Genomic DNA, 115,343 nt, shown 5'->3' with positions numbered 1-115,343 from the left:
CATCGTGTTCGATGACCGCCATACCCGGGACGCGCCCTACCCACAGCAGCACGATCCGGTTGGTCGCGTGCTTGTTGAGCACCGCCACCAGCCGCATGCGTCGCTCACCCAGCATCGAAGCGATCTGCGACGCCGTCCTCGCGACCGTCGACGACACGGTCATCCGGTCCTACGGTCACTGGCTCGGTTCGACCAGTGTGGCGTGGCGAGGGCGGCGACGGCATCCGGCAAGACCCTGAATCACCCCCAGGGATGGACGGATCCGTCAACCGGTCGTCGCCGGAAAGCGTACGAACCCGAGTTCGGACTCCGACGACAACTGCGGATGGCGGGGTAGGACCCGGACGGTATAGCCGAGATGACCGGAGGTTGACGGCGGCACCAGTGCGGTGAACACCATCCGGCCCGACGCATCGCGGTCGGGACCGGGGGTCATGTCGGTGAACGTCGGTGCCAGGATCTCGCCGTCGTCGCCGACCCGGCCGAGTACCACCTGCACCGCGACCGACTCGGGCGCGAGATCTCCCAATGCCACATGGGCGGCGATCCAGAGTCCGTCCTCGCGACGCTCGTCCTCGACCCCGGCCACCTGCACCGACGACCATCCGGTCTCCAGTGTGCGCCGATAGACCGCGAGGTCGCGTGCACCCGCGTAGGAGTCGGCGCATGCGGACTCGTAGGCGCGGGCGGCCGGGCAGTAGAGGTCGGTCGTGTAGTCGCGGACCATGCGCGAGGCGAGTACCTGCGGGCCGAGCCGAGTGAGGGTGTGGCGCATCATCTCCACCCACCGGCGGGGTACACCGTCGTCCGCCCGGCGATAGAAGAGGGGGATCACCGTCTCCTCGAGGAGCGTGTACAGCGCCTGCGCCTCCAGATCGTCGCGACGATGTTCGTCGGTGATCCCCTCCGCGGACGGGATCGCCCACCCGTTGTCGCCGTCGGCCATCTCGTCCCACCAGCCGTCCAGGATCGACAGATTGAGTCCGCCGTTGAGCGCCGATTTCATCCCCGAGGTCCCGCAGGCCTCCATGGGACGGACCGGATTGTTCAGCCACACATCGCAACCGGCGTAGATGAAACGCGCCATCGAGATGTCGTAGTCGGGGAGGAACACGATGCGATCGCGCAGTTCCGGATCCTCGGTGAACCGGACGACCTGCTGGATCAGGGACTTGCCTCCCTCGTCGGCCGGGTGGGCCTTGCCCGCGATGACCAGCTGCACCGGCCGATCGGGATCGGTGAGGATGGTGCGCATGCGTTGGGGATCGCGGAGCATCAGCGTCAGGCGCTTGTAGGTCGCCGCTCGCCGTGCGAATCCGATGGTCAGCACGTGCGGGTCGAACAGGTCGGCGGTCCATGCCAGCTCGGCGTGGGTGAAGCCGCGGTCGAGGCCGCTGGCTAGTGCTCGCCGCCGCACCTCGTCGACTAGTTCCTCGCGCAGCTTCTCGTGTGTTCGCCAGATCGTCTCGTCGGACAGGTCCGCGTACACCTCGGGCGCGGAGTCCTCGTCCCCGTCGGCGAAGTCGCGCCACGCCGGGGCCACCCAGGTCGGTCCGTGCACGCCGTTCGTGATCGCGCCGATTGGCACATCGGCGGCGTCGAAACCCGGCCACAGGTCGGCGAACATCTCCCGACTCACCGCACCGTGCAGCTGCGACACCCCGTTGCTGCGTTGCCCGAGCCGAAATCCCATGTGCGCCATGTTGAAGACGCCGGGGTCCGCCTCGTCGCCGAGTTCGGCCACCGTCGCCGCGGCCAGCCCGGGCAGCAGGCGGGATTTGCCGTCGGAGTCGGCGTCGAGGTAACGGGCGACGAGGTCGGCGGGGAAACGGTCGATCCCGGCCGGCACCGGGGTGTGGGTGGTGAACACGTTCGAGGCGCGGACCACCGCTTCCGCGGTGTCGAAGTCGAGCCCGCCGGCCACCAACTCGCGGATGCGTTCCACGCCGAGGAAGCCCGCGTGTCCCTCGTTCATGTGGAACACCGTCGGCTCGGGTCGGCCGGTGATCCGGACGTACTCGCGGAGCGCGCGGACACCGCCGATGCCGAGCAGGATCTCCTGTGCGATCCGGTGTTCCTGATCCCCGCCGTAGAGCCGGTCGGTTACCGCGCGCAGGGCGGCGCCTTCGGGCTCGTCATCGTTGCGATCGATGTCGGAGTCGAGGAGCAGCAACGGGATTCGGCCCACCGACGCCACCCACACCTGGGCCGACAGGGTCGCCCCGCCGGGCATCGCGACCTCGACGATCACCGGCTCCGCGCCGTCGCCCGGGGCGAGGAGCGTGAGGGGCAGGTCGGCGGGATCGTTCACGGGATACCGCTCGATCTGCCAGCCGTCGTGATCGAGGCCTTGGCGGAAGTAACCGGAGCGGTACAGCAATCCGACGCCGATCAGCGGCAGCCCGAGGTCGGAGGCCGCCTTGAGGTGGTCACCGGCGAGGATGCCGAGGCCGCCGGAGTAGATCGGCAGGACCTCGGAGACGCCGAACTCCATCGAGAAGTACGCGATTCCCGGGGGCACCACCCGGTCATGCGCCGAACCGTCCTGTCCCGATGACTCGGCCGCATACCTCTGGAACCACTGCGGTGCATCGAGATACTGCTCGAGGTCGGCGTGTGCCTCGGCGACCCGTGCCACGAAACCCTCGTCGTCGGCCAGCTCGACCAGACGGGTGGGGTCGGTGTCGGCGAGAACCCGGACCGGATCGCCGGTCGACGACCACAGGCGCGGGTCGATGGTGGCGAACAGCTCCTGGGTGGGGGTGTGCCAGGCCCAGCGCAGGTTGTGCGACAACGGCGCGAGGTCGGCGATCCGGTCGGGCAGCGGCACTCGAACGGTGAACCGGCGGAATGCTTTCACGGCGTCGACCGTACTCAGCACGTGCGGTGGTTGCGACCGGTGGCAAGTGAACATCTACCCTCGAAGGATGCAGCGAATCATCGGGACCGAGGTCGAGTACGGAATCTCCGCGCCCGGCGACCCGACCGCGAACCCGATCATGACGTCCACCCAGGCGGTTCTCGCCTACGCCGCGGCCGCCGGTGTACCGCGCGCGAAGCGGACACGCTGGGACTACGAGGTGGAGTCACCGCTTCGCGACGCCCGAGGTTTCGACCTCGGCCGCGGGGCCGGACCCGCACCGATCATCGACGCCGACGAGATCGGCGCGGCCAACATGATCCTCACCAACGGGGCGCGGCTGTACGTCGACCACGCCCACCCCGAGTACTCCGCACCCGAGGTCACCGACCCGATGGACGCGGTCATCTGGGACAAGGCCGGGGAGCGCGTGATGGAGGCCGCGGCTCGTCACGTGGCGAGCGTCCCGGGCGCTCCGAAACTGCAGCTGTACAAGAACAACATCGACGGCAAGGGCGCCTCCTACGGCACCCACGAGAACTACCTGATGGCGCGGGAGACCCCGTTCACCGCCGTCATCGCCGGGCTCACGACCTTCTTCGCGTCCCGGCAGGTGATCACCGGTTCGGGACGCGTGGGTATCGGCCAGTCCGGCGACGAGGCGGGTTATCAGCTGTCGCAGCGGTCGGACTACATCGAGGTCGAGGTCGGGCTGGAGACCACGCTCAAGCGGGGCATCATCAACACCCGCGACGAGCCGCACGCCGACCCCGAGCGATACCGGCGACTCCACGTCATCATCGGCGACGCCAACCTCGCCGAGACCTCGACCTACCTGAAGGTCGGGACCACCGCGCTCGTCCTCGACCTCATCGAGGCCGGGGTCGACTTCTCCGACATCGAGCTCGCGCGGCCGGTGCAGGCCGTACACACGATCAGTCACGACCCGTCGCTGACGGCCACGGTCGCACTCACCGACGGTCGCGAGCTCACCGGCCTCGCTCTGCAGCGGGAGTATCTGGAGCGTTGTCAGAAGTTCCACGACCAGGAGCACTCCGACGACCAGCGCGCCGCACACGTCCTGCAGACGTGGGCGGACGTGCTCGACCGCCTCGAGCGCGACCCGATGGAGTGCGCCGACATCCTCGACTGGCCCGCGAAGCTGCGCATCCTGGAGGGCTTCCGCCAGCGTGAGAACCTGTCGTGGTCGGCGCCGCGTCTGCAGCTCATCGACCTGCAGTACTCCGACGTCCGGCTCGACAAGGGGCTGTACAACCGGCTCGTCGCGCGCGGGTCGATGAAGCGGCTGACCGACGAGAACGACGTGCTCGCCGCGATCAGCGAGCCGCCGCGGAACACGCGCGCCTACTTCCGCGGCGAGTGTCTGCGCCGGTTCGGCGCCGACGTCGCGGCGGCGAGCTGGGACTCGGTCATCTTCGATCTGGGCGGGGACTCGCTGGTCCGTATCCCCACCCTCGAACCGCTACGCGGCACCGCGGCGCACGTCGGCAAGCTCCTCGACTCGGTGGACTCGGCCGCCGAACTGGTGGATCAGCTCACCACCTGACCGGCCGCGGCGCCTCGCCGTCTCCGACGGCATGTGCTTCGTTCCGCCACAGTTGTCGTCCCCACAGGTAGTGTGGGAGCACACGATTCCGCAGGGTCGAGACACCGGATCACCGCCGCGACAGCGACACCCGATCCCGACTCCCTCGACCGCGGTAGCCCGCCAAGGGGCGATCGGTTTCAAGGAGGCAGCAGATGGCGCAGGAACAGACCAAGCGTGGTGGCGGCGGCGACGACGAGGGCGTGGGCCCCGATTCCGGCGCCGGACAGGAACGTCGCGAGAAGCTGGCCGAGGACACCGACGACCTGCTCGACGAGATCGACGACGTGCTGGAGGAGAACGCCGAGGACTTCGTGCGCGCCTACGTCCAGAAGGGCGGCCAGTGAGCGACAGGTTCGGTTCACTGCCCCCGCTGTCCCAGTTCCGCCCCGGCTCGTTCGCCGGCGCCGACATCTCGTCGTTCACCGAATTCCTCCGGACGCATGCGCCGGAACAACTCCCGCAGGCCCAGGTCGACCGGGTGGGGTCGTTCGCCGGCGGCGCCGACGGCGCCGGTGACATCCCGCACGGCACGACGATCGTGGCCGTGTCATACCCGGGTGGGGTCGTCCTCGCCGGGGACCGCCGGGCCACCATGGGCAACCTCATCGCCACGCGCGACGTCAAGAAGGTCTACATCACCGACGAGTACTCGGCGGCCGGGATCGCCGGCACCGCCGGGATCGCGATCGAGATGGTCCGGCTGTTCACCGTCGAACTCGAGCACTACGAGAAGATCGAAGGCGTCCCGCTGACCCTCGACGGCAAGGTCAGCCGGCTGGCCTCGATGGTGCGGGGCAATCTCGGCGCGGCCCTGCAGGGTCTGGCGGCCATTCCGCTGCTCGTCGGCTACGACATCGACCACGACGATCCGAACGAACGCGGACGCATCTTCAGCTTCGACGTCGCGGGTGACCGGCACGAGGAGTTCGGTGGCTACACCGCCATCGGCTCGGGGTCGGTGTTCGCCAAGTCCTCGCTCAAGAAGCTCTACCGACCCGATCTGACCGCCGACGAGGCGCTCGCGATCGCCGTCGAATCGTTGTACGACGCCGCCGACGACGACTCGGCGACCGGCGGGCCCGATCTGGTCCGCAAGATCTTCCCGATGGCCGCCATCGTCGGCGCCGACGGGGCCCGGGAGGTGGACGCGACCGACATCGAGGCGGCGGCACGTGCCGTCGTCGAACGCCGCAGCGCCGAGCACGAGGGGGGTGCCCGATGACCTTCCCGTACTACGCCAGTGCCGAGCAGATCATGCGCGATCGCTCGGAGCTCGCTCGCAAGGGCATCGCCCGGGGACGCAGCGTCGTGATCCTCACGTTCGCCGACGGTGTGCTGTTCGTCGCGGAGAACCCGTCCAACACGCTCCGCAAGACCAGCGAGATCTACGACCGGATCGGTTTCGCGGCGGTGGGCAAGTACAACGAGTTCGAGAGCCTGCGCAAGGCCGGCATCCAGATCGCGGACATGCGCGGCTACAGCTACGACCGTGCCGACGTGTCCGGGCTGTCGCTGGCCAACACCTACGCCAACGCACTGGGCAGCGTCTTCACCGAGCAGGCGAAGCCGTTCGAGGTCGAGCTCTGCGTCGCCGAGGTCGCCCGTCCGGGCAAGCCGAAACGGTCGCAGCTGTACCGGATCTCCTACGACGGGTCGATCACCGACGAGACCCGCTTCCTGGTGATGGGCGGGGCGACCGAACCGATCGCGGCGGCCCTCAAGGACAGCTACGAGCCCGACATGGAGCTCGGCCGGGCGATCGGCGTCGCGGTCACCGCCCTGACGGCGCCGGCCGACAACGGTGGCGGGACCCCGACCGAACGCCGGGTGCTCGCCGCGGGCGATCTCGAGGTCGCCGTCCTCGACCACAACCGTCCGCGGCGCGCGTTCCGGCGCCTCACGACGTCCACGGTCGAAGGACTCCTCCCGCAGGCTGCGGCGGCCCAGTCCTCGAATATGCCGTCCGAGGCGGACGAAGCCCCTGGTGAGACGCCATCCTCCGAACAGTGACGAGAACGCCGCGGCGCGCGGCGGCCGGTGCGTGTCGACCGGTCCGCCGCGGCCCGCGCGAGTAGGGTTGGTCAAGTGCAGCGACGAATCATGGGCATCGAGACCGAGTTCGGTGTCACGTGCACCTTCCACGGCCACCGCCGCCTGAGTCCGGACGAGGTCGCGCGGTACCTCTTCCGCCGGGTCGTGTCGTGGGGCCGGTCCTCGAACGTCTTCCTGCAGAACGGCGCTCGCCTCTATCTCGACGTCGGATCGCATCCCGAATACGCCACGGCGGAGTGCGACAGCCTCATCCAGCTGATCAACCACGACCGCGCGGGCGAACTGGTTCTCGAGGACCTGCTCGTCGATGCCGAACAACGCCTGGCCGACGAGGGCATCGGCGGCGACATCTATCTGTTCAAGAACAACACCGACTCGGCCGGCAACTCCTATGGATGCCACGAGAACTATCTCGTCGTGCGGGCGGGGGAGTTCTCCCGCATCTCCGACGTCCTGTTGCCGTTCCTCGTGACGCGCCAGCTGATCTGTGGTGCGGGCAAGGTGCTGCAGACCCCCAAGGCCGCGACCTTCTGCCTGTCCCAGCGCGCCGAGCACATCTGGGAGGGCGTCTCCTCGGCGACCACCCGGTCGCGCCCGATCATCAACACACGCGACGAGCCGCATGCCGACGCCGAGAAGTACCGCAGGCTGCACGTCATCGTGGGCGACTCGAACATGTCGGAGATGACCACCCTCCTCAAGGTCGGTTCGGCGGCTCTCGTCCTGGAGATGATCGAGGCCGGTGTCGCGTTCCGGGACTTCGCGCTCGACAATCCGATCCGCGCCATCCGCGAGGTCAGCCATGACCCGACGGGGCGACGCCCGGTGCGCCTCGCCGGCGGTCGGCAGGCCAGCGCCCTCGACATCCAGCGCGAGTATCACGCACGCGCCGTCGAGCACCTCACCAACCGCCGACCAGACCCCGAGATGGACATGGTCGTGGACCTGTGGGGACGGATGCTCGACGCCGTGGAGAGCGACGACTTCGCCAAGGTCGACACCGAGGTCGACTGGGTCATCAAGCGCAAGCTGTTCCAGCGCTACCAGGACCGGTACTCGATGGAGCTCTCGGATCCGAAGATCGCGCAGCTCGACCTGGCGTTCCACGACATCAAACGCGGCCGCGGCGTGTTCGACGTCCTGATGCGCAAGGGGCTGGTCGCCCGGGCGACCACCGACGAGGCCATCAAGACCGCGGTCAACGAGCCGCCGCAGACCACCCGCGCCAAGCTCCGGGGCGACTTCATCTCGGCCGCGCAGAAAGCCGGGCGTGACTTCACCGTTGACTGGGTTCACCTCAAGCTCAACGACCAGGCCCAGCGGACGGTGCTGTGCAAGGACCCGTTCCGCAGTGTCGACGAGCGCGTCGATCGCCTCATCGCCTCGATGTGAGCGCCGGGTCACCGGCGAACCCAGCGTGCCTCCGCACGCGGTGAACGGCCACGTTCTAACCTGACTCGGTGGCAACCCCCAAAGTCGAGCGTCTGCTCAACCTCGTGATCTGCCTGCTGTGGACGCGGCAGTACGTCACCGCCGACTACATCCGCCGCAACGTCGCGGGCTATCCGGACGACGGGCAGTCCGACGAGGCGTTCAACCGGATGTTCGAGCGGGACAAGAACGAGCTGCGAGATCTCGGGATCCCCCTCGTGACCGGCCGGTCGCCGATGGCGGCCGGCGCCGAGGGATACCGCATCGACCGCGACTCCTACGAGTTGCCGGAGATCTCGCTGGAGTCCGACGAGGCCGCGGCGATCGCCATGGCCGCCGCGCTGTGGGACACCCCCGAGGTCTCGACGCTGTCACAGACGGCGATCCTCAAGCTCCGGGCCGCCGGGCTCGATGTCCGCTCCGAGGACGATCTGGGGATCACCTCGGGCGGGTCATCACGATGGCTCGGCTCCGAAGAGGTCATCGCCGGCCTGCTCGCCGCGGTCCAGGACCGCCGTGCCGTCGAGTTCCAGCATCGATCGTCTGCCGCGGCCGCGCCGACCACCCGACGCGTCGAACCGTGGGGAGTGGTGTCCCACCGCGGCCGCTGGTACGTCGTCGGCCACGATCGCGACCGCGACGCCACCCGGACGTTCCGGCTGTCGCGGATCACGACGGTCGCCGCGGTCGGTGCCGCCGACGCGGTCGTGGTCCCGGCCGGCACCGATCTCCAGCAGATCGTCTCCGCGGCGGTCGATTCCGCTGCAGGTTCGGACGGACGGGTCGCGCGGATCTGGGTCGCGGCCGACCGGGCATTCGGCCTCCGCAGGGCCGCGACGACGACTGAACCCGCCGACTTCGACGGCGAACCCGGCGACATCGTGACCCTCGACATCCACTCGCTGACCGCGGTGGCACGGATGGTGCTGGGTGTGGGCCGTGACGCGGTCGTCCTCGATCCGCCCGAGTTGCGCGAGCTCGTCATCGCGAGCCTCGACCGTCTGATGGGGGTGAGCGTCTGATGGCCGCGGCAGCGCCGTCGAGACTCAACCGACTGCTGGCGATGGTCCCGTATTTCCAGGCCCGCCGGGGCATCTCGGTTGCTCAGGCCGCCGACGAACTCGGGGTCACGCAAGCGCAGCTCACGAAGGACCTCGAGCTGCTCTTCGTCTGCGGGCTACCGGGCTATTACCCCGACGACCTGATCGAGCTCGAGTTCAGCGAGGGTTACGTCACGGTCGGGTTCACCGCGGGCATGGACCGGCCACTGCGGCTGACGACCGTGGAGGCGAGCACGCTCCTCGTCGCACTGCGGGCGCTGGTCGAGACCCCGGGGGTCATCGATGTGGCGGCGGCCAGGCGGGCGATCGCCAAGATCGAGCAGGCGGTGGGTGCGACGGTGCCGGGGGTCGCGGGAGCGTCCGACGCACCCGCCGAGCCGTCGGGGGAGAACCCCACGTACACGACGATCCGCGAGGCCACCAAGAAAGCGCGGGCATTGCGCCTGCGCTACTACTCGGCCGGACGCGACAGCGTCACCGACCGCGTGGTCGACCCCATCCGCCTGCAGGTCATGGACCAGCACACCTATCTCGAGGCCTGGTGCCGGATGGCCGAAGGCGTGCGGTTGTTCCGGTTCGACCGCGTCGACACCGCGACCGCCCTCGACGAGCCGAGCCGTCCGCCGGCCGAGGCGGCGGCGTCGAATCAGTCGGTGCTCGTCGCCGAGGACCCCGACCTTCCGGCCGTCGAGATCGAGATCGATGCCGATCACCTGTGGATTCTCGATTACTACCCGCTCGAACCCCTCGAGACTGTCGAGGACCGGCCCGATCCAGGTCTCCCCGTCCGCGCCCGGTTGGTCTACGGCTCGCCGGAATGGCTCACCCGGTTCCTGCTCGGATTCGCCGGCGCCGTGCGGGTCGTCGATGACCCGGCGATTGCCGCCGCGGTCGCCGACACCGCGGAGGCCGCCCGCGGGCGTTATCGCTGAGACCGGCCACAACTGGGCCCGTCCGGCTCGGCGTGTGTCGGGTAGCATTGGACACTGTCTGCTCCGAACTGAAGGGTGATCTCATGGGCTTCACGTCATGGTGGCACTGGGCGATCGTCGCCATCGTGCTGCTGATCCTGTTCGGCTCGAAGAAGCTGCCGGACGCCGCCCGTGGTCTGGGACAGTCGCTGCGCATCTTCAAGAGCGAGGTCAAGGAGATGCAGAAGGACGACGACAAGGATGCGCAGGCCACCACCGACGCGGCAGCGACCGATCCGGCACGACGCGAGCTGCCCGCTGGTGACTCGACCCAGCCGGCCACGCAGCGCGACGCCGACGCCAAGAAATCGGCTTAGGGGCGCGTCGGAGCATCGCCAGTGCGCACTCTCCCGATTCCCCGACGCCTCGACCCGCGGCAACGCAAGCGAAAACTCAATCCCGACGGCACCATGTCGTTGGTCGAGCACCTGTACGAGTTGCGCACTCGTATGGTCATCTCGCTGCTGGCCATCATCGCCACCACCATCTTCGGGTTCGTCTGGTACAGCCACGGCTTCCTGGGCATCCCGTCGCTCGGCGACGTGCTGCGCGGGCCGTACTGCGATCTGCCTGCGTCGTCACGCGCGACGCTGACACCGGATGATTCGTGTCGCCTTCTGGCGACCGGTCCGTTCGACCAGTTCATGCTTCGGTTGAAGGTCGCGCTGACCGCGGGTGTGGTCCTCGCCTGCCCGGTGTGGATCTACCAGATCTGGCAGTTCATCACGCCGGGTCTGCACGCCCACGAACGTCGCTACGGCATCATGTTCGTCGCTATGGCGACGACCCTGTTCGTCAGCGGCGCGGTGCTTGCCTATCTGGTGGTGGCCAAGGCCTTCGACTTCCTGCTCACGGTCGGCAACGAGGTCCAGGTCACGGCACTCGCCGGTGACCAGTACTTCGGCTTCATGCTCAACGTCCTGGTGATCTTCGGCGTCAGCTTCGAACTCCCGCTCCTGATCATCGCGCTGAACGTCGTCGGCGTGCTGACCTACGCCCGGTTGAAGAGCTGGCGCCGCGGGCTCATCTTCGCGGTCTTCGTCTTCGCCGCCATCGCGACACCGGGCCAGGATCCGTTCACGATGCTCGCACTGGCCCTCGCGCTCACCGTGCTGCTCGAGTTCGCGATCCAGTTCGCGCGGATCTTCGACCGGCGCAAGGCGAAGAAGGCGCCCGCATGGGCGGGCCTCTCCGATGACGAGGCCAGCCCACTGCCGCCGACGAAACCGATCGCCCCGGCATCGCCGATCCCGGCGCCGGCGAACGCGGTCGCCAACGCCACCCGTACGTCGACGCGGGCACGCGAGACCTTCGACGACGTCCTGTGACCCAACTCGACTCGTTCACGTCGAGACTCGCTTTCCGCCTCGACGACTTCCAGCGCCGCGCGTGTGAGGCGCTCGAGGGCGGCCACGGTGTGCTGGTGTGCGCACCGACCGGCGCGGGCAAGACCATCGTCGGCGAGTTCGCCGTCCATCTGGCCCTGGCCGGTGGCTCGAAGTGCTTCTACACCACGCCGATCAAGGCGCTCAGCAACCAGAAGTACAACGATCTCGTTGCCGTCCACGGGCACGAGTCGGTCGGGCTACTCACCGGCGACAGTTCGATCAATCCCGATGCCCCGGTCGTCGTCATGACGACCGAGGTCGTCCGCAACATGATCTACGCCGAATCACGGGCACTGGACGGTCTGTCCCATGTGGTCATGGACGAGGTCCACTTCCTGGCGGACCGGTTCCGCGGGGCGGTGTGGGAAGAGGTGATCCTGCACCTCGAACCGTCGGTGCGGGTCGTCAGTCTGTCGGCGACGGTGAGCAACGCCGAGGAGTTCGGCGACTGGATCCAGACGGTCCGCGGCGACACCTCGGTGATCGTCGACGAACACCGTCCGGTGCCGCTGTCCCAGCACATGCTCGTCGGGCAGCGACTGTTCGACCTGTTCGATCCGGCCGACGCCGGTCCGGCCCGCAAGGCCGGCACGCGTCCGCGCGTCAATCCGGAGCTCAAACGCCAGATCCGGCACCGGATCCTGATGGCCGACGACGAGCGGGAGTCGTCGCGCGGCCGTGGCCGAGGACGTGGCGGCGCGCCCCGTCGGCGCGACGGACGCGGACCCGCGCTCTCCCGGCCGAACCTCGTCACGCGACTCGACCGCGAGGGGTTGCTCCCGGCGATCGGGTTCATCTTCTCCCGTGTCGGGTGCGATGCCGCCCTGGCGCAGTGTCTGCGATCCGGGATCTCGCTTCTGACTCCCGCAGAGATCGGCGAGGTCGACGCGATCGTCGACCGCCATCTCACCGAATTGGCACCGGCCGACCTCGACGTGCTCGGGGTGCACGAATGGCGTGAGGGGCTGCGACGCGGACTCGCCTCGCACCACGCGGGCATGCTCCCGACCTTCCGGCACACGGTCGAGGAACTGTTCGTGCGCGGACTGGTCCGGATGGTGTTCGCCACCGAGACGCTCGCGCTCGGCATCAACATGCCCGCTCGCTCGGTGGTTCTCGAGCGTCTCGTGAAGTACAACGGCGAATCGCACGTCGACCTGACGCCCGGCGAGTTCACGCAGCTGACCGGTCGCGCGGGCCGTCGCGGGATCGACGTCGAGGGTCACGCCGTCGTGGTGTGGACACCCGAGGTGGTTCCGGAGGAGGTCGCCGGCCTCGCCGGCGCGCGGACGTTCCCGCTGCGGAGTTCGTTCTCCCCGGAATACAACATGGCGGTCAACCTGCTCGGCCGATTGGGCCTGGACGGCGCGCGTGAGCTGCTCCATCGGTCGTTCGCCCAGTTCCAGGCCGATCGATCGGTCGTCGGTCAGGCGCGAAAGCTGGACGAGGCGCAACGGGCGTTGCGCAAGCTCGACGGCGAACTGGCCCGCGCAGCGCAGGCGCGGGGACTGGAACCCGTTGGCGCCGAATCGGATTCGGACGACGGTCCGTACGCGGGCTTCCTCGGTTACATCACTTTGCGCGAGGACATCCGCCGCCGTGAACGAGATCTGAAGTACCGCAAGCGGGTCAATACACACGACGCCATCACCGCCGACCTGGCCGCACTCAAACGCGGTCATGTCATCGGCGTACCCGTCGGCCGGCACCGCGGTCTGGCGGTCATCATCGAACCGGCCACGCAAGCACAGGATCCGAAGCCGCTCGTACTGACCGAGGACGCCTGGTGCGGACGCGTCGGTACCCGCGACTTCGTCAACCCGCCCGAGGTGCTGGGCAACATGCGGATGCCGAAGAACGCCGATCGACGCACCGGGCGCGGCCGCCGCGACCTGGCGTCGGCGTTGCGATCGACCGGCATCGAGATGCCGCGCGGACGTCAGAAGAAGCGCGCCGACGCCGCCGACGACACCGAACTCGCGAACCTTCGGCGAACCCTGCGCGCGCACCCGGCACATCAGCTGTCCAACGGTGACGAGCTGTTCCGGCTCGCCGAACGCCGTAACCGGCTGGTGCGCGACATCGTCAACGCCGAGCGCAGCATCGGGGAGCGGACGTCCACCCTCGGGGTCACCTTCGATCACATCGTCGGCGTCCTCAGCGAGCTGGGATATCTCGAGCGCGTCGCCGAGTCGACCGAGTCCACCGGGCACACGATGATGGTGACCGATTCGGGCAAGCTGCTCGGCCGTATCTACAGCGAGAGCGACCTGGTCGTGACCGAGTGCATCCGAGCCGGGGTCTGGGACGAGTTGTCACCCCCCGACCTCGCCGCGGTCGTCGCCGCACTCGTCTACGAGAGCCGGCGCGACAGTTGCAGCGGGGTCGACGCCCTGCCCGGCAGCAGCTCGATGCGTGCGGCGATGGCCGCGACCGTCGAGATCTGGTCGCGGGTCACCGCGGTCGAGCAGCGTCATCGGGTCAGTCCGACACGCGAACCCGACACCGGTTTCTCGGTCGCCGTGGCCACGTGGGCGTCGGGTCGTTCGCTCGGCGAGGCCCTGTTGCTGGCGGGCGAACGCGGACAGCTGCTCTCTCCGGGCGACTTCGTGCGGTGGAACCGGCAGGTCGTGGACCTGCTCGAACAGATCCGACTCGGCGTGGGCTCCGACACGCGCCTCGGTGGGACGGCGCGGGCAGCGGTCAAGGCCATCCGCCGCGGCGTGGTCGCCGCCGAGCTCGGCTGAACCGCGCCGTCGACCTCCGCCGACGAGTGTGGGCCGGTGTCGGTTCACCGGACGACGCGACGCCGGGCCACGCGCGATGTTCGCTGATAGTGCCAGGCCGCTGAGGTAACGTTCATCCCGCATTCGGTGTCGGCGTGTCCTGCCCCGATACTGCCGCGACGTCACAGTTCGCCGGCACCCGTCCGGGTGAACGGCCGAGTGGGAGGGACTCATGACCGACCCGTACAACCCCAACCCGTCCCAGCCGAATCCCTCCGGTGATCAGTCCGGTCCCGACGGCAAGACCGAGATCGTGAACCTCCCCGGCGCAACTCCGACGGGCGCCCCGCAGGCCGACCCGACCACCATGGCCCCCAACCCGGGCTCCGCCAACCCCGGGTCACAGAACCCGGGTTATGGTCAGCCGCAACAGAATCCGTACCAACAGAATCCCTACCAGCAAAACCCGTACCAGCAGCCGGGTGGGCCGACGGGCCAGCCGCCCCAGTCGGCCCCGTCTCAGTCCCAGCCGACTCAGGTCGGTCATCCCGGCGGACAACCGGGGCAGTACGGACAACCGGCCGGTCAGCCCTACGGGCAGCCCGGCGGTCAGTATGGCGCCGAGCAATACGGAGCCGGTCAGTACGGGGGACCGGGTCAGTACGGGGCGGGTCAGTACGGGGCACCCGGACAGTACGGCCAGCAGCCCGCCGGCCAGGACCCGTACGCCCAGAACCAATACGGGCAGAACCAATACGGGCAGAACCAATACGGGGGCGGCGACCAGTTCAGCGGAATGGCGACCGGGAAGTCGAACAGGACCGCCCGGACGCTGATGTTCGTCGGCGGCGGCGCGCTGCTCCTCATCGCCGCGATCGTGCTGATCACCGCATTCCTCTTCCCCGGATGGGCACCGAAGAACCTCGATCAGCAGGCGGCGCAGGACGGCGTGCAGAAGATCCTCACCGAGGACTACCAGGCCAGCGACGTCTCCGACGTCCAGTGCCCGTCGGGGCAGCGGGTGGAGACCGGAGCATCGTTCACGTGCTCGGTCACCGTCGGCGGGCAGCAGCAGCAGGTCACCGTCACATTCATCGACGACGACGGCCGCTACGAGGTCTCGCGCCCCAGCTGACTCGACCGGCTGTGACGTCCGGCCTCAGCAGGCTGTCACGTCCGGCCTCAGCCGGCTGCTACATGCGGCCTCAGCCGGCCTGGGGCCAGCCGAGAGCCTTGGCCAGCCTCCCCACCGACGCTCCGATACCCAGCTCCTCGACGAGCTCCGCGAGGGCCGCGGGGTCGGCGGGCTCGGCCGGGAGGATGTCCGAACCGCTGTCGATCGTCTCGGCGTCGGTGCGCACGGAGACGACGGTCCGCGCCGCCTGCAGGTACTCGACCGAGGCGAGCAGTGCCTTGCGGCTCCGCGTCGGAACCGATGACGACGGGTCGGCGGCAGCCGCCTCCAGGGCGTCGAGGCTCCCGTACTCGGTGATCAGTTTCGCCGCGGTCTTCTCGCCGATACCGGCCACGCCCGGCAGACCGTCCGAGGGATCTCCGCGCAACATCGACATCTCCGCGTAGCCGATACCCGCGCGCTCGACCGGCACGCCGTATTTCTCGGCGACCTCCACCGGGCCCATCATCTCGGCCTTCGCCAGACCGCGGCCGACGTACAGGACGCGCACCGGCACGGGATCGTCGGCGACCACCTGCAGTAGGTCCCGGTCACCGCTGACCACGATCACCGGATCGTTCGCCTCGTCGTAGGCGAGCGTGCCGATCACGTCGTCGGCCTCACAACCGACGGCGCCCGAGGTGGCGATGCCCGCCGCCGACAGAACAGCCATGATCATGTCGACCTGCGGGGTGAGCGTGTCGGGTACCTCTTCGACGTCGATGTCCCGGCCCTCGACGTCGGTCCCGCCGTCGGGGACCGCGACGCGATGGGCCTTGTAGGTGGGGATCAGGTCGGTGCGGAACTCGGGGCGCCAGTCGAGATCGAGGCACACCACCAAGCGTGTGGGGCGTTCGCGAACCACGAGATTGGCGATCGTGTCGACGAAACCGCGTACCGCGTTGACCGGGCGCCCATCCGGGCTGGTCATCTTCTCCGGCAGCGCGAAGAACGATCGGAACCACAGGCTGGCGCCGTCGAGCAGCATCAACGAATCCGTCACCCCCACACTCTGTCATGAGTCGGCGGTAGTGTTCGTCGCATGGCATCTGGGAGCGGGGCAACACGGGTCGCGACGGCGGGCGAGGGGATCGGAGCCGGGCCGCTCTTCGAGGCGCAGGTGTATCGCGACCGGGTCCGCCGCGCCGCCGAACTCACCCGCGCCGCGGAGTTGGACGCGCTGGTCGTCGCCCCCGGGCCGGACCTGCGTTACCTGATCGGTTCCCGGGCGGAGACCTTCGAACGGCTCACGGCGCTGGTGATCCCCGCTACCGGTGATCCCCGACTGGTGATCGCGCGGCTCGAGGTCCCGTCGCTGTCGTCCTCCGCGGTCGGCGATCTCGACATCGAGGTGGCCGACTGGGTCGACGGCGACGACGCCCACGCTCTCGCATTGGCCGGATTGCCGTCGCAGCCGCGGATCGCGGTGTCCGACTCCATGCCCGCCCTCCACGCCATCCCGCTGGCCCGACACACCGGCGCCACACCGCAATTGGCGACCGAGGTGCTCCGCGAACTACGAATGATCAAAGACGCCGCGGAGGTCGACGCGCTCCGCCGCGCGGGTGCCGCGATCGACCGGGTGCACGCGCGGATGGGGGACTGGCTGATCCCCGGCCGCACCGAACGCGAGGTGGCCGCCGACATCGCCGCCGCGATCCTCGAGGAGGGACACACCGAGGCGGCTTTCATCATCGTCGGGTCGGGACCGAATGGAGCCGATCCCCATCACGAGTTCTCCGACCGGGTCATCGAGCGGTCCGACATCGTCGTGATCGACATCGGCGGCCCGGTCGAGCCGGGCTACAACTCCGATTCCACGCGCACCTACTGCTTCGACGATCCGCCCGCCGAGATCGCCGACGCCTACGCCGCTCTGCTCGAGGCCCAACGCGCGGCGGTGGCCGCCGTCCGGCCGGGGGTGAGCGCGTCCTCGATCGACGCGGCGGCGCGTGATCTCCTCGCGGAGCGCGGCCTGGCCGATCGGTTCATCCACCGGACCGGTCACGGGATCGGGCTGTCGGTACACGAGGAGCCGTACATCGTCGGCGGCAACGACATTCCGTTGCGCCCGGGCATGGCGTTCAGCGTCGAGCCGGGGGTCTACGTGTCCGGACACTGGGGTGCCCGCATCGAGGACATCGTCGTCGTGACCGATGACGGCTGCGAGTCGCTGAACAACCGCCCGCACGACCTCGTCCGGCTGTAGGACTCACACTGCTGCCGCGCGTCGTCGGTTCATCTCGTACGACAACGACATCGCTCTGACGCCGGGAGGCGGGCACGCCTGTCCGACCGTTGAACGTCATTTCGGCTGCTGGACTTCGATCGAGGTCCATCGGGCGAGTCGAAGTTCGCTGATCGCGAGTTTGATCTATGGACGCGAACTAGCGGGTGGCGAGAAGCTCGGCGAGGAACGCTTCGACGACGGAGGGCTTGGGTCGGGGTGGTCGGACATCGATGACGTGGCTGATTGTCGCCCATGAGCGGCGTGCGTCGATGTGGGTGTGGCCGTCTGGGCGTGGGTGATCGCCGGGCCGGGGTGGTGGTCCGTGGATCTGCTCGCGCACGGTGTTCAGGTGGTGTGCGAACCGTCGGGGTATGTCGGGTCGACGGTTGAGGCGGTCGGGGTTGGGTGGCGCGCCGGGTTCGGCGTTCAACCGCCACACGCAGCGACCTTCGTCGGGTCCGGACCGAGCGATGCGGGTGGTGTATTGACCGGGCTTGTCGCCGACCATGCGGTTGTGGCGTGGGCAGGCGGGGGCGAGGTCGTCAATGTTAGTGAGACCACCCTTCGCCCAGTCCCTTTGGGCGTGGTGGAGTTCGACGTGGGTGGCGGGCTGGTCACACCCGGGTGCCGAGCACACTTCACCGTCAGGGCGGGCGAAGGAGACGAGGCGTTGTTCGCGCGTGGCGAGACGTTTCCCCCTGCCGAAGTGCAGCGGCACGGTGGTGTGGTCTTTGAAGATCGCCAACCACGGCTGGATGTCGGCGGCCATCGCGATCAGGTCCGGGATGGGCAGCAGGGTGCCGGTGGCAGTGGTCGCGAGGCCGGCTTCACGAATCAGATCACCGAGGTCGGCCTTGATGATCAGCTGCACCGGCAGCCCACGATGCGAGGTGCCGAGAGTCCCGTCGGCGAAACCGGCGGCCAGCGCGGCATCGAGGGCGTCGTGATTGGTCTGGGCGGGGGTGCGTCCGTCGCGGTCGGCGGCGGCGGTCAGGGCGTCGGGGTCGGCGGTGCCGGCGGGCCCGGACGGAGACTGCGGGTCGTCGGGGTTGTTAAGTCCGGGTTTGCCCCAGACCGCGAACATCATCGACAGTCGGGCGTGGAGTTCGGGTGTGACGGTGCCGGAGATGGTGGCGGTGCCATCGGCTCGTTGCCGACCGATCCACAGGCCGCGGCGCCTCTTGCGTTCCGAATCGTCGGCGAGGGTGCCGTCGGGGTCGAGATGGGCCAGTAGCCGGGCACCGAGTTGGGTGATGTCGGCAGGTGTGTGGTCGGCGGCGATCTCGGCCATCTGCCGTTCGGCGGCGACCTTGATGTCGTGGTTGATGGCGACTGGGATGCGGTCGAGGACGTCCAAGGCGGCCTGCACGTGCGCGGAGCCGACCGCACCCGCGGCGAACGCTTCAGCGAGGCACGGATGTTCAGGTGGTAGGACCTCGCCGCCGAGGCTGGTGCGGGTGGCGGTGGCATCCATCTGCTTACGACGCCGCATCGGGTTGGAGACCCGCAGCCGGTGGGTCATGTACTGCATGAGTGTCCGACAGCCTGCTTTGCGGGGCAGGTCGCGGGCCTCGACCTGATCGATCTGCCGGTCACCGGCCACGGTCAACCGTGCGATCGCTTTCTCGGTGTCGGCCGCCACATCCGCCAACTCGGTATCGGTACACGGCGCCAGGTCCACGGTCTGCAGTTCGTCGAGGATGCGGTGGAGGTCGGCCACCAGTTCGACGGCACGCGGTTGCGGCGTCGCGGATTCATCAGACATGGTCACCTCCCCTGAGAACCGTTGCCGTTGCTGCGAATGTACGTTCGAGTGTACATCAAAATGGACGCGCGTCAATCTCAAAAGCTATGTCATTCAACGCTATTCGGCGAGAGCAAGTTGTCGGTGCCTCGTGATATAGGGAGAAACCCCGATGCCGAGCGTTGACCCGACTAGGTCGATGCGCATGTGATCGACCACCGCCCACCCGGACGGCGGTCGGGAGTAGCAGTCGGTCATCGTGGCTCATACAGGGTGGTGCCGTCAGCGATCGGCAGATACGCGATGTCTCCGACACACGCCCGATTCGGGGCGCAAGCGGCGAAGTCGCGGCTCAGCAAGTCCGACCACGCATAGCATGATCAGCTTCCGTCCGCGCTGCCCGCGCGGGGGCTGCCTTCCGCCACCCGTGAACGACGAGCACGCGATCGTGAGGAGTTGGCATTGCCACCTCACCGGGTAGGTGTCGAGCCGGTTCGGCGACAAACGCCGAAGCGGCTCACCAGTTCGTCTCCCCGACGAAATACTCGACCGCCAACGGTCTTGCGGGTCAGTGCCGTAGCGGTCGAGCCAGTGACGCAGCGTGCCGCGCTCCACCGAGATCGGCGGCGATACCACGCACCGTGGCCTCGGGGGTCGACTCGTACAAGTCCACCCGCGTCCTGACGAAACCGCTCTCACTCGTGTCGTCGAGCCGTACCTCGATCGACTCGCTTCCTCCAGCTCGTTGCCGGATTCAACGTGTCCGAGATCTGGGGTCAGGTCCCCGTCGGTCCCCGAGCCGGTTGTCCTCGATGTCGCAGATCGCCGGTCACACCAGCGTGGGGAGCGCGTCACCGTTCGGGAAGTTCCGGCCGGCCTTGATGACTATGCGATGAACCGGACCGAACCTGCTGACGACGCCAGCGCCCACGTCAAGCAGCGTCCGACTTCACACGTGGGCACTAGCTGAACAGCGACGCCGAGCCGAGCACCCGACTCACGCTGATCTCGATCACGACGCGGCGTGGGTTCGGCCTGGGCTCCCGGTATCGCTGCGCGTAGCGCTGCTCAGCCTCGCGCACGCGCTCGGGCTCACGACTCACCGTCGCGGGTCCCTCCAGGGTCAGCCACCGCGGGCCGTCGACGTTGGTGACGGCCGCGTAGCCACCCCGCTCGGTATTGCGAACCTTCTGATTGCCGTCCGAGGTGATGACCCTCGCCAGGCCGGCGTCGGGATCCCAGGTGAAGCCGACGGCCACGGCGTGGGGGGTGCCGTCGGCACGCAGCGTGGTGAGGGTCCCGAGGTGGCGTTCGACGAGGAAGGCGAGCGCATCGGGCCCGAGATCGGCGGCGGTACGAGGCATGACACCAAACTAGCCGCGACGCCGCACACGGTCGGTCGCGGGGCCGATGCGATACTGGCAGCCATGGCGTCACGCAGCAGAGGGGCATCAGCGCGTCCGGACACCGACCCGTCCGGTGCCCTCGTGCTGTTCGGCGGCCGCAGCGAGATCGGCGTCGCCACCGCGGCGCGCCTCGCATCCGGGCGGACCGTCGTCCTGGCGGCCCGCCGTCCCGACGACCTCGCGGCCGAGTCCGCACGACTGCTCGACGCCGGTGCAACCGAGGTACACACCGTCGCCTTCGACGCGAACGACACCGACAGCCACCCAACGCTCGTCGAGTCGTTGGCGCAGCGACACGGTCCGATCGGGATCGCGATCATCGCGTTCGGCATCCTCGGCGACCAGGCCCGCGCCGAAACCGATGTGGCGCATGCACTTCAGATCGCCCACACCGACTACTACGCCCACATCAGCGTGCTCACCCCGCTCGCGTCGGTGTTGCGCGCGCAGGGCTCCGGGACCATCATCGTCTTCTCCTCGGTCGCCGGTGTCCGGGTGCGCCGCGCCAACTACGTCTACGGATCGACCAAGGCGGGCCTCGACGGATTCGCGAGCGGACTCGCGGATGCGCTGCACGGCACCGGCGCTCGTCTGCTGCTGGCCCGCCCGGGCTTCGTGATCGGCGCGATGACCCGCGACCTGATGGCGTCGGGGGTGAAGCCGGCCCCGCTGTCGCGGGATGCCGAGCAGGTCGCCGCCGCGGTGGCCCACGCCTATCGCAAGGGCCGCGGTGAGGTCTGGATTCCGGGGACGTTGCGTCCGTTGTTCTTCGGGATGCGACTGCTGCCGCGTGCCGTGTGGCGGAGACTTCCCCGATGACGTCTCCGGACACCGAAGTCACGTCGTCTGTCCCGTCCGAGCTCGTCCCATCGGAGTTCGTGGTGGTCGGGATCGGCGCCGACGGTTGGTCCGGTCTGGGCGAGACCGTCCGCGACGAACTTCGCCGCGCCCGCGTGATCTACGGCGCTGCGCGGCAGTTGGCGCTGCTCGACGGCGCGGTGCCCGAACTGGACGCCGAACTGCGACCGTGGCGGTCGCCGATGTCGGAACACCTCGCAGAAGTGGTCGAGAGCGAGGACACGGACGCCGTTCACCCGGGCACGATTCACATCCTGGCCAGCGGCGACCCGATGTTCCACGGCGTCGGTGCGAGCATCATCGCGCGTGTCGGTGTCGACCGGGTACGGGTGTATCCGGCCGTGTCGAGCGCGAGCCTCGCCTGTGCGCGTCTGGGCTGGGACCTCGCCACGACCCGGATCGTCAGTGCGGTGCGCGCCGAGCCGGGCGTGGTGATCGGCGAGGTCACCGATGGGGCTCGCGTACTGGTCTTGAGCCGCGACGAGACCACACCCGCCGCACTCGCCGGCATCCTGGTCGACGCCGGTTTCGGCGCGTCGACGATGACCGTCCTCGAGCAACTCGGTGGGCCGGCCGAACAGATCGCCACCGGTACGGCCGAGACCTGGCGCCGCCGGGCCGGGGACCCGCTCAACATCGTCGCCCTCGACTGCGTCGGACCGCGCCGGTCCCGGCTCCCGGGGCGGCCGGACGACACCTACGAACACGACGGCCAGATCACCAAGTCGACGATCCGCGCCCTCTCCGTGTGCGCGTTGGAACCGGCCGGCGCGCAGGTCCTCTGGGACATCGGGGCCGGGTCGGGCAGTGTGACGATCGAGTGGTTGCGCGCGGACGACCGGGGAGTGGCCGTCGCCTTCGAACGCGATCCCGATCGTGCTGATCGTTTGCGGCGCAACGCCGCCCGACACGGGGTGGCGCATCGGCTGTCGGTGCGGGGCCCGGCTCCCGACGACCTGTCCGACGCGCCGCAGCCGGATGTCGTCTTCATCGGTGGCGGACTGGACGAGGAGATCCTCTCGCTCGTCTGGGCGACTCTGCCGGACTCGGGGCGGCTCGTCGCGAACGCGGTGACCGTGGAGAACCAGACGCTCGTCACGCACTGGCACGCCCGACACGGCGGTGCGCTACGACGCCTGTCGGTCGAAACCGTGGCACCGCTCGGCACGATGCACACCTGGCGCCCTGCGCTGCCGATCGTGCAGTGGGCCGTCGCGAAGACGGCACCCCACGCTGCCGCCGCGGATTCGACGGAGGCGCTCCGTTGACCGTCTACTTCATCGGGGCCGGCCCGGGTTCGCCCGATCTCATCACGGTGCGCGGAGCGCGGCTGCTGGGGGAGTGCCAGACCTGCGTCTACGCCGGGTCTCTGGTGCCCCCGGAACTGCTCGACCTGTGTCCCGACGGTGCCGAACTGATCGACACCGCCCAGATGCCGCTGTCGGACATCATCGATGTCATCGCGGCGGCCGTCGGCAAGGGGCACGACGTGGCGCGCCTCCACTCCGGTGACCTCTCCGTGTACTCAGCGATGTCCGAGCAGCAGCGTGAGCTGACCGCGCGCGGAATCGATCACGAGATCGTGCCCGGTGTCCCGGCGTTCGCGGCTGCCGCGGCGGCACTCGACACCGAACTCACCATCCCCGGTGTCGGCCAGAGCCTGCTGATCACGAGGGTCTCCACCCTGTCGACGGACATGCCGCCGGGGGAGGACCTCGCGACCCTGGCCCGGACGGGGGTGACACTTGCGCTGCATCTCGCAGCCCATCGGGCCGAGGAGATCGTGGCGGCGCTCAGCCCGCACTACGGCGATGACTGCCCCACCGCCACAGTCGCTTTCGCCAGTCGGGAGAACGAGCAGATCGTGCGGTGTCCGCTCAACCGGTTGCCCGAGGCCCTCGACGCCGCCGACATCCGGAGGACCGCGGTCATCTTCGTCGGCCACGTGCTCGGCCCGCGCCGGTCGGACGTCACCGACAGCTATCTGTACTCGCATGCGCGGATGACCAAACTCCGCGCTGATCGCCACCCGCCGCCGTGACCGAACAGATCCCGCCGGATCCTGTCCCGCACGTCCTGATCCTCGGCGGGACCGGGGAGGCGCGAGCGCTCGCCTCGACCCTCGCCGACACCGACATCGCGTTCATCAGTTCCCTCGCCGGCCGGGTGAAACACCCCCGTCTACCGGTCGGGCCGGTGCGCATCGGCGGGTTCGGCGGATCCGATGGACTCCGGGAGTGGTTGCAGAGCAACCGTATTCAGGCAGTGGTCGACGCGACCCATCCGTTTGCCGCGACCATCACCCGCAATGCGGCGCGAGCCACCGCCGACGCGGGTCTGCCGCTGCTGCGCCTGCGTCGCGATCCGTGGGTGCCCGGCGATACCGACACGTGGACACGCGTGCCCGACCTCCCCGCCGCCGCGCGGGAGGTGGCCGCCCGCGGCGGACGCGTCTTCCTGACCACCGGGCGCCAGGACGTCGGTGTCTTCGCGGGGATTGATTCGGCGTGGTTCCTGATCCGGGTCGTCGACGCCCCGACCGGAGCGCTTCCGCCGCATCACGAGGTGCTGCGCTCGCGGGGTCCCTATGACCACCGGTCGGAGCGAGACCTGCTGCGGAACAACGACATCGATCTGCTGGTCACGAAGAACAGCGGCGGAACGCTGACCTCGGCCAAGCTGGCGGCCGCGGCCGAACTCGGGATCGCGGTCATCATGGTCGACCGGCCCGCCGAACCCGACACGCCGGTCGTCTCAGATGTCGGTGCCGCCCGGAACTGGCTCGAGGAGCTGTTCGGCTGACTGATCGGCGGTGTGATCGTCGCTGTCGACCGGGTGGTGACTGCGCGGTGTGAACACCAACGTTCCGGCCGCGCGCGGCGCGACCCTTGTGGCCGACGACCCGATGATGATCATCGTGCGCATGTCGACGACCGCGGGATCGAAGTCCGCGACCGTGGTCGTGGTGAGTTGCTGCTCCGGACCACCGACGTCCCGTCCGAGGATGACGACGCGATCGGGCGACACCGTCTGCGAGAGAGTGTGTTTGAGGGCCCCGACCTGCCAGGTGCGGCTCGCCGAGCCCGGGTTGTAGATGGCGATCACCAGGTCGGCGCCGAGTGCGGCTCGGATGCGCCGTTCGATGACCGACCACGGCTTCAACCGGTCGGAGAGCGAGATGATCGCGAAGTCATGCCCGAGGGGCGCTCCCACGGCAGCGGCGACCGCGGTCGCCGCCGTGACGCCGGGCACCACACGGACGGGCACCTCGTGCCACCGGGGCTGTGCGGCGACCTCGGCGACCGCGGCGGCCATCGCGAAGACGCCGGGATCACCGGACGAGACGACGACGACGCGAGCGCCGCGTCGAGCGAGGTCGAGCGCGAACTCGGCCCGCTCGGCCTCGACCCGGTTGTCGCTGGCGTGTACTCGCTGCCCCGGCCGCGGGGTGACGCGCTTGAGATAGGTGGTGTAACCGACGAGGTCGGTGGCCGTGGCCAGCTCCGCGCGGACCTCCGGGGTGGTCCAGCTGTCGTGACCCGGTCCGAGCCCCACGACGACGAGCTCACCCGGGACGGGCTCCGGTTCGAACATCGGGTTGTTGCGGCGTCCCGGGACGACGAGGATCGAGAAGTACGGCACCTCTGCGGGATTCACGTCGGCGGCCGGCAACACCCGCTCGACGGTCGTCGACGCGCGTTCGACGTAGAAGGCCTCGTCGAGACGCCCGGCCTCGCGGAGGGCGTCGCGCACCCGCTCGAAGGTCCGACCGAGTTTCATGACCACGATCGCGTCCGCGGACCGGAAACGGAAGAGCAGCTCCGAGGTCGACGCGGTGCCGGGCACGACGGTCAGCGTCTCCTCGCCCTCGACGAGCGGGACCCCGGTCGCCGCGGACGCCGCGCTGACCGAGGTGACGCCGGGCACGATCTCGGCGTCGAAGTGCGAAGCCAGGCGTTTGTGCATGTGCATATAAGAGCTGTAGAAAAGTGGATCGCCCTCGGCGAGCAGGACGACATCGCGACCCGCGCGCAGGTGCACCGCGAGACGTTCGGCACTCTCGGCGTAGAAGTCGTCGAGCGCGCCCTGATACCCGCCGGGGTGGTCGGTCGTCTCGGTGGTGACCGGGTACATGAGACGTTCCTCGGTCTGGCCGTCACGCAGGTAGGGTGCGGCCACCGATCGCGCGATGCTGTTGCCGTGTCGCGCAGAGTGATACGCGATCACGTCCGCGGTGCTGATCAGGCGGGCGGCCTTGACGGTCATCAGCTCGCTGTCACCCGGGCCGAGTCCGATGCCGTAGAGCGTGCCCGGCCCTGACTTCTGTCCGGCCGCGGTGCTGTCAGAGTTCATGTGATCCACCATCATTCCTGCGGGGTCGCGAGCGCGTTGACCGCGGCCGCGGTGATCGCCGACCCGCCGCGCCGGCCCGTGACCGTGATGAATTCGAGGTCGTCGCGTTCGGCCAGTGCCGCGCAGGATTCGACCGCGCCGACGAAACCGACGGGTGCCCCGACGACGGCGGCGGGACGCGGTGCGCCGTCGTCGATCATGTCCAGGAGCGCGAACAGTGCGGTCGGCGCGTTGCCGATCGCGACCACGGCACCTTCCAGGCGCGGCCGCCAGAACTCCAGTGCCGCAGCGGTCCTCGTGGTTCCCATCTTCTCGGCGAGGGCCGGGAGGGTGGGTTCGGACAGGTGGCAGAGCACCTCGTTGTCCGCGGGGAGACGCTTGCGCGTGATGCCGGACGCCACCATGTTGGCGTCGCAGAGGATCGGGGCGCCGGCCTCGAGTGCACTGCGTGCGGCGGCCACGACGCCGGGCGTCGCGACCACGTCGTGCGTCAGGTCGGTCTGGCCGCACGCGTGGATCATGCGGACGACAACGGTCGCGACGTCGGGCGCGAACGCGGAGAGGTCGGACTCGGCGCGGATCGTGGCGAAGGACTGGCGGTAGATCGCGGCGCCGTCACGCAGGTACTCGGTCATGGTGGGAACGAGCCTAACGGCGCCGCCGTTCGTATCCGCCGTCGGGCGTGGCCTGCACCGACAGGTGCGATTCGGCCGGCGACCCGCAGCCACGGGCGCAGCCCACCCAGTGTTCACGCTCCTCGACGGGGTCGCCGTCCTGCACCCGGGTCACCAGGTCGTCCCGGACCGGCGCATGCGCGGACGAGCAACCCGGGGCTCCGACGCAGCAGCTGACCTGGGCCCATGGCGAAGCGGCGTCGAAGATCAGACCCATCGGTGCGAGCACGCGGACGACGGTCTCGGCCACGCCTTCGCCGAGGTCGCACAGGAGGATCTCGCGGTCGGGGGTGAACACGACCGGCGCCTGCACGGCCGCGATGAATTCCGCCAGCCGGGCCGGCAAGCGTCCGAGTTCGACGACCGCGCCGAGCAGCACCGCGCCGTCGTCCTGGTCGAACCAGCCGACGATCGGTTCCTCCGAGGCGACCGGTGCCGCGTCCGGGTCGGCCCCGATGACGGGATCCAGCGTCGGGGCGATGAGTTCCGCGAGCCGGAGCCGGGAGTCGTCGTCGAGGTCGCGGACCCGCCAGGCGCCGGGCGAGACCTCGCCCAGACCCGCGGCCACCGCGATGAGCGCGCGCACGATCGCCTCCGTACCGGTGGCCGATCCGACGGCCGTCCCGCCGGTGAGCACATCCGCGGCCAGGGGAGTGCCGCCCCGGATCACCGCGCACGCGTCGGGTCGTCGTCCGGCGATGTCACCGCGCCCGTCGTCGATGCCGAACAGGAACCGGCCGGATAGGGTGGCCGCGGCCGGGTCGGCCCGCAGGGCGTCGTCGAGGGCCGCGGCGAGCGGACGCGCATCGGCGACGCCGCCGATGCGGCCGGTCAGGGGGCTGAGCTCGATGTTGCGCACCTTGTCGTGGCTGCTGCTCGGCGCGAGCCCGGCGGCGACGACGGCCTGCGCGACGGCTTCGACGTCGGTGATCCCGCGCAGCTGGAGGTTGCCGCGCACCGTCAGCTCCAGGTGCCCGTCGGCGTGGTCGGCGGCGGCCCGGGCGAGCATCTCCAGCTGGTCCGGACGGATCCGTCCGCCCGGCAGCCGGACACGGGCCAACGCGCCGTCGGCCGCCGGGTGCGTGTCGAAGACGCCTGGGCAACGGTCGGTGGCGGCCCGGGCTCGCTGATTCATCCCACCAGCCTACGACCGGCGGGCGCGGTGGCCGTAGGCTGAACGCACCGCGAGCGGGCTGAAGCCGGTGCGATTCCGGCGCGGTCGCGCCACTGTGACCGGGGGTCGGCATCGGCCGGACATCCGGAAGTCAGACCAGACCCTCGCACTGCACCCGCCACCCACGGCACCGACACGCACCGGGCGCGACAACCCGGCGAGGAGACACGATGATCCTGCTGCTCTCGACCTCGGACACCGACCTGCTCACGGCCTCGGCGGCCGACGAGGGCAACGCGTCGCCCGACGCGTCGGTGTCCTACCGCGGCGCGAATCCCTCTCGCATCCTGATCGAGGACATCCCGCGTCTCGCCGCCGACGCCGACCTCATCGTCGTGCGCATCCTGGGCGGCGTACGCGCCTGGGAGGACGGGCTGGCTGCGGTCGAGGCGACCGGCAAGCCGCTCGTCGTCTGTTCCGGTGAGCAGCAGCCCGACCCCGATCTGATGGCGCACTCCACGGTGCCCTCCGGCGTCGCCGCCCAGGCCCACGACTATCTCGCCGCGGGCAGCGTCGCCAACCTCGTGAATCTGCACCACTTCCTGTCCGACACCGTCCTGCTGACCGGCAACGGGTTCGAACTCCCGCAGCAGACGCCCGCGTGGGGCGTCCTGGAACGGACGCCTTCTCTGCTCCCTGAGGTGCGAGGAGCGGAAGCCGAACCTTCTCTGCTCCCTGAGGTGCGAGGAGCGCTAGCGACGAGCCACGAAGGGCCCGCCGACGCCCCAACCATCGCGGTTCTCTACTACCGCGCCCAGCACCTGGCGGGCAACACGCGGTACATCGCCGCGCTGTGCGATGCGATCGAGGACTGCGGGGCCCGTGCGCTGCCGATCTTCTGCGCCTCGCTGCGGACTGCGCCCGACGACCTCCTCGAACTGCTCGGTACCGCCGACGCCCTCGTGGTCACGGTGCTGGCCGCCGGCGGCGCCACCCCGGCCACCGCATCGGCCGGCGGCGACGACGAGGCGTGGAACATCGAACGTCTCGCCGCCATCGACATCCCGATCCTGCAGGGTCTCTGCCTCACCGGGTCCCGCGCGGACTGGGAGGACAGTGATGACGGCCTGTCGCCACTCGACGTCGCCACCCAGGTGGCGGTGCCCGAGTTCGACGGCCGCATCATCACCGTGCCGTTCTCCTTCAAGGAGTTCGACGACGACGGATTGCCCTGGTACCAGCCGGATCTCGAGCGCTGCGCACGGGTGGCGGGGATCGCCACCGCGCACGCCCGGTTGCGTCGGACCCCGGCCGCCGACAAGCGGATCGCGGTCATGCTGTCGGCCTACCCGACCAAGCACGCGCGGATCGGCAACGCCGTCGGTCTCGACACCCCGCGCAGCCTGCTGCGCCTTCTCGCCGCGATGCGCGATGCCGGCTACGACATCGGCCCGGAGGCCGGCCCGGACGCGATCCCCGGTCTCGCCGACGATGATTCAGATGCGCTGATCCACCAGATCATCGCCACCGGTGGTCAGGATGCCGACTGGCTGACCGAGGAGACCCTCGCCGCCAACCCGATCCGCCTGTCCGCGCGCGACTACCGGTCGTGGTTCGACACCCTGCCCGAAGGACTGCGCGCGGCGGTCACCGAGCACTGGGGACCCGCTCCGGGCGACCTGTTCGTCGACCGCACGCACAATCCCGACGGCGACATCGTCATCGCGGCATTGACCTTCGGCAACATCGCGATCATGGTGCAGCCGCCGCGCGGGTTCGGCGAGAACCCGGTCGCGATCTACCACGATCCGGATCTGCCGCCGTCGCACCACTATCTGGCCTCGTACCGGTGGATCGCGGCGCACGACAACGGCTTCGGCGCCGACGCCATCGTGCATGTCGGCAAACACGGCAACCTGGAGTGGCTGCCCGGTAAGAACCTCGGCATGTCGGCGGACTGCGGGACCGACGCCGCCCTCGGCGACCTCCCGCTCGTCTACCCGTTCCTGGTGAACGACCCGGGCGAGGGGACGCAGGCCAAGCGCCGCGCTCATGCGGTTCTCGTCGACCATCTGATCCCGCCGATGGCACGCGCCGAGTCCTACGGCGACATCGCCCGGCTGGAACAGCTTCTCGACGAGCACGCCAACATCTCCGCCCTCGACCCGGCGAAGCTGCCCGCGATCCGCCAGCAGATCTGGACACTGCTGACCGCGGCGAAGATGGACTCCGATCTCGGGCTCACCGAACGGCCCGACGAAGAGGTCTTCGACGACATGCTGCTGCACGTCGACGGGTGGCTGTGCGAGATCAAGGACGTGCAGATCCGTGACGGGCTGCACGTGCTCGGCGAGCCCCCGCGCGACGACGCCGAGGTCGACCTGGTCCTCGCCATGCTGCGTGCGCGCCAGCTCTGGGGCGGCACGTCGGCCCTGCCCGGCCTGCGCGAGGCCCTCGGACTCGTCGAAGACGGCTCGGCCGAGCGCGGTTCCGTCGACGCCGTCGAGGCGCAGGCCCGCGAACTCGTCGCCGCCTGCGCGAAGGACGACTGGTCGACCGAAGCGGTTGCCGCGGCCACCGCGGGACTGCCCAGCGCGGTCGGGGATGTGCTCACCTTCGCGGCGACCGAGGTCGTCCCGCGCCTGCGTCAGACGACCGGCGAGGTCCCGCGGGTGCTGCACGCCTTGGACGGCGGGTTCATCCCGGCCGGACCGAGCGGGTCACCGCTGCGCGGGCTGATCAACGTGCTGCCGACCGGACGCAACTTCTACTCGGTCGACCCGAAGGCCGTGCCCTCGCGGCTGGCGTGGGAGACCGGCCGCGCGATGGCCGACTCTCTGCTCGAGCGCTACCTGACCGACCACGGCGAATACCCGGCGTCGGTGGGGCTGTCGGTGTGGGGGACCAGCGCCATGCGCACCTCGGGTGACGACGTCGCCGAGGTGCTCGCGCTGCTCGGGGTCATGCCGGTGTGGGACGAGATGTCGCGGCGGGTCTCCTCGCTCGAGCTCATCGGCCTCGAGGAACTCGGACGTCCCCGCATCGATGTCACCGTCCGCATCTCCGGCTTCTTCCGGGATGCCTTCCCGCACGTCGTCACGATGCTCGACGACGCGGTCGCGCTCGCCGCGGCCGCTGACGACGAGTCCGACGAGCAGAACTTCGTTGCGGCACACGTGCGCGCCGCGATGTCCGAGCACGGCGACCGGCGTCGGGCCGTGACACGTGTCTTCGGTTCCAAGCCCGGCACCTACGGCGCCGGCATCCTGCAACTCATCGACTCACGGGACTGGCGCAGCGACGAGGACCTGGCGCGTGTCTACACCGAGTGGGGGGGTTACGCCTACGGACGCGACCTCGACGGTGTACCCGCGGTCGACGACATGCGCGCCGCGTACAAGCGGATCGCCGTGGCGGCCAAGAACACCGACACCCGCGAACACGACATCGCCGACTCCGACGACTACTTCCAGTACCACGGCGGCATGGTCGCGACCGTTCGCGCACTGACCGGTTCCTCGCCCGAGGCCTACATCGGCGACAGCACCCGCCCCGACTCCGTCCGCACCCGCACGCTGTCGGAGGAGACCAGCCGGGTGTTCCGCGCCCGCGTCGTCAACCCACGCTGGATCTCGGCGATGCAGCGCCACGGATACAAGGGTGCGTTCGAGATGGCCGCCACGGTCGATTACCTCTTCGGGTACGACGCGACCACCGACGTCGTCGCCGACTGGATGTACGAGAAACTCACCGAGTCCTACGTCCTCGACGAGACGAACCAGCAGTTCATGCAGCAGTCCAACCCCTGGGCACTGCACGGCATCGCCGAACGTCTCCTCGAGGCCGTCGAGCGCGACATGTGGCGCGAACCGCCGGCCGAGCTCCTCGACGCCCTGCGCACCGTCTACCTCCAGACCGAGGGCGACATCGAGGGCCGCGGCGAGGACGCCTCTGCCGGCTGAGCCGCCCACCGCCGGCTGAGCCGCCCACCGCCGGCTGAGCCGCCCACCGCCGGCTGAGCCGCCCACCGCCGGCTCAGCCGCCCAGCGCTGGTTGAGCTTGTCGAAACCACCCCCCGGGACAAAACCGCGTCGTCGTTCGTTGTCCACGCAGACCCTGACGTCAACGGGTGCCGAAGGGCACCGAAGGACAGGTGAAGCATGATGGCTCTCCGCTGGTTCGCGGCCTATGCCGTGCTGGAGATCGCCGCATTCGTCGCGATGGTCATGACCCTCGGATTCGGCTGGGCGGTGTTGATCAGCCTCGCCGCCGTGGTCCTCGGATTCGTCGTCCTGCGCTGGCAGGGCGGCAAGGTCTTCGACGAGCTGCGCCGCGCGTCGAGAAACGAGGTCGACGCCCGCGCCCCGCTGGCCGACACCGCGCTCGTCGCCGTGTCGACCATCCTTTTGGTCGTTCCGGGCGTCGTGTCGACCGTGGCCGGGACCCTACTGCTGTTCCCGCCCACCCGTCGGGTGATGCGTCCGGCCGTCGCCGCGGTGGGTGCCCGCCGTGTGGCGACCGCGATGGACCGGGCCGGGATGTACGCCACCGGTGTCTACGGCGCAGGACGTGGCGGAACCGTCGTCGAGGGCACGGTCGTGGAGTCCGACACGCCCGAGCCGGGATCTTCGTCGTCCCCGTACGGGACCCGAGGTCTGCCGCAGGGCCACTGAACAGGTCCTGATCTGCGCCCGAGCGCAGCACAACCCACCGCGGTCCCGGAACACACGCACCCGGACCCCTCGCCACCCTCCTCCGACGGCAAGGCACACTGAACGATCGTGGCAACCCAACTGCTTCTCGGCGGCGCCGTGTACTCGCCGGCGGCCCCCGACGCGACCGCGATGGCCGTGACCGACGGAATCGTCGTCTGGGTCGGGACCGACGACGTCGGCCGCGCACTCCATCCCGACGCCGAGGTCATCGACCTCGCCGGACACTTCGTCAGTCCCGGGTTCGTCGACTCCCACGTCCACCTGACGTCCACCGGGCTCGGACTCGACGGCCTCACCCTGAACGAGGCGTCGAGCCGCACGCACTGCCTGCGGCTGGTGGAGAAGGCCGTGGCCGCCGAATCCGCCCATGACGGAGGCGACCTCATCTGGGGTCTCGGCTGGGACGACTCGACCTGGGCGGGCGCCGAACCCGACGACGGTCGCTTCCCGACGACCACCGAGCTCGACGCCGTCGTCGGGACCAGGCCGGTCTACCTCGCCCGGATCGACGAGCACTCCGCGGTGGCATCCACCGCGCTACGACGCCTGATCCCGGACCTGGCCGACGCCGTCGGGTATCACCCGGAGGAGCCGCTGGTCGCCGAGGCCCACCATCTCGTCCGGGGCGCGGCCCGTCTTCTGGTCACCGCGGCGCATCGTGAGCGTGCACAACGCCGCGCGCTCGACGGGGCCGCCGCCCACGGGGTGGTGGCCGTGCACGAGAACGGCGGACCGGACATCAGCGGCATGGACGACTTCCTCGCGCTCGCCGAACTCGACCATCCCGTCGAGATCCGGCGCTACTGGGGCCAGGCCGTCACCGACGCCGACCACGCCCGCGAACTGATGTCGATCACCCGGGCCGATGCCCTGGGCGGTGACCTGTTCATCGACGGTGCCATCGGCTCCCACACCGCGTGGCTCTCGGAGCCCTACACCGACGATCCGCACACCAGCGGTATCAGCTACCTCGACGCCGAGGCGATCCGCGATCACCTGCGCGCCTGCACGATCGCAGGCATCCAGGCGGGCTTCCACGTCATCGGCGACGCCGCGACCGGTGTGGTCGTCGGCGCACTCGCCGAACTCGCCGACGAACTCGGCACGCCCGCGCTCGCCCGCTGTGCGCACCGGCTCGAACACGCCGAGATGGTCACCGCCGCCGACGCCGAGGTCCTCGCCCGCTGCGGCGTCATCGCCAGCATGCAACCGTTGTTCGACGCCGAATGGGGCGGTCCCGGCGACCTGTACGACGCCCGTCTCGGGGCGAGCCGCGCGGCCACCCTCAACGACTTCGCGATGCTGGCCAAAACCGGTGTCGCCCTGGCGTTCTCGTCAGACGCGCCGGTGACGGCCATCGACCCGTGGTCGACCATCCGGGCCGCTGTGCACCATCATCAGCCGACCAACGCGATCTCGGCGCGCGGCGCGTTCGCCGCGACGACCCGCGGCGGCTGGCGGGCCGGGGGAGTCAACGACGGTGTCACCGGGACCCTGACGCCCGGCGCCCCGGCGAGTTACGCGGTGTGGGAGGTCGACGAGCTCGTCGTCGCCGGATCCCACGAGAAGGTCCAGCGCTGGTCGACCGATCCGCGGTCGCGGGTGCCCGCGCTGCCGGACGTCTCACCGGGGGCCGCGCTGCCGCGCTGCGTACGCACCGTGCACCGGGGCCGGACCCTGTACGACCGGGACGCCGGGTGAGTCCCCCGCGGGTCTCCCGATCCCGGATCTCACGGTCCTGGCTCGCACGTACCGGGACCGCCGCCGCCGCGGGTGTCGCGATGTGGGCCGCGTTCCCACCCCGCAACTGGTGGTTCCTCGCGGTCCTCGCCCTCGGCCTGTTGTTCGCCGCACTCTTCGTCGGGTCGCCCCGGGTGCGCACCGGCGCGTGGATCGGCTTCGTCTTCGGGCTGGCGTTTTTCGTGCCGCTGTTGCCGTGGATCGGCGTGTACGTCGGTCCACTCCCGTGGCTCGCCCTGGCCGCGGTGCTCGCCGTCTATCTCGCGCTGTTCGGCGCGATCGCCACCCTGACGATGCGGCTTCCGGTGCCTCCGGTGTGGTTCACGCTGTCGTGGGTGCTCGTCGAAGCGCTCCGTTCCGCCTTTCCGTTCGGCGGGTTTCCTTGGGGGAGAACCGCATTCAGTCAGGTCGACGGACCGCTGCTGCCGCTGGCCTCGGTGCTCGGCGCGCCGGGGTTGTCAGCAGGTGTCGCGCTGTTCGGCTCCGCGGTCGCCTGGCTGCTCGTGATCCTCACCCGGGCGTACCGGCGCACGACGACCGTCTCCGACCCCGAGCACGCCGACGGCCCGGGGCCGTCCACCGAACGTTCCTCGGGCGTGGTGCGCATCGCGACCGCCGCGGTGGCCATCGCGCTGCTCGCACCGATCGCGGCCATCGCGGCGACCCCCGCCAGCCTCGACCGCAACATCGCGACGTCCTCGGCCCGGATCGGTGCCATCCAGGGCAATGTCCCGCGACTGGGTCTGGATTTCAACGCCCAGCGGCGCGCTGTCCTCGACAATCATGTCCGCACCACGATGTCCTACGGCCGGGCGATCGACACCGGGCAGACAGAGCAGCCCGACTTCGTCCTGTGGCCGGAGAACGCCTCGGACATCTCGCCGCTGGACAACGCAGACGCGGCCGCCGGGATCACCGCGGCCTCCGCGGCCGTCGACGCGCCGATCCTGGTCGGCACGCTCATCCGCAACCCCGATGGCCGACCCACCAATTCGGTCCTGGTCTGGGACGGCGCGCAGGGCCCGGTCGACCGCTACGACAAGCACATCGTCCAGCCGTTCGGCGAGTACCTCCCGTGGCGGCCGTTCTTCCGCCTCTTCTCGTCGTATGCAGACATGGCCGGAGACTTCCGCCCCGGCACCGGACCCACGGTGGTCGACGTGCCCGGTCGCTCGGGGACGGTGACCGTCGGTGTCGCGACCTGCTGGGAGGTCGCCTTCGACCGGGCCGCTCGGCAATCCGTCCGGGACGGCGCGCAGATGCTGTTCGTGCCCACCAACAACGCGACCTTCGGCCGGACCGAGATGACCTACCAGCAGTTGGCCATGTCACAGGTCCGGGCCGTCGAACACGGGCGGTCCGTGGTCGTCGCGGCCACCAGTGGGGTGAGCGCCGTCATCGAGCCGGACGGATCCATCAGCCAGCAGTCCGGCATATTCACCGCGGACGTGCTGACCGGGCGTCTGCCACTCCATGAGGACATGACTCTCGCGACCCGCCTGGGCCCCTGGCCGGAGGTGGTCGCGATCATCGCCGCGGTGGCCGGGCTTTTGTTTGCGCTGCGCTCGCGTACTAGGTTCTCACTCAGGCCACGCAGGGTCGCCGCACGGGCGACCGGTGACACGAAGGAGCTCGATGGCATCGGGGATTGACGCCACGGCAGGGCAGCGGCGGCCCGACGACGCGCCGCAACGCGTGGTCGGCGCCGACGGCACGGGCGCACTCGTCGTCGTGCCGACGTTCAACGAGCGCGACAACCTGCCGCTCATCATCGGACGTCTACAGGACGTGCTGCCAGGGGCGCATGTCCTCGTGGTCGACGACTCGAGCCCGGACGGCACGGGCGATGTCGCCGACGACCTTGCTCGCGCCGACGCGGCGACCCGGGTCCATGTCATGCACCGCGTCGACAAGGACGGCCTGGGCAAGGCGTACCTCGCCGGCTTCGCGTGGGGACTCGACCGCGACTACGCCGTCATCGTCGAGATGGACGCGGACGGTAGCCACGCGCCTGAGCAGCTGCACCGCCTGTTCGACGCCGTCAACGACGGCGCGGATCTCGTGATCGGGTCCCGCTATGTCCCGGGCGGCAAGCTGGTGAACTGGCCGAAGCGCCGGGAGTTCCTCTCCCGCGGTGCCAACACCTATGCCCGTCTGGCTCTCGGTGCGGGCGTCCACGACATCACCGCCGGGTTCCGCGCCTATCGCCGCATCGTGCTGGAGAAGATCCAGCTCGACACCGTCGAGTCCGCGGGTTACTGCTTCCAGATCGACCTGGCGTGGCGCACGGTGCGTGCCGGCTTCGACGTCCGCGAGGTTCCGATCACCTTCACCGAACGTGAGATCGGGGTGTCCAAGATGAGCGGCGGCGTGATGTCCGAGGCGTTCACGATGGTCGCCCGCTGGGGAGTCCAGAGCCGCCTCGAGCGCTGGGGACTCGTCCGGACGCGATGATCCGCTGAGCAGACGGACAGACCCGGCAGGATGTCCTGCCGGGTCTGTTCGGTTCCGGGCGTCGGGCGCCCGCGGGTGTCAGTTGGTGATGCCCTTGCGCCGCTGCTTGAGCAGGTCGAGGCGCTCGTTGAGCAGCACTTCGAGCTCTTCCTCGCTGCGACGCTCGAGCAGCATGTCCCAGTGCGTACGCGGCGGCTTGGTCTTCTTCTCCTCGGGCTCGGCGCCCTCGAGGATGGTGCCTTCCATGCCGTTCTTGCACGGCCACTTCGACGGGACCTCCGCGTCGTCGGCGAACGGCACGTCGAAGATCTCGCCGTTGTCGGTGCGGTACTGGACGATGCGTCGTGGCGCGAGGTCGTGGTCACGATCGGTCTCGTAGCTCACCGCGCCGAGGCGGCTACCCCGAAGTACTCGATCTGCCATGAAGGGTTCCTCTCAACTTCGTCGGATCTCCCGGTCTGCCGGGAGATCTCTGTTGCATTCCAGGTTCGCGCGCAACGCTGCGCGCGACTTTCGGGTCGTCAACAGGAACATTCTACGCGCATTCCTGCGTGGGTTCGCCACCGGCGACGACCCGTGTTGTCCACCGCGGTCCGCGGGGCCGCCGCCGGGAGCGCAGCGAGCGGGGCGAGTGTGTGCCGCCGCCGGGAGCGCAGCGAGCGGGGCGAGTGTGTGCCGCCGCCGGGAGCGCAGCGAGCGGGGCCGGTCGTGACAGCGGTACGGTCTCGGTGTGGAACCAGGCACTACGCACGGCGTACAAACGGGCGCATCGCGTCGGCGTCGGCCGTACGCCTGCGCCTGGTGCGGCCGCACGATGGTGGACTCCGAGATGGGGCGTCGGCGGAAGTACTGCAAGCGATCGTGCAGGCAGCGTGCTTACGAGCAGAGAACGCTGCTGGAGGGCACGTCCATTCCCGACGACGCGGTGATCCTCTCCTCGGCCGAGGCCGCCGACTTCGGCGACCGGATGTTCGCGCTGCGGTGCGCCGCGGAGGACCTCGGCACCGCGGTGGCCGAAGGTGCCGGACACGACGTGCTGGCCGACCTCACCGACACGCTGCTCGAACTCGCGCGGGAAGCCGAGAAGCTGCGGTGACCGCGCGCATCTTCGCGCCCTCGCTCGTCGTCACGCTCGTGGCGCTGGTCGTCGCCTACCTCTACCTCGGCTGGACCGGCCTCGCCCTGTGCGCCATCCTCGGCGTGCTCGAGGTGTCCCTGTCGTTCGACAACGCGGTCATCAACGCGACGATCCTCGAACGGATGAGCGCGTTCTGGCAGAAGATGTTCCTCACCGTCGGCGTGCTCATCGCCGTGTTCGGCATGCGTCTCCTGTTCCCGCTGGTCATCGTGTGGATCACCGGAGGTCTCAACCCCGTCGAGGCGCTCGACCTGGCGATGAACCCGCCGCCCGAGGGGCAGACGCATTTCGCCGACGGCCAGCCCAGCTACGAGACGATCCTCACCGAGGCCCACCCGCAGATCGCGGCGTTCGGCGGGATGTTCCTCCTGCTCCTGTTCCTCAACTTCGTGCTGGCCGAGCGCCCGCAGACCTGGCTCACGTGGCTCGAGAAGCCGCTCGCCACGCTCGGCAAGCTCGACCAGCTCGCGGTCGTACTGGCCGCCCTCGCGCTGGTTCTCACCGCCGAGTTCCTGGCGCCGGACGAGAGCCGCGCGACCGTCCTGATCGCCGGGATCCTGGGCATGGTCACCTACATCACCGTCGACGGGCTCAGCTCGCTGTTCATGGCCGAGCCGGGATCGGACGGGCCGGAATCAGACGGGCCCGACTCACACAGGTCCGGATCGGACGGCTCCGGTCCGCACCCGGTCACCGTCGCCACCGGCAAGGCCGGGTTCTTCCTGTTCCTCTATCTCGAGCTCCTGGACGCGTCGTTCTCCTTCGACGGGGTGATCGGCGCCTTCGCCATCACCTCCGACCCGATCATCATCGCGTTGGGGCTCGGATTCATCGGCGCGATGTTCGTGCGGTCCATCACGATCTACCTTGTCCGCAAGGGCACGCTGGGGGAGTACCGCTACCTCGAATACGGTGCGCACTGGGCCATCGGCGCGCTGGCCGCAATCCTGTTGATCAGCGTCGAGATCGAGATCAACGAGGTGATCACGGGGCTCGTCGGCGTGGCGTTCATCGGCGCGTCGCTCGCCAGCAGCATCCGCGCGAACCGGCGCGAAGCGCGTGCCGGGACCGGCGATCGACTGGCGGTCTGAGCTTCTCCGCGGCCGTCTTCGAACGTGCGATGAACATCTGCGGGACCTTTGGAATCAGCATGGGCCGCCTGCTGTCTTCTGTCGGTCGACAGGTGTAGAAATGACGACGTCGGTGACGTGTGTCACGCAGGAGCCGAAGCCGAGTGGCTCCGCGGCACAAGTCCGGGTTTCAGGTCGAAAACGCAGATTCGGTGGTCTTCATGGACAGCAAACAGCAGCAGATGATCCAGTTCGAGACGGACTGGTACTCCCTGGGCGGGGGCTCCTCCCGGCAGATCGTCGAGGAGTTCGGCCTCACCGATCGGGACTTCTTCTCCCAGGTCGACCGCCTCGTCGACTCCGACCCGCCGTCGGGATTGACCGCTGCGGAGCTGCGCCGCATGCGCCAGGTCATCCGCCGTCGGCTGTGGATGGCCCGCTGATCCCAGCCCGCACGCGGCTCGGGGGATAATCGACGGGTGCCCTTCTCCGATGACGATCTCGAAGCGTTCTATCGCGATGTCGAGGCACGCACGGCGTTCCGCGAGCAACCTCGACGCCGGCGCCGCGCCGGCATCGACTATCCGGCCTGCCCGACGCCTGACAAACTGCCGTTCGCCTCACCGGCCGACGCTCGTGAGGGCATCGATCGACTCCGTCGCCACCTCGTTGGTACCGCCCCGGAGCTGCGCTACTACGAGTGCTCCTGTCGCGCTTGGCATATCACCAGCTCGGCGCAACTGATCCATCGACGGGTGCCGCCGGCGCCGGCTCGTCGTCGGAAGGGTAAGAAGAAGCGGTGACGATTCCGCCCGCCGGCCCGCACGCACTCGTCGATCTCGCGAGCGACGACCCGTCGACGACCGCCGAGACCTACCAGCGGTTGCTCGGACACGAGGTCGGTACGGGCGCCGACGGCCGGCGAGTGGTGAACCTCGGCAACGTCGCCCTCTCGATGCGGCTGTCGGCCGGCGAGCCCGACACCCACGACGTGTACTTCACGGTCGACGACATCACGGCGTCCCGGCGTCTACTCGGCCGGCGCGGGTATCCGCTCGCGGACACCGTCCTCGGAGCGCTGGGTGAGACCAGTCCGGTCGGGATCGCCGAACGACCCGAATCCGGGGCGGCCGTTGACGGCGATCTGACCGGCCTCGACCATCTGGTCTTCACCTGCGACAACCGCGATGTCGCCGTCGCGCTGTTCGCCGGCACCTTCGGCCTCGATTTCCGTCTCGACCAGCCGATCGGGCAGGACGCCCGTCAGCTGTTCTTCCGGCGCGACGACCTGATCGTCGAGGTCGTCGCCGCGCCCCGCCCGCCGGCCGACCCGGTGCCGTCGTCGCCGGTCTTGCTCTGGGGTGTGGCATGGCGGTCGACCGATGTGGACACGACCCACGCGCGTCTGACGGCCGACGGACTCGATCTCAGCGAGGTCCGCAGCGGACGCAAGAAGGGCACGCGGATCTTCACGGTTCGCCACCGCGAACTCGCCACGCGGACCGTGGTCATCGGCCCCGACGCCGGAGCCGACTCGCTTCAGTAGCCGAAATCCGACAAAAGGTGGGTTTTCGGGAACGCCTGCGCTAATCTGACTACGAATGTTGTCGAATTAGTAGTATCCGAGACCGATGTTGGGGGCACCATGACCGCGGTACACGAAGAACGGACAGCGTCCGAACCCGCAGCGAGTGACTTCGTGGCGGGCGAGCCGCTGCTCAACCACCGCGACGACGAGATCGAACTGATCCCGCCGGACTCGCTGACCGCCAAGCTCACCGGCATGTACACGTTCCTCCCGATCAACGGGGCGGCGTTCGTGATGCAGGTGATGCACCCCGTCATCGGCGATGTCGTCGACAAGTATTCAGTCTTCCGCACCGATCCCGTGGGACGTGCGATCCGCTCCGCCGACTCGGTGCTGCGCTGGACCTACGGCGGTCAGGAGGCTCTCGAGGAGGGCAAGCGTCTCCGCAAGCTGCACCAGCCGCTGCAGATGCGCAACTCGGAGGGCAAGCACATCAGTGCACTCAACCCGGAGGCGTACGCCTGGGTGATCGCCACCGCGCTACCCACGATCGAGACCGCCGCGCCGCTGGTGCTGGGCCGGCACTTCACCCTCGAGGAGCGCAAAGAACTCCTGCGGGACAACCGCCGCATCGCCAAGATCGTCCAGGTACCGATGAAGAACTACCCCGAGACCCTCGAGGAGTTCGACGAGTACTTCGACGATTTCATCGAGAACAAGCTCGTCCGGCACCCGGTCGCGCTGGAACTGATCGGTCAGATGCGCGCCGCGCCCGTCGTCCCGAAGTCGGTGCCCAAGGCGTTGCGCCCCGCCGTGAAGAAGGCCGCTGCCACCGCGTCGGTGCCGTTCCAGAACTTCAACTACCTGACCACCGTCGGCGTCATGGATCCGCGCGTGCGGGAGATCCTGGGCCTGAGCTGGTCCGACGCCGAGCAGCGTCACCTCGAGCGGATTCATCGCAATCTACGATTCGCCTACCGCACCCTGCCGGAGCGGCTGACGTACTTCCCGCTGGCCTATCACGCCCGGCGTCATCACGACGCGATCCAGGCCATGAAGGTTCGCGAGAAGGCAAGCGCTGCCTACCAGTACCACCCCAAAGAGGGTGCGGCGCACCAGGGCTGAGCGCTCCCGGTCGGTCTGGTCACGTCGTCGGGGGCGTGACCAGACCGACGACATGGTCGGCAATCGCCAACGATGACGTGATGCCCGGCGACTCGATACCGAAGAGGTTGACCAGGCCCGCGATGCCGTGTGACCGCGGCCCCTGGATCACGAAGTCACCGGCACCGGCACCCGGCCCGGCGACCTTGGGCCGGATCCCGGCGTAGGCGGGCACCAGGGCGTTGGCCGGCAAGTGCGGCCAGTACGTGCGGATGGCTCGTTCGAATGCGTCGGCGCGCGCCTCGTCGACGGCGTAGTCGAGTACCTCTCCGGCAATCGTCTCGTCGGGGGACGAGTTCAGCCATTCGACGTCGGGGCCGAATCGGGCCTCGCCGGCGAGATCCATCGTGAAGTGCACGCCCAATCCGCCGTCGGCGGGGATCGGGTAGACGAGGTGACGGAACGGCGCCCGGACGCCGGACAACCCGAAGTAATTCCCCTTGGCGAGGAAGCGCGGCGGGATCCGGCCGCCGAAGCCGGCCAGCGCCCGGGCCACCTCCCACGCGCCGATCCCGGCACAGTTGACGAGCGTCCGGGCGGAGGCCGATTCACCGTCCGATGTCTGCACGGTGACGCCGTGTGCGTCGATCTGTCCGCCGATCACTCTGCTGCGCAACGCGATCGCGCCACCGTGTGCCTCCAGGTCACGCACCAGCGCACGCACCACACCGTCGACGTCGACGATCCCGGTCGACGGTGAGAACAGTGCCGCGACCCCTTCGACTGCCGGTTCCCGGTCGCGCAGTTCGTCCACTCCGATCCGCCGGAGGTCGGAAACGCCGTTGGCCAGACCGTGTCGGAGCAAGACGTCGAGGCGTTCGCTCTGGGTGCCGTCGGTGGCGACGATGAGTTTGCCCGGCCGCGCCCACGAGACGCCGTGCTCGTCGCAGAATCGGGTCAACTGCTCGCGACCGCGGACGCACAGTTCCGCCTTCAGGCTGCCCTCGGGGTAGTAGATGCCGGCGTGGATCACCTCCGAGCTCCGCGAGGTCGTCTGCGCGCCAACCGAATCCGCGGCCTCGAGGACGATGACGTCGCGTCCTCGCCGGGCGAATGCCCGCGCCACCGCCAGCCCGACGATGCCGCCGCCGATCACGAGGCAGTCGACCTCCACACGCTCCGTCGTCGCGTGCTCGGCCCGGTGGATGCGCGTCACTGCTCGTACCTCCTCGTCGCTTGTCGTCGAGTTCCGTCGGCCACGGTATCCGGGCAAACCCGGCGGCGTGGGGCAGACTGGGGTGATGCGGTATTCGGAGGTTCTCGCGATCGTGCAGGCCGGTGGACGTGGTTCGCGGATGGAGGTGCTGACCGATCGGCGGGCGAAACCCGCGTTGCCGTTCGCGGGCAACTATCAGCTCATCGACTTTCCGCTGTCCAACCTGCACCACAGTCACATCGACGACGTGTGGTTGTGCGTGCAGTACGAGGCCGAGACCATCACCCAGATCGTGGCGGGTGGCCGTCCCTGGGATCTGGACCGCACCAACGGCGGGTTGCGCGTGGTGATGCCGGAACAGACCGACGCCCCGGAAACCGAAGACGGCTTCGCGACCGGCAACGCCGACCTGCTGTACCGCATCCGCGGCCGCATCGCCGAACACGCGCCGGCCGAGGTCATCGTCATGAGCGCCGACCACGTCTACGACTTCGACTTCCGCGACGCCATCGAGACCCACCGCCGCCACGGCGCCGAATGCACTGTGGTCACCACGACGTGTCCGCTCGACGAGGCCGCGCAGCACGCCACCGTGAAAGCCCGCCGCGACGGGACCGTCCGCGAGTTCCGCTACAAACCCGAACGCGCCACCACGCGCACGATCGCCACCGAGATCTTCGTCTACGACCCGGCCGTGCTCATCGAGGGTCTCGAGTACCTGGAGAGCCGGACGACCGAGGGGTCCCCGAAGGACGACACCGGCCTGGGCGACTTCGGCGAACACCTGGTGCCCTGGTTCGTCGACCGCGGCAAGACGGTGGCCCACGCGATGCCGGGGTACTGGATCGACGCCGGCCGTCCCGAGACCTACCTGCAGGCCCACCGCGACCTCATCGACGGGTCCCTCGACGTCTTCCGCGCCGACCGGCCGATCCTCACCAACCAGCCGCAGCGCCCGGCCGCGCGTATCGAGACCGGGGCGGTCGTCGAGGACAGTCTCGTCAGCAGCGGCGCCCACGTGCACGGAACGGTCCGACGCAGTGTTCTCGGACCGGGGGTGGTCGTCGAAAAGGGTGCGGTCGTGGCCGATTCGGTGATCTTCGGCGACGTTGTCATCGGCGCGGGCGCGTCGGTCGCATGGTCTGTCCTCGACGAACGGGTGCGCGTCGGCCCGAACGCGGTGATCGGCGGGCACCCGCGGACACGCCCGGTCCCGACCGAGAAGATCACGTTGGTCGGGATGGACACGCAGATCCTGCGTGGTGCCCGGGTGGCACTGGGTGACCGCGTCGAGCCGGGTCGCCGCATCCGGTGACCCGGGCCGACCTGTTCGCGACCGTGCGACACTGGCGGGACCACGATCCGGATCCGTCGACCCGAGCCGTGCTGACCGAACTGATCGACGCGGCCGTGACCGGTGACGTCGCCGCTGCCGACGATCTCGCCTCCCGCTTCCGCGGACCGCTGACCTTCGGCACCGCCGGCCTGCGCGGGGAGGTCGGTGCGGGCGAGTCGCGGATGAACGTCGCCGTGGTCACCCGAGCCACGGCCGGTGTCGCGCGGTATCTGCTCGACACGGTCGGTCCCGACGCGCGTGTCGTGGTCGGGTGCGACGCCCGGCACGGATCCGCCGAGTTCTTCGACGCGGCGACCGAAGTGCTTGCGGCGCAGGGGCTCACGGTGTTCGCGCTGCCACCCCGGTTGCCGACGCCGGTCACCGCTCATGCGACGCGTGCGCTCGACTGCGACGCCGGTGTGATGATCACGGCCTCGCACAACCCACCGGCCGACAACGGTTACAAGGTGTATCTCGGCGGGCGTGTCACCGACGATGCGGGCAGGGGAGTGCAGATCATCGCTCCTGCCGACGCCGACATCGCGGACCGGATCGCGCAGTCACCGCCCGCCGACGAAGTGTCCCGCGACCCCGCGGCGGTCATCCACCTCGATGACGAGACGGTCCGTACCTATGTCGAGCGCACCGCGCGGCTACGACCCGTCGGCGGTCCGTCGCCGGTGCGCGTCGTACTGACGCCGATGCACGGGGTCGGGGGTGCGGTCGCCCGAGACGTGTTGCGGGCCGCGGGAATCGGCGACGTCCACGTGGTGGCGGCGCAGTCCGCTCCCGATCCGGACTTCCCGACGGTGCCGTTCCCGAACCCGGAGGAGCCCGGTGCCCTCGACCTCGCACTCGATCTCGCACGCGACGTCGACGCGGACGTCGTGATCGCCCTCGACCCCGACGCCGACCGCTGCTCGGTGGCGACGGTCGGTCCCGATGGGCAGTGGCGACAGCTGACCGGCGACGAGATCGGCGCGCTGCTGGGGGAGCAGGCGGCACGGGACGCGACGCGCCACGGCGACACCCTGGCGTGTTCGATCGTGTCGAGCCGGCTGCTCGGCCGGATCGCCGCGGACCACGGGCTGCGGTTCGCCGCGACGCTCACCGGCTTCAAGTGGATTGCCCGAACTCCCGGCCTGCGTTTCGGTTACGAGGAGGCGATCGGCTATTGCACCGACCCCGACACCGTCCGCGACAAGGACGGCATCGGTGCGATGGTCCGGGTCATCTCCCTCGTCGAGGAACTCGGGAGGGATGGCCGCACGCTGACCGACGAGCTCGACCGGCTCGCCCGTCGCCACGGCCTGCATGCCACCGCACCGTTGACGATCCGCGTCGAGGGCACCGCGCTGATCGGCGAGATGATGCAGCGCCTGCGTTCCTCACCGATCGAACGACTGGCCGGCTCGCCGGTGGTGGAGAACCGCGACCTGGCACATGGATCCGCTGACCTGCCGCCGACCGACGGCGTCCTGGTGCGGACGGCCGCCGACGACCGCGTCATCGTGCGTCCCTCCGGTACCGAGCCGAAACTGAAGTGCTATCTCGAAGTCGTCCTCGACTGCCCGGATGGCGCCGTACCGCGGGACGAGGCCGCACGCCGTCTCGACGCCCTTTGCGCGGACATCTCGGCGGTGCTCGAGGTCTGAGCGCACTACGATCAATCCGTGCCGCGAACCGACTCCGATCAGCGCCTGCGCGACCTGACCCTGCTGCGTCAGGTACGCGATCGCATCGACCGCGAGTACGCGCAGCCGCTCGACGTCGAGGCGCTCGCGCGCGGGGTGAACATGTCGGCCGGTCACCTGAGCCGGAAGTTCCGCCAGACCTACGGCGAATCGCCTTACTCGTACTTGATGACTCGCCGCATAGAACGGGCGATGACGCTGCTGCGGCGCGGCGACCTGACCGTCACCGAGGTCTGCTTCGAGGTGGGCTGCTCGTCGTTGGGCACCTTCAGCACCCGGTTCACCGAACTCGTCGGGGTACCGCCGACGGTCTATCGCGAACAGTCGGCCGACGCGACGGACGGCATACCGGCGTGCCTGGCGAAGAACATCACGAGACCGATCAGGAATCGAGAAGCACAGCGCGGGTGAGACTGCCTAGCCTGATCCCATGAACATCACGATCCAGTACACCTTCCTCCCACACACCGATGGCGACGCCGCCTTGGGCTTCTACCGTGACCTCCTCGGTTTCGAACTCCGCAAGGATGTCGGCTACGAGGGCATGCGGTGGCTGACCGTCGGCCCGCCCGGACAGCCGGGCACGTCGATCGTCCTGCATCCGCCGGCTGCCGATCCCGGTATCTCCGAGGAGGAACGCCAGACGATCCTCGAGTTGATCGCCAAGGGGAGTTACGGCGCGCTGACGCTGGCGACCGACGACCTCGACGGGCTGTTCGACAAGTTGCAGTCAAGCGGCGTCGACATCGTGCAGGAGCCGATGGATCAGCCGTATGGCGTGCGCGACGCCGCCGTTCGTGACCCGGCGGGCAACCTCATCCGTATCGACCAGGCCGGCTGAGAGATGTGCGGACGCGGTCGATACCCGCCCCCGGAAGCACTCGGCGCGGTCGTCGACCGACAATGCCCCGCGCCGGCGCCCGCCACCCTGGTTAGATCGACCGGGAGTCCGCGCACCGACCTCGTGCCAACGGACCTCCGGAATGACACGAGCACCCCGAACGTCGACGACCGCCCGCCCGCGGTCGCCACATTGATGGAGAGACGATGAGCCGAACCGCCACCCGTCCCGCACGGAAGGTCGACGCCGTGCGGGCCGACGGCATCCACCCCGCCGACACGCACGACATCATCCGCGTCCACGGCGCCCGGGAGAACAACCTCAAGGACGTCAGCGTCGATCTGCCGAAGCGTCGGCTGACGGTCTTCACCGGGGTGTCGGGTTCCGGGAAGAGTTCACTGGTCTTCAGCACCATCGCGGCGGAATCCCAGCGCCTCATCAACGAGACGTACAGTGCGTTCGTCCAGGGATTCATGCCGTCGATGGCTCGTCCGGACGTCGACATCCTGGAGGGTCTGACGACGGCGATCATCGTCGACCAGGAGCGGATGGGTGCCAACGTCCGGTCGACCGTCGGCACGGCCACCGACGCGAACGCGATGCTGCGTATCCTGTTCAGTCGCTTGGGAACTCCGCATATCGGTTCGCCTCAGGCCTTCTCGTTCAACGTCGCCTCGATCAGCGGGGCGGGTGCGGTGACCATCGAGAAGGGCGGGCAGAAGGTCAAGGAGCGTCGGAGCTTCTCCATCACCGGCGGGATGTGCCCACGATGCGAGGGCCGCGGCGAGGTCTCCGACTTCGACCTCACCGCGCTGTACGACTCGTCGAAGTCGCTCAACGAGGGCGCGCTGACGATCCCCGGCTACTCCATGGACGGCTGGTACGGCCGGATCTACCGCGGCTGCGGCTTCTTCGACCCCGACAAGCCAATTGCCAAGTACACCAAGAAGCAACTCAACGACCTGCTCTACAAAGAGCCCACCACGATCAAGGTCGAGGGCATCAACATCACCTACGAGGGTCTGATCCCGAAGATCCAGAAGTCGATGTTGAGCAAGGACCGTGAGGCGATGCAGCCGCACATCCGCGCCTTCGTCGATCGCGCGATCACCTTCGCGAAGTGCCCGGACTGTGAGGGCACCCGCCTCACCGCCGAGACCCGTTCGTCGAAGATCAAGGGCATCAGCATCGCCGACGCATGCGCGATGCAGATCAGCGATCTCGCCCAGTGGGTCGCCGAACTCGACGATCCGTCCGCGGCCCCGCTGATCACCGCGCTGCGAGACCACCTCAACGCGTTCGTCGACATCGGACTCGGCTACCTGTCCCTGGAACGCCCGGCCGGCACCCTGTCCGGCGGAGAGGCGCAGCGCACCAAGCTGATCCGTCACCTGGGTTCGTCGCTGACCGACGTGACCTATGTGTTCGACGAGCCGTCGATCGGTCTGCACCCGCACGACATCACCCGGATGAACGATCTGCTGCGCGCATTGCGGGACAAGGGCAACACGGTGCTGGTGGTCGAGCACAAGCCGGAGGTGATCGCGATCGCCGACCGCGTTGTCGACATCGGCCCGGGAGCGGGCACCGACGGCGGCACGATCGTGTTCGAAGGCACCGTCGACGAACTGCGGGCCGCGGACACGCTCACCGGGCGCCATCTGGAGGACCGCGCCGCCGTCAAGGACGAGGTCCGCACGCCCAGTGGTCATCTCGAGGTCCGCGGGGCCGACGCCAACAATCTGCGCGATGTCGACGTCGACATCCCGCTCGGTGTGCTGGTCGTGCTCACCGGCGTTGCGGGCTCGGGCAAGAGTTCGTTGATCAACTCGACGGTCGCCAAGGAGGATGGGGTCGTCTCCATCGACCAGAGCGCCATCAAGGGGTCGCGGCGTTCCAATCCGGCGACCTACACCGGTCTGCTCGAGCCGATCCGCAAGGCGTTCGCGAAGGCCAACGGCGTGAAACCCGCCTTGTTCAGCGCGAACTCGGAGGGTGCCTGCCCCAACTGCAACGGTGCAGGCGTCGTCTACTCCGACCTCGCGATGATGGCCGGCGTCGCCGCGCCCTGCGAGGTGTGCGAGGGCAAGCGATTCCAGGCCGAGGTGCTCGACTACACCTTCGGCGACCGCAACATCAGCGAAGTGCTCGAGATGTCGGTCGCCCAGGCGGAGGCCTTCTTCGCCGACGGCGACGCCAAACTCCCGTCAGCACACAAGATCCTGCACCGGATGGTCGACGTCGGGCTCGGCTACATCAAGGTCGGTCAACCGCTGACCACCCTGTCCGGCGGCGAACGCCAGCGCCTGAAGTTGGCCAGTCACATGGGGGAGAAGGGCGACGTCTACATCCTCGACGAGCCCACCACGGGCCTCCACCTCGCCGATGTGGAACAGCTCCTCGGGCTGCTCGACCGTCTCGTCGACTCCGGGAAGTCGGTGATCGTCATCGAACACCATCAGGCCGTGATGGCCCACGCCGACTGGATCATCGACCTCGGCCCGGGCGCCGGCCACGACGGCGGCCGGATCGTCTTCGAGGGCACGCCCGCCGACATCGTCGCCGACCGGTCCACGCTCACCGGCGAGCACCTCGCCGAGTACGTCGGCCTCCCAACGCTCCCTGAGGTGCGAGGAGCGATAGCGACGAGCCACGAAGGGTCCGGCGACCGAGGCTCCCAAACCCTAAGTGACGAGCCTTCTTCCGCTCCCTGAAGTGCGAGGAGCGCAAGCCGCCGGGCCGAGCAAGCGACGAAGGAGCGCGTCGAGGTCGACGAGCCTCGAAGGGTCCAGCAACCAGCCCCCGCGACCGACAGACTTCAACTCGACCTATGGACTTCGATCGATGTCTACCGGTCGAGTTGCAGTCTGTCGGTCAACAAGCGAGCAGGATCGCGCGAGCAGTACCGGGGTTCAGGTGCGCCAGTGGGTGCTGTTGGTCGGGCGGTCATCACTGTGCGTTGTTCATGCGTACTTCGTGACAATCCCAGCCGGAGTCGTGACGTGTGGCCCCGTCGAGTTCGAATCCGTGTTTGCGATAGAAGGCCACTGCCCGCGCGTTGTCGCGTGCAACCCAGAGGTAGGCCGGGATATCCGTTCCGCCGAGCACTGAGGTCATCAAGTCCATCGCCACACCGGTGCCGTGCTGGCGGGGAACGACATTCAGAGACCACAATTCGGTCGGTGCGGGAACGTCGTGGTCGCGAGCCGGGCCGCTTGCTGCAAAACCGACCATCTCCTGCGTGTCGAGTGAGGTCGCGCACCGGATGCGGATGCCGCGCCCAGCATGGCCTGCGAGGTCTCCGACAGTCTGTCGCCAGCGTGAGGCCGACTCCGCAGGAGTGAGCGCATCGAGCCGGTCCTGAGCCACCATTCCCGCATACGTGGCCTTCCAGATGGCGGTGTGCAGGCTCGAGATCTGATCGATGTCGCCTGCAACCACCGGCCGAATCTCATAGCTACCCACAGACACCGGGTCTACCAGACCTCGACCTCAGTGCGAGCGACGTCGGTGAACCCGCGCAGATCTGCGTCCTCGCCTCGGCTGTCTCACCGCCGTGGCACCATGTCGGTTGATGAACGACGGGCAAGGTGAGAGTGGATCGTCGCGATCCGTCTCAGGGGTAACCCCTGGGTGCACTTCACAGCTGGTCCCCGCGTCCGACGCCGGCGCGCACGCTGCACGTGCCACACGGCGCCGCTGCACAGTTCTGGTCACCCCATCCGTCGTTCATCACCACGACAGCCCACGACGCGACACGGCGCCGTGACCGAACCGTTCCTGCAACCGCATGAGGCAGCGGAAGTCGCTGCGGCCTTCTCGCGCACTTATACCGCCTGGACGTGGCCGGAGATCCTGGCGGCAGTGAGAGCGGTCCTGCCCGCTGAGGTCACCTCCGAAGTCGCCGCCCGCATCATCGAACTCTCGCCTCACGAACCGCGACATCCCGCGACCGGGATGATCCAGGCCCTCGCGCCGTGGACCCACCCGGCACACGTCGCCGCTCAACCCGTCATCGTGCACGAACCACGTTCTGCGGGAACGGTGTCCGACGCTCTGCCCGATCTCTACGATGTCGAGCAGTTCGCGCACTGGCTCGACTTCACCGTGCCCGAGCTCGAATGGTTCGCCGACCGCGGCCAATGGCTACGAACGGCGCGCCCGCCGTTGCGTCACTACCGAATCTGGCGGCGTGAGAAGCGGGACGGTGTCCGGGTCATCGAAGCTCCGAAACCCCGTATGCGCGAGACGCAACGGCGCCTGCTCAGACGGTTGGTCGAGCGCATTCCGGCACATCCCGCGGCGCGCGGTTTCGTACCCGGGTCGTCACCGGCTGCTTTCGCCTGGCCGCACACGGACCGTCCCGTGCTGCTGCGCGTCGACCTCCGGCATTGCTTCGAGACGATCACCGTATCGCGCGTCCGAGCAGTGTTCCGGCAGGCCGGCTACCCGCCGCATATCGCGCGCCTGCTCGCCGAATTGTGTACCACGGCAACGCCTGTGGACGAACTCCGCGGTATCGATCACACGCACGCAGCCCTTCTCCGGGAACGGCATCTGCCGCAAGGTGCGCCGACCTCGCCGCATCTGGCGAACCTCGTGATGCGGCGGCTCGATCGGCGGCTCGACGGGTACGCCCGCCGTCACGGCCTCCGCTACACCCGTTACGGCGACGACCTCGCGATCTCGGGCGACGCGATGAACGCCGACCGCGCGCTGTGGACCGTGCTCCGCATCGTCGAAGACGAGCGGTTCACCGTCCACCCGGAGAAGGTCCGGATCATGCACAGCCATCAGCGCCAACAGCTCGCCGGTCTCGTCGTCAACGACCGTCCGCAGGTCGCCAGATCCGACTACGACAATCTGCGGGCCCTGCTCCACAACGCCCGCCGACACGGGGCGTCGTCGCAGAATCACGACGAGCACCCGGACTTCCGCGCACACGTCTACGGCCTCATCGCGTGGGTGGGTGCGACGGGGGAGACACGTCGACGCCGTCTGCTGAACATGGCCCGCACGGTCGACTGGGACAGCTGAGAACCTCTGAAGACGGACCAATCGCCCGAACAATCCCGAACCTCACACCGGCTGCGGTTCGCTGTGAGACCACTGTTACCTCGGCCTTCCCCGCAGCGTGCCCAGTCGCAATGCCGGTGCACCAAGGTCCGTGCATGGACAAACAACTGCTCGAACGCAGCCTGGCACTCGTCGATCTTCCCGACGCGGGCCTCACCGTTCGCTTCTACGAGATCCTGTTCGACCGCTATCCCACCGTTCGCGCCATGTTCGGTCGCGACACCCGGGCCCAGGCCGAGATGTTGCGCAGCGCCGTCGTCTCGGTCGTGGAGCATCTCGACGACGCCGAGTGGCTGACGACGACTCTGCACGCGTTGGGGCGGCGACACGCCGGTCTCGGTGTCACCAGACCGATGTACACGGCGGTCGCGGAATGCATGATCGCCGCGATGAGCGAAATCGGTGGCGAGTCCTGGACCCCGGCCATGACGCTGGCCTGGGACCGCGCGCTCGGCGCGGTCGCGACGATCATGCTCGACGGCTATCCGGACGACGGCATGGTCGACATCATGCCGGCCGATCGACGCAAACCCGGAGCCGCCTGACCCGCCCTTCGCCCGATCCGGGCGACGCTCGACCACTGACTCGCCACGGTCCCATCGACCGACCCCCACCGCAGAACGCGCGACCACCCTTCGACTGTCCGACGACCGACAAGTCCCCGTGAGATCCGCACCGCCCGACTACACGGCCACGGCCCGGCCACCCTGAATCGCACGCCCTCCGCGATACGATCCCGCTCGGAAGTGAGGGCTCGTGACTGCTGCTGTAAACCCGCGACGTGCGCTGGATCGATACCTGGGATCAGCCCGGGCCCGGTGGGCGACACTCGCCGTCTTCCTCATCAGTTCGGCGGTCGCCATCGTCGTGCTGCCGAACCAACCGCCGGCCCCGTATCGCATCGATTTCGACGTCTACCGCATGGGCGGACAGGTCCTGCTCGACGGCGGCGACCTGTACGGCATCCTGCCCCGACTCGCGGAAGGCTCGTACCTCCCGTTCACGTATCCACCGCTTGCCGCAGCGCTGTTCTCGATCTTCACGGTCGTCCCACTCGGCCTCGGTCAGGCCCTGTTCACCGCGATCTCCATCGGCTGCCTGCTGGTGGTGTGCCGCATCGTCCTGTCCTGCCTCGTCGAGCGGCCTGCTCACCAGTTGTGGTGGCTCGCAACGGCCGCCGCGACGGTCGGCCTCTGGCTCGAACCCGTCCGCGACACCCTCAACTTCGGACAGATCAACATCGTGCTGATGACGCTCGTCGTCGTCGACGTACTGCTGGGCCGCGGCAAGTGGTGGAACGGGCTGCTCGTCGGACTCGCCATCTCGATCAAGCTCACCCCCGCGGTCTTCCTGTTGTTCTTCCTCGTCCGCCGGGACTGGCGCGCACTCGGCGTGGCCGCGGCGTCGGCGGTCGCCTACGCCGGTCTCGGCCATCTCCTGACACCGAACGACTCGCGCACCTACTGGACATCGACCCTCTTCGACACCGACCGCATCGGGAGCCCGCACTTCGCGAACAACCAGTCGATCAAGGGTGAGCTCGGCAGGCTCGGCATCGAGTCCGACGTTGCGTGGTTCCTCGTTTCGCTGATCGTCGGCCTGTTCATCGCCTGGGTCGCGTGGCGTCTGCTGTCGGTTGCACCGGCAGGTCCACAGCTGTCCGGGCCGCGCGACGTCGCGGCACTGATGGCAGTCGCGTTCGCCGCGCTGTACTGCTCGCCGGTCGCGTGGGACCACAGCTGGGTCTGGGTGGTCCCGCTGCTGATCTTGTTGTCCCACCTCGCGACCAGGCCCGCGGCGTCGGCGATGTGGTGGTGGCTCGTCGGTTCCGGACTCGTCATCTTCGCCGTCGCGCCGCATCAGCGCATCCCGCAGCGGTACGACGCCGAGCTGTCCTGGGTCTGGTGGCAGCACGTCGTCGGGTCGTCGTACCTGCTCTGGGGTCTCGTTGTGCTGGTCGCGCTGGGGGTCTCGGCACCCCGCGTGCTCGCGTCCAGACGACCGGCCGACACGCTCGCACAACCTGCGTGAACACCCCGTCTGTCGAACCCCCTTGAAACAGACGCTAAAATCCGTTCCAATGGTGCATAGTGATGTAACGCACATCGGAACAACGGGGAGTGGCAGGTACATGACGAGTCGGAAGAAGCAGATCCAGAGCGTGCTGGCGAAGGCGAGCAGCATGTACCCGAGCTCGGAGCGTCCGCTGGCCGAGCCGCCCGCAGGATCCGATCTCAAGCCGGTGATGGGTGACCCAGGGGTTCCGTGGCTCGGCAACACCCTCGAAGCGCTCGTCGACCCGCTCAAGTCGGCGATGGAACGTTTCGAGCGGTACGGACAGGTCTCCTGGTCGGGTGCGCTGGGGATGAACATGGTCACCCTCGTCGGTCCGGACGCGATCGAAGCGGTGTGGATGAACCGCAAGAAGGCGTTCTCGAGCGAACTCGGCTGGGAACCGATGATCGGCCCGTTCTTCCGCCGGGGCGTGATGCTGATGGACTTCGACGAGCACATGCAGCACCGCCGCATCATGCAGCAGGCGTTCAGCCGCCCCCGCCTCACCGGCTACCTCGACATCATGACCCCGCACATCGAGAAGACCCTCGCCAACTGGGAGGTGGGCAACGGCTTCAAGATGTACTCCCGGACCAAGGACCTCACCCTGTCGCTGGCGACCGAAGTCTTCATGGGTGCTCACGTCAGCGAGTCCGAGGCCCACCGACTGGAGCACGCCTTCGAGGCGGCGGTTCGCGGCGGTCAGGCGATCGTGCGGAAGGACGTCGGCAACTGGACCTGGGCCAAGGGGCTCCGGGGCCGCGAGGTGCTGCAGGAGTACTTCCGCTCCGAGATCCCGCTGCGTCGCGGCAACGACGCCGACGACCTGTTCAGCGTGCTCTGCAACGCCGAGAGCGACGAGGGCGAGACGTTCTCCGACGAGGACATCGTCAACCACATGATCTTCGTGATGATGGCTGCACACGACACCAGCACCATCGCGCTGTCGATGATGACCTACTTCCTCGGCAAGCACCCCGAGTGGCAGCAGCGCCTGCGCGAGGAGTCCCTGGCCCTCGACAAGCCGACGATCGACTACGACGACGTCGACAAGCTGCCCAGCATGGAGCTGGCCTTCAAGGAGACGCTGCGCCTCAACGCCCCGGTCGGCATGCTCTTCCGGATGGCGATCGAGGACACCGAGATCTGCGGTCACTACATCCCGAAGGGCACGCTGCTCGCCATCCATCCGTGGGCGACGATGCTCCGCAAGGAATGGTGGCCCAACCCGACCCACTTCGATCCCGAGCGCTTCTCCGCCGAACGCCGCGAGGACAAGGTCCACCGCTTCGCGTGGGCACCCTTCGGCGGCGGCGCACACAAGTGCATCGGCCTGTATTTCGGTGGCATGGAAGTGAAGTCGATCCTGCACCAGATGCTGCTGCGTTTCGAGTGGGACGTCCCGGCCGGTTACCGCCCGGAACTCACCTACGGCACCGGTCCGACCCCCGCCGACGGCCTGCCGATCAACCTGCGGCACCGCAAGATCTGACGGTTCCTCACACCCGAGGAGCGAGCCGCTCCACCGCTCCCCGGGGTGCGAGTAGCGCAGGCACCAACCCACCGCTCCCTGACGTGCGAGGAGCGATAGCCGCCGGGCCGAGCAAGCGACGAAGGAGCGCGTCGAGGTCGACGAGCCACGAAGGGTCCCAGTCGATCTCACGACTGGGGCCTTCGTGGTTCGCTGCTCGTGCAACTCAAGGTCAGGGGAGACAGGGGAAAGATTCTCGTCCCCCTGAGCACGATCGAAGGGAAATATGCCCTTCGATCACGCTGAGAGGGACGCGTTTTGGCACGCCAGAGGTCCAACTGTGCGCAACCTCAGACCCCAACGGGTGAAGAGCGACGGCGACGACCTCAGCAGAGCCCCTCCCCGCTGATTGAGCCGGCACCGAGCGAAGCCGCCGGGCCGAGCAAGCGACGAAGGAGCGCGTCGAGGTCGAGAAGTCCACCCCCGCTGGTTGAGCCGGCACCGAGCGAAGCGAGGCGCCCACCCCCGCTGGTTGAGCCGGCACCGAGCGAAGCGAGGCGCCGTGTCGAAGCCACCTGGTGACCCGAAATCGCCAGAGTGATTAGCGCGCTACAACCCTCTACGACGCCCCGAGGATGCTGATCTCGAAGACGAGCGTGTCGCCGACCTCGATACCGGCCTGTGGGTTGCCGGAGGCGTAACCGTCGGCCGACGTCATGGCGACGCCCACCTTCGACCCGACCTTCTGTCCCGCGATGGCCTTGCTGAACCCGGGGATCACGCCGTCGAGCGGGAAGGTCACGGGGGAGCCGTTTGCGTAGGCGCTGTCGAAGGTCTCGCCGGTGCGGCCGTTCACGCCGACATAGCAGACCGACACCGACGCGGTGTCCGGCACGACGGCGCCGTCACCCTCGACGAGCGTCTTGACCTGGGTCTCGTCGACGCTGAACGGATTTTCGACAGTGATGTTGGGGGCTTCGGTCGCGGTGGACGCGACCATCTGCAATCCACCGGTGGTGCCCTGCTCGGTCCACTGCGGCGTGGCATCGGCGTTCGCGGGTGCGGTCGGGCAGCTCTCGGCCCCCGCTGCCGGGGTCTCGGCGCCGCCGGTCGCCGCGGTCGCGGTGGGTTCGGTTGTGCCCGAGCCGGAGTCGGAGTCGGAGCTGCAACCGGCGACGGCCAGGACGAGTGCGGTGCCGAGGGCGAGGGTCACGTTCTTGATGTTCACCCTCGGAACGCTACCCGAGGCGCGGCCCCTCACCGAGAGCCTCGACCGGCCAACAGTCGAGCAGCGCGCTCGAGATCGGCCCGCACGGCTTGCGCGGCCGGCCACCGCGTCGCGGTCAGCACCAGCCCACCGATCGCGGGCACCGTCAGCACCGCCTCGGCGTGCACGTCGGTGCGGGCCTCGCGTTCAGCGAACGTCAACGTGAGGACCGCATCAACGGACCGCCACCGTCCGATCTCCTGCCACCGTCGACGAGACTCACAGGCGGTCACCTCCATCCGCGGCGACACCCCGGGTACGACGGTGACGTCGGTCCAGCTGGTGCCGACGTCACCCGCCCGGTCACCGATCGGCCGCAGGTCGTCGATGCGGCGCAGGCTCGACTGCCATTCCGGTCGATTCGCCGGGTCGGCGAGGTAGTCGAAGGTGACCTCGATCGGGGCGTCGAACGAGACCACCGTGTCGATGACGGTGATGCGGGCGGGGGAGAGCATCAGCGGATGAGCTCCGCGAGTTGTTCGACCTCGGCGACGCTGCCCGGCGACACGAGCATCATCGTCACCCCGCACGACTCCCAGACCTTGATCTGTTCACGCACGTGGTCCAGGTCGCCGACGATCGCCGAGTCGTCCACCACGGCGTCGGGGATGATCTGCGCAGCTTCGTCTTTGCGGTTGCTGCGGAAGAGTGCGGTCACCTCGTCGACGACGTCGGCGTACCCCATCCGGCGGTACACCTCGGCATGGAAGTTGGTGTCCTCACTGCCCATCCCGCCCATGTACAGCGCCAGGAACGGTTTGATCGCGGCGTAGGTGCCCTCGCGGTCATCGGTGACGACGATCTGGGCGGTTGCGCACACCTCGAAGTCTTCGCGACTGCGTCGTGCACCCGGGCGGGCGAATCCCTCGTCGAGCCACTCGTTGTACGTGTCGGCCATACGCGGCGTGTAGAACAGTGGCAGCCAGCCATCGGCGATCTCCGCGGCGAGCGCGACGTTCTTCGGCCCCTCGGCACCGAGCATGACGGGGATGTCGCTGCGCAGCGGGTGTGTGATCGGCTTGAGCGTCTTGCCCAGTCCCGATGCGCCCTCCCCGTCGAACGGCAGGGGATAGTGCGGTCCGGCGCTGCTGACCGGCGCCTCGCGTGCCCACACCTGGCGCATGATGTCGATGTACTCGCGCGTCCGGGCCAGCGGCTTGGCGAACTTCTGCCCGTACCAGCCTTCGACGACCTGCGGTCCCGACACACCCAGCCCGACGATGTGCCGACCACCGGACAGGTGGTCGAGGGTCAGCGCGGCCATCGCGCACGCGGTCGGTGTGCGGGCCGAGAGTTGCAGCACCGACGTCCCGAGCCGGACGCGTTCCGTCGACGACCCGAGCCAGGCCAGTGGGGTGTAGGCGTCGGATCCCCAGGCCTCGGCGGTGAAGATGCTGTCGAAGCCGGAGGCCTCGGCCGCGGCGACGATCTCGGCGTGGTGGGTCGGCGGTTGCGCGCCCCAGTAGCCCAGTTGCAGACCGAGTTTCACTGGCTGACCCCCTCGGACTCCGCTGTGTTCTCTGACTCCGCGGCGGCCTCGGCGGCGATCTGATCGAACTGCGCCCCCATGGCCGCGGCGACGGCCTGCGCACCCGACAGCGGGCGGACCATGACCATGAGGTCGTCGATCTTGCCGTCGTCGTTGACGTGGATGAAGTCGCAGCCGGTGATCTTCTTGCCGCCGACCACGGCCTCGAAGACGAGCGCCGAGTCGTGTCCGCCGGCGTCGTTGATCTCGCGGATGTAGCGGAAGTCCTCGAAGACCCGCAGCACGCCCCGAAGGATGGCCGACGTGATGGCCTTGCCCGGATACGGCTTGAATGCGACCGGACTGGTGAAGACCACATCGTCGGCGAGCAGCGCCCTCATCGCCTGCTCGTCACGCGCCTCGACGGCCTCTCGGAACTGCTTCATGCGTCGACCTCCCTGTCGATGATCCTGCGTCGACGCTAGTGGATGCCGGGCCGGTTGCGGACGGAAGGCGAGGAGCCAGCAGGACGACCAGCGCCGTCGCCAGCATCGCGATACCCACCCACCCGATCGCGGTGATGGATTCGGAGAGCACTCCGACGGCCAGTGCGGTCGCGACAGCAGGCTCGATCAGGGTGATGGTGGTGGCGGTCGAACTGTCGATCCGACCGAGTCCACGACTGAACAGCACGTACCCGAGGAACTGCGGAACCAGGACGAGGTAGGCGAGAACGCCGAGGGTTTCGGGGTGTGCGACCACGGCCGGTACCCCGACCGCGACGACCGGCAGCAGGAACACCCCGCCCAAGCCCATGACCGTCCCGGCCGCGGCGCCGCGCGGCACCGACCTGTTCATGAGCCGACGCATCGCCCACGACAACCCGGCGTAGGTGATGCCCGCGAGCAGGCCGAGGCCGACGCCGAGCGCCGACGACGAGCTCCCGCTGAGTCCGTCCGCATGCGACGACTCGCTCCGCGACACGGCCAACGCCGCACTGCCGACGATGCCGAGCGCGCATGCGATGGTCCACCGCAGGGTCAGCCTCCGCCCGTCGGCCACGCGCTCGATGACCGCCGACACCAGCGGAGCCGACGCCAACGACACGACGGTTCCGAGCGCGACGCCGCCGACCCGCATGGACCCGAAGAAGCAGAGGGGGTAGATCAGCACGCAGATCCCACCGAGAAGAGCGACCCGCCACTGTGCCGTCACCGACGACCACGCGGCCTGAATCCCGCGGGCGTTGACCGCCGCCTGCAACAAGCCGCCGCCACACATGGCCACGGCGCCGACAGTCACGGCACTGAGTTCGGGCGCCATCGCGGCGGCGGTACCCGACGTGCCCCACAGGATGGCGGTCAGGGCGACCGCCAGCATCCCGATGCGTTCGGTCCGACGGGCCTGGCTCATCCGTGGGTGCCGACCGGCGACGCCGGATGGGGGTGCCGCGCATAGAACTCGAGGTGCCGACGTGCCGCGTCGTCCCACGTGAGAGATGCGGCCAGGCTTCGGCCCGACACGATGCGGTCGTGGTCCGGGACGAGGGAGGCGTCGAGGGCGTCGGCCAGTTCGGCGACGGTCGAGGCGTAGGCGACGGTCTCGCCGAACACCTCCCGCAGGATGGGGAGGTCTCGCGCGACGACCGGACGCCCCGCCGCGAGGGCTTCCATCGCGGCGAGACCGAAGCCCTCTTTCACCGATGGGAACGTGAACACGCGGCAGGCGGCGACCAGCGCCGGCAGGTCGTCGTCGGGCACATTCCCGAGCACGATCGGTTCGACGTCGAGTTCAGCTCGCCGACGGTCGAAGTCGGCACGGTAGTCGCGGTAGTCGAACAGGGTCTCGCCGCCCGCGAAGACGAGCTTCAGGCCCGGGTGACGTTCGCGCAGTACGGCATACGCCTCCAGAAGGTCGATGCTGCCCTTGCGGGGTTCGATTCCGCCAACGGCGAGCACATAGTCGCCCAGCTGATCCGACCAGTGTCGTCGTGCCTCGAGAGACTCCGGGGAGTCCGACGCCGCGCTCGCGAAGCGTTCGTAGGCAACGCCATTCGGGATCACCGTCGGATGCAAGTCCCAGCCCTGTTCGACTTCGTCGGCCACCGCACGCGACACACAGATGCGGGCGTAGGGGTTGACGACGGCCTTCTCGTGGCAGTCGACGAGGATCGGTGTCGTGAACTGGTCGAGATGGTGGATCGTGCGGATGCACGTCCCGACGGCGTTGGCGCTGATGCAGTCCTGGGCGTGCACGATGTCGAAGTCGGCCGGCTCGAAGGCGGCCCGCAGGGTGTCGATGGACCGCACGATGCGTTCGGTGATCGTCTCGTTCTCCCGGTCGGGGAACGGGACGAGCCGCACCCGCACAGCCGGATCCACCGCGCGGAAGAAGCCCTCGTCGCCACCGCGGGCGAGCGACCACACCGTCACCTCGGCGCCGAGACGAGCCATCGCCTCGGCCAGGTTCAACGTATGGACGACGCCGCCACGGGGTTTCGTCGAATAGGTCAGGAGAGCGATGCGTAGACTCGGCGTGCCGCTCATCGCTGGTCCGCCGACATCGTCGACCGGTAGGTGTCCGGCCGGAGTTCCGCGAGATGACTCAGGACACGCCGCGCCCGGTTGACTTCGGCGTCGACATCGACTGTCACCGTCGCCATTCCGCCTTTCGATCGCGTGGTCGCCAGAATGTCACCGCCGGGTCCGACGACCTTCGCCTGTCCGAGGAAGCGTAGTGATCCCATGACCCCGGTCTGGTTCGACGACACGACGAACACCTGATTCTCCGCGGCGCGGGCACAGTCGTAGAGGTCGAACAGCCGGGACTGGCGGTCGGCGGGCAGGCGCGCGGCGCGATCGGTGACGCTGGCGGGCCACGCCGACAGCGCCGCGATGATCCGCGCGCCGTCCAGCGCGAGCGTGCGCGCCGACTCCGGGAACGTCTTGTCGTAGTCGATCAGCATGCCCAGACGGCCGACCGGGGTGTCGAAGGAGCCGAACTGATCGCCCGCCGCGTAGGCGAGCGCCTCGCCGGCGGGTTGATGGACCTTGCGGTGCGTGCCCAGGACACCGTCTCCCGTGACACAGACGGCCGTGTTGAACCGCTGGTCGTCGACCGCTTCGGTGTACCCGATGCACACGGTCATGTCACCGGCGGCGGCTGCGATCGCCGCGAGTTCCGGACCGTCCGGGTACAGCGCCGGGGGCAGTTCGGCCGGGTCGGGTCGTCGAAGATCGCCGAGGTATCCGCCCAGTGAGGCGTCGGGGAAGACGAGAAGGTCGACGCCGTCGCGCGCCGCGGATTCGACGATGCCGACCGCTTTGGCGACACCGCGTTCCACGTCGCGTCCGAAGTGCGCGGCGAGGGCGCCGAGGGTGACCGTCCTCATGGGCGAAGGGTACCGGTCGGATCCGTCGGCGGGCCGGGTCGCCGGGGAATCATGCGACGCCCAGCCCGGTGACGGTCGACGCGACGGCGACAGTCGTCTCGCCGTCGGGCCACCGCAGTCGCACGCCCGGTTGGGCGGTCAGCCGGCCGCAGTCGGCGGTTGTCACCGGCTCGGGTGCAGGGACGTCGCGTCGAGCACCGGCACGGTCGGTGCTGAGCATCGCGTATCCCGGGAAGCAGGTGAGCCAGGCACCCATCGACGCGTCGCCGGGGCGCGGCACCGCGGTCACGTCCACTTCTGCACCGGTTCCCGATGCTTCGGCGAGCATGCCGAGCGTGCCGGCGATCCCGGCCATGCTGACGTCCTTGGCCGACGCGGGACGCACCGTTGCGAGATGGGATGTCATGGCGCACAGTTCGTCGCTGCTGCGCGAACTCGTCGAGTCCCACTGCCGGTCGTGATATCCGGGTCGCCAGGAGCCGCCGAGATCCGCGTGCAGGGTGACGGTGTCGCCGACCCGGCCACCGCCCGCGGGCAGGGGACTGGGCGTCGTGCCCAGCGCGGTCACCGACAGCGCAGACGGGACCCCGACCTGCGTGTGACCGCCGAGCACGGGTGTGCGCCATGCCGCTGCGGCCGAGCTTATCCCGCGGATGATTCGGGTCAGATGCGATGTCGTGGGCGCGCCGACGGCGTCGAGGAGACCGAGCGGCCGAGCCCCCATCGCGCTGAGGTCGTTGAGGTTGACGAGCACCGAACACCAACCGGCCCACTCCGGATCGCGTTCGATCATCGACGGGACGATGGCGTCGCAGGCGGCGATGACGTCGGTGCCCGGCAGCGGAACGCCGTCGTCGCCACGGAATCCGGCAGCACCGAGACCGCCCGGTTGGTCTGCGAACGGCGCGAGTGCCTCGGCGAGAACTGCTTTCGTCCCGTCGACTGTGCGTTGAATTCGGTTGAGTGGGTAGCCCATCTCCCGATGCGACCGCTCATTGATCACCGGGCCTGGCCCGCGGTCCTGCCAGCCGAGCCTCGAGAACATCGGTACGTACCGATCCTGGACGGTGGCGTCGAACCGCAGGGCGCCCAGTTGTTCGACGTGCGCGCACGCCGCCCGCACAAGTGCCGGGCCGATCCCGGCTGCCAGGCCAGGGTCGGCGACGACGAGTCGGGAGCCGAACCACCATCCGATGTCGGTGCGCTCGGACCCCGCCCACGGCGTGGCGGCGATCCGCACGCCACCCGCGATCGTCCCGTCGGGCAGTGTCGCGATCAGGACGGTGGTGCGCGGGTCGTCGTCGATGTCATCGACGTCGGTGCGGTCGAAAAGCGCCTGCCGATCGACGAATTCGCGGTGCCGCAGCACGCGATACGCCGCATGTTCCCGCGGGCTGTCCGCGACGGTGATCAGAAACTCCGACCGCGGCGTCGTGCGCGGCAGCCCCGACAGGATCGACAGCTCGCCCCGTGACAGCACGTCAGCCTCCGACCGTCGGCAGGACACTACAGGCACCGCAGGCCGCGCATCCCGCACGCTGCTCCGATCCGGACATCCCGATGAAGCTCAGATGACCGGCCACCTCGCGGGTGATCTTTTCGACGATCGTGGGGTCGGGTGCCGGAGCGTTGTCGACGTCGACGGCGAGGGTTCCCGCGTGACGCCGGAACGGCACGATGAAGGGATACACGCCCATATCGGCGAGTTCTTTGGCGCCGGCGATCATCTCGTCGGTGTCCTCGCCGAGTCCGACCAGCAGGTAGGTCGACACCTGGTTGCGCCCGAACACCCGGACCGCCTCGGCCCACGCCGCCCGGTACTCCGACATCGGTACCGTCGACTTGCCGGGCATCCAGCGACGCCGCACGTCGTCGTCGAGGGATTCGACGTGGATGCCGATGGCGTCCGCACCGGCCTCGCGGAGTTCGGTCAGGACGGCCAGATCTGCGGGCGGTTCGCACTGGACCTGAATCGGCAGTTCCGGCACGGCCGCTTTGATCGCCCGGACGCACCGGGCGAGATGACGGGCCCCGCGGTCGCGTCCACCACTGGTGCCGGTGGTCATGACCATGTTGGTGACGCCGTCGAGATCGACGGCCGCACGGGCGACTTCGGCGAGTTGCTCGGGCTTCTTCACCGCGATCGTCGAGCCGGACTTCAGCGACTCCTCGATCGAACAGAACCGGCACCGCTGGTCCTCGGCGTAGCGGATACAGGTCTGCAGAACTGTTGTCGCCAGAACATTCCGACCGTGCAGGCGAGCGATCTTCTCGTAGCTCACCCCGTCCGTGGTCTGCAGATCGTAGAACCGGGGACGTCCGATCGCGCTGACCTCGACACCGATGTCGACGCCGTCGTACAGCACGCGATCACCGTCGAAGACAAACGGGCTCTGCGGGTTCCGCGGGATTGCGGCATGCAACCCGTCGACCATGAGGTGGCCGTCGTCGCTGGGTCCCGCCCCGCCGGTGCGCTGCACCGGCGGCTCCCCGCGAATGCCGAGCAACGCCAAATCAACTCGCGTGGATACCGTCATGGGTACTCCTTATCCTTTGCTCCCTGAGGTGCGAGGAGCGATAGCGACGAGCCTCGAAGGGCTCGTATGTTCCACTGCTGGTTGAGCCGACTCCGAGCGAAGCGAGGCGTCGAGTCGAAGCCACCCGGTGACCCGCCTCCACCGGTTGACCCGAAACCCGACCCCCCGGGTTGAGCCGACACTCGACCCCCGCTGCGTGAGCTGACACCCGACCCCCGCTGGTTGAGCCGACTCCGAGCGGAGCGAGGCGTCGTGTCGAAGCCACCTGGTGACCCGCCCCGCTGGTTGACCCGACACCCGACCCCCGCTGCGTGAGCTGACACCCGCCCCGCCGGTTGACCCGACACCCGACCCCCGCTGGTTGAGCCGACCCCGAGCGGAGCGAGGCGTCGTGTCGAAGCCACTAGGTGACCCGACCCCGCTGACCCGACACCCGACCCCCCGCTGGTTGAGCCGACCCCGAGCGAAGCGAGGCGTCGTGTCGAAGCCACCTGGTGACCCGACCTCGAAAGCCCAACCCTCGAAGCCCACAGAACCCCAAACCTACTGCGCAACAACCAACTGCGCGCGTCCACCACAAACCGATCCAACAACATGCTCAGCCACATACCTCGCATCGCGGTCGATACCAAGGAACCGCCCCGACCCCCAGGTGTGCATCCACGGCAACCCGACGAAGCTGAGCCCGGGGACTTCGGTGATCCCGCGGGTCTGCATCGGCCGGCCACCGCCGTCGAAGGCGCTGGCCTCGATCCACCGGTAGTCGGGTCGGTAGCCGATGGCCCAGATGATCGAGGTGACGCCTTCGGCCGCGAGATCGAGTTCGGTCGGATCGACCTCGGGCGCCCACACCGGCTCGTACCGCGATGCCTCTGGCGCGTCGATGCCCAGTTTCTCGATGTGTCGGTCGATGTCACCGCAGATCGAGTTGTACACAGCGTCGGCCCGGTCGAGCGCGGCCGTGAGCGTCGGCGCGAACCGCAGCGTCGAGTCCTTACCGTCACTGAGCACGCCGTACAGCTTCATTCCCTCGGTCGCGAATCGTCGGAGGTCGATGTCGCGACCGCCGTCGCGGCCGGTGACGTAGTGATTCGTCTTCTCCTGCGCGGCACGGCCACCGGGGTACTCCTGGGTCGGTGTGTCGTAGAGACCCATGTCCGACAGCCACGTCATGCAGTCGCGGCCGCGATAAAACCGAGCGACTCTCGGCGCGTTGCCGATCGCGAGATGCACCTGCCGGCCGGCGAGGTGCAAGTCCTCGGCAATCTGCGTGCCCGACTGTCCCGACCCGACGACCAGAACCGCACCATCCGGTAGTTGCTCGGGGTTGAAGTACTCCTCGGAGTGCACCTGGTGCACGGCCGGATCCAACGACGATGCGAACGGTGGCACCACCGGCAGGGGATACCCGCCGGTCGCGATGACGGCCTGGTCGCAGGTGAGCGACCGCATTCCGTCGGGGCCGTCGAGGGTCAGCTCGAACCGATCACCGGACAGACGTTGCAGACGAGTGACTTTCGTGTGCTCGACCAACGGTGGCTCAAAGGTCTTGAGCCACCCGTGCAGCCACTCCACGACCTCGTCGCGCGTCATGAATCCGTCCGGATCCGGACCGTCGTAGGAGTACCCGGGGAGCTTGCAATGCCAGTTGGGCGTCACCAGCGTGAAGTTGTCCCACCGCTTGTCGGCCCACGCATGGACCGCGGTGTCGGCTTCGACGACGAGATGTTCGACGCCCGCCTGCCCGAGGTACCAGCTGACCGAGAGGCCGGCTTGTCCGCCGCCGATGACGACGACAGGCACGTGTGTGTTCATGACAGCTCCTCGCTGCTGGTTGAAGCGCCCCCACTGCTGGTTGAGCCGGGCCGGAGCGAAGCGACGCCCCGAGTCGAAGCCACCTCCGCACCCGCGACGCCGGCGCCCCCACTGCTGGTTGAGCCGGGCCGGAGCGAAGCGACGCCCCGAGTCGAAGCCACTTCCGCACCCGGCAACGGCGGGTACATCGACACCACCTCGACCTCAGCCGAATCCGAATGCCGCGCAGCGTCGATGGCGATCTCCTCCGCCGACGCCGCGGCCGAGGTACAGGCGAACCCGAACTTCGCGCGAACCCGCGCACTGGCCTCGTCGAGCGCGGTGGTGGCCCGCGATCGGAAGTCGTCGACGCGGTACGTACCCGGCGCGAGGTGGTCGTGCAGTACGAGGCTGGGGGAGTAGTACTGGCGAAGCCGGCCGTCGGGCCAGCGCACCTGGACGGTCATCTCAGGCATGGGCGAGGTCCCGCCATGCGAAGGCCGCCGAGGCATCGGGATCGGTATCGGCCTCGACGAGCATCCCGTATACCTCAGGCCGACGGTCCCGCAGGTGGAACATGCCGGCCCGCATCGCGGTGAAGCTCTCCGCGATGTCCACCTCGGCGACGGCCAGGCCGCTTCCGAGAAGCGTGGTGTCGAGGATGTTCCCACCGGGGTCGACGATCTTGGCGTTGCCGACGTAGCGCAGCGACCCGAAGGTGCCGCTCTGGTTGGCCGCTACCCAGAACACCTGGTTCTCCAGAGCACGCGCGGTGTCGAAGAGATTGAACCGGTAGGTCCAGCGGTCTTCTTGCAGGTTCTCCGCGGTCGCGGTGCGGGCCGCCGGCCAGGCGGAGAGGCTGGCGATGATCTCGGCGCCCTTGAGCGCCATGATCCGGGCGGCCTCGGGAAACGCTTTGTCGTAACAGATCTGGAGGCCGATCCGGCCGACGGGCGTGTCGAACACGTCGTACCCGGTGCCCGACGAGTACGACATGTTCTCGCCGAGCGGTTGATGGACCTTGCGGTAGCTGCCGTAGATGGTGTCGCCGTCGAGGACGGCGGCCGCGTTGTAGCGGGTCTCGCCGTCCTCGCCGAGTTCACAGAACCCGATCGCCACCACGAGATCTCCGACGATGGACTGCACCCGGGCGATCTCGGGCCCGTCGAGGGAGATCGCCGGCGGCAACGACCGGGCGCTGTTCTTCTGGGTGTCGCCGTGATTACCCAGGGACGACAGGTATCCGCCGATCGCCGCCTCCGGGAACACCAGGAAGTCGACGCCCCGCGTCCGTGCTTCGGCGACGTACTGTTCGATCGTGGCGTAGTTCTGCTCGAGATCGCGGGTGAAGTTCGCCGCGACGGTTCCGATGGTGGTCATGTGATTCCCAAGGTCGGTGATGGTTCTGCGGGTGAGTCGTCTCTGCAGGATGAGCAGGCCAGGCGCATGAGCGGCGCCTGGCCCCTCCGCTGGTTGAGCAGGCGAGGAGCGTAGCGACGAGCCGTGTCGAAACCACTCCCGCCCAACATTTCTGGACCGAGCTCAGACCATGTAGGTCGAGTTGATGATGGCGCCCTTGCGCGCGTAGTGGATGAGCGCGTCCTGGACGTCGAGCGGGTGTGCCGGGATGACGCCTTCGATCAGGTCCTCTTCGCGTCCGCCGTGCAGCGCGAGGCCGAAGCGGCAGCAGAACACGGTGCCGCCTTCGGAGATGAAAGTCTCGAGCGAGTTGTTGATGTTCTGCTCGCCCGGGAATCCGGAGTCGCCAGTCGTCGGGAAGCCTCGTGTGGCAAGGCAATTGATGGCACCGGGTCCGTAGAAGTACATGGCCGATTCGAAGCCCTTGCGGAGTGCGCGGGTGGCCTGCAGTACGGCGACGAACGACACCGACGACTCGTGGGCGATGCCGTGCACGAGCGTGAAGTAGGACTCACCGTTCTCGGCCTGGTAGTCCGGGAAGATCTTGGTGCCGCCATAGATGTTGGAGCCCTTGGGAAGTGAGGGGTGCGGGATCTCCGCCAGCGACGCGGCGATGTTCTCGGTGATGGTTTCGTCGAAAGAAGGCACAGGAACTCCTGGGATGGCGAGACGAGACAGTGTCTGTGAGTGATCGGCCGCATGGCGGCTCGACGTGCGGGGGGTGGATCGGGCATCATTGCCCTCAGTGGTTCGACCGGAGATCCGGTCTCATCGAGTAGCTATTGCTTGCTACGACACACAGTTCACTCGCCATCGATTACCGAATGGTTTCCGGCGGAATAAAGAAAACTCGGATTCGCGTAACACGACCCTGGTCGGTCGACCGACTCGACCAGACATGCCCGCGACATGAAAAATCCGACGAACCGGTCGGGTCGGGGGTCTGACCGGTTCGTCGGACAAGAGCCAGTGTATCCCTCGCCCCTGACGACGGTCCATCGAGGTATCCGCAATTCTGTGACCTGTCGGATTGCAGATACTTCAGCGGTCTCGCTCCCTGACGCGCGAGGAGCGAAGGCGATCCCTATGGGCTCCCTGAGGCGAGACGCGGGGAGCGAAGGCGACCCCCCGGCTCCCTGAGGAGGCCCGGAGCTTGCGGAGGGCGTCACGAAGGGTCCCCGCAACCAGGCCACCACACCTCCGCGCGCCGCACTCGCCATCGCCCGCGACACGTAGCAACCTTGTTCACATGCTCACCGCGGTTCTGTACGGCCTCGCAACTGCCATTCCCATCGCGGTCGGCGCGGCGATCGGTCTGCGCTGGAACCTGCCGAATCCGATCCTGGCGACGCTGATGGCGTTCGGTGCGGGCACGATGATCGCGGCCGTCTCGACCGAACTGTTCGAACCCGCCTTCACCCAGGCCGGCGCGGGGGTGGCGGCGCTCGCGTTGTTCTCCGGGACCGCGGTCTACGTCGTGGCCGACCGGCTCGTCGAGACCAAGCTCGGGTCGTCGGCAATTGGTCCGGCGCTCATGATCGGCGTCTTCCTCGACGGCGTGCCGGAGAACACCGCCCTCGGTGTATCACTCACCGCAGGCGGTTCACTCGTGCTGGTGGTGGCGATCGCCGTCGGCAACGTCCCGGAAGCGGTGAGTGGTGCGTCGCTGATGCGTCGCGAGCACGACGCCTCGATGCGCTCGGCGCTGACGATGTGGATCTTCACCGCTGTCGTCCTGGTGGCGGTAACCGTCGGCGGTTATGCCGTCGCCGACACCATCTCACCGACCGCGATCAGCGTCGTCCAGGCCTTTGCCGGTGGAGCCACGCTTGGTGTACTCGCCAACTCACTGATGCCCGAGGCCTACCGTGAGGGTGGTTGGTGGGTTGGCCTCGCGACCGCTGGCGGATTCCTGCTCGCATTTGTCCTCGGGTGATCACTCCAACTGCCTTACCGCGCCCTTGAGAAGGGCGGATCCCCTGAGGAGGCCCGGAGCTTGCGGAGGGCCGTCACGAAGGGTCCCGCCCAACACACAGCCCACCCACTCAGTGCGTCTGCGCAGCCCCAGGGTCTCCCTCGACATGTCCATCAGCCAACTCCGACAACGCCCGGAACACGCGTTTCGACGCTTCGGCCCACGGCATGAGGATGGGGAAGACGTGGAACATGCCGGGTTCTTCGATGGCGTGGGTGGTCACGTCCGACGCCTCGAGCCGTGCCGCGAAGTCGCGTATGCCGTCGCGGAACATCTCACTGCCGCCCCAGCACACGAACGTCGGCGGGAACCACGACGGATCAGGCTCGCCGTTGATCGGCGACACCCGCGCGTCGTTCGGTTGGACGCCATGCAGGTACGGGGTGACCGGGATGCTCCAGGGGAGGATGTCGTAGGGCGCGTTGTCGGTGATCGACGGGTGGTCGAGGTCGAGATCGATCTCGGGGGAGAACAACGCCAAAGCGCCCGGACGCGGCAAGTCGTGGTCCCGAAGGTAGGCCACCAACGACGCCGCGAGGCCTCCACCGCCGGAGTCGCCGGCGACGATGATGTGGTCGGGGTCGACGCCGCGTCCCAGCAGCCCGCGGTAAACATCTGCGGCGTCGTGAACGCCTGCGGGGAAGGGAAATTCGGGTGCCATCCGGTAGTCGGCGATGAACACCTCGTGCCCGGAGATCCGCACGAGCGACGACGCGAACGCCGAGTACATCATCGGCGAGGTTCCGATGTATCCACCGCCGTGCAGGTAGAGGATCGTCGCGCCGATCTCTTCCTTGTCCTCGCCGTCGTCGACGTAGGCGTCGGAGCTGGCCTTCGCGCGACACCACAGCCCGGGTACGCCGCCGACGATGTCGTCGGTGAGTTCGACGCCGTCGGTCAGCTCGACGAAGGGCGGCATCACGACGCGGCACACGTCGTCGAGGATCTTCTCCATCGACCGGAACTCCTCGATCGGCAGTCCCATCGAGTAGCCCATGAACGCGCGGATGGTCTGGCGGGTGACTGACTGGCCGAGGTTGTCGAGCAGCCCGGACGGGCCCGACCACGGCTTGCGGAACGGCACCCGCGCGAGGCCGTTGATCATGCTCTGCGCGAGTCCGACGACGGTCAGCGCGGTCACCGGCGCCGACGCGGTCTGGACCTCCGGACGATCAGCCATCACCATGCCGCTCAGGGTAACGACAGTGTCGATGCCCGGCTGGACACGCGACCCACCGGGTGGGGCGGCAGCCGCCAGGCGTGGCAGACTACCCGGGTCCTCTAGTCCCCGAGATCCCCGTGAGGCGGCGATGGAGTTCTCAGCCTTCCCGGCTCCGGTCGAGGCCCCCGGCACGTCGAGCGGCGCCGAGTCTGTGCAGCTCACGCTGGCCGACGCGTGGGAATCGAACCGCTCGATCCAGAAGTCGGCGGTGGGACGACTCTTCGCGGCCACCAACTCGGCTCTCTACGTCACCTTGATGGAACGGCACCTCGACTACGGCGCCAAACTGTCCGAGACCGAGCTGACGGTGCGCCTCGACCGCGACCTCGCCGACCTCGACCTCACCGATCAGGCCACTGGCCTCGAACTGGTCAAACTCTGGGCTCGGCAGGGCTGGCTGCACCGCGTCACCGACACGACCGACCCGCACGCCCCCAACCTGTGCCATCTGACCAGCGAGGCGCGGTCGGTCCTGGACTTCATGCGGCGTCAGCGTCGTGAGGATTCGATCGCCACCGGCGGCTCCATCACCGGTATCGCCGCCGAGCTCCGACGCGTCGCGGGTCAGGTCAGCAATGATCCCGATCAGATCCGCTCGGAGATCGAGGCGCAGATGTCCGACCTCGACGCCGAGCTCGCCGACCTCGACGCCGGCCGCCGCCCCCCGGTCGACCTGCGCGTCGCCGAGGACGCCGCCCGCACCATCGGCTATCAGATGGAGCAGATCATCTCCGACATCGGCCAGTACGGCACGATGCTCGACCGCATCACCACCGCGCTGCTCGACGACCCCGGCGACTCCGACCTCGCCTACCGCGACCGCCAGCGACAGCTCTTCGACGACTACGAGGCGCTCCTCGACTCGCCGCAGTCCGCGTCGTACCAGGCGTTCTCGCACCTGATCCAGGATCCGGAGCGGCGCGCGCGCCTGAAGACCGATATCGAGACCATCATCGCCAGCTTCCCGGGTATGGACGCGGGCCTACGGTCGGTGATGGACAACTTCTTCGGCCTCGTGACCCAGCAGATGGCCGAGGTCGGCCGCACCCGGCAGCGGTGTGCACGCCGTATCCGACGCTTCGTCGCGTCCGGGACGCTCGAGCAGAGCCGCGGCCTCGCGCGGCAGCTCAACGACGCCCTGGCCACCGCCAACGAGCTACTCAAGACGTCGCTCGCGGACCGTCGCATCGGCTACGAGCTACCCCTCGCCGCGCCGACGGTGAACTCGATCGGCCGACTCGCCTTCGAGATCCGCGAACACGTCCCGCCCGCACCCGCACTTCCGGCCGCCGTCGACGCCGACCTCACCTCGTTCGCGTCGCTTTCCGGCCAGGTCGACACCACCGAACTCACCGACACGGTCAACGCGGCGGTCGCGACCGGACCCGTCGCCCTGGCCGACGTCATCGGCGGCCTCGAGGAGCCGTATCTCGCGCACGTCATCGTCCTGTGGTCGTGGGCCTCGAAACAGCAAGCGGCAGGGGAGAAGGTGCCGATGACCACCGTCCGCTTCCGGTCCCTCATCGGCGACGACCACGCCATCGAAGTCCCCGACCTGACCTTCACCGAACCGATTCCGACTGCGGAGGTCGACGCCGAATGACATCTTTGCCCCCTGAGGCTGACCAACTGCTCCCTGAGGTGCGAGCGCAGCGAGCCACGAAGGGCGACCCAGCCCCCGACGAATTCGCCGGCTTCGACGACCTGCCCACCGTCGCGAACCGCGCGGCGACCCACACGCCGAACGCACCCCGCTTCGACGGCGACGTCAGTGAGCTGCCCGACCGCGCGTGCTGGGCGCTGCAGAACCTGTTGACCCGCCGCTACATCAGCGGCGACCGACAGCCGCAGCTGTGGTCGTGGGTGGCCGAGTATCAGGACGTGCTGCGCGGTCGCCTCTCCGAACTCGACCTCCGGCTGCGCATCGTCGACGAACTGCAGGTCGCCTTCGTCGAGCAGGCCGGTTACGACTCCCGGTGGGGCCGAAAGATCCTCAAGCGCGAGACAATTCACACCTACGACGCCATCTTGGCGTTGCACCTGGCCAAGTACGTGCGCGCCGCTCGCGACGAGCCCGTGCTGATCACCCGCGAAGAGATCCACGAGCTCTTCGCCGGCGTCACCAACACCATCGACCGCGACCTCGCACTCTTCGACAAGCGCATCGAACGCGCCCTCGACAAGATGGAGGAGCTCGAGTTCCTGCGCAAGCAGCGTGACGACACCGACACCTTCATCGTCAGCCCGGTGATCTCCGCGGTGATGACGGCATCGGTGATCACCGACTTACAGCGCCAATTCGAGCAGTTCATCGGCTCCGGTGACACCGGCGAGGTTCCGCCGGAGGACCTCGCCGACGAGCCTGCCGAGAGGGACGACGACGCGGCCGACCTCGACGGAGCGTACGGCGAGAACGACGAAGGAGACGACTGGTGAGCGGGCAGGTCGACCAGTACCACCTGTCCCGGTTGCAGCTGATCAACTGGGGCGTGTTCGACGGGTATCACTCGATCCCCTTCAGTCCCAACGGTTCTCTGATCACCGGGTCGTCGGGTAGCGGTAAGTCGTCGTTGCTCGACGCCATCTCGCTGGCGTTCCTGCCGGATCATCGACGCAACTTCAACGCCTCGGGCGATGCGACGGCGGCCGGATCCTCCAGCGGCAAGCGCACGGTCGGCAAGTACGTGCGCGGCGCGTGGGGTGAGCGACGCGACGGCACCAACGCCCACCGCGAGATCATGTACCTGCGCGGCACCGGCCCGGCGTGGGCGGCCATCGCGGTCACCTACACCTCCAGCTCCGGCGAGGCCATCACCGGCCTCGTACTGAAATGGCTCGCCGCGGGCAAGATGACCGACGCGCACAGCTCGTACTTCATCTACGACGGCGACGCCGACATCGTCGAGGCCTGCAACGAGTGGGCCGCCAACAACTACAACTCGGCCAAATTCCGCGACCGCGGTTGGCGCGGCGGCCCCGGCGAGGGCAAGTACCTTTCGACGCTGTACTCGCTCATCGGGATCCGCGGCTCCGACGCCGCGCAGCAGCTCCTCGGAAAGGCCAAGTCGCTCAAAAGCGTCGGCGGGCTCGCGCAGTTCGTGCGGGAGTTCATGCTCGACGCCCCGACCAGCATCGTCGGCATCGCCGACGCCCTCGATCAGATCGACCCGCTCGTCGAAGCCCGCGAACTGCTCGACGTCGCGCGCCGCAAGCGCACCATCCTCGGCAACATCGAAGAAGTGCACGAGCGGTACGCGGGGGAGGCGGCCACCTTCTCCGTCCTCGACACCATCGACAACACCACCATCCGCAGCTACGTCAACAACCTGCGGATCCACAACGCGCAGCCAGAGGTCGCCGACCTCGACGACCAGATCACCCGCCTCGACGGCGATCTCGCCGCGCTGACCACCCAGCACGACCAGCTCCGCCAGGACCACAGCCTGCTGCTGTCCCGGATCGCCACCTCCACCGGCGACCTCGCCCCGCTGCGCGAACAACTCGGCGGGGCACAGAAACTCAGCACCGAGGTCACCGCCCGACGCAACGCGTACGAGGACAAGGTCTCCGCGCTCGGCTTCACCCCGCCGACCCGGGCCGAGGGATTCTGGCTGCTCCGCGAGGAACTCACCGAGGAGGCCGCCAAGATCGACGGTCAGCTCGACGCCGGTCGCGCCCACTACGCCGAGGCGCTGGCCAGCGAGGTCGCCGCGCGTACCCGCCGCGACGCCGCGATGGAGGAACTCGGCCGCGTCGAGAACGCCGGCTCCGCACTGCCGCGTACCGAGCACGAGATGCGCCGCGCCATCGCCCACGGCCTGCAGATCAATGAGTCCGAGCTGAAGTACGTCGCCGAACTCGTTGAACTAGACCCCGACGAAGAGCGGTGGCGTCTGGCCGTCGAGAAGGTATTGCGGAATGTCGGTCTACGCCTACTTGTACCGGACAATCACTTCCGCGCCGCCCTGCGGTTCGTGAACTCACACGACATGCGCGGCCGGATCCAGCTGCACCAGGCCGACTCTCGCCCGATGCCAGTTCTGGAGCCGGGCACTCTGGCGTCGAAGCTGCGTCCCGTCGACGCCTCGCACCCGTGTGCCGCCGAGGCCATGACGGTCCTGTCGAAGCTGGGCAACCACATGTGCGTGGACAGTCCCGGTGAGTTCTCCCAGCACGCCAAGGCCGTCACCGACCAGGGCCTGCGCAAAGATTCGGCGAAGCTCGCGGTGAAGGACGACCGTCAGCAACTGCGTCGTTCGCAGTACATCTTCGTCGGGGACGTCGCGTCCAAGATCGCCGCACTCCGTGACGAACTCGAGTACGAGGAGCGGGCGTTCGAGGATGCCCGCCAGGACTGCGCCGAGCTCGATCGGGAGCGGAGCGCCAAGGAACGACGCCGCGATGCGTATCGCCGTGTGTGCGAGCAATTCACGCAGTGGAACGAGATCGACGTCGACTCGGTCGACGACCGGGTCGACCAGCTCACCGACCAGTACGACCTGCTGATCGAGGAGAACCCCGACGTCGAAGCCCTGCAGCGCAAGGCCGAAGACCTGTGGGAGCAGGTGCGCAACGCGATTTCGCAGGCTGCGCTGGTGAAAGACAAGATCGCCCGACAGGACTCCCGGCGCACCCAGCTCCTCGACCTCATCGACCGGCTCAAACCCGAAGACGTTCCCGCGCAGGCGGAGAAGACCCTCGACGGTTTCCGCGAAGACCTCTCGGCAACTCTCGACGTGTTGAACCCAGAACCGTACCGCCAGGAGATCGTTAAGGCCGCGAGCCGAGAGCGCGACCGGATGCGGTCGGATGCTCGTCGTTCCCGCGACGAGTTGGCCCGCATCCTCGACACTTACGACGAGGAGTTCCCGGACGCCATCCCAAACGACAGCGACGACTTCGACGAACGTCTCCACGACTACGTCGCCGTCTGCCGCCGTATCGACGAACGTGAGCTGCCCGCCGCCTACGAGCGGATGCGCCGTCTGATCACCGAACAGGCTCCGGGCGCGATCCTCGGCCTCCACATGGCCGCCGACGCCGAGGAACGACGCATCGTGGAGCAAATCGAGCGCGTCAACACCGGCCTGGGCGCTGTTGCCTTTAACCGCGGTACACGCCTGCGGCTGCGCCCGGGTCGCAAGAAGCTCGCCGCGGTCGAAGAGCTGACCGAGAAGGCGCGCCAGATCTCTAACCGCGCGACGGCCGTCAGCTTCGGCGACGAGCAGGCCATCCTCGAGCAGTACTCCGACATCCTGCTGCTGCGCGAACGCCTCGCCGGCAACACCCCGGAGGACCGCCAGTGGACGCGCGACGCCCTCGACGTGCGGAACCGCTTCGACTTCTACTGCGAGGAGCACGACGCCGAGTCGGGGGAGACCATCCGAACCTACTCCAACGCCGGTGACAACTCCGGTGGCGAGCAGGAGAAGCTGATGGCGTTCTGCCTCGCGGGTGCCCTGAGCTTCAACCTGGCCAGCCCGCACGGCAACGACAACCGGCCCATCTTCGCCCAGCTGATGCTCGACGAGGCGTTCTCAAAGTCCGACCCGCAGTTCGCCCAGCAGGCGTTGAGTGCGTTCCGCAAGTTCGGGTTCCAGCTGATCATCGTCGCTACGGTCCAGAACACCAGCACGATCCAGCCGTACGTGGACAACGTCGTGATGGTGTCGAAGACCGAGGCCGGGCCGGAGTTGCGGCCGGTTGCTACCGCTACCTCGACGGGGATCAAGGCGTTCTCGGAATTGCGGCGGTCGGGGAGTCAGTTGGTGGTGTAGCGGCACCGCCGAGCGGGCACCTTCTGTTGATTGGCTGGCGTTTCACGGTTATGTGCCTCGCCTGATGCACTGTCTAGTGATCACGCGAACACTGCGATAGGGGTCCTACCTTAATGGGATGATGGATCATGCGAATCGCTAGGCTCTGCATTGCGCTCATCGCAGCGTTGTCGGTTGCTTCGTGTGCGTCCGGCGACGAGGGGGTGTCTAGTTCGTCGACACTGCGTTCGCCCACTACAACGGTCGACGGGCGCGGCGCGACTGCCGCCCGCATTGGGGAGCCCGTTGAACGCGCAGACGGCGCTTACAAAATAACCCTCGAAGGCGTCGTAGATCCCGGCGATTGCGCATCATCTAGCACAGCTAGGTCGTCCAGGGACACGAACGACCGCCTTCTGGTTGCGAGGTTCGTGTTCGAGACGGCGGGTATTCCGCTTGATGGTGAGTTCTTAGCGACCACGGACTTCTATACTGTTACCGAACAAACCGTCCGTACGACGCCGAATATTGAGGGAAAGTTCCAGTGCGAGAACGGTACCGAAGGGCGAGCAGCGACGAACGACCCTCTACCGAACGCCCGTATTCTTCGAACCGAAACTCTTCTGGTCCCCAGCGAAGCACAGCTCCTCGGCTACCGAGATCCCAACACACGAGAGGCGTTCGAGTGGAACATAGCTGGGGTTCCCACGGCCCCGTCCCAGGAGACGCCTACGGTCCTGCCGCCGCCTACGACAGTGCCGCCGACCACCGCTCCGCAACCTCCGGCAGACGCGACCCCAACTCCCGGACCGGTAGTGACTCCTCCGACCACGCCTGTTGCGCCGACTTCGGAGAGCTGCGTCGAGGGATCTACCCGCTACAGCCCTAACAGCGGAATTACCTACACCTGCAGGAACGGATCCTGGCGCGAAGGGCCTTATAACTAGTGCGCCACTTGGTAGACGACCGAGATCACCGGGCCTCGCCAGGGTTCCACTCCTTCGTGGTCGAGGAGACGGCTTTTCAGGGTCGCCGCAAGACGGGCGGACCGTGGACGCGTCCCGATCTGGGTCGCTATCGAGACAAAGACCTTCCAGCACGTCCCGCATCAATAGTTCGAGGTGGTGACCTTCGAAGTGAAACCAATGGCCCAGCTCAACGCCGTCGCGGTATTCGAAGCGCTGGCGCATCGTCGCGCTCTTACACATGCGTACGTCCTCGTCGAGCACCGGGACGTACTCGCTACCGCCTACGAGAAGCGCCTCACTGCGTTGAAGCAAGCCGCGAGTGACCACGGAGTTGACGTGATCGTGTTCGACGATCCTGCCGACTACGAGACCTGGGACGAGGTCGTCGTTGCGCACCGAAGCGACACGGCACCAGAGCTACCTAACGACTTCATCGAGACCCAGGTGTCCCCAGCCCGGGCAACAAGTGATCGAGCACGCTATCGAGAGGGGTCGAGCGTGGCTGGTCGAATCGTGTTTCAGGGGCAGGCCCTGTCAACGGCCAGTTTGATGTCCCCGCTGGTGGCCAGGTGAAAGTCCCCACCCTGTGCGGGATGTTCTTAGGTTGGCGGTACCTCCGTTCGGTGTGTCATGCGGTAGGAGTCGCCGTCGGTGATGACGATGGTGGCGTGGTGCAGGAGCCGGTCGAGGATGCTGGCGGCGGTGGTGTGTTCGGGGAGGAATCGTCCCCATTGTTCGAAGGGCCAGTGGCTGGCGATCGCGAGTGATCGGCGTTCGTAGGCGCCGGCGACGAGTCGGAACAGCAGTTGGGTGCCGGTGTCGTCGAGTGGGGCGAATCCGATCTCGTCGAGGATGATCAGGTCTTGGCGCAGTAGGGTGTCGATGGTTTTACCGACGGTGTTGTCGGCCAGCCCGCGATACAGGGTTTCCACGAGGTCGGCGGCGGTGAAGTACCGCACTTTGTGCCCGGCGTGCACTGCGGCGATCCCCAGCCCGATCAGGGTGTGGCTCTTACCGGTCCCGGCCGGGCCAATCAAGGCCAGGTTATGTTGAGCCCGAACCCATTCCAGTGACGACAGGTAGTCGAAAGTGTTGGCCGGGATAGAGGATGCGGCCACGTCGAACGATTCCAAGGTTTTGGTGACTGGGAACCCGGCAGTTTTGAGTCGGTTGCGGATGTTGGAGGCATCACGGGCGGCGATCTCGGCCTCGACCAGTGTTCGCAGCACTTCTTCGGGTGTCCATCGCTGAGTTTTCGCGGTGAGTAGGACCTCGGGTGCGCTACGGCGGATCGAGGCCAGTTTCAATCGGCGTAGCGCCAGATCCAGATCGGTTGGTAGCGGTGGCACTGTCTGGGGTGCAACGGGTTTCGATGTTGTGGTGGTCATGACACCTCCTTGTCGCCGGCGCCGAGTTTGTAGGCATCCAGCGAGCGGGTGGGGGCGGTAGGCAGGTGGCCCAGCAGTGCTGTGCCGGCCGGTCGCGGGTTGGGGATGCCGGCTCCGGCATCGAGGATCGAGCGCACATCGGCGGCCTTGAACCGTCGGAACGCCACCGCCCTGGTCAGGGCGGTGAGCACCTGTTCGTGGCCGTGGGAGGTGATGAGTCCGAGGATGTCATCGAGTTCACCGGCCAGGCGGGTATTACCGATCGCCGCGGCACCGACTAGGAACTGCTCGGCTGGTTCTCCGAGATCGCAGAACTGTTTTTCGGCAGCAGTTTTCGGTCGTGGTGCACGACTAAGGGGTGTGCGTGGCCCGCCGTAATGATCGTCGTTGAGGACCACCTCTCCTGGGGCAGCCAACGCATGCTCGGCGACCACCTCGCCCGAGGCGGGCTCGGCGATCAGGAGCGTTCCACCGTCCTGGAGGAGGGTCACGGTGGCGCCGATGAGCCGGTTAGGAACCGAGTAGCGGGCCGAGGCATACCGGATACAGGAAAGACGGTCGACTTTACGGGTGACAGGCGGCGGGCCGACCTGAGCACGCAGAGACGGTAACGCCGCCAACACTTTCCGTTCACTCACCAGCTGGTCAGTGGGCACCGTCAGCGTATCGCTGTGGCGTCGAGTGTTGACCTCGGCACACCAGTCCCACGCAGCCCGGTTCGCCAGATGCACATCCAGCTGCACGTCGTCGCGACCCGCGGCGATCTTGGCTTCGGTCCACAACGGCTGCGCCAGATCCGACTGCGCGTACCCGCACAGGTTCTCCACGATCCCCTTCGACTCCGGATCGGCGCCGTGACAGAAGTCCGGGGCGAACCCGTAGTGGGTGGCAAACCGCACATACGTGGGGGTGGGTACGACAACGTTGGCGACGACTCCACCTTTGAGGCAGCCCATCCGATCAGCAAGTACCTTGTGGGGCACTCCACCGATCTCCTCGAAGGCTTCAGCAATGAATCCGAGTGTGGTGGTGGCTGTTTCGTTGGTGGCGAACCGAACGAACCGCCAGCGTGAGAACGCCAGCACCGCGCAGAACATGTGTAACCCGCCGATCACCGCCCAATCGATGACCAGGTAGTCACCCGGAGCCCACACTGCCGGGCGACGGCCGCGGTGATGCTCACGGCGCCACTGCGTTTTCTCCTGGGCGACCAGACGACGGAAATTCCGCGCCGACCCCTCATATCCTGCCGCTCGCGCTACCGGTAGCAGCCGTTTGGCAGTGATCCGGCCGTGTGACCGCGCGACTCGCTGCGCGACGAGCTGGGCCACCGCATCGTAGTTGCGGGCCCGTTCCTTGCGATCGGGTGGTTGATCGTCGGCTTCGAACCGATCGACCACGCGCTTGACGGTCTTGTGGGTAGTGCCGCACACCTCGGCTGCGGCGCGATAGCTTCCGAGTTCTCGGTAAGCAGAAATGATGTCCATACGGTCCTTCGCAGACTTCAATGGAACTCCCGGGCGGTGATGGTGATCGGTTGGCACCTTCACCGTCATCGCCTGGGCCTTCAGTTCCGGGTCGACACGACGAACACAGGGTGGGGACTTTTATCTGGCCACCAGCGGGGACCTCGACCTGGCCACCAATGGGGACTTTCTCACGGCCATGGACAGGCCCAATCGATCTTCACAAAAGACAGCGGGTCGCCCGGAACTATTTCTCGGGGCCGTGTGAGCGCAAATGGCAAGGTAGTCGCTAAACGACTACTCGTCGTCAGTACTCGCCGTAGAAGCCGACGCGCGCGCAGATTAGGTGCGTGCGGAGGACAAATAGTTCCTGCGATCAAAACTATCGCCGACTTCCGGGTCCACCGCCGAACCCAAGCGAACCTAGCCCGGGACGCCATACTGGCGATAAGCGGTAGCCGACTATACTACGCAATCGAACTGGAGCTCAGGAAGTGACAGATGAAAGCGAAGCCCAATACATCGCGTTCGTCGACGGCACCCAAGTAGTGCGTGGTCTAATGCTGGTTACTGACTACGGCTGCTTTCAGCGAGACGAATCCGACTGGATTCCAATGGATCCAGACGACGAGTTTTCGCGCGAGATCGAGGATTGGGAGGCGATCGATACTGGTAAGTTCTTCGTCGAGCTCTTCGACTTCGCCCAGAACTCAGACGGTCGGCTTACTCGCTCGGATTTGTGAGGGGCGGGCTTACACGCAAAGTAGCTCGGTAAGACAACTCCGAACCTTTTTCTCATTCCTGGCCGGGAGTCGAGCCGAGCGCTTCGACAAGCCTGTCTCGAATTCTACTACGTCGTTCTTCGAAAAATTCTAGATAGCTTTCGAGATGCAATGGCAGGTCATAGAGATCATTCTCCTGCAAGTAGTGGATCCGCTTTACCTCATTCGGGAATGCATGCCGGGTCCAGGCGTTCGGCATGGCATCCTGCTTCTCAATATTTGCGGTGCCCGCTAGTAACTGTAGATTTGGCAGAAGATTTACCGTCGATAAGTAGTCGTCGATCTTGTCCTGCGGTACGCCCGCGTCAGTCAACTTTCTCCGCGTGAATTGAGACTTGGGGAAGATATGGTCTTCATGGAATTTTTTCCCCAGGTCGAGGCCGGGGTAGAGCACCGAGAGCACCGAGAAGGTTCGCTGGCCTGCGTACTTGAGGTTCAGCAGCTCGTCAATTTCAGCAATGTCGAACGTCAGACTCTTGCCTGAAGCTGCCATCGCACCCTCGATCTCCGTCGCCGGAAAGCCGCTCTGTGCTTCATTATTCAGAACGTCCCGTATCCGGGTTAGTAAGGTATCGAGCCCCGATCCCCAGATACCACGCTTGATTAGAGAACGAGTCACCCATCTCTGGACGGCGAGTCGATCAGCTGCGTCCGCACTTGAGTCGAGGTACGAGTCACTGGCCTTCCTTAAATGAAGGTAGTGCGCCAGTGGAATGACAACACTGTTGGCCGTGAGGTTGCGTTCGTGGTAACCAAACTGCTGTAAAAGCGTCGCCGCACGAAGGAGTGCCCCCTTTATGTCAGGCCAGATTTTCTCGACTTTCGTCATATTTGTTTGCGTAAAATTGGAAACTTTGAACCGAACATCTACTTCCGAAATTGTAAGTGCTGTTTTAAGCACAACATCTTTGGTGAACGAGAACTGGCGTCCGGCATTGCTGTTCAGCTCACTTACGAGGGAACGCACTTCTTCCCGTGCATCCAGATCTTGCCATTGATTTGTCGCCATCGACAGCAGGAGGTCGGAGTACGAGAGCGTCGTCCCGCCGCTATTTACGCGCACAAAGATCTCGAGGACCTTATCTGGATCTTGGTCAGTGACCAGGAAGTAGTTCATGGGCTTGAGCACGCGAACTGCTTCGTAAAGGTCGTAGAGTCGTTGGTGTGCATCCGGTATATTAGCGATCCGACGGTCACCGACTGCCTTCGTCATGGCCGGTCCCGAGTTGCTGAGGGAGAGTATGTCCCCCACACGGAACCACTTATCCTCAGCATCAGTTTCAGCTGCGGATTCCTTGTCAGTGAGAAATCGGAGATCGTATCGAAGGCCGAGTTCCTCGCCTTTCGGATCATCAACCAGGTTCAAGTAGAGACGTTTGGTCGGGAACGCGTCGGGACTATTCCACCAAGCGTATTTTTTCTTTTCCGACAGACTGCCATACAGCGCAATGTTAAGTGATGTCAGTCGTTGCTGGCCATCAAGAACGGCAGTCGTACCGGCCCCGGCTGGTACTGTAGCCTTCCCGGCGTAAGGGTAGTCGCGCTCGTGGTAGTGCGTCAGAAACTCGTAGAACGTGTAGGACTTGGCGGTCTCCGACTTGACGTCCCATAGGAGGAACGAGCCGACGGGGTATCCGCGCATCAAGCTGTCTACCAGGCGGATGATCTGGTCGGCGTCCCATACAAACTCGCGCTGAATAGCGGGCATCAAATATTCGTGCGTGTGAATCGCAGAAAGCATCTCTTCGATGGTTTTGGGCGTCTGAAAGGACATGAACTCTCACTCGCTCGCCTGTGCGGGGACATGAGTATCCCGGCTAAATATGTTTAGTTCACGCTGTAGTACATTGATTAGCTTTCGCGCCATTTCCTCATCTAGTTCGATGACCTGGCTCGGCTTGGGCCCCGACTTCCGCATGTCAGACCCGTACGTTGTGATCTTGAGAATCTTCCCTCGATCGGGGTCGTCCACGACGACGTACGTCCCGTCGACTTCCGACTGTGGCGGCCGGGCACCGCCCTTCCCGGGCTCCAGCGATCTGATGAGTGCCATTTGTATCCCTCGTTGTTGTCGTAGCTCTTCGATGGTCTCTAGACCGCGTTCGCAGCCAACAACTCCGACCGCTTCCCGCTCCAGGTCACCACAAGCTCATCCCTCGCCCTCGACGCCGCGACATACAGAAGCGACCGCTCGCGCAACAGTGCCTCGGCCTTCTCCTCCTCAGGAACCGAACGGAGCGTCGCCGCTGACGGCACGTGCCCGGCGTCGACGCCAGCGAGGACCACCCGCGAGAACTCCATGCCTTTGGATCGGTGCATCGTCAGTACCTGCACATGCCCGGAAGCCGCGGGGTTGTTGTCGAGCGCCCGTGCTTCGACGTTGCGCTCCCCAAGGGCTCGCACGAATTGGCTTCTGTCGTTCTGGCCCCTTGTCAACACCGCAATCGTGGACTTGTCGACACCCTCATCAATCCAAGACTGGACCAGCTCCGCAACCCTGTCGAGTTCGTCCGCGGCAGAGGTACATTCGACGAGCCGAGGATTCGGGCCCAGGCGCGCAGATCGATATTCTTCCGTCGTCTCTTCGCCTTGTTCAAGGTCTTTGTACTCAGCGCCCGACAGGATGCTCACCGCGAAGTGAAGGTTCTGGGCGGTGGTTCGATAGTTCAGCGTCAGGCGTCGCGCCCGCCCGACAATCTTGATTCCGAACCTCGACAACACAACTGGCTGCCCGTAGATTCGCTGATGCGAATCCTCGGCAATGAACAGATCGTTAGGCCCCTCCGCTACCAAAGCTCGGAGCAATGCCCAATGCGCAGCGTGAAGGTCCTGGGCCTCGTCGACAAGCACATGGTCGGCGACGTAGTCGCCTCCCGCTTCGACCTGCAGTCGCAAGTGTTCTGCAGCGAGCGCGAGCACCTCCGGAAAGCTCAGGCTGCCATCGACTCTCTCCTGTCGACGGAACGCTTCGATCAACTTCCACACTGCGATCCGCTGAGGCCTGCTCAGTCTCACGCCGCGGCCCGGCCGCGCGACCTTCGCGTACTGCTCCAAGTTTGTGATGCGGTTCGCCAAAACAACAGCCACATACTCGTTCTCAAGAAACCCCGGCGTCGCTAGCTTGGCATCGAGTCCGCTGCTGACAGACTGCACGACGTCGCGCCACACCTTGTCAGAGCTGGTTCGGTTGTGGGTCAGCTCTGCGCCCTGGTACCCAAAGACGTTCTCTGCTGCGGCTGAGATATCGCCTGCGTGGTTCACTACAGCATTTCCGAGGGCATCGATACCGGTCACGTAGACACCTGGCTCACCAAGGCGCTCGGCCACAACGACATTCGGATCGAGCGTCTTCAAAGCCGACTTGAGGTCTGCTGCGAGCGTCTTGTTGTAGGTCGTAAGCACTATGCGCGCGTTGGGATTCGAATTCGCGAGGTGGCGTGCTCGATGAATCGCGACCACAGTCTTCCCCGTACCGGCGCCACCGGACAGTCGGAATGGCCCGCTGAAGTCCTTCTCCACATACTTTCGCTGTTCTGGATGCAGGAAGGTGCGCCAGGCCGCGAAGTCGCCACCTTCGATGATCCGGCGGAGCTCTTCATCGTCTTCAACAAAGGTGAATTGCATCTTCGATGCCGGTTGCTCGAGTGCCTTAAGGATCTTCTCGTCCTCATCGAGGTCCTCGTCGACCGGAGCGTCCGTGAAGCCGTGCTTCTCTCGGATCGTATCGATGTGCAACCCAGTAGCCAGGTCGAGGAGCGCGCTGCCCTGCCATCCGACCGCATTAGCGGCAATGTCGACAAGGACGTCCTCAGTCGACGCAGCGAGCGCCCGTTCCGCGAGATCGGAATCAAGACCGAGTCGGTCAGTGAGGTCGGCGAGACTGAACCGTTCGGCGAGGTAGGGCTTCGACTCTGCTCGCACCACGCGATCGAGCTCGCCTTTCCGGTCCGGTACGACTGTGCGCTTCTTGCGATCATCGTCTCCGTCGAGTTCCCCGATGATTCCTTCGAGGACACCGTTGATGGGGTTGACTCGAAGCTGGGATCGCTCTGCAAGTTTGTTGGCCTCGTCGTGCGGCCAGGTGCCCATGTAAATGAATGTGGGCTCGTCGCCGAGCTTGTCGTCGACCTTGAACAGGATCGCCCGAAAGTTGAGGTCGACTCTTCCGGTGCGTACTCGAGGATCGATTGCTCCGTTGAGGGGTTCGATGTGAAGGCCGGGGGCGGTGTGATCCGCTGAGAGCTTCTCGATGAAGGCCCAGACCTTGTCCTTGATGGTCTTGTCGAGCTTCTTCATCGCCTTCGTGTTCGACGCGATGACCAAGTTGGCCATTTACGACACCCCATTCCTTATCGCGGTTGCGATCGCCTCAGCATCCGGCGGGCACATTGTCCAACCCGCATCCGACATCGTATGGGCGGTCGTCTCGTCGGGATCGAGCAAAACGCCGATCCCGTGGTCAACCCACACAAAGTCAACTACGTTGCCGTCGTCTGTCTCGTAGCCAAGCTCCGGCACTGGAACGTTCGCCGCGGCGAGGGCTAGTACCAGCTGCTTCTCCGCATCGGACACTGTGGCGTCGAAGGCGACCCGCCAGTGATGGCTTAGATCAGCAGAAGTGGGCGCCGAGGCTGGCGCCGCATCGTTCTGGTCGAGCAGGCTTCGTGTGGTGATCCGATGGTTACGGCTCAGGCCCAGCCAGTTGGACAGGCGCAGCCATTCTTTCCAGGCATGCCCGTCGAGGACTTCTAACCGGTCGTCTCGGTCGTCGAGCGCAAGGACAGCGTTAGTAGTCCGAGTGCTGGGCCGCATGGTGGCGGCGGCAACCAACGGCCCATCGATGTACGACCAGCACATGTCGACACCGTCGCCAAAGTGCGGAGTCTTGCCGTCCAGCAGGTCGAGAGCTCGGGCACCGACGGAGTCACCGTCTCCTTTTGCCCGTGTGCCGCCGCCGACGAACATCATCGGTACCCACCGGCCCACCTGCTCCCAGGTGTCGAGATCGGGGTCCGTGAGGAACGACAGGAGGGTTGTGATGGGGTCAGCGGACAGCAGTTTGACGACGGTGGGCCGGAGGTTGCCGGCGGCCATGATCTTCGACGCGGCCTGCTCGGTGAACCACGGCGGTGCCGGTGCTGCCTTGTCTTTGAAGCGCTGAAGGTCTTCATGTCCAAACGACCAGACGATATGTCCGCTGTCGCGTAGGACGGCTCGCTTGGCGGCGTCGTCGGCGACGCGGTTGCAGTCTGGCACGGCGTGAAACCTACGGCCGTCGGCGAAGATTGCGATTCGTGGAATCTCGGGATCGGTAGTCGCAAGTTCGAAGTCGGGTTTGGCATTGACCATATGAACCTGCGGGGTGAGCTTCCACGTGCGGATCTTCTTGCCGGGTAGCACGATTGTCGCAGAAGGTCCGTAGGTACCTGGAGTTTCATTGACCGTCGCACCCATTGCGCGGAGACGTTCGATGAACGCGACGTAGAACTCCTTCTCGAGTGGCGACTCTTCGCTGCCGATTGGCCTGGACGGTGCCGACTCGGTCACGTCCGCGAACCACGTCTCTCGATTGGGTTCCGCGTCGCCGTCCACAGCAAGGAGATCATCCAGTACGCGCGCCGCGGTCTTCCGAGACACCTTGTCGAGGTCGTGCGGCGGAGCGAACGGCAAAAGGCACTTGTGGCAGGCCAATCGATCGTGCTCCGCGCAGTCACAGTTGCGGACCACTGTTCGCGCAGCGTCGAGCACGGACCAGACTTTCGTGGGGTCTGCGAACTCGGCCAGATAGCCGGTGCCGCCCGGGACCGTGTCGTGAATCAGTAGCGCTCGTTGGCTTGGGGCGTGAAGGGCATCGGGAATCGTGGCTACGTCGAGGTGCTCGGGGGATCCTCCGATGACCTGGCGTAGTCCCAGAAGAATCGCCGCGCTGAGGCTCGGGTGTGCGAACGGGTCGTACTCCAGCGCTCGTGGCAGATGAAGTAGAACGCCCTGGGTGCGCAGCGTGCGGGCCAGAGCGATTTCTCGGACATGTTCGGTCGCCGCATTGCGATGACGACACCAGCTGCGGTGCTCGTAACGGCTATTGCGGCCGGCGGCACGGTCAAGTTGGCCACAAGCTGAGCACACGCGAAAAAGCCCTGTTGTGGTTTCTTGTCCGGCGATCGTGCGGGTACCGCCCTGAGAGGTGCGGCGGCCCATATTCAACCATCGAACATCCAAGCGGCGTAGATACTCGGCGCCGAACTCGAGTCCGCCGACGAACCATGCGCGATCGACGTTCACCGGATCGATGTCCGCAGCGGTGACGACGGTGAACGACTCCTTGTGCCGCTCGTCGCGCGAGTCGTTGATCGACGCTTCGTCTCGGCGCACCTCGGCGGAGACACGAGCCATCTCAACCACCTGTAGCTGCTGGCTCACATCTGCAATGGATGTGGTTCCGCAACGAGGACACGCGGTGACGGTTGGTGGTTCCTCGCCGGCGAGTGTAATTCCTGCCCAGCCACATTGCGGACAGAGTCGCCAAGTGTGGATGTTGGACTCGCCGGCACCAAGATCGACGGCATCGATCCGGGCCGCCAGGCCCTGCGCGTAGAAGGTGGCGCCAGGAGCTAGTTCCGTCAGCGCTACGCGGGAGCCGCGCTGGTAGCTGGTGGCCTCGCCCATGTACTGATTGGTGTCGGGGTCAATCCAGGTGACTCCCACATCCAGGGTGACGGAGTCGTCGAGCAAGGTGTAGTTGGGGAGAACCCCGTAGCGTTCGAGGACGCTGATCCAGTAATCGTCGGTGAGGTCGTGAATTTGGCCGCCGAGCAGTCGCAGTGACCCCTTCGCGGTTCGCAGATCTCGTAAGTCGTCGTCCGTGGCGGCAGGCGATGATGCCCGTCGCTCGAACTCTGGCATCTCAGCTTCGACGGCGGCGCGGCGTGCGGTGAGCTCGGTGAGGTCCCGGTTCCAGCGATGTACAGCCTCTCGGAGGTCCGCGACGAGTTCGCTAGGCGAGCCATCGGGTCCGGGTGTGGCCCAGGTACGCAGCGAGCCTCGTGACTCGTCGTCGAGCACCTCGTTGAACTGAGCCAAAAAACCGTCGAGGAGCGCGTCGGCATCGGTGCTAACGGCAGTAAGCAGGTCGGCCATCCAGCTACCGGGATCGAAGCTGCCAAGCACGGCGCGGGCGCCTCGGGGAGTGACGGTGTTGGGGTCGCGGGCGAGCCGGTCGATCACGTGCGCGATGTACTGGCGTTGCAGGATCTCTTCGGCGGTGAGGAACGTAGCGGGCGGCCGGACGTCCCCCTGGATGACCGAGGTTGGATCGTACAGCTTGGGCAGGTGTTCACCACGCCCGCGTACAAAAGCAAGAACTAGCGAATTCCCGGTGAGACGTCCCGCGCGGCCGACGCGCTGCAGATACGACGACACGGTCCGGGGTAGTGACCCAAGCATCACCGTCGACAGATCACCGATGTCGATGCCCATCTCAAGAGAGGGGGTGGCGACGAGGACATTGGGTGCCTGTGGATCGGCACCGCCGCGCTTGAAAGCTGTCTCATAGCTGAGTCGAGTTGCAGTGGGTAACAACGACGTGTGTTCGCGCGCCACGACACGTTTCATTTCAGCGCTGTCATACAGCCGGCGGTAGAAGTTTTGCGTTTTCGGCGCGCGTGCGAGAAACCCCGGGCAGCGAACGAGAAGGCAGGGGGCGCCGTCGAGTTCGTCGACAACGGTGGCCGAGCCGGGCGTCGGTGTCTGGCAGACGCTGCACACCAACAGGTGCCGGCCGGCGGCGAGGTCGTCGTCGTTCGGGGCGGAGATCACGATCGCGGCAGCAGGCAGCCCGTACGCGGTGAGGCCGCTCTCGGTCAGGACCGCGGTGAGGACGCGCTGCTCGGCGAGTACCGAGAACAGGGAACGGGCGAGGAAACTTCCGTCGAGTGGGGACACGCCCAGACATTGCGAGGCCCACCGGGCGTACCAAGATGAGGCCGCGGTGATGGCGTCGAATCCTTCGGGGACCGAGCGTGATCCGACGGCAGGGAACGCAGCTGCGGGTCGGCCCGTCGGGAAGGCGGGCATGCCTTCGCCTTTGGGGCGAGCTCCCCAAATCCAGCGGCGATTAGCATCCTTCTCGACGTACTTGCGGAGCCATGGGTGATGGATGGCTCCCCGGGTGCGGACGCGTTCGACGGTGCCGCGAACCCAGCGGGTGATCGCCGCCGGGGCGGGTGCCTCGAGCGCCAGTTGGTGTTCGGTGGCGTTGAGGGCGGCGCGGCCGAGCCGAACGGGCCGTTCCGTGCCGCCGAGGTCCACTTCGGCGACGGCGCTGCCGGTGAGTTCGAGAGTGCGTCCGAGACGGGACTGCAGACCGAACTCCATGTCGATGTCGAATGCAATGCGACGCAGCACCTTGGTGGTGGCCTTCTTCCGGGCCGCGGTAGACGCGTCTGATTTCCAGAAGGGGACGAACTCGTCGTGGTCGACGATCTCGGGGCCGAGTAGGTGGTAGCGGCGGATTGGGTCGTCGCCGGCGCGGGCGATGACGGCCTCGCACAGTTCTGACAGGGTGAGCGTGGTATTGCCGATGGCGCTGCGCAGGGTGGAGCGCAGGCTGAGAGTGTGGGAACGGGCCTGCACGAAGCCGGCACGATGTGCGGCGTCCTGCACGCTGTCGGTGAACATCAACGCCTTCTTTTCGTCGGCGTCTAGGCGGGCATCGCCGAAGAGGTTCGACAGGGTCACCGAGAGTTGGGTGGCGACGGCGCTGCCGAGGAAGCGGATGCCGTCGGCGGCACCGCAGGCCGGGCACATGTCGTTCTTGGAGTTCTCCTCCTCGTTCTCGCCGACGAGGACGAGCACCGGCAGGACCTTGCCTTCGAGCTGTTCGGTGCTCTCGGGATCGGGTGCGGTGCCGGTGATTTCGCGGTCATCGATGCGGAACCAGCGCAGGCCCTCGATGTGCTCGTCGGGGTAAGTTGCGGTAAGCAGGGCCTCGGCTGGCGCGGAGATGAGGGCGCGGAAGCGGGAGGCGCCGGCGGCGTGGTCGGCGCGGATGGATTCGTCGGTGACGTCGAGGGTGTGGCCTGTGGGGGCGAGGCGGGCACCCCATCCGGAGCGTCCGCAGTGCCGGCAGTACAGCGCCGGGAGGTGCATAACGTTGCCGTCTTCGTGGACACCGTCATCGGACCAGCGATACGAGGTGCTGTTGGCGACGGCCCTGTCGATACGGGATAGTTCCCGAATCCACAGGTGCACTTCGACATTCAGCGCGTCGCGGCCGATCTCGGCGCGGAGATGGGAGAGCGCGGCGAACAGGTAATCGAGGAACCGTTGCTGCGCGGCGTGGATGCGGCGGGCGTCGTGGTCCGTCGCGGGGGTGTCGAACACTGCGGGCGCGAGGTCGGCGAGGGAGGTTGCATCGACAGCGTGGTCGAGGAGTTGGGTCAGCAAGGGGTGGCTCTTGAACAGATGCAGCTGCTCGACGTATTCGAGGTGGCGCAGATCGGTGGGGGTGAGCCGACGTTCGGTGTCGAGGTCGTCGGCGGCCGCGAACAGTTCGGTGCGCTCGAAGACCTCCGCCCGCTCGAACAGTTCGGCGAGCACAGCGGTCGTGAGGGCGGCATTGCCGGGGGAGCCAGCGGCGAAACCGTCGAGGCGCTCTACTGCGTCGGTGACCGAGGGCGTCTGGATGGGCTGATACAGCCGTTCGAGTGCGGTGTCGCGATCGACGAGCCACGCGGCGGCGGTGAGTCGGGTTTCGCCGATGACGGCGTCGGTGTCGAACCGTTCGCCGAACACGGTTTGCGCGAAGCCGAGCATGGCGGTGGGTTCGGCCTTAGAGCCGAGGGTGGCGGAGGTGGCGACGGGGGTGATGCGCCCGAGCGGGCGGCCGCGGTCGTCGTCGGTGACGGGGGAGGTGTCGGTCCAGTGCGCTTTGACGGTGAGCCCGAGGCGGCGGAGGAGCATGGCGACGTCGGTGCCCTGGGCGCCGTCGTAGGTGTGGAACTCGTCGAGCACGACGTACTGCAGCGAGTCCGCAGAGAGGCGCCAGATGTCGGCCCGGTCGGGATGCAGCAGCAGGTGGTCGAGCATCTTGTAGTTAGTGAGCAAGATGTCCGGAGGAGAGGCGTGCATCAGCGAGCGGTCGGTGATGAGGCCCTCGTCGGTCACCTTGGTGCGACCGCCGGTGGACTGCTCACCGGTGTAGAGGCCGGCGGAGACACCCGATAGTTCGGGGTGTTCGGTGATGAGACGGGCAAGGCGTTCGGCTTGGTCGTTGGCGAGCGCGTTCATCGGGTAAAGGATGAGCGCCTTCATCCCGGTGACGCCAGCGGCTTTGGCGCGCAGGACGTGGTCGAGGATCGGGTAGAGGAAAGCCTCGGTCTTGCCGGAGCCGGTGCCGGTCGTGACGAGGGTCGGCTGCGGACGCTTCTGGAACTTGGTTGACAGCCGCTCGAAGGCGGCAGCCTGGTGGCCATAGGGGGTGAATCCCTTTGGCCACCAGTCCATGTGCATGCCCAAGTTGCCGCCGGCTGGCGCGAACGGTAGCCGCAGACGGGCGTAGGGGCCCTTGAACATGCCGGTTTCGGGGTGGCCGACGAAGTCCGATAGCGCGCCCTGGGCATCGGGGTCGGTGAGGGCAAACGTGGTCGCGAGGTAGTCGGTGAGACCTGCGCGGAGCTCCCTCGTTTGCAAGGTCGGCAGCAAGGCGGCCATGAAACATCTCCTAAACTAACTCGATTTGGCCTGATCTGTCTCAGCAACTATCGACATAGCTGGGTCGTCAACCTAGCGTTCAGGCGATCGCTACCATTCTGGTATGCACAACAACCTAAACCGTTGTCGAAATCTCCGCGTCAGGAATCCTCCCTTGAACGGCGACGTCCTAGAAAGGAGCGACTTTCTCGGCGAACTCTGAAAACACCATCGAGTTAGCACGTTTCGTAGACGCCACAATGCTTCGGAAGGTTGCCACATGAGATCTCACAGTCTCTCTGCGGCGGACACCACCATCATCAAAAGCCGGACCGAGCTGCGAAGACGCGAAGGGAAGCAATGCGTCTACAAGGGGCATCCAATAGTCGGTCGCCGTCGCCGGGCTCACTTTACGACCGAATGACAGTGCAAATGCATTCGGTATCGCGCGGCCAATATACGTCTCCGCCGAATTAGCTATAGCCGCAACCAGGAGGTAGAGAGAACCGCGCCGTCGGAGATAGTCAAGCGCATCACGATCATCTGATGTTTGCTCCTCGGTGTCGAGTGCACTCAACTCTGCCTTGCGGGCAGCGACTGCACGCCAAAGCGAGTAGCAAAAGACTATATGCTCAGCACTGGTGTGATCTGAAAAGAATTTGGCATACACATGGTCTCTATTCCAGATACTGGCGAGGTCATGGTACGCGGTCGTAGGGTCTTGGTGGAACGCTGCAATAGCTTGAGCAGCAGTGTCTGACGGAACGAGATTGGACGGCTTTCGTGCCCGGTCGTCACTTCCACCGCGTCGAGCACCTAGATAGAGAGAGTCGGGAATCGATTTAAACTCTTCTCGGAGTCTTGTCTGAATTCGGTCGCCACTCCGAAAATCGGATGGCTTAATCTGGTTCTGACTATTGTTGTACCGAATTATGTCCTCAACTAACCTCTGGTTCGAGGATTGGACGAAACGAATCATCACCTTCGCATCTCCAAGTCTTTCCTTATCGACTCGACCCAACGACCCGGTTGTTTGAGCGCCATTCACAACCGCAATGCCATAGAGCTTGAGCTTACCCGTTCTTTTATCAGAATCGAAACTGTTGACAAGCGCCGTAACGCCGTTATTAAAGGCCCAAAAGCGCCCAGGCTCATCTCGAGCGGTTTGCTCTATCCCGAAATTGATGTTCTGAGCAGAGCGCCGTCTTGGCATGTATCCCCGCACATTGGCCGAGAAGAGTCGGTCCAGGTGCTCCTCATATAGACCGTGAAGCCAGGTTGCAGGTACCGAGGTACATACCGCGCTCCACTCGTCACCCTCCTCGGTGAACCAGTCCCTCGTGGGAACATTGATTTCATCCGACACTAGAATCGGATTCTTCTTACTAGCGTACCAATCGTTCAGTGTATCTTTACCAACCTGAAGATATCGAACGTCAACAGTTCGGTCAGGATACTGCTGAGCGAGAATGGCGTTAGCAGTCCGAGCTGCACGTTCTAGTTCGTCGTCCACATTCCTTGATTCACTCAGATTGTGGGAATACCACAACTCTATCGAATCGACCTCGCCTCGTTCAATCGCCTCATGCAACTCTGTCGCCGCCGTGCGCAGACCTGAACTGAGGTCGGCGGGCCGCTCGTTCCCTAATACCCAGCTTGCCGCAATACCGAGATCGGCCGCCTTATTCGACGGGGCTTCTGGTTTCGACGCATCAGCGGCGAGGTAGCCTTGGCCGAGAACCGCTACACTGGTTTCTGCATCAATGTAGACTAAATCGCACTTGCGGTCGCCTTTGCCGTCTGTGATAGATGTTGCAGCTATAGCTGCAACATCTTCCAAATCGAACCGCAACTCGAGGGCGTAGAGCAGCAGGCCGTTTGGATGGAACTGCGCGAGGTCGTCCCTGCTCGCGAACGCTCTGAGTGCCTCGATACTCATGCATCTCCTTTGAAATCAATTGTCAGACTTGAGGTTTGTGAAGTAGTTATGGGCGTCTTCCATATCGCGTTCGCGGTCGACGCCGGTGAATGGTTCCCGATACGTGATGCCGTCGACGGTGAGGTTAGCCGGCCTGAGCGAGCCCTTCTTGCGGTACTCGGAGGCAAGCTTGGCTGGGAGCTGACGGCCGGTTGCGTCGTACAGGGCATCGCGCTCGTACTTCTGCAGGACCGGGAACTGGGTGCGGTAGATAGTCAACAACTCCTCCGCCGTGATCCCGAGCATGACCGCGACGAGTGCGTCGATCTCGACTAGGGCCTGGCGACGGTCGGCGGCGCGGCGCAGCGGCGTTGCCCACTCCCAGTGCCTGCCGGCCTTACCGAGCGGGGTGCGGCTGACGTAGTCGACACCAACTCCCGGAACCCACGAATCCTGCTGCCACACATCGTCATACAGCTCCTCCCATAGTGGCGCGTACGGCTCAACGATGCAGTTGAGACGAAGGCTTCTAAGAAGGAGTTGTGAACTAAGAGGGTGGTCTTGTACGTGCGGAAAGCGGCGAATGACATTCTGCGTGAGATCCGAGACGCCTGCAACCTTGACGAAGAAGTCCACCGCGAGTGATGACCAAAACCCTGCTGCTAAAGCTGTGTCCCGGGTGTTGCTGATTCTTGCGGATAATACAAGGTGCATATGGCACGGCCCAGGGGGAATTATCGCTGGGTGGACTGTCCGAACATTTCCTGAGTTGCACATTCTTCGCCAGGCGAGCCGAAAGAATTCTGAGCTTGGGCGATTGTCCCATTTGGGATAGGCTGAAATGTACTCATCATAGGGTTTGGCGATTTGATAGCTGGTTCTGGGGATGTAGTTGGTTTCGATCAGGTCGAGAGCAGTTTCCGAGTAATCTTTGTTGCTCCGCATAGTCTCATTTGGGGTCTGGTACAGCGGATTTGATACTGTCAGATGTGGTCCTTGAAGGATGACGTCTCTCCAATCGCTTGCGATTGCAGACTTTGATATAAATAGGTCGCGTTGGCGATCTGTGGTCTCGTTCCAGCCGAAGGTCCAGTCAAAATCGACCTCACCCAGCCTTGGCACGGCCGCCATCTTGCCCAGAACTCGTGCGCTTGCGGCGTTGATTGGGTAGAGAATGCGAGCGTCGAGGGCGTTCGTCCCCGGTTCGTCAACCAGATTAGCCCACGTGGACAGCACTGATTTGTCTACTTCGATTATTCTCTGCGCGTGGGGACGCAGGTCCCAGTCCCCAACATCGTCCTTAATGCCAGGTGCTGCGCCAGACCCATCGTGGTTGAGCGACCTAGAGACGGTGTCGGGATGGTATAGCGAGGATGCTTGCATGAAGCGTGGTTCTAGCTCCCTGCCGTAAATGTGTACTGCGTACTCGATCGCATTGTGTATCTCGAAGAGCCGTTGTTCGTTCCTGAACTGCCAGTGTCGCCGTAGTCGTCGGTATGCTGCTTGCCGGAGACTCTTTGCGCGCAGCTCTGTGAAATGACTATCTTGGTGAATCAGGCCAACAATGCCGTTCGGGGCCGCGGAACGCCATGTCTGATCCATGAAGCACCGATACAGATCAGTTCGAAGTCCCGCCAGCACTGGTCGGTCGACACCTGATCCCAGCTGTTCTGTGACGGCAGACTGTTCGGCGCGTTCGTCGAGAAAGGCTCTCAGTAATTCTGATCGATCGAGGGCGTCTCTTCGTTTGCGTCGTTTGATCGTTTCGGCAGGTTTGTCCGCGAGTTGCCACCATGGGTCGAACTCTGCCAGTACCCCGGCTTCGTCCCAGTCGGGCCGTACCCACGGCGGATTTCCAACCTGCAGGTCGAAGCCGCCGCGCGCAAAGACCGGCGCGAAGTCCAGTTCCCAGTGAAAGTAGCCCTGCGTGTCAGCGATGCTGGCGGCAAGACTTAGCCACTGGAAGCTGTCGAGCGCTTTCTCAATCGGCAGCGCCTGCGCGAAAGTACGATCAGCGTCCTCAGCGACATCGAGTTCCCGCCAGCTCATGTCTCCGGCGAGGCTGGTCTGGCCGTACTTCTCGAACTTCCCGGCTTTCGGCGGCACACCCAGGATTGCCTCCAGGCCACCGACCCACTGATCCCAGTCTGGCGGCTCGATGTCCGTGGTCAGCGGCCACGACCAGATTGCGCACCATGCATCCATCGCCCGACGCACTCGGCGGTACGCGCCGTCCTCGTCGTGCAGCACTCGCTCGATCTGCTCGCGCGTTACCACGGACGAGTGGTCGACGGGGTCCGAACCCCACAGGTGAATGTCGCGACGGATCTCCGACTCCGCAATCGTCAACCTGCGAATTGTGAACTCCCACAGCGTCTCTACCCGCTGCGCGAGCGCGGCGAGGCGCTTGTTGATGTCCTTGCTCGGGTACTTGCGGATCTTGTTACGCCACAGCCGCAGTTCCTCGCGCTTCTCCGGTGCATATGTCTTGGCTTCGGCGGTGTCGATTACCGCGCCCCAGCCCTCGGACGGAAGAAGGAAGTGGTGGATGCCGGCGCCAATGGGGTTTCGACCAGGCTCAACCGGCGAGGGGGACGGTTCAACGGGGGACGAGAGCGGTACGTCTTTGGCCGGTGTCTTGAGCCACTGCTTCTTCGTCAGCAGGCTCGGCGCATACACCGATCGCCGCGCACCGATCAGCGAGTTGCCGCGACGAAGATGCAGACCGAACCAGGGCGCCTGCAGACCGGCAACCATCGTGTCCAACCACAGGGAGATCTCCGCCAACTCCACGGCGGTGGCATTGAGGTCCACGCCGTACACCTGGTGGAGCGCGATGTGTGCCTTCACCTTCTGCAACTCCAGCGGGTACTGGTCGGCGTCGATCAGCTCGCCCAGATCCTCTTGCTTGCGCTTCAGGTACTCGGCCGCCAACTGCCTGACGGCCTCGATCGCGAACGCACCCGACCCAAGGGCGGGCTCGCAGATGGTCAGGTCGAGGATCTGCTCAGGTGTTGTGCGTTCGTCGTTCTGGTCGAGCAGCTCTTCGAGTGCTTGGGAGACAACGAACTTCGTCAACACTTCGGGGGTGTAATACGACGCCGACTGCTGGCGCTCGCGGCCGGCGAGCCGGAACACGAACGTACCCTTGCGGTGCAGCACCGGCTTTTCCTCGCCGGTCGCCTCGTCGACCGCGCGGACGAAGTCCTTCTCGTCGAGATGGTCAGAGCGGCCTACCGGGACCACCCACGAACCCTTCTCCGGGTCACCGTTCTTTGCGACCTCGTACAAATCCTCCTCTGCGAAGAACCCGGTATAGCTCATCAGTCCCTCGTAGACTGCGCCAAGCTGGTTAATGCCCAGCTCCGCGTACGAGATGAAGCCGCGTTCGGCGCCCTTACGTCCCTTCGATTCTTTCGACAGCAGTAGGTGCTCAAGCACTCGCTGGGTCGCTTCGTTGCCTAGGCCCACCTCGTCGATCAACGCCGTCGCCTCGGGTTTGAACAAGTCGGCGCGCAGCGGCTGAAATTGCAGGCCCGGTGCTGGATCGTCCGCGACGTTCTCCCGCACTGCCGGCGAGTGCCCCCGGTCGACCAGTCGGAACAGCGTCGCCAGCGACTCGTACAGATGAGTACCGGTGCGGGCCTGCTCTGATACCAGCTCGGTGAGGGTCAGCTCCCGCAACCGGTCGAGGCCGTAGCCCTCCTCGTATTCCGCGGCGCCGGTCGGCAGCACCCGCATCTCCGGCGATGCCTCCGCGTACAGCAGGAACAGGATTCGGTAGAGGAACCGCAGCGAATGCTTCGCGAGGTCTTGCCCGTCGATCCCGTCGAGTGTCAGGCTTTTCGCAGCGCGGCGACGAACCACTTCGTTGGCGATGATCTCGATGGATAGCCGGATGCCCTCGCGCAGATCCTTCGACACCCCGACGGTGTGCTTGACCGAATCCTCCAGCACCCCCGCCCACCAGATGTTGCCGTCCGCATCCGGCAGCAGCGCCTGCCGTCCGAACACTGCGGCGACGCGGTCGATCTCGCCACCCTTCGCTTCGTGCCGACGCTCCGCAACGACGAGTAGGTCCACGGCAAGGTAGCGGCCCTCCGCCCAGCGCTCGGCCTCGGCGAGTAGCAGCCACTGCCCGGCCTGCACAACCACGAACGCCGGCGGTGCATCCGAGCGGAACGCCGCTGACACCGCCTTCGACGCCGAATCGATCGGCTTGCCGTCCTCGACGGCCGGCGCTATCAGGAGCCCCGTCTCCGGATCGAGCACATCCTCGATCGACGCCACCGGAACCGCCTGCAGGAACAGCACGCTCGAAGTGCCGTCGAGTTTCGCGTCCGGGATCTCCAGTTCGGAGCCGGCACGATCGGCGGTGAACGTCGCCAGCACGGCCGGGTACCCGAACGTGGTCCGGGCGAGGGCGTGCGCCTCCGGTGCGGCGTCCGGGCTCTCCGCCAGCCCGGCGAGCGCGGTCTGCAGGGCGCCAGCGGCAGCGAGCAGATCGTCGCGGACCGTCGTCCGACCCTCTTTCTTCTCCGCATCCCACAACTTGCGCAGCTCCAACACCTTGCCCTGGAACGACTCCTTCGCCGAGTCCGTGGTGAAGTAGTGCTCGCTGATCCAGTCTTCGCCGATGACGATGGAATCGAAAGACGCCACGACCTACTGGTCCTTTCCGGAGGCGTTGGGAACGATGAGTAACAGCGGCCGCACCAATTGCTGAGTGGGGGCGAGGGATTCGGCGAGGCGCTGCTCCTCCGCGATCCGGCGAGACAAGGTGTCCACTTTCTTTCGCTGACCACCGAAGAGTTCGAGATGTTCGGCGCCCGTGCGCCACCGATCAGCACGCCGCCGCCACCGTGCCAGCCGCTCGGTAGCAGCGGACTCCTGTGCAGCAAGCACCATCTGCATCGCTGTCGATGCTTCGTCCACTGCGATCGGAACCAGCGCCCGATACCGTTCCGCGTCGACGACCGCGCCGGGGTTAGCCGACCCCGGCCGCAGTCCGGTATCGGAGGTGAGAAAGTCCAGGTTCGGCAGCGTCTCGACCGCGCAGAACGAAGGGTTGTTCGGATTAGGGAACTCGGCCGTCGAGAACACCCGAGAGATGAGCTGGCCGCGCCGGTTCATCAATGTCCCCATCAACAACACCGTAGGGGAGTCGACGTCGCCGCGTATCACGAAGATCTGGTTGCGGCCCAACGCACTCAACGCGCGGTCACTGGCCCAGTCCAGCACTGGATGCAGCGGTCCCAGGTAGTGCGCCTCCGGCCACGTCGTGTTTGCGACGCCCTTGCCCTCGCGGGCCGCGGCGAGCTGCGCGTTGCCGACCTCCGGGGAGGTAGCGAGGGTGAGACGTTCGAGGACCTTGCCGTGCTGCAGGTAGTTCTGTGGCAGCTGCCCGAGACGCTGCCGCAGATCCCGCGGCGGAGTCAGCTCCGCGACCGCGTGGTTAGCATGCACCCTCCATCCGACGCCACCTGCCTCCAGCGTGGCGTGCGGGACGTCGTGGAACGCGGCCTTGAGAGCCTCGTCGAGGAATGTGAGGTCATCGGGGTACAGACTTTGCCGTGGGGCCTGCGGCAGCGCGGCCGTCGGGTCGTCGTCTGGGGTTTCCTCGAGGTCGAACTGCGCGAAGAACGCGTCCAGATCGTCGCCGGCGGCCACGTCCTCGACGTCGCGGATCTGTTCGTCGAGGGTGGACTTGCCGATCAGGACGTCGCGGATCGCGTTTTCTTCGTCGGTCACGGAGTGCTTGCCCATGAGGGACGCTACGTCGCCAAGGGTCCCGTGCGCCTGGTTCTCCCGCTGAAGGAGGCGAGACAGCACGCGCAGGTCACCGGAGAAGTCGGGGTCCGACGGTTGAAGGATGAGTGACGAGATCACCGGCGGATGCTTTTGCCCGTAGCGGTCGACGCGGCCGTTGCGCTGTTCGATGCGGATCAGCGACCACGGGATGTCGAAGTGAATCAGGTGGTGACACTGCGAGTGCAGGTTCACGCCTTCGGAGGCGACATCGCCAGTAACCAGCAACCGGATGGGCGAGGTTTCGAGTTTGAAGCTGTCGACAATCTCCTGCTGTTCGACGTCGGACAGACCGCCGTGCAGCATCGCGACGTTCTCGGGCTTGAGCCCGAGTTGCTTGGGCAGGTGATCGGCTAGCCACCGAAGGGTGGCCACTCGCTCGGCAAAGACCACAGCTCGCATCGGCGACTTGGCGCCGACGCCGATCTCCTTGAGCCGCCGAACGAGGGCCGCCTGCTTGCCGGTTGAGTCGTTAAGCGCCTTTGCGTTCAGCTCGTCGAGAGTGGTGAGGGCGGCGAGCTCAACGGCTTGTTCCGGGACAGACGTGTCGAGCTTGGTTCGACGCTGTCTGATCGACTCTGCGAGTGCAGCAGGGGAGGAGAGGAACGCTTTGGCCAGGGTCCACGGGAAGAGAGCCTTCGTCTGGCCTGAGTATGGAGAACGGCCACTCTCTGGGTGCAACCACGTCTGGGCGAGTTCACTGGCGACGGCGTCTTCGGCGGGCGACGGATCCACTAGCTTGTGTACCGGTTCGGCTCGTTCAGCCCAGTCACTGCCCACCTCGGCCGCAACCTCCGGATGGTGCCGGTGTCGTCGAATGAGCAGTGAGGCGACGTCGTCCTTGGTGAACGAGCCGTCCGCCGCGACAGCGGTGGGGTCCAGGAGACGCAACAACTCGGCGAAAGACTCCTCGCGACCGTTGTGGGGGGTTGCTGAGGCCAGGATGAGCGCTTCAGTGTTCGGTGCCAGCACACGTGCCAGCTCGTTGTTCAGAGTCCCGACGTTTGTCAGGTTGTGCGACTCGTCGATCACCACCGCGTCCCAGTGCTGTCGCTGCAGGTGCGCCTTGTAGCGAGGGCTTTTGAGGGTGTCGATCGAGATGATCGCCCGTTTGAAGTAGGTGAACGGGTTGCGGGTGGCCGGTAGCTTCTGCCGCACCTTCTGAATGCCAGCCGAGTCGAGCCGCACGAACGGCAGCGCGAAGCGGCACCACAGCTCGTGCTGCATCTGCTCCAGTACGTGCTTCGGGGTGACGATGAGAATGCGTTCGCCACGGCCGCGTCGAACCAGCTCCGACAGGATCATGCCGATCTCGAGCGTCTTGCCCAGACCTACAGCGTCGGCGATCAGGATGCGCGGGCGGATGTGCTGCGGGTCCAGAGCCTTCGCGACCGCGGCGCGCTGGTAGCCGAGCGAGTCCGCGAGCATCTGCGTGGACACGGTGAGGGTCTGGTCGCCGTAGGGGAACGGAGTCTTACGAAGAAGAGCCTCAAGCCACAGACGTGAGTCGCGATATCCCGACGAGCCATCAGCGACGACCTGCGCGTCGCGCGGGTCCTGCACCTCGATCGTGTCCAGGCTGGAGTAGAACGTTGCTGTTGTGTCCTTGACCAACTCGGTCAGTCCACGGCCCTTGATCAGCCAGCCGTCGGAGCCCTGCTCGGCGGACGTGACCAGCCACTCCTCGTCACGCACCACGACGATCGAGCCAGGTGCCACATTCAGTTCTGTAGTCGGTGCAGAAATCTTGCAGCCCTCCGGATCGCGACGTCTGCTCAAGACGCTATCGCGTAGTTCGACCGATTCGTCACACCGGAGGGTGGGAGCGTCGTGGAGGTGTAGCTCGTCCAGACGACAGTGGGGGAACTCGCCTTAAATGTCGGATATCAGTGGCACAGTGAATCGCGCTGACGAGCAGGAGGTAACAGATGGGCTCCTACCTGGCAGACCAGGCGAGCGACGAAGAGAATCGAATTCGCGAGGCACTCAAGGGCGTTGGGCTGTTCTTTGAGCTGAACTTCGACGAGGACGAGCTCCGCCGTGCTCAAGAGCTCTTTGGTCGGCTCGTCGTGCAGGCTTCCGGATCCGGCACCGAGACGACTCTGATCAGCCGATATCCTGCGCTGACTTTGACAACAATGGTTGGCCACGCCGGTCTCTCGTACGAACAGGGACGTTATTGGGACAGCTTTTGGGACGAACTAGGGCTCGACCGCAACCAGGAGTTCGAGGCCGAGCTGCGGCATGCGCTGTTCAAGCTGTTGCGGAAGTTCAAGCTTCGCGAGTTCCCGGACTTCCCCGGTCGGACGTACGTCATGGCAATGGCACTGCATGCCGGGATCCCCGTGCACTGCCTCAGCGATCTTGTCGACGTGATCGAAGAACATGTGCAGCACGGACGCGACGCCACTGGGGCGGCCCTACTCGAGTGGCTGACCGAACCTGGTATGGACTACCGCTTAGGGCGGCTCGACGTGCCGGTGCGCAACTTCCTCGCGCTAGGTGGAGAGACCGCGGTCAACGTCCTTGATCGCATCATCGAGTTCCTCGTGTTCACCCTCGAACACCCTGAGGTCTGGAATGACCTCGAGCTCGAGACTGCAACGACAGGACTCCCGACGCTGGTTCTCAACGGGTTGATTGAGCGGCTCCGGGATCGGCCATTCCTAGCGGACGCCGACGAGAGCGCTACGAGACGCGCGCTTCGAACGAAGAGTGGGCCGTCAATTGCGTACTCTCTTGATGCCGACGAAGTCTGCGTGGGTGTTCCATACCCCGAATCGGGTGGGGACTCTCCATGGAAGGTGACAACTGGCGGCACGACCCGCGAAATCTTCGCGGAGCGTGGCTGGGGCGTCGACGATGGCGAACACCCATTGACGCCCGTTTCGATTACCGAACCGGCTCGCGAAGTTACGATGCGCCACGAGGCGTCGGACGCTACGTACCGTGTGTCTGTCTTCGACTCCGCCGATCCGCTACTGCTCTTCAGCCCTGACGGTCGGCTCATTCCAAGTCAGAGTGCACTGCCGCGTGGGATGGTATTTGCACTGCATCCCAAGGATGCGACTGTCTTCAATGCTGTGACGCGGGAGGAAATAAGCGCAGCAGGCGATGCAGCGGTTCCGTCCGGGTGGAGTGGGTGGCGGTTTTATCCCCTAGACCTCGCCGGCCACGCTTCGATCGTGCTGCAGCGTGCGGGCAAAGACGGGGTCATACGTGGCGTGCGCTCGCTGGGTTCGCCGTCCTTCGACCTCGGAGCTCCCATTCCGGGTGTACATACCCCGAGCGGGCTGAGCGTGTATGCACATCGACCCGCCGTAGACCTGCCGCCATACGTCGGAGACGAGCCAGTCGTGTGGCGGGTCAGAACCCGGCGAGTGGGTGACCGTCAGTGGCTGACCGACTGCGAGTGGGACTCTGACACCGAAGTGACAAGCCTCGATCCGTTCGATGGTGTGGAGGATGCTCTCCTAGGTCATTACGAGGTAGTGGTCAGAGGGGAGCTCGGCGCTGATCAGCGGCTCGCACTCGTACTGGCTGAAGGCCTTAAGGTCGACTACGAGACGCCGTTTCGAAGGCCCGTCATCGGTGGACTGACCCCCAGTATCTGTGTGATCGCTTCTGATTTTGGCGTTCCGATCGATGCTGAGGTGCTTGAGTTCGGGGCGAGTGACCGAGAGAAAGACATCAGGGTTGGTAGCGCAGGCCATGCCTATAAGCTCGTCGTTCGACCGCCACACTTCGAGTTCCGCATCGACGAGTCTGGTACGCCGGCGCAGTGGCGGTCGTCATCACTCGTTTCGTCGCCTGCCGACTTCGAACGGCACGGCGTCATCGCGGTGAGAGTGCCGAATGTCAGGTCAGTGACGTTTGCACTGCTAGACCACCTGGGTGAGGTACTTCAGTCTGAGTTTCAGGAACGTCGCTCTAACAACGTATTTCAGGTCGCGTCGCGTCGGTTTGTGGACACAGTCCGCCGTGCGAGCATCTCGCGCCTCATCGCTAGCGTCGAGTCGCAGGACGGCAGCCGTGACGAGATTACCCTCGCCGACATTCGACCCGCGCGTCTTTGTAGCGCGACCACTCTAGACGGTCACGACCTGGTCTTTGAGGGTCTTGCGGACACCGAGGATCTCGGCGTGTGGGTGTGGTCGGCCACCGCTCCGTGGACGCCAGTCAAGCGGCTCGCGATCGACAACAATCGCGCGACGCTACCTGACGATCTGCACGACGCGGGCGACCTTATCTCCGAGGTCTTCGCTGATGACCCCTTTGCAGTGATCTCGCGGCCGCTGGGACCCAGTGGTGACGCCATTCGCGTACACCAGAGCGGGTGGAAGCGGCACGCGGACCCTGTACTCGACGGGCTCGCCCAATTCCTTGCTGGCGTCGGCAAGCCGCCACTCGTGGCCGCAGCAGCAGACGGCGCTTGGGCGGCGCTCGCATTGCTGCCCTGGGACAAAACCGATTCGACGTCGGAGCGGCTACGCGGCGGACTCGTTCAGATCGTCCTCAAGCATCCGCGGTCTGCGCTGGAAGCCCTCGGAAATAGCGTCGTCCCCCAAAACGACATGATGGCACTACTAATCCGGACGCACCTTGTCGATCGTCCCTACTCAGCAAGCTTCACACTGAACGACTTGCACCAGAACCCCTTCGTCGGTTGCATGGTCGAAATCGCCGACCTCCCGGCTCTACGAGCACAGGGCGCCAACGCCGCAACGGAGCGTGCGGAGACGTTGGCATATCTCAAGACACAGGGTGGGGAAGACCTCATCGCGCTATTGCGCTCAGGGAAGATGGTGAATCCCCAAGAGGGAGTCTTCAGCCGAAGTGACCTCGCCTACGACGCTCTGAGTGACGAACAGGTAGCAGAGATCTTCGAGTACGCCCGATTAGTACCCGGACCCCTCCTCAATCCCGATACACGAACGAACGCAGCGATCGAGGTATTTAATCGCCGACGGGAGTGGACTGCTGATCCTATTGCCAGAGAACTGGCGAGCCATGTTAGTCGCGCGCTTGCCGCCGTGAAAAAGGCGTCACCGGCTCTGTATGACGCGATTAGGGCGCGAGACGAGCGCCTTGACGGTGTCGATACCGCTGAGCATCCGTGGATGCTGCTGTCAGTCCAGTCCCTGACTCTTGCTGCAATTGCGCGCCTCGACTCACGGGGAGAGTTTGAGTACCCGCCAATGACCTCAGACATGAGACATGCCTGGTCTGTACTCGCCAGCAACTTTCCGACCATGGTCGCTGGTGACCTCCTGGTAGCTGAGGCACTCGCTGCACACGCCACGCACGGAGATCTGATTGGAGATGGCGCATGACCGCCCGCCTTGACCCCCTCGCAGCCAGTGCTTCTATCGAAGCGACCTATCGGCGGTACTTGAAGACGTTGCTGGCGCCGCGAGACCCAGACTTGGCGAAGGCCTTCGACGATGCGATAGATGGATCTGACCTTCTCACCAAGGGACCTCTCCTCGAGGTGACGCCACCCTACTCTCCTGGGGCGTCGCTGTCCGACTTGATCGACGACGGCACACTGCATCGCGACTTCTCTCTGCTGGACAGCGACGCACTGCCGATGACGAGACCGCTTTACCAACATCAGGAGACTGCGATCCGCAAGGTCGCTCGCGGACGCAATCTCGTTGTCAGCACGGGCACAGGTTCGGGTAAGACGGAGAGCTTCCTGGTCCCAATTCTCAACTCGCTCGTCGCGGAACGCGCTACTGGGACGCTAGGCCCCGGTGTCCGAGCTTTGCTCCTGTACCCCATGAACGCGTTGGCCAACGACCAGCTGAAACGACTGCGGGCCCTGCTCAAGGGGATGCCTGACCTCACGTTCGGCCGTTACACCGGCGAGACCGAGCAGTCTCGTCGCGACGCGGAGTCGACCTTCCGGGCGGCGAACCCCGGACAAGAACGATTGCCGAACGAACTACTCAGTCGCGAGGAGATGCGGGCCAATCCACCACATCTGCTTCTCACCAACTACGCCATGCTCGAGTATCTGCTGCTCCGTCCAGCTGATCTCGACCTCTTCGACGGCGACCACGCCGGAACATGGCGGTATATTGCTCTCGACGAAGCGCACGTCTACGACGGTGCACAGGGAGCTGAAGTCGCTCTGCTGCTGCGACGTCTGCGCCAACGAGTAGGACGCGACCGTCCCCTGCAATGCATCGCCACCTCGGCCTCCCTGACAGGGAAAACGCCTGACACACAGGGACATGAAGCAACTACTTTCGCACGCAACCTCTTCGACGTACCTTTCGAGTTCGATGCGCATGATACTGAACGCCAGGACCTCGTCATCCCCACGCGCCTTCGGCGAAGCGATACACCGACGTGGAGCTTCGACGACGATGAGTTACTTCATCTCGCACGACCTGACGCGGATCTGAACGTCCTCGTCGACCGCGCGAGCGGCGACCCGGCCGACGCCCTGCATACCGAGAAGCATGTCAGTGACCTGCAAGCGATCCTCGCTCGCGGTCCAGTAAGTGCTCGCGAACTCGGAGCGCAGCTATGGCCGGATGCTCCGAGTAGCGGAAAGAATCTGGAGGCGCTTGTCGCTCTCGGCTCCAAGGTGCGAGATGCGAGTGGAAACCCGGTTCTGTCCGCGCGCTACCACCTCTTTGTAAGGGCCACTGAGGGCGCATACGTGTCGTTCGGCGACGAAGGGCCACGGGTCTTGCTTGGCCGCCACGAGGTTGATCCACACACCGGGCGTGCGGTCTTCGAGTTCGGAACCTGCCAGAGGTGCGGTGCAGTCCACCTCGCGGGCGATCGTGAGGTAGTGCAGGGGAGGGAGTTCTTCCGCCCGGCGACCAAGGACGGCCAGGTGAGATGGCTCGTTCTAAATAGTACGCCGGGTGAGTCGATGGTCGATGAGGACGAAGCAACGCTCGCTCAAGACGGTGAGTCTTCAGCCGACACACACGTAAGGCACCTCTGCGCAGGCTGTGGCGCCCTCGGGTCAGACCTCTGCACCAACTCTGCGTGCCCTGGGGGACCCGTGCTCCAGGTTCGTGAGCATGCGCGAACGGCAGCGGTAATGAGTAAATGCACTGAGTGCGGCGCGCGGGCCCGCCAAGTTATCCGCCGGCTGCGTACAGACACCAACGCCGCACCCGCAGTCATTACCACCGCGCTGTATCAACACTTACCGCCAGCCTCGGACGAAACCGTCGAGGAAGTCGGTGAAGGTCGCAAACTGTTGATGTTCTCGGACTCCCGCCAAGCCGCCGCTTTCGCCGCACCGTACATTGATAAGACGTACGGTCGAATGATCGAACGTCGTTATCTAACAGCGGTTCTGACTGATCCGAAGTATCGAGGTGAGCAGCTCGCTGCAGAAGACTTGGCCGACTACGCCGCCAAGGAGGCTATCGCCGCCTACCACTTCGAAGAAACTGCGACCCGGGCAACGATCAAGCGCACCGTCAACCCTTGGGTTATGGCCGAGCTGATGGCGCTGGATCAGCGTCAGTCGTTGGAGGGTCTCGGCCTCATGGCTGTGCGGATGTTCCGCTCCCGTCGAGCGCAGCTGCCACCTGCGTTCGCGGCTCTCGGACTTACCGACGACGAAGCCTGGGGTCTTCTCGACGAATTACTCAAGGTTGTGAGACTCCAGGGCGCAATCACATTACTCGACGACGTCGACATCAAAGCGGAGATATTCGAGCCCCGCAATACTCAGATCCGGATTCGTTCGATGAACTCCGATCCTAAGAAGCGAATCATCAGCTGGCTACCCGCCGGGCGGCCAGGAACGACGAACAATCGAATCCTGTTCGTTCGTAAAGTACTTGCCGCACTAGATGCGGACATGTCCGCGGAGAAACTCTTAGAAGGCTGCTGGCGGTTCCTTCTCGATCAGCAGGCGTTCCGACTGGTAGCCGATCGGTCGGCCGGCGACGTATACCAGGTCGACCACACCAGGTTGAGAGTTCTCCCCGGCGACGACTGCGACTGGTTCCAGTGCTCATCCTGCCGACGACTCACCAGCAATAACGTGAGAAGTGTGTGCCCTCACGGAACATGCGACGGAAAACTGCATCCTTCTCGAGTGCCGGCGGTGGAGGACGACACCCACCACTACCGCACCCTCTACCGGACCATGTTGCCGGCGCCACTCTCGGCGAAAGAACATACAGCACAATGGGAGTCCAAGGCGGCCGCCGCGATCCAGCGTGAATTCATAGACGGCAAGGTGAACGTCCTCTCGTGCTCGACAACGTTCGAGCTCGGCGTCGACGTCGGCGATCTTCAGTCAGTTGTGCTACGAAATGTGCCTCCAAAGACGTCAAACTATGTGCAACGTGCTGGGCGCGCTGGTCGACGTGCTGCGTCGGCCGCTCTAGTACTCACCTACGCGAAGCGAAGCTCGCACGATCTCTCCAAATATCAGAATCCGGAGTCGATGATCGCTGGGGAGATGCGGATCCCCTGGGTGCCCATCGAGAATGAGCGAATCGCGCGCCGACACGCGCACTCAGTGGCGTTGTCTGCATACTTCCGTCACCGATTCGAGTACGACGGGCTTACGTGGAAGCACGCTGGTGAGTTCTTCTCTCCTGATGAATCCGGCCAAGATTCGCCTGCTTCGCAGGTCCAGCTGTACCTAACTCCCGTTCCGGAAGCAGTTGACGCAGCCGTGCGCCGAGTCCTTCCAACTGCCCTCGCCTCCGCGATTGGCATCGACGACGGCAGTTGGGTCGATAAGCTGTGTGATCTGCTCTCGGTGGCGGAGCAGGATATGCGCAACGACCTCGACACGTACAGGGCGCTGATCGAGGAAGCGAAGGCAGCAAACAACCTCGCATTCGGTGGTCGCCTGCAAAAGACTCTGAAGACGATCGAGAGTCGCCAGCTCCTTGGTTACCTGGCCAACAAGAATATCCTCCCGAAGTACGGCTTCCCCGTGGACACCGTCGAACTGCGGACGTTGCACTGCGAGAGTGAGGTTGGGGCTTCGCTCGAGCTGTCGCGCGATCTTAGTCAGGCGATCTACGACTACGCACCAGGTAACCAGGTCGTCGCTGGTGGCAAGTTGTGGACCTCCCGGGGCCTGCACAAGCTACCGAAGCGTGAGCTCGTCGAGATGAAGTACCGCACGTGTAAGACGTGCGGCCAGTTTCAGTGCGGCACTGCGCTCGACCTGGATGAGGCATGCCCCAGCTGTCAGCAAGACTTCTCGAAAGTCCGTACGTTTATTGTGCCTGAGTTCGGATTCGTCGCCGACCGCAAAGTCGACGACGTGAAGCCGGAGCCTCCGCAAAGACGTTGGGGAGGTGACAGCTATGTCGAGGACCTGGGCGAGGTGAGTGACCCGTTCCCTTGGGAGTCAACCGGCGGGGTCAGCGTTGAAGCTCGAGCAGGGACCCGCGCGCGCATGATCGTGATTTCCGATGGCGGTGCGGCGGGCTTTCAGCTGTGCGGCCGGTGCGGCTGGGCCGCGCCGGCCACCATGAAGCCCACCCGGGGTGGCCACCAGAGGCCGGCGACAGGTGCGCCATGCGACGGCTCTGTACGCATCGTGTCATTAGCCCATCGGTATGAGACGGATATCGCAGAGTTCTCGTTCAGTTCGGTGTCGTACGACAAGACATCCGAATCACGCTGGCTATCTGTTCTGTACGCGCTGTTGGAGGGTGCCTCAGAAGCGCTTGAAATAAGTCGCGATGACATCGATGGCACACTCTCGTGGACCGCGGATGGACGCCGGAGCATCGTGCTCTTCGATACCGTTCCGGCCGGCGCCGGAGCGTCAAAGAACATTGCCGAGAACCTGGACCGGGTCATCCAGTTCGCCGTCGATCGGGTCGCCCGATGTGATTGCGGAGCGGAGACATCCTGCTACGGGTGCCTGCGATCATTCAAGAATGAGAAGTTCCATGACCAGCTATCACGGGCGGGAGCGCTGGAGATCTTCGCGGCGCTCAAAGTCGAGGCGTCGAAGAATCTAGTAGACGGTCCCTGGGGTGAAACGCTTGCGTACACGTCGCAGGCTGTCGTCGAACTACTGACGGCACTCGCCGAGCGCGGCGTGGCGAAGCCTGAAATCGGCGTCGAACTCGGTCAGCATCTTTGGCCTGTCGAGGCCGTGTGGGAGAGCGTCAGGGTCGTACTGGTCGAGGGCGACGACTCCGATCGCGATACGGATCTCGCGAATATCGGATACACGATCGTGCCTGTCGCGGACGCCAATCCAGACCGCCTCGTCGGCATGCTCCCGAAGTTGTCCTAGCGCAGCAACACCGCTCACTGCAAGCGGACTACGACACCCCGCATTCCTCGAATCAGTTAGGAGACAGCATGAAGCTCGTATTCCTCCATGGAGTTGGCGATGGCAACCCGGACCTCGAATGGTTAGCCGGACTCAATCGAGGACTGTCGCGCATCGACGCGCCAGAAATCAGTTCGGATGATGTCATCGCGCCCCGATACGCATCGTTATTGAACACCGACGGTATCAAGTCCAAGCATCCTGGAATCACCTACAAGGTCAAGAACGACCACGATGCACGAAGAAAGTTCGAGCGCCGTCAAGCGCGAGTGCAACGGATGCTCCGTCGGACCGGCGACGTTCGAGCGTTTGGCCTGAACGGCGTACCGGACGTCATGGTCCAAGCACTACAGGCCGCCGGCATTAACTTCGCGCCCGCCGCCGTTCTGAAACAGGTCAGACGCTATCTGACGGATGAAGACCTTCGCGGTGCGGTTCTAGGCAATATCCTCGACGATCTGCCGACGTCCGGCGAGATCGTACTAATAGGACACAGTCTCGGAAGCGTCATCGCCATCGATCTGCTTGACCACCTTCCCGAGAAGCTCCATGTCACGCGGTTCATCACCGTCGGCAGTCCCGCAGGGTCAGAAGCGTTGCACCGGGGCAGCGACCGCATTCTCAAGCGGTTCCCGTATGCGCGGGTCGATGACTGGTCAAACTTCATCGATTCACGAGACCCCGTGACCGCCGGCCGTGGCCTCGCTCGCATCTTCGCCGGAGCGCAAGATTTTCAGATCAGCGGAGCTGCCAAGCACTCAGCCCACCTGTATTTGGGACACCCGGCGGTCGCTCGTCTGGTGACGGACGTCGTGCACGGCGACACTGTTAAGGGTCCGGAAACCTCGGCCGAGAACGCAGTAGTGCTCCGTCTCGGAGACCAGGAGGCCGGCTCGCTGCTCGCGCTTGCGTACGCGAACAACGTTGCGAGCTACATCGGCGATCGCGACACCAAAGTTCGGTACGAACACGCACTCAACGTTCTGCAGGACAACTTCGTACAGGAATTGTTGGCGCTAAGCGGTGAGGGACGGCAGCTGCCGCCCGAACTAGCGGCGTTGAGCGAGGATCGCGTACCTCCACTTCCGCGTCGCTGGGACCTCACCGAGGCCGTCACACAAGCGGTTGTTCTCGCATTCACCAACGTCCTAGACCCGTATGAGATCGAAGTAGGGGATGCACGGGTCCGGGCCCTGCCGAATCTCTTCGTTGAGCTGGGCTTCCGTAGCAGTGTGGGGGACACGGTGAGGGAGGCGGTCACAGAGGTGACGGCCTGTCTAAATAGCGACAAGGGCATCTTCGGTACCAAGACCCGCGTGATGATGGCTGCAGCGGGAGTCGCACTTCTCGCTGCGGGACCCATAGGCCTTGCCGTCGCGGGTTCGGCCACTGCGGTCGGCGCGGCGGCCATCACCAGCAGCCTGGCGGCGTTTGGCCCAGGAGGAATGGTCGGAGGCCTAGCCATGCTCGGTGGTCTTGCGTCCACGGGCGCAGTGGTCACGACGGCCGCCGCAACTGTCCGCGGTGGGGCACCAGCCGTCTCGCTAGACCCGACGAGTATCGCGATTCAGGTCGCCACTGCGCATGCGTTAAAGCAGGCGGGGGAGCCGCATGATGCAGATCTGTGGGCGCGACTTGCACTCGCCGAGAGCCAGATTTCAGCTGAGCTTAATCGGCTATCGGTCTTCAGCGATGAGAAGGCGCCTGCGAGACTGCAGCTAGCTAGCACGCTTGACGTCGTCGAGAAGCTCATGACGTTCATGCGAGACCACCAATTGCTGCCAGTCGACCTTGCATCGCTCCAAGCTGAGCTGACCGCGAACTGACGACTGGCCATAGCACGCCCTTCCTATCGCAGCAGACTACGAAAAGAGCTCACTGTGGACTTCAACGAAGCCGTAGCCGCCGGCTACGCGGACCGCGACGAGGACGTACGGGCCGAACAAGAGCAACAGCGAACTGCCTTCCTCGAGCGCTTTCCGCTCGAGTCGTGGCAGGACATGACATTGGCCCACTACGCGTTGAACGCCGGCAACATCCGGAACAACTACTCCTACTATCTGGAGTGGGGCACCCCGAACCTCGGCAGCATCGCAGGAGGCAGTGCCCACAAGCACGTGATCTTTCGACGCACCACTGGTGAGTGGGCCTACCCGAGCGGGTTTGGAAGCGTTGACGAGGCTTGGGCCGCATTGCATATCGGTTTCAAGCGAATGTTCGAGCTTGCAAGTGATGGCGACTGGACGTCGACTTCCGAGATCGACATCTTGCGCGGCGCGAAAGTCGTGCGCCTGAAATCGCTGTATCTGTATTTCCCCGACAAAGTGCTACCGGTCTACAGCCACAGCCACTTGTCGCACTTTGCGCGAGCCTTCGACCTAGACACCTCCGGTGATGCGATCGACATCAACCTGCGGTTACTGGCGCATCTGCGCAGCTACTCCGAACTCGCTGATCGAGACTCGCTCGACTTCGTCGGACTTCTCTACGCGTGGTCGCCGCCTCCTGGCTCCCGCAGCCCAAGGTATTGGAAAATCGCGCCCGGCGAACGCGGTCGTCTGTGGGAAGAGTGCGTAGACGGTGGCTACATCTGTGTGGGCTGGGATGAGATCGGTGACCTGTCGCTATTCACTACGGAGGACGATTACACATCAGCTTTCGCGGACGAATTTAGCGGGCTATACAACGGCAACAAGTCAACAGTCACCCGGAAGTCGAAGGAACTGTGGCGACTGACGGAAATAGCGGAGGGCGACCAGATAGTCGCTAACCGCGGAACGTCAGAAGTACTGGGTGTTGGTACCGTGACGTCCGCTGCGTATCAGTGGCGACCCGAACGCTCTGAGTACAGACATACGGTCAACGTCAAGTGGGATCTGGATGTACATCACCAACTCCAGGAACCGGTAAAGCGCTGGGCGACAACTACCATCGCAAGAATCCCCAGCACGATCATCGAAAAGATCCTCAACCCGGGCATTAAGCCTCCGGTCCCGTCTCCGATCGAGAACGAGGATCCTGAGGCGGAGGCGGCCTATACGCGCTGGAGGAGCATTCTCGAACGCAAGGGACAACTGATCTTCTACGGCCCACCGGGGACCGGAAAGACACGCGCAGCGAAGAACTTCGCCGATTGGCTACTGCACGAGCAAAGTGCACAAGTGACGCAGGGTCAGCTTACGGAGGTGACCTTTCACGCGTCCTACGCCTATGAGGATTTCATCGAGGGGTTCCGGCCAAGGTCTGGTGAGTCCGAGCTCAAACTCGAATTGCGGGACGGGCTGTTCAAGCGCATCGCCAAGCAGGCTGCGACTGATGTCGATCGTACGTACGTCATCGTCATCGACGAGATCAATCGGGCTGATGTCCCGCGGGTCTTCGGTGAGCTGATGACGGTGATCGAGCGGTCGCGTCGCGGCCAAACAGTGACTCTGCCGACGAGCGGCGAGCGTCTTGCGGTCCCACCAAACGTTATTGTCCTGGGGACTATGAACACCGCTGACCAAAGCATCCGTTCACTTGACGCCGCGCTCCGGCGTCGCTTCGGGTTCGTCGAACTTCTGCCGGACCCGGATCTTTTAGCCGACACGACAATTGACGACCTGCCGCTTGACCAGTTCCTACAGCAACTGAACGACCGGGTCGCTCAAATCGCGGGCCGCGAGCGGCAGATAGGCCACTCATACTTTCTTGACAGTGGCCAACCTATCGAGTCGGCCGAGGCCTTCGGCGAGGTGATCCGCACCGACATCATCCCGCTTCTACAGGAGATCGTGTACGACGACTACGCACAATTGCGGAACTTCCTAGGCAACGGCATTGTCGACGTAGGCGCGTCGCGGCTCACCCCGATCGTCGACGACGACTCTCAGCTAGTTGCGGCGCTGGCCGCCAACTACGGCCTCACGATGCAGACCACGCCCGAATGATCGAGATCTCCGAGTACTCGACCGGAACTGGTGATCTAGCCCCACTCGCGCTCGACGAGCAAGAGCGAATGCGGCTGGCGCTGGGTAACAGGTTGTCAGTATCTTGGTTATCCGATGATCGGGTAGAGGTGCGAGCTACCTCGTTCGTGGGCAGCATCGACCTGACGCCGGACCTTCGTGTACGAGTGATCCCAAAGCTCGCTGGCGGTGATCTCGGCGTACTAACCATGCTGGCTGTCACCAATGGATGCATCGCGCACGATCTACCTCGGTACTTTCGCGGATTGTCGCCGGACCCCGAAGAGGATGCGACGCAGCTACTCTGCCGGCTCGTGGTGACACACGTCGAGAGCCTCGTGACACGCGGTCTGATCCGAGACTACCGAGGCCACTCTGACGACCTGCCGTTCCTCCGGGGTCGGCTCGACGTGTACCGGCAGGCCACGGTGTATTTCGGCAAGTTCAACGCGTTGGCCTGCGCGTTCGACGAGTTTGACCATGACACGATTGAGAATCACCTCCTGTTGGCCGGTGTGCAGGTGGCGCGCAAGGTTGCTGTTGATGCTCGATTGCGTCGTCGCGCAGCAGAACTCGAGGATCGCCTCAAACAGATCGCCCCGACGTTGCCGGCCATTACGGAGCTGCTTACCACTCCCATCGTCTACGGTCGTCGAACCGAGCCGTACCGCGCCGCCCACACGTGGTGCCGTTCATTGCTCGATCTCACCCGTGTCAGCGATACAGTCGAGTCGGGCCGACGCGTGGACGCGTTCTTGATCGACATGAACCGGCTCTATGAGCGGTTTGTCGAATGGCTGATAGATCAAGTGATTGCCGGGTCGGGCGTCAGTATGCAAGCCCAGAAGCGCAATCCATCCCTCATCACCGTCAATGGGGAATCGCGACGGTCCATCGCACCCGACCTCGTGCTGGGCCGAGGGGAGCGTCAGTGCGCGATCGATTCGAAGTACAAGCGTTACGACTTCAAGACGATCTCCAATGAGGACATCTACCAGCTGCTGCTGTACGCCCAGTGTTATACGGGGTTCACCCGTGTACCGACGTCATATCTCTTATTCCCCGCCGGTGAGACCTCAATCGTCGAGATGACGGTCGAACTTACGATTCCCGGCGAAGGTCCCGACCGACGGGTCCGAATCAAGGCGGTCGGCATTCCGCTGCAGAACATTGTTCGTGGACTCCGAGAGGGTGACAGCGCACCGCTGGAGGCAACGGTCGAAGGGCTTCGTGCCGTGCTGCAGGCTGCGGTGTCTACATCCGAGAGAGAATCTGAGTTCTCTTCTCCGTGAACTCTTCCTCAGTCAAAATCCCGGCGTCTCGAAGCTCGCCCAGCTTTCTGATCTGGTCGATCGCGTCAGTGTGATTGTGTCCCGGAGCCGTCGACTGGATGCCTACGTCAGCTGCCGGGGCCACCGGCGCAGCAGAGGTGAAATGTCGAGTGTTAGCAAGGTTGTGTGTTGATTTTCGCTTGGTGAGCCACACGGTTGATGGTGTCTACTGCCTGTCTGGGACTCGGCACATCGGTGAGGACGACCTGCTCGACGCCCGTTTGACGGTGGATGTGGACCACGATGTCGCCGACCCCGCGAGACTTCTGAACCATGGACTGGCGCAGGTCAATGTCGAAAAGCTGGTTCGTGGGCACCTGCTGCGCGTTCGTCGTGAACGTACCGTGCTCGAAGAACAGGGTCGTAGACGTCAGCCGGTACCGGCCTCCACCAAAGCCCGAAAGCGGTTGCCCCTTCGCCGACCACAGGACATCCGGTGAAGAGTTGAGCGACGCGGCCTCGCCGACGGTTCTGGCGGTCAGATCTGCTGCGGCAGATTTGACTCATTGGTAAAGCTTGCCAGGCCCGATACCTTGCCGTCATCGACAACTAGTGTCCAACCCTCCGGCGCCGCCGGCCACGATGGGTCAGGTGCCCAGCCCTCTGGTGGCAGCCAGCCCTCAGGTGCCTCGGGCCAGCCTGGAGCTGGGTTGAACTTCTTGGCCATGTGGTTCCTTCAATCTGTTCGTAAGCGCAATCGATATCAAACCACGTCCGCTGCGTCCGCTCGAGGGCCTGTACTCCGGCGATTTGTCCATGGCCGTGAGAAAGTCCCCATTGGTGGCCAGGTCGAGGTCCCCGCTGGTGGCCAGATAAAAGTCCCCACCC

The 115,343-nt window shown here is 66.0% G+C and carries 83 protein-coding genes and 1 riboswitch (1 of these 84 running past the window's edge); of the genes, 47 read left to right on the top strand and 36 right to left on the bottom strand.

Translation table 11 applies throughout. The features are described from left to right. Nucleotides 1-163: the start of a nitroreductase family deazaflavin-dependent oxidoreductase gene (locus KB201_RS15720; protein WP_211539740.1), read on the bottom strand. Its footprint begins 263 nt before the window's first position; 163 of the gene's 426 nt are visible here — the first part of the coding sequence; its start codon is at nucleotides 161-163; the stop codon falls past the left edge of the window. A gap of 102 nt (nucleotides 164-265) precedes the next feature. Then, on the bottom strand, nucleotides 266-2,860 hold the full coding sequence (gene glgP / locus KB201_RS15715; RefSeq protein ID WP_211539739.1) for an alpha-glucan family phosphorylase: 2,595 nt from the start codon (nucleotides 2,858-2,860) through the stop codon (nucleotides 266-268). Nucleotides 2,861-2,927: 67 nt separating this feature from the next. Between glgP and dop the strand changes: the two genes are divergently transcribed. The 11 genes from dop to KB201_RS15660 all read left to right on the top strand — a co-directional run bounded on the left by dop (nucleotide 2,928) and on the right by KB201_RS15660 (nucleotide 15,233). Next, complete coding sequence (gene dop / locus KB201_RS15710) at nucleotides 2,928-4,427, top strand: depupylase/deamidase Dop (protein ID WP_058250430.1); 1,500 nt, start codon at nucleotides 2,928-2,930, stop codon at nucleotides 4,425-4,427. Nucleotides 4,428-4,621: 194 nt separating this feature from the next. Next, nucleotides 4,622-4,813, top strand: a complete 192-nt coding sequence (locus KB201_RS15705; protein WP_004019064.1) for a ubiquitin-like protein Pup — start codon at nucleotides 4,622-4,624, stop codon at nucleotides 4,811-4,813. Further along, entirely contained in the window at nucleotides 4,810-5,691 is an 882-nt protein-coding gene (gene prcB / locus KB201_RS15700; protein ID WP_068970063.1) for a proteasome subunit beta, read from the top strand. The genes KB201_RS15705 and prcB overlap by 4 nt, the downstream gene beginning before the upstream one ends. Beyond that, nucleotides 5,688-6,479: a proteasome subunit alpha gene (gene prcA / locus KB201_RS15695; RefSeq protein ID WP_078112416.1), complete on the top strand. Its 792-nt coding sequence runs from the start codon at nucleotides 5,688-5,690 to the stop codon at nucleotides 6,477-6,479. The genes prcB and prcA overlap by 4 nt, the downstream gene beginning before the upstream one ends. 75 nt (nucleotides 6,480-6,554) lie before the next feature. Further along, nucleotides 6,555-7,913 (top strand): Pup--protein ligase, encoded by a 1,359-nt coding sequence (pafA, locus tag KB201_RS15690; RefSeq protein ID WP_004019052.1) that lies wholly within the window; start codon nucleotides 6,555-6,557, stop codon nucleotides 7,911-7,913. A 68-nt stretch (nucleotides 7,914-7,981) separates the two neighbouring features. Then, nucleotides 7,982-8,974 (top strand): YafY family protein, encoded by a 993-nt coding sequence (locus KB201_RS15685; RefSeq protein WP_078112417.1) that lies wholly within the window; start codon nucleotides 7,982-7,984, stop codon nucleotides 8,972-8,974. Continuing rightward, a complete protein-coding gene (locus KB201_RS15680) occupies nucleotides 8,974-9,945 on the top strand; it encodes a YafY family protein (RefSeq protein ID WP_058250434.1) in 972 nt (323 codons plus the stop codon). The genes KB201_RS15685 and KB201_RS15680 overlap by 1 nt, the downstream gene beginning before the upstream one ends. Before the next feature lie 83 nt (nucleotides 9,946-10,028). Further along, the gene (gene tatA / locus KB201_RS15675) at nucleotides 10,029-10,301 is read left to right on the top strand and encodes a Sec-independent protein translocase subunit TatA (protein WP_058250435.1); all 273 of its coding nucleotides are present in this window, start codon (nucleotides 10,029-10,031) and stop codon (nucleotides 10,299-10,301) included. A 93-nt stretch (nucleotides 10,302-10,394) separates the two neighbouring features. Beyond that, a complete protein-coding gene (tatC, locus tag KB201_RS15670) occupies nucleotides 10,395-11,312 on the top strand; it encodes a twin-arginine translocase subunit TatC (RefSeq protein WP_091344258.1) in 918 nt (305 codons plus the stop codon). Continuing rightward, entirely contained in the window at nucleotides 11,309-14,119 is a 2,811-nt protein-coding gene (locus KB201_RS15665; RefSeq protein WP_211539737.1) for an RNA helicase, read from the top strand. The genes tatC and KB201_RS15665 overlap by 4 nt, the downstream gene beginning before the upstream one ends. A gap of 211 nt (nucleotides 14,120-14,330) precedes the next feature. Beyond that, nucleotides 14,331-15,233: a DUF4333 domain-containing protein gene (locus KB201_RS15660; RefSeq protein WP_211539735.1), complete on the top strand. Its 903-nt coding sequence runs from the start codon at nucleotides 14,331-14,333 to the stop codon at nucleotides 15,231-15,233. 70 nt (nucleotides 15,234-15,303) lie between these two features. Here the strand turns inward: KB201_RS15660 and KB201_RS15655 are convergent, their stop codons facing one another. Next, the gene (locus KB201_RS15655) at nucleotides 15,304-16,260 is read right to left on the bottom strand and encodes a 5'-3' exonuclease (protein WP_058250584.1); all 957 of its coding nucleotides are present in this window, start codon (nucleotides 16,258-16,260) and stop codon (nucleotides 15,304-15,306) included. A 54-nt stretch (nucleotides 16,261-16,314) separates the two neighbouring features. Here KB201_RS15655 and KB201_RS15650 point away from each other — a divergent pair, with 54 nt between their 5' ends. Next, nucleotides 16,315-17,481: a Xaa-Pro peptidase family protein gene (locus KB201_RS15650; RefSeq protein ID WP_078112420.1), complete on the top strand. Its 1,167-nt coding sequence runs from the start codon at nucleotides 16,315-16,317 to the stop codon at nucleotides 17,479-17,481. 178 nt (nucleotides 17,482-17,659) lie between these two features. Here the strand turns inward: KB201_RS15650 and KB201_RS15645 are convergent, their stop codons facing one another. Continuing rightward, nucleotides 17,660-19,267, bottom strand: coding sequence for an HNH endonuclease signature motif containing protein (locus tag KB201_RS15645; protein WP_078112469.1), 1,608 nt, complete (start codon nucleotides 19,265-19,267; stop codon nucleotides 17,660-17,662). Nucleotides 19,268-20,208: 941 nt separating this feature from the next. Continuing rightward, a complete protein-coding gene (locus KB201_RS15640) occupies nucleotides 20,209-20,610 on the bottom strand; it encodes a PPOX class F420-dependent oxidoreductase (protein ID WP_078112421.1) in 402 nt (133 codons plus the stop codon). Nucleotides 20,611-20,673: 63 nt separating this feature from the next. On the opposite strand from KB201_RS15640, the gene KB201_RS15635 reads away from it, so the two are divergent. Genes KB201_RS15635 through KB201_RS15620 form a run of 4 tightly spaced genes read left to right on the top strand, consistent with a single transcriptional unit; the run spans nucleotide 20,674 to nucleotide 24,312 of the window. Further along, nucleotides 20,674-21,471, top strand: a complete 798-nt coding sequence (locus KB201_RS15635; protein WP_211539733.1) for an SDR family NAD(P)-dependent oxidoreductase — start codon at nucleotides 20,674-20,676, stop codon at nucleotides 21,469-21,471. Continuing rightward, nucleotides 21,468-22,778 carry a precorrin-6y C5,15-methyltransferase (decarboxylating) subunit CbiE gene (gene cbiE / locus KB201_RS15630; RefSeq protein ID WP_078112470.1) on the top strand — a complete coding sequence of 437 codons (1,311 nt, stop codon included), beginning with the start codon at nucleotides 21,468-21,470 and terminating at the stop codon, nucleotides 22,776-22,778. Before KB201_RS15635 ends, cbiE begins: the two co-directional genes overlap by 4 nt. Then, a complete protein-coding gene (gene cobM, locus KB201_RS15625) occupies nucleotides 22,775-23,551 on the top strand; it encodes a precorrin-4 C(11)-methyltransferase (RefSeq protein ID WP_078112471.1) in 777 nt (258 codons plus the stop codon). The genes cbiE and cobM overlap by 4 nt, the downstream gene beginning before the upstream one ends. Then, entirely contained in the window at nucleotides 23,548-24,312 is a 765-nt protein-coding gene (locus KB201_RS15620; protein WP_254859599.1) for a cobalt-precorrin-6A reductase, read from the top strand. The genes cobM and KB201_RS15620 overlap by 4 nt, the downstream gene beginning before the upstream one ends. On the opposite strand, the gene KB201_RS15615 is transcribed toward KB201_RS15620, so the two are convergent. Genes KB201_RS15615 through cobG form a run of 3 tightly spaced genes read right to left on the bottom strand, consistent with a single transcriptional unit; the run spans nucleotide 24,265 to nucleotide 27,672 of the window. Further along, a complete protein-coding gene (locus KB201_RS15615) occupies nucleotides 24,265-25,863 on the bottom strand; it encodes a precorrin-2 C(20)-methyltransferase (RefSeq protein WP_249145729.1) in 1,599 nt (532 codons plus the stop codon). The two genes, KB201_RS15620 and KB201_RS15615, sit on opposite strands and share 48 nt — an antisense overlap. A gap of 11 nt (nucleotides 25,864-25,874) precedes the next feature. After that, nucleotides 25,875-26,498 (bottom strand): precorrin-8X methylmutase, encoded by a 624-nt coding sequence (locus KB201_RS15610; protein WP_078112424.1) that lies wholly within the window; start codon nucleotides 26,496-26,498, stop codon nucleotides 25,875-25,877. A 13-nt stretch (nucleotides 26,499-26,511) separates the two neighbouring features. Beyond that, nucleotides 26,512-27,672 (bottom strand): precorrin-3B synthase, encoded by a 1,161-nt coding sequence (gene cobG, locus KB201_RS15605; RefSeq protein ID WP_211539732.1) that lies wholly within the window; start codon nucleotides 27,670-27,672, stop codon nucleotides 26,512-26,514. A gap of 60 nt (nucleotides 27,673-27,732) precedes the next feature. Further along, nucleotides 27,733-27,810, top strand: a riboswitch (cobalamin riboswitch). A 71-nt stretch (nucleotides 27,811-27,881) separates the two neighbouring features. Here cobG and cobN point away from each other — a divergent pair. The 5 genes from cobN to KB201_RS15580 all read left to right on the top strand — a co-directional run bounded on the left by cobN (nucleotide 27,882) and on the right by KB201_RS15580 (nucleotide 36,560). Next, nucleotides 27,882-31,613 (top strand): cobaltochelatase subunit CobN, encoded by a 3,732-nt coding sequence (cobN, locus tag KB201_RS15600; RefSeq protein WP_078112426.1) that lies wholly within the window; start codon nucleotides 27,882-27,884, stop codon nucleotides 31,611-31,613. Nucleotides 31,614-31,814: 201 nt separating this feature from the next. Further along, on the top strand, nucleotides 31,815-32,324 hold the full coding sequence (locus tag KB201_RS15595; RefSeq protein ID WP_058250590.1) for an FxsA family protein: 510 nt from the start codon (nucleotides 31,815-31,817) through the stop codon (nucleotides 32,322-32,324). A gap of 108 nt (nucleotides 32,325-32,432) precedes the next feature. Beyond that, on the top strand, nucleotides 32,433-34,067 hold the full coding sequence (locus KB201_RS15590; protein WP_058250445.1) for an amidohydrolase: 1,635 nt from the start codon (nucleotides 32,433-32,435) through the stop codon (nucleotides 34,065-34,067). Nucleotides 34,068-34,147: 80 nt separating this feature from the next. Then, nucleotides 34,148-35,758 (top strand): apolipoprotein N-acyltransferase, encoded by a 1,611-nt coding sequence (gene lnt / locus KB201_RS15585; protein WP_249145756.1) that lies wholly within the window; start codon nucleotides 34,148-34,150, stop codon nucleotides 35,756-35,758. After that, nucleotides 35,742-36,560 (top strand): polyprenol monophosphomannose synthase, encoded by an 819-nt coding sequence (locus tag KB201_RS15580; RefSeq protein WP_058250447.1) that lies wholly within the window; start codon nucleotides 35,742-35,744, stop codon nucleotides 36,558-36,560. The genes lnt and KB201_RS15580 overlap by 17 nt, the downstream gene beginning before the upstream one ends. 78 nt (nucleotides 36,561-36,638) lie before the next feature. Here KB201_RS15580 and KB201_RS15575 read toward each other — a convergent pair whose 3' ends face one another. After that, the gene (locus tag KB201_RS15575) at nucleotides 36,639-36,983 is read right to left on the bottom strand and encodes an RNA polymerase-binding protein RbpA (protein ID WP_058250448.1); all 345 of its coding nucleotides are present in this window, start codon (nucleotides 36,981-36,983) and stop codon (nucleotides 36,639-36,641) included. 391 nt (nucleotides 36,984-37,374) lie between these two features. Between KB201_RS15575 and KB201_RS15570 the strand changes: the two genes are divergently transcribed. From KB201_RS15570 to KB201_RS15545, 6 genes are all read left to right on the top strand, one after another. Beyond that, nucleotides 37,375-37,656, top strand: coding sequence for a hypothetical protein (locus tag KB201_RS15570; RefSeq protein ID WP_058250449.1), 282 nt, complete (start codon nucleotides 37,375-37,377; stop codon nucleotides 37,654-37,656). Further along, nucleotides 37,653-38,789 carry a DUF475 domain-containing protein gene (locus KB201_RS15565; RefSeq protein ID WP_058250450.1) on the top strand — a complete coding sequence of 379 codons (1,137 nt, stop codon included), beginning with the start codon at nucleotides 37,653-37,655 and terminating at the stop codon, nucleotides 38,787-38,789. The genes KB201_RS15570 and KB201_RS15565 overlap by 4 nt, the downstream gene beginning before the upstream one ends. 200 nt (nucleotides 38,790-38,989) lie before the next feature. Next, a complete protein-coding gene (locus KB201_RS15560) occupies nucleotides 38,990-39,211 on the top strand; it encodes a DUF3263 domain-containing protein (protein ID WP_058250591.1) in 222 nt (73 codons plus the stop codon). 36 nt (nucleotides 39,212-39,247) lie between these two features. Further along, nucleotides 39,248-39,571 carry a hypothetical protein gene (locus KB201_RS15555; RefSeq protein ID WP_058250451.1) on the top strand — a complete coding sequence of 108 codons (324 nt, stop codon included), beginning with the start codon at nucleotides 39,248-39,250 and terminating at the stop codon, nucleotides 39,569-39,571. Then, nucleotides 39,568-40,314, top strand: coding sequence for a VOC family protein (locus tag KB201_RS15550; RefSeq protein ID WP_058250452.1), 747 nt, complete (start codon nucleotides 39,568-39,570; stop codon nucleotides 40,312-40,314). Before KB201_RS15555 ends, KB201_RS15550 begins: the two co-directional genes overlap by 4 nt. Nucleotides 40,315-40,413: 99 nt before the next feature. After that, a complete protein-coding gene (locus KB201_RS15545; protein WP_058250453.1) occupies nucleotides 40,414-41,421 on the top strand; it encodes an oxygenase MpaB family protein in 1,008 nt (335 codons plus the stop codon). 19 nt (nucleotides 41,422-41,440) lie between these two features. On the opposite strand, the gene KB201_RS15540 is transcribed toward KB201_RS15545, so the two are convergent. Continuing rightward, a complete protein-coding gene (locus tag KB201_RS15540; protein WP_211539728.1) occupies nucleotides 41,441-42,673 on the bottom strand; it encodes an NAD(P)/FAD-dependent oxidoreductase in 1,233 nt (410 codons plus the stop codon). Between the two features lie 28 nt (nucleotides 42,674-42,701). Between KB201_RS15540 and KB201_RS15535 the strand changes: the two genes are divergently transcribed. From KB201_RS15535 to KB201_RS15515, 5 genes are all read left to right on the top strand, one after another. Continuing rightward, nucleotides 42,702-43,931, top strand: a complete 1,230-nt coding sequence (locus tag KB201_RS15535) for a glucose-1-phosphate adenylyltransferase family protein (protein WP_211539726.1) — start codon at nucleotides 42,702-42,704, stop codon at nucleotides 43,929-43,931. Continuing rightward, nucleotides 43,928-45,607, top strand: a complete 1,680-nt coding sequence (locus KB201_RS15530) for a phospho-sugar mutase (protein WP_374193938.1) — start codon at nucleotides 43,928-43,930, stop codon at nucleotides 45,605-45,607. Before KB201_RS15535 ends, KB201_RS15530 begins: the two co-directional genes overlap by 4 nt. 18 nt (nucleotides 45,608-45,625) lie before the next feature. Further along, nucleotides 45,626-46,057, top strand: a complete 432-nt coding sequence (locus KB201_RS15525; RefSeq protein ID WP_058250457.1) for a helix-turn-helix transcriptional regulator — start codon at nucleotides 45,626-45,628, stop codon at nucleotides 46,055-46,057. 19 nt (nucleotides 46,058-46,076) lie between these two features. Continuing rightward, entirely contained in the window at nucleotides 46,077-46,487 is a 411-nt protein-coding gene (locus tag KB201_RS15520; RefSeq protein WP_058250458.1) for a VOC family protein, read from the top strand. 206 nt (nucleotides 46,488-46,693) lie between these two features. Beyond that, entirely contained in the window at nucleotides 46,694-49,201 is a 2,508-nt protein-coding gene (locus KB201_RS15515; protein WP_249145727.1) for an excinuclease ABC subunit UvrA, read from the top strand. A 235-nt stretch (nucleotides 49,202-49,436) separates the two neighbouring features. Here the strand turns inward: KB201_RS15515 and KB201_RS15510 are convergent, their stop codons facing one another. Next, nucleotides 49,437-49,928 carry a GNAT family N-acetyltransferase gene (locus KB201_RS15510; protein WP_307848078.1) on the bottom strand — a complete coding sequence of 164 codons (492 nt, stop codon included), beginning with the start codon at nucleotides 49,926-49,928 and terminating at the stop codon, nucleotides 49,437-49,439. A gap of 324 nt (nucleotides 49,929-50,252) precedes the next feature. Between KB201_RS15510 and KB201_RS15505 the strand changes: the two genes are divergently transcribed. From KB201_RS15505 to KB201_RS15490, 4 genes are all read left to right on the top strand, one after another. After that, on the top strand, nucleotides 50,253-51,524 hold the full coding sequence (locus tag KB201_RS15505) for a reverse transcriptase family protein (protein WP_211539724.1): 1,272 nt from the start codon (nucleotides 50,253-50,255) through the stop codon (nucleotides 51,522-51,524). A 134-nt stretch (nucleotides 51,525-51,658) separates the two neighbouring features. After that, nucleotides 51,659-52,108 carry a globin domain-containing protein gene (locus KB201_RS15500; RefSeq protein WP_211539722.1) on the top strand — a complete coding sequence of 150 codons (450 nt, stop codon included), beginning with the start codon at nucleotides 51,659-51,661 and terminating at the stop codon, nucleotides 52,106-52,108. 211 nt (nucleotides 52,109-52,319) lie between these two features. Beyond that, complete coding sequence (locus tag KB201_RS15495; protein WP_211539720.1) at nucleotides 52,320-53,594, top strand: glycosyltransferase 87 family protein; 1,275 nt, start codon at nucleotides 52,320-52,322, stop codon at nucleotides 53,592-53,594. Nucleotides 53,595-53,694: 100 nt separating this feature from the next. Then, complete coding sequence (locus KB201_RS15490) at nucleotides 53,695-55,110, top strand: cytochrome P450 (protein WP_211539718.1); 1,416 nt, start codon at nucleotides 53,695-53,697, stop codon at nucleotides 55,108-55,110. Nucleotides 55,111-55,708: 598 nt separating this feature from the next. Here the strand turns inward: KB201_RS15490 and KB201_RS15485 are convergent. The 13 genes from KB201_RS15485 to KB201_RS15425 form a co-directional block, all read right to left on the bottom strand. Next, nucleotides 55,709-56,317: an FKBP-type peptidyl-prolyl cis-trans isomerase gene (locus KB201_RS15485; protein WP_211539716.1), complete on the bottom strand. Its 609-nt coding sequence runs from the start codon at nucleotides 56,315-56,317 to the stop codon at nucleotides 55,709-55,711. A gap of 29 nt (nucleotides 56,318-56,346) precedes the next feature. Then, nucleotides 56,347-56,811, bottom strand: a complete 465-nt coding sequence (locus KB201_RS15480) for an SRPBCC family protein (RefSeq protein ID WP_211539714.1) — start codon at nucleotides 56,809-56,811, stop codon at nucleotides 56,347-56,349. Continuing rightward, nucleotides 56,811-57,845, bottom strand: coding sequence for an LLM class F420-dependent oxidoreductase (locus KB201_RS15475; RefSeq protein ID WP_211539711.1), 1,035 nt, complete (start codon nucleotides 57,843-57,845; stop codon nucleotides 56,811-56,813). Before KB201_RS15475 ends, KB201_RS15480 begins: the two co-directional genes overlap by 1 nt. Next, on the bottom strand, nucleotides 57,842-58,270 hold the full coding sequence (locus tag KB201_RS15470; protein WP_068971281.1) for a nuclear transport factor 2 family protein: 429 nt from the start codon (nucleotides 58,268-58,270) through the stop codon (nucleotides 57,842-57,844). Before KB201_RS15470 ends, KB201_RS15475 begins: the two co-directional genes overlap by 4 nt. After that, on the bottom strand, nucleotides 58,236-59,237 hold the full coding sequence (locus KB201_RS15465) for a DMT family transporter (RefSeq protein ID WP_211539709.1): 1,002 nt from the start codon (nucleotides 59,235-59,237) through the stop codon (nucleotides 58,236-58,238). The genes KB201_RS15470 and KB201_RS15465 overlap by 35 nt, the downstream gene beginning before the upstream one ends. Further along, nucleotides 59,234-60,370, bottom strand: a complete 1,137-nt coding sequence (locus tag KB201_RS15460) for an MSMEG_0565 family glycosyltransferase (protein ID WP_211539707.1) — start codon at nucleotides 60,368-60,370, stop codon at nucleotides 59,234-59,236. The genes KB201_RS15465 and KB201_RS15460 overlap by 4 nt, the downstream gene beginning before the upstream one ends. After that, nucleotides 60,367-61,215 (bottom strand): carbon-nitrogen hydrolase family protein, encoded by an 849-nt coding sequence (locus KB201_RS15455; protein WP_211539705.1) that lies wholly within the window; start codon nucleotides 61,213-61,215, stop codon nucleotides 60,367-60,369. The genes KB201_RS15460 and KB201_RS15455 overlap by 4 nt, the downstream gene beginning before the upstream one ends. Nucleotides 61,216-61,264: 49 nt before the next feature. Further along, a complete protein-coding gene (locus KB201_RS15450; RefSeq protein WP_211539703.1) occupies nucleotides 61,265-62,695 on the bottom strand; it encodes an MSMEG_0567/sll0787 family protein in 1,431 nt (476 codons plus the stop codon). Nucleotide 62,696: 1 nt separating this feature from the next. Continuing rightward, entirely contained in the window at nucleotides 62,697-63,752 is a 1,056-nt protein-coding gene (locus KB201_RS15445) for an MSMEG_0568 family radical SAM protein (protein ID WP_211539701.1), read from the bottom strand. Between the two features lie 543 nt (nucleotides 63,753-64,295). After that, complete coding sequence (locus tag KB201_RS15440; RefSeq protein WP_211539699.1) at nucleotides 64,296-65,567, bottom strand: MSMEG_0569 family flavin-dependent oxidoreductase; 1,272 nt, start codon at nucleotides 65,565-65,567, stop codon at nucleotides 64,296-64,298. Beyond that, entirely contained in the window at nucleotides 65,564-66,022 is a 459-nt protein-coding gene (locus tag KB201_RS15435; RefSeq protein WP_211539697.1) for an MSMEG_0570 family nitrogen starvation response protein, read from the bottom strand. The genes KB201_RS15440 and KB201_RS15435 overlap by 4 nt, the downstream gene beginning before the upstream one ends. Further along, nucleotides 66,015-66,926: a carbon-nitrogen hydrolase family protein gene (locus KB201_RS15430; RefSeq protein WP_211539695.1), complete on the bottom strand. Its 912-nt coding sequence runs from the start codon at nucleotides 66,924-66,926 to the stop codon at nucleotides 66,015-66,017. The genes KB201_RS15435 and KB201_RS15430 overlap by 8 nt, the downstream gene beginning before the upstream one ends. A 162-nt stretch (nucleotides 66,927-67,088) precedes the next feature. Further along, nucleotides 67,089-67,613, bottom strand: coding sequence for an MSMEG_0572/Sll0783 family nitrogen starvation response protein (locus tag KB201_RS15425; protein ID WP_004019804.1), 525 nt, complete (start codon nucleotides 67,611-67,613; stop codon nucleotides 67,089-67,091). 601 nt (nucleotides 67,614-68,214) lie between these two features. Between KB201_RS15425 and KB201_RS15420 the strand changes: the two genes are divergently transcribed. Continuing rightward, nucleotides 68,215-68,901, top strand: a complete 687-nt coding sequence (locus KB201_RS15420; RefSeq protein ID WP_211539694.1) for a ZIP family metal transporter — start codon at nucleotides 68,215-68,217, stop codon at nucleotides 68,899-68,901. 109 nt (nucleotides 68,902-69,010) lie between these two features. On the opposite strand, the gene KB201_RS15415 is transcribed toward KB201_RS15420, so the two are convergent. Continuing rightward, nucleotides 69,011-70,126: an alpha/beta hydrolase gene (locus KB201_RS15415; protein WP_211539693.1), complete on the bottom strand. Its 1,116-nt coding sequence runs from the start codon at nucleotides 70,124-70,126 to the stop codon at nucleotides 69,011-69,013. Nucleotides 70,127-70,250: 124 nt separating this feature from the next. Here KB201_RS15415 and KB201_RS15410 point away from each other — a divergent pair, with 124 nt between their 5' ends. The 4 genes from KB201_RS15410 to KB201_RS15395 all read left to right on the top strand — a co-directional run bounded on the left by KB201_RS15410 (nucleotide 70,251) and on the right by KB201_RS15395 (nucleotide 77,459). Then, nucleotides 70,251-71,765, top strand: coding sequence for a DUF3375 domain-containing protein (locus KB201_RS15410; protein ID WP_211539692.1), 1,515 nt, complete (start codon nucleotides 70,251-70,253; stop codon nucleotides 71,763-71,765). Then, the gene (locus KB201_RS15405) at nucleotides 71,762-72,598 is read left to right on the top strand and encodes a DUF4194 domain-containing protein (protein ID WP_211539691.1); all 837 of its coding nucleotides are present in this window, start codon (nucleotides 71,762-71,764) and stop codon (nucleotides 72,596-72,598) included. Before KB201_RS15410 ends, KB201_RS15405 begins: the two co-directional genes overlap by 4 nt. Next, nucleotides 72,595-75,939 carry an ATP-binding protein gene (locus KB201_RS15400; protein ID WP_211539690.1) on the top strand — a complete coding sequence of 1,115 codons (3,345 nt, stop codon included), beginning with the start codon at nucleotides 72,595-72,597 and terminating at the stop codon, nucleotides 75,937-75,939. The genes KB201_RS15405 and KB201_RS15400 overlap by 4 nt, the downstream gene beginning before the upstream one ends. A 1,103-nt stretch (nucleotides 75,940-77,042) precedes the next feature. Further along, the gene (locus KB201_RS15395; protein WP_211539688.1) at nucleotides 77,043-77,459 is read left to right on the top strand and encodes a hypothetical protein; all 417 of its coding nucleotides are present in this window, start codon (nucleotides 77,043-77,045) and stop codon (nucleotides 77,457-77,459) included. A gap of 26 nt (nucleotides 77,460-77,485) precedes the next feature. Here KB201_RS15395 and istB read toward each other — a convergent pair whose 3' ends face one another. Further along, nucleotides 77,486-78,274, bottom strand: a complete 789-nt coding sequence (gene istB / locus KB201_RS15390; protein WP_211539686.1) for an IS21-like element helper ATPase IstB — start codon at nucleotides 78,272-78,274, stop codon at nucleotides 77,486-77,488. After that, nucleotides 78,271-79,782 carry an IS21 family transposase gene (gene istA / locus KB201_RS15385; protein WP_211539684.1) on the bottom strand — a complete coding sequence of 504 codons (1,512 nt, stop codon included), beginning with the start codon at nucleotides 79,780-79,782 and terminating at the stop codon, nucleotides 78,271-78,273. The genes istB and istA overlap by 4 nt, the downstream gene beginning before the upstream one ends. A 452-nt stretch (nucleotides 79,783-80,234) precedes the next feature. Here istA and KB201_RS15380 point away from each other — a divergent pair, with 452 nt between their 5' ends. Further along, nucleotides 80,235-80,483 carry a hypothetical protein gene (locus KB201_RS15380; RefSeq protein WP_211539681.1) on the top strand — a complete coding sequence of 83 codons (249 nt, stop codon included), beginning with the start codon at nucleotides 80,235-80,237 and terminating at the stop codon, nucleotides 80,481-80,483. A gap of 52 nt (nucleotides 80,484-80,535) precedes the next feature. Here KB201_RS15380 and KB201_RS15375 read toward each other — a convergent pair whose 3' ends face one another. The 6 genes from KB201_RS15375 to KB201_RS15350 form a co-directional block, all read right to left on the bottom strand. Further along, nucleotides 80,536-82,296 carry a DUF262 domain-containing protein gene (locus KB201_RS15375; RefSeq protein ID WP_211539679.1) on the bottom strand — a complete coding sequence of 587 codons (1,761 nt, stop codon included), beginning with the start codon at nucleotides 82,294-82,296 and terminating at the stop codon, nucleotides 80,536-80,538. Nucleotides 82,297-82,613: 317 nt separating this feature from the next. Further along, the gene (locus tag KB201_RS15370; protein ID WP_211539677.1) at nucleotides 82,614-84,854 is read right to left on the bottom strand and encodes a 3'-5' exonuclease; all 2,241 of its coding nucleotides are present in this window, start codon (nucleotides 84,852-84,854) and stop codon (nucleotides 82,614-82,616) included. Beyond that, the gene (locus KB201_RS15365) at nucleotides 84,855-91,232 is read right to left on the bottom strand and encodes a DEAD/DEAH box helicase (RefSeq protein WP_211539674.1); all 6,378 of its coding nucleotides are present in this window, start codon (nucleotides 91,230-91,232) and stop codon (nucleotides 84,855-84,857) included. It abuts the gene before it with no gap. A 169-nt stretch (nucleotides 91,233-91,401) separates the two neighbouring features. Continuing rightward, complete coding sequence (locus KB201_RS15360) at nucleotides 91,402-93,150, bottom strand: AIPR family protein (RefSeq protein WP_211539672.1); 1,749 nt, start codon at nucleotides 93,148-93,150, stop codon at nucleotides 91,402-91,404. Nucleotides 93,151-93,165: 15 nt separating this feature from the next. After that, the gene (locus KB201_RS15355; protein WP_211539670.1) at nucleotides 93,166-97,791 is read right to left on the bottom strand and encodes an Eco57I restriction-modification methylase domain-containing protein; all 4,626 of its coding nucleotides are present in this window, start codon (nucleotides 97,789-97,791) and stop codon (nucleotides 93,166-93,168) included. Nucleotides 97,792-97,794: 3 nt separating this feature from the next. Next, nucleotides 97,795-100,656, bottom strand: a complete 2,862-nt coding sequence (locus KB201_RS15350) for a helicase-related protein (RefSeq protein ID WP_211539668.1) — start codon at nucleotides 100,654-100,656, stop codon at nucleotides 97,795-97,797. Between the two features lie 209 nt (nucleotides 100,657-100,865). On the opposite strand from KB201_RS15350, the gene KB201_RS15345 reads away from it, so the two are divergent. The 5 genes from KB201_RS15345 to KB201_RS15325 all read left to right on the top strand — a co-directional run bounded on the left by KB201_RS15345 (nucleotide 100,866) and on the right by KB201_RS15325 (nucleotide 114,476). Continuing rightward, nucleotides 100,866-104,270 carry a hypothetical protein gene (locus KB201_RS15345; protein WP_211539666.1) on the top strand — a complete coding sequence of 1,135 codons (3,405 nt, stop codon included), beginning with the start codon at nucleotides 100,866-100,868 and terminating at the stop codon, nucleotides 104,268-104,270. Next, a complete protein-coding gene (locus KB201_RS15340; protein WP_211539664.1) occupies nucleotides 104,267-109,198 on the top strand; it encodes a DEAD/DEAH box helicase in 4,932 nt (1,643 codons plus the stop codon). The genes KB201_RS15345 and KB201_RS15340 overlap by 4 nt, the downstream gene beginning before the upstream one ends. 68 nt (nucleotides 109,199-109,266) lie before the next feature. Next, entirely contained in the window at nucleotides 109,267-111,063 is a 1,797-nt protein-coding gene (locus tag KB201_RS15335; protein ID WP_211539662.1) for a hypothetical protein, read from the top strand. A gap of 54 nt (nucleotides 111,064-111,117) precedes the next feature. Then, on the top strand, nucleotides 111,118-113,166 hold the full coding sequence (locus KB201_RS15330; RefSeq protein ID WP_211539660.1) for an AAA family ATPase: 2,049 nt from the start codon (nucleotides 111,118-111,120) through the stop codon (nucleotides 113,164-113,166). Further along, entirely contained in the window at nucleotides 113,163-114,476 is a 1,314-nt protein-coding gene (locus KB201_RS15325) for an McrC family protein (RefSeq protein WP_211539658.1), read from the top strand. The genes KB201_RS15330 and KB201_RS15325 overlap by 4 nt, the downstream gene beginning before the upstream one ends. Here KB201_RS15325 and KB201_RS25250 read toward each other — a convergent pair. From KB201_RS25250 to KB201_RS15310, 3 genes are all read right to left on the bottom strand, one after another. Then, nucleotides 114,439-114,600: an SHOCT domain-containing protein gene (locus tag KB201_RS25250; RefSeq protein ID WP_374193942.1), complete on the bottom strand. Its 162-nt coding sequence runs from the start codon at nucleotides 114,598-114,600 to the stop codon at nucleotides 114,439-114,441. The genes KB201_RS15325 and KB201_RS25250 overlap by 38 nt on opposite strands. A gap of 28 nt (nucleotides 114,601-114,628) precedes the next feature. Beyond that, nucleotides 114,629-114,874 carry a PH domain-containing protein gene (locus KB201_RS25245; protein WP_374193941.1) on the bottom strand — a complete coding sequence of 82 codons (246 nt, stop codon included), beginning with the start codon at nucleotides 114,872-114,874 and terminating at the stop codon, nucleotides 114,629-114,631. A gap of 119 nt (nucleotides 114,875-114,993) precedes the next feature. Continuing rightward, complete coding sequence (locus tag KB201_RS15310) at nucleotides 114,994-115,182, bottom strand: hypothetical protein (protein ID WP_211539654.1); 189 nt, start codon at nucleotides 115,180-115,182, stop codon at nucleotides 114,994-114,996. Between the last annotated feature and the right edge of the window lie 161 nt (nucleotides 115,183-115,343).

The organism is Gordonia sp. SCSIO 19800 (assembly GCF_018132775.1).
Lineage (GTDB): Bacteria > Actinomycetota > Actinomycetes > Mycobacteriales > Mycobacteriaceae > Gordonia > Gordonia hongkongensis.
This window is presented reverse-complemented; position numbering and strand designations above follow the sequence as displayed.

Bases quoted from the DNA above. Each gene is read 5' to 3' on its own strand.
- dop (WP_058250430.1), top strand. From the start codon at position 2,928: ATGCAGCGAATCATCGGGACCGAGGTCGAGTACGGAATCTCCGCGCCC.
- KB201_RS15705 (WP_004019064.1), top strand. From the start codon at position 4,622: ATGGCGCAGGAACAGACCAAGCGTGGTGGCGGCGGCGACGACGAGGGC.
- prcA (WP_078112416.1), top strand. From the start codon at position 5,688: ATGACCTTCCCGTACTACGCCAGTGCCGAGCAGATCATGCGCGATCGC.
- KB201_RS15680 (WP_058250434.1), top strand. From the start codon at position 8,974: ATGGCCGCGGCAGCGCCGTCGAGACTCAACCGACTGCTGGCGATGGTC.
- tatA (WP_058250435.1), top strand. From the start codon at position 10,029: ATGGGCTTCACGTCATGGTGGCACTGGGCGATCGTCGCCATCGTGCTG.
- tatC (WP_091344258.1), top strand. From the start codon at position 10,395: ATGTCGTTGGTCGAGCACCTGTACGAGTTGCGCACTCGTATGGTCATC.
- KB201_RS15660 (WP_211539735.1), top strand. From the start codon at position 14,331: ATGACCGACCCGTACAACCCCAACCCGTCCCAGCCGAATCCCTCCGGT.
- KB201_RS15655 (WP_058250584.1), bottom strand. From the start codon at position 16,260: ATGCTGCTCGACGGCGCCAGCCTGTGGTTCCGATCGTTCTTCGCGCTG.
- KB201_RS15650 (WP_078112420.1), top strand. From the start codon at position 16,315: ATGGCATCTGGGAGCGGGGCAACACGGGTCGCGACGGCGGGCGAGGGG.
- KB201_RS15645 (WP_078112469.1), bottom strand. From the start codon at position 19,267: ATGTCTGATGAATCCGCGACGCCGCAACCGCGTGCCGTCGAACTGGTG.
- KB201_RS15640 (WP_078112421.1), bottom strand. From the start codon at position 20,610: ATGCCTCGTACCGCCGCCGATCTCGGGCCCGATGCGCTCGCCTTCCTC.
- KB201_RS15635 (WP_211539733.1), top strand. From the start codon at position 20,674: ATGGCGTCACGCAGCAGAGGGGCATCAGCGCGTCCGGACACCGACCCG.
- cbiE (WP_078112470.1), top strand. From the start codon at position 21,468: ATGACGTCTCCGGACACCGAAGTCACGTCGTCTGTCCCGTCCGAGCTC.
- KB201_RS15615 (WP_249145729.1), bottom strand. From the start codon at position 25,863: ATGAACTCTGACAGCACCGCGGCCGGACAGAAGTCAGGGCCGGGCACG.
- KB201_RS15610 (WP_078112424.1), bottom strand. From the start codon at position 26,498: ATGACCGAGTACCTGCGTGACGGCGCCGCGATCTACCGCCAGTCCTTC.
- cobG (WP_211539732.1), bottom strand. From the start codon at position 27,672: ATGAATCAGCGAGCCCGGGCCGCCACCGACCGTTGCCCAGGCGTCTTC.
- cobN (WP_078112426.1), top strand. From the start codon at position 27,882: ATGATCCTGCTGCTCTCGACCTCGGACACCGACCTGCTCACGGCCTCG.
- KB201_RS15595 (WP_058250590.1), top strand. From the start codon at position 31,815: ATGGCTCTCCGCTGGTTCGCGGCCTATGCCGTGCTGGAGATCGCCGCA.
- lnt (WP_249145756.1), top strand. From the start codon at position 34,148: ATGTGGGCCGCGTTCCCACCCCGCAACTGGTGGTTCCTCGCGGTCCTC.
- KB201_RS15580 (WP_058250447.1), top strand. From the start codon at position 35,742: ATGGCATCGGGGATTGACGCCACGGCAGGGCAGCGGCGGCCCGACGAC.
- KB201_RS15575 (WP_058250448.1), bottom strand. From the start codon at position 36,983: ATGGCAGATCGAGTACTTCGGGGTAGCCGCCTCGGCGCGGTGAGCTAC.
- KB201_RS15570 (WP_058250449.1), top strand. From the start codon at position 37,375: ATGGTGGACTCCGAGATGGGGCGTCGGCGGAAGTACTGCAAGCGATCG.
- KB201_RS15560 (WP_058250591.1), top strand. From the start codon at position 38,990: ATGGACAGCAAACAGCAGCAGATGATCCAGTTCGAGACGGACTGGTAC.
- KB201_RS15545 (WP_058250453.1), top strand. From the start codon at position 40,414: ATGACCGCGGTACACGAAGAACGGACAGCGTCCGAACCCGCAGCGAGT.
- KB201_RS15535 (WP_211539726.1), top strand. From the start codon at position 42,702: ATGCGGTATTCGGAGGTTCTCGCGATCGTGCAGGCCGGTGGACGTGGT.
- KB201_RS15520 (WP_058250458.1), top strand. From the start codon at position 46,077: ATGAACATCACGATCCAGTACACCTTCCTCCCACACACCGATGGCGAC.
- KB201_RS15515 (WP_249145727.1), top strand. From the start codon at position 46,694: ATGAGCCGAACCGCCACCCGTCCCGCACGGAAGGTCGACGCCGTGCGG.
- KB201_RS15500 (WP_211539722.1), top strand. From the start codon at position 51,659: ATGGACAAACAACTGCTCGAACGCAGCCTGGCACTCGTCGATCTTCCC.
- KB201_RS15490 (WP_211539718.1), top strand. From the start codon at position 53,695: ATGACGAGTCGGAAGAAGCAGATCCAGAGCGTGCTGGCGAAGGCGAGC.
- KB201_RS15480 (WP_211539714.1), bottom strand. From the start codon at position 56,811: ATGCTCTCCCCCGCCCGCATCACCGTCATCGACACGGTGGTCTCGTTC.
- KB201_RS15470 (WP_068971281.1), bottom strand. From the start codon at position 58,270: ATGAAGCAGTTCCGAGAGGCCGTCGAGGCGCGTGACGAGCAGGCGATG.
- KB201_RS15465 (WP_211539709.1), bottom strand. From the start codon at position 59,237: ATGAGCCAGGCCCGTCGGACCGAACGCATCGGGATGCTGGCGGTCGCC.
- KB201_RS15460 (WP_211539707.1), bottom strand. From the start codon at position 60,370: ATGAGCGGCACGCCGAGTCTACGCATCGCTCTCCTGACCTATTCGACG.
- KB201_RS15455 (WP_211539705.1), bottom strand. From the start codon at position 61,215: ATGAGGACGGTCACCCTCGGCGCCCTCGCCGCGCACTTCGGACGCGAC.
- KB201_RS15445 (WP_211539701.1), bottom strand. From the start codon at position 63,752: ATGACGGTATCCACGCGAGTTGATTTGGCGTTGCTCGGCATTCGCGGG.
- KB201_RS15440 (WP_211539699.1), bottom strand. From the start codon at position 65,567: ATGAACACACACGTGCCTGTCGTCGTCATCGGCGGCGGACAAGCCGGC.
- KB201_RS15435 (WP_211539697.1), bottom strand. From the start codon at position 66,022: ATGCCTGAGATGACCGTCCAGGTGCGCTGGCCCGACGGCCGGCTTCGC.
- KB201_RS15430 (WP_211539695.1), bottom strand. From the start codon at position 66,926: ATGACCACCATCGGAACCGTCGCGGCGAACTTCACCCGCGATCTCGAG.
- KB201_RS15420 (WP_211539694.1), top strand. From the start codon at position 68,215: ATGCTCACCGCGGTTCTGTACGGCCTCGCAACTGCCATTCCCATCGCG.
- KB201_RS15415 (WP_211539693.1), bottom strand. From the start codon at position 70,126: ATGGTGATGGCTGATCGTCCGGAGGTCCAGACCGCGTCGGCGCCGGTG.
- KB201_RS15410 (WP_211539692.1), top strand. From the start codon at position 70,251: ATGGAGTTCTCAGCCTTCCCGGCTCCGGTCGAGGCCCCCGGCACGTCG.
- KB201_RS15405 (WP_211539691.1), top strand. From the start codon at position 71,762: ATGACATCTTTGCCCCCTGAGGCTGACCAACTGCTCCCTGAGGTGCGA.
- istB (WP_211539686.1), bottom strand. From the start codon at position 78,274: ATGACCACCACAACATCGAAACCCGTTGCACCCCAGACAGTGCCACCG.
- KB201_RS15375 (WP_211539679.1), bottom strand. From the start codon at position 82,296: ATGTCCTTTCAGACGCCCAAAACCATCGAAGAGATGCTTTCTGCGATT.
- KB201_RS15370 (WP_211539677.1), bottom strand. From the start codon at position 84,854: ATGGCCAACTTGGTCATCGCGTCGAACACGAAGGCGATGAAGAAGCTC.
- KB201_RS15365 (WP_211539674.1), bottom strand. From the start codon at position 91,232: ATGGCCGCCTTGCTGCCGACCTTGCAAACGAGGGAGCTCCGCGCAGGT.
- KB201_RS15360 (WP_211539672.1), bottom strand. From the start codon at position 93,150: ATGAGTATCGAGGCACTCAGAGCGTTCGCGAGCAGGGACGACCTCGCG.
- KB201_RS15345 (WP_211539666.1), top strand. From the start codon at position 100,866: ATGGGCTCCTACCTGGCAGACCAGGCGAGCGACGAAGAGAATCGAATT.
- KB201_RS15340 (WP_211539664.1), top strand. From the start codon at position 104,267: ATGACCGCCCGCCTTGACCCCCTCGCAGCCAGTGCTTCTATCGAAGCG.
- KB201_RS15335 (WP_211539662.1), top strand. From the start codon at position 109,267: ATGAAGCTCGTATTCCTCCATGGAGTTGGCGATGGCAACCCGGACCTC.
- KB201_RS15325 (WP_211539658.1), top strand. From the start codon at position 113,163: ATGATCGAGATCTCCGAGTACTCGACCGGAACTGGTGATCTAGCCCCA.
- KB201_RS15310 (WP_211539654.1), bottom strand. From the start codon at position 115,182: ATGGCCAAGAAGTTCAACCCAGCTCCAGGCTGGCCCGAGGCACCTGAG.